114 protein-coding genes and 3 tRNA genes (1 of these 117 only partly in view) are annotated in these 111039 nt (G+C 65.7%); 81 read left to right on the top strand and 36 right to left on the bottom strand.

Annotation, left to right across the window (positions count from 1 at the left end; translation table 11 throughout):
* Window positions 1–71, bottom strand: the 5' end (the start) of a protein-coding gene (locus AC13HB_RS01695) for a hypothetical protein (protein WP_482947984.1). The gene continues 637 nt to the left of window position 1, outside the view; the window shows 71 of its 708 coding nt (coding positions 1–71); it begins with the start codon at window positions 69–71; its stop codon lies beyond the left edge, outside the window.
* Window positions 72–90: 19 nt separating this feature from the next.
* Window positions 91–699 carry a hypothetical protein gene (locus tag AC13HB_RS01690; protein WP_482947983.1) on the bottom strand — a complete coding sequence of 203 codons (609 nt, stop codon included), beginning with the start codon at window positions 697–699 and terminating at the stop codon, window positions 91–93.
* A gap of 130 nt (window positions 700–829) precedes the next feature.
* Here AC13HB_RS01690 and AC13HB_RS01685 point away from each other — a divergent pair, with 130 nt between their 5' ends.
* Window positions 830–2476, top strand: a complete 1647-nt coding sequence (locus AC13HB_RS01685; protein ID WP_482947982.1) for a peptide ABC transporter substrate-binding protein — start codon at window positions 830–832, stop codon at window positions 2474–2476.
* A 79-nt stretch (window positions 2477–2555) separates the two neighbouring features.
* On the opposite strand, the gene AC13HB_RS01680 is transcribed toward AC13HB_RS01685, so the two are convergent.
* Window positions 2556–3251 carry an SDR family NAD(P)-dependent oxidoreductase gene (locus AC13HB_RS01680; RefSeq protein WP_482947981.1) on the bottom strand — a complete coding sequence of 232 codons (696 nt, stop codon included), beginning with the start codon at window positions 3249–3251 and terminating at the stop codon, window positions 2556–2558.
* A gap of 217 nt (window positions 3252–3468) precedes the next feature.
* On the opposite strand from AC13HB_RS01680, the gene AC13HB_RS01675 reads away from it, so the two are divergent.
* A complete protein-coding gene (locus AC13HB_RS01675; protein WP_482947980.1) occupies window positions 3469–4725 on the top strand; it encodes a DUF3667 domain-containing protein in 1257 nt (418 codons plus the stop codon).
* 75 nt (window positions 4726–4800) lie between these two features.
* Here the strand turns inward: AC13HB_RS01675 and sppA are convergent, their stop codons facing one another.
* Window positions 4801–6585: a signal peptide peptidase SppA gene (gene sppA / locus AC13HB_RS01670; RefSeq protein ID WP_482947979.1), complete on the bottom strand. Its 1785-nt coding sequence runs from the start codon at window positions 6583–6585 to the stop codon at window positions 4801–4803.
* A gap of 245 nt (window positions 6586–6830) precedes the next feature.
* Window positions 6831–6907 (bottom strand) — tRNA-Pro (locus tag AC13HB_RS01665).
* A 214-nt stretch (window positions 6908–7121) separates the two neighbouring features.
* Between AC13HB_RS01665 and AC13HB_RS01660 the strand changes: the two genes are divergently transcribed.
* The 10 genes from AC13HB_RS01660 to AC13HB_RS01615 all read left to right on the top strand — a co-directional run bounded on the left by AC13HB_RS01660 (window position 7122) and on the right by AC13HB_RS01615 (window position 16221).
* Window positions 7122–7196 (top strand) — tRNA-Gln (locus tag AC13HB_RS01660).
* Between the two features lie 707 nt (window positions 7197–7903).
* Complete coding sequence (locus tag AC13HB_RS01655; protein WP_482947978.1) at window positions 7904–8650, top strand: DUF3450 domain-containing protein; 747 nt, start codon at window positions 7904–7906, stop codon at window positions 8648–8650.
* Window positions 8651–8674: 24 nt separating this feature from the next.
* Window positions 8675–10060 carry a MotA/TolQ/ExbB proton channel family protein gene (locus AC13HB_RS01650; protein WP_482947977.1) on the top strand — a complete coding sequence of 462 codons (1386 nt, stop codon included), beginning with the start codon at window positions 8675–8677 and terminating at the stop codon, window positions 10058–10060.
* 14 nt (window positions 10061–10074) lie between these two features.
* A complete protein-coding gene (locus AC13HB_RS01645) occupies window positions 10075–10605 on the top strand; it encodes a MotA/TolQ/ExbB proton channel family protein (RefSeq protein WP_482947976.1) in 531 nt (176 codons plus the stop codon).
* A gap of 1 nt (window position 10606) precedes the next feature.
* A complete protein-coding gene (locus tag AC13HB_RS01640) occupies window positions 10607–11014 on the top strand; it encodes an ExbD/TolR family protein (RefSeq protein ID WP_482947975.1) in 408 nt (135 codons plus the stop codon).
* A gap of 12 nt (window positions 11015–11026) precedes the next feature.
* Window positions 11027–11428, top strand: a complete 402-nt coding sequence (locus tag AC13HB_RS01635; RefSeq protein WP_482947974.1) for an ExbD/TolR family protein — start codon at window positions 11027–11029, stop codon at window positions 11426–11428.
* A 13-nt stretch (window positions 11429–11441) separates the two neighbouring features.
* A complete protein-coding gene (locus AC13HB_RS01630; RefSeq protein WP_482947973.1) occupies window positions 11442–12059 on the top strand; it encodes an energy transducer TonB in 618 nt (205 codons plus the stop codon).
* A gap of 133 nt (window positions 12060–12192) precedes the next feature.
* The gene (locus AC13HB_RS01625) at window positions 12193–13725 is read left to right on the top strand and encodes a tetratricopeptide repeat protein (RefSeq protein ID WP_482947972.1); all 1533 of its coding nucleotides are present in this window, start codon (window positions 12193–12195) and stop codon (window positions 13723–13725) included.
* Between the two features lie 212 nt (window positions 13726–13937).
* Complete coding sequence (locus tag AC13HB_RS01620) at window positions 13938–15377, top strand: tetratricopeptide repeat protein (protein WP_482947971.1); 1440 nt, start codon at window positions 13938–13940, stop codon at window positions 15375–15377.
* A gap of 223 nt (window positions 15378–15600) precedes the next feature.
* Window positions 15601–16221: an energy transducer TonB gene (locus AC13HB_RS01615; protein WP_482947970.1), complete on the top strand. Its 621-nt coding sequence runs from the start codon at window positions 15601–15603 to the stop codon at window positions 16219–16221.
* Between the two features lie 182 nt (window positions 16222–16403).
* Here AC13HB_RS01615 and AC13HB_RS01610 read toward each other — a convergent pair whose 3' ends face one another.
* From AC13HB_RS01610 to AC13HB_RS01600, 3 genes are read right to left on the bottom strand one after another with little or no spacing between them, the layout of a single operon-like run.
* The gene (locus AC13HB_RS01610) at window positions 16404–18662 is read right to left on the bottom strand and encodes a S9 family peptidase (RefSeq protein WP_482947969.1); all 2259 of its coding nucleotides are present in this window, start codon (window positions 18660–18662) and stop codon (window positions 16404–16406) included.
* A 26-nt stretch (window positions 18663–18688) separates the two neighbouring features.
* The gene (msrB, locus tag AC13HB_RS01605; protein ID WP_482947968.1) at window positions 18689–19096 is read right to left on the bottom strand and encodes a peptide-methionine (R)-S-oxide reductase MsrB; all 408 of its coding nucleotides are present in this window, start codon (window positions 19094–19096) and stop codon (window positions 18689–18691) included.
* Window positions 19080–20387 (bottom strand): MFS transporter, encoded by a 1308-nt coding sequence (locus AC13HB_RS01600; RefSeq protein WP_482947967.1) that lies wholly within the window; start codon window positions 20385–20387, stop codon window positions 19080–19082. The genes msrB and AC13HB_RS01600 overlap by 17 nt, the downstream gene beginning before the upstream one ends.
* 151 nt (window positions 20388–20538) lie before the next feature.
* On the opposite strand from AC13HB_RS01600, the gene AC13HB_RS01595 reads away from it, so the two are divergent.
* Window positions 20539–20949, top strand: coding sequence for a DoxX family protein (locus tag AC13HB_RS01595; RefSeq protein ID WP_482947966.1), 411 nt, complete (start codon window positions 20539–20541; stop codon window positions 20947–20949).
* Window positions 20950–20999: 50 nt separating this feature from the next.
* Window positions 21000–22130, top strand: coding sequence for a DUF2336 domain-containing protein (locus AC13HB_RS01590; RefSeq protein ID WP_482947965.1), 1131 nt, complete (start codon window positions 21000–21002; stop codon window positions 22128–22130).
* A 13-nt stretch (window positions 22131–22143) separates the two neighbouring features.
* Here AC13HB_RS01590 and AC13HB_RS01585 read toward each other — a convergent pair whose 3' ends face one another.
* Window positions 22144–22920, bottom strand: coding sequence for a metallophosphoesterase family protein (locus AC13HB_RS01585; RefSeq protein WP_482947964.1), 777 nt, complete (start codon window positions 22918–22920; stop codon window positions 22144–22146).
* Window positions 22917–23801: a diacylglycerol/lipid kinase family protein gene (locus AC13HB_RS01580; RefSeq protein WP_482947963.1), complete on the bottom strand. Its 885-nt coding sequence runs from the start codon at window positions 23799–23801 to the stop codon at window positions 22917–22919. Before AC13HB_RS01580 ends, AC13HB_RS01585 begins: the two co-directional genes overlap by 4 nt.
* 306 nt (window positions 23802–24107) lie before the next feature.
* Between AC13HB_RS01580 and AC13HB_RS01575 the strand changes: the two genes are divergently transcribed.
* From AC13HB_RS01575 to AC13HB_RS01520, 12 genes are all read left to right on the top strand, one after another.
* Window positions 24108–24611: a Na+/H+ antiporter subunit E gene (locus tag AC13HB_RS01575; protein WP_482947962.1), complete on the top strand. Its 504-nt coding sequence runs from the start codon at window positions 24108–24110 to the stop codon at window positions 24609–24611.
* The gene (locus AC13HB_RS01570; protein ID WP_482947961.1) at window positions 24611–24928 is read left to right on the top strand and encodes an MrpF/PhaF family protein; all 318 of its coding nucleotides are present in this window, start codon (window positions 24611–24613) and stop codon (window positions 24926–24928) included. The genes AC13HB_RS01575 and AC13HB_RS01570 overlap by 1 nt, the downstream gene beginning before the upstream one ends.
* Complete coding sequence (gene mnhG / locus AC13HB_RS01565) at window positions 24925–25302, top strand: monovalent cation/H(+) antiporter subunit G (protein WP_482947960.1); 378 nt, start codon at window positions 24925–24927, stop codon at window positions 25300–25302. The genes AC13HB_RS01570 and mnhG overlap by 4 nt, the downstream gene beginning before the upstream one ends.
* On the top strand, window positions 25299–25862 hold the full coding sequence (locus AC13HB_RS01560; RefSeq protein WP_482947959.1) for a DUF4040 domain-containing protein: 564 nt from the start codon (window positions 25299–25301) through the stop codon (window positions 25860–25862). The genes mnhG and AC13HB_RS01560 overlap by 4 nt, the downstream gene beginning before the upstream one ends.
* Window positions 25863–25864: 2 nt before the next feature.
* The gene (locus tag AC13HB_RS01555; RefSeq protein WP_482947958.1) at window positions 25865–26323 is read left to right on the top strand and encodes a Na(+)/H(+) antiporter subunit B; all 459 of its coding nucleotides are present in this window, start codon (window positions 25865–25867) and stop codon (window positions 26321–26323) included.
* A gap of 2 nt (window positions 26324–26325) precedes the next feature.
* Entirely contained in the window at window positions 26326–26904 is a 579-nt protein-coding gene (locus tag AC13HB_RS01550; RefSeq protein WP_482947957.1) for a cation:proton antiporter subunit C, read from the top strand.
* Complete coding sequence (locus AC13HB_RS01545) at window positions 26904–28427, top strand: monovalent cation/H+ antiporter subunit D family protein (protein ID WP_482947956.1); 1524 nt, start codon at window positions 26904–26906, stop codon at window positions 28425–28427. Before AC13HB_RS01550 ends, AC13HB_RS01545 begins: the two co-directional genes overlap by 1 nt.
* A 3-nt stretch (window positions 28428–28430) precedes the next feature.
* Window positions 28431–29915 (top strand): proton-conducting transporter transmembrane domain-containing protein, encoded by a 1485-nt coding sequence (locus tag AC13HB_RS01540; RefSeq protein ID WP_482947955.1) that lies wholly within the window; start codon window positions 28431–28433, stop codon window positions 29913–29915.
* Window positions 29912–30214, top strand: a complete 303-nt coding sequence (locus tag AC13HB_RS01535) for a hypothetical protein (protein ID WP_482947954.1) — start codon at window positions 29912–29914, stop codon at window positions 30212–30214. Before AC13HB_RS01540 ends, AC13HB_RS01535 begins: the two co-directional genes overlap by 4 nt.
* Window positions 30211–31935, top strand: coding sequence for a Na(+)/H(+) antiporter subunit D (locus tag AC13HB_RS01530; protein WP_482947953.1), 1725 nt, complete (start codon window positions 30211–30213; stop codon window positions 31933–31935). The genes AC13HB_RS01535 and AC13HB_RS01530 overlap by 4 nt, the downstream gene beginning before the upstream one ends.
* 171 nt (window positions 31936–32106) lie before the next feature.
* Window positions 32107–32466, top strand: a complete 360-nt coding sequence (locus AC13HB_RS01525; protein ID WP_482947952.1) for a helix-turn-helix domain-containing protein — start codon at window positions 32107–32109, stop codon at window positions 32464–32466.
* A complete protein-coding gene (locus AC13HB_RS01520; RefSeq protein WP_482947951.1) occupies window positions 32463–33173 on the top strand; it encodes a DUF6456 domain-containing protein in 711 nt (236 codons plus the stop codon). The genes AC13HB_RS01525 and AC13HB_RS01520 overlap by 4 nt, the downstream gene beginning before the upstream one ends.
* Before the next feature lie 7 nt (window positions 33174–33180).
* On the opposite strand, the gene AC13HB_RS01515 is transcribed toward AC13HB_RS01520, so the two are convergent.
* From AC13HB_RS01515 to AC13HB_RS01505, 3 genes are all read right to left on the bottom strand, one after another.
* Window positions 33181–33600, bottom strand: a complete 420-nt coding sequence (locus AC13HB_RS01515) for a SufE family protein (RefSeq protein ID WP_482947950.1) — start codon at window positions 33598–33600, stop codon at window positions 33181–33183.
* 95 nt (window positions 33601–33695) lie between these two features.
* The gene (locus AC13HB_RS01510; RefSeq protein WP_482947949.1) at window positions 33696–33962 is read right to left on the bottom strand and encodes a hypothetical protein; all 267 of its coding nucleotides are present in this window, start codon (window positions 33960–33962) and stop codon (window positions 33696–33698) included.
* A 269-nt stretch (window positions 33963–34231) separates the two neighbouring features.
* Complete coding sequence (locus tag AC13HB_RS01505) at window positions 34232–35269, bottom strand: hypothetical protein (RefSeq protein ID WP_482947948.1); 1038 nt, start codon at window positions 35267–35269, stop codon at window positions 34232–34234.
* 216 nt (window positions 35270–35485) lie between these two features.
* Between AC13HB_RS01505 and AC13HB_RS01500 the strand changes: the two genes are divergently transcribed.
* Complete coding sequence (locus AC13HB_RS01500) at window positions 35486–37216, top strand: sensor histidine kinase (protein ID WP_482947947.1); 1731 nt, start codon at window positions 35486–35488, stop codon at window positions 37214–37216.
* Here AC13HB_RS01500 and AC13HB_RS01495 read toward each other — a convergent pair whose 3' ends face one another.
* Complete coding sequence (locus AC13HB_RS01495; protein ID WP_482947946.1) at window positions 37217–38131, bottom strand: hypothetical protein; 915 nt, start codon at window positions 38129–38131, stop codon at window positions 37217–37219.
* A gap of 122 nt (window positions 38132–38253) precedes the next feature.
* A complete protein-coding gene (locus tag AC13HB_RS01490) occupies window positions 38254–39954 on the bottom strand; it encodes a hypothetical protein (protein WP_482947945.1) in 1701 nt (566 codons plus the stop codon).
* A gap of 58 nt (window positions 39955–40012) precedes the next feature.
* Here AC13HB_RS01490 and AC13HB_RS01485 point away from each other — a divergent pair, with 58 nt between their 5' ends.
* From AC13HB_RS01485 to AC13HB_RS01470, 4 genes are all read left to right on the top strand, one after another.
* The gene (locus tag AC13HB_RS01485; RefSeq protein ID WP_482947944.1) at window positions 40013–40351 is read left to right on the top strand and encodes a DUF1491 family protein; all 339 of its coding nucleotides are present in this window, start codon (window positions 40013–40015) and stop codon (window positions 40349–40351) included.
* Between the two features lie 91 nt (window positions 40352–40442).
* A complete protein-coding gene (locus tag AC13HB_RS01480; protein ID WP_482947943.1) occupies window positions 40443–40835 on the top strand; it encodes a hypothetical protein in 393 nt (130 codons plus the stop codon).
* Between the two features lie 105 nt (window positions 40836–40940).
* Window positions 40941–42548 (top strand): peptide chain release factor 3, encoded by a 1608-nt coding sequence (locus AC13HB_RS01475; protein WP_482947942.1) that lies wholly within the window; start codon window positions 40941–40943, stop codon window positions 42546–42548.
* Window positions 42549–42745: 197 nt separating this feature from the next.
* Entirely contained in the window at window positions 42746–43906 is a 1161-nt protein-coding gene (locus AC13HB_RS01470; RefSeq protein WP_482947941.1) for a mechanosensitive ion channel family protein, read from the top strand.
* Here the strand turns inward: AC13HB_RS01470 and AC13HB_RS01465 are convergent.
* The 3 genes from AC13HB_RS01465 to AC13HB_RS01455 all read right to left on the bottom strand — a co-directional run bounded on the left by AC13HB_RS01465 (window position 43903) and on the right by AC13HB_RS01455 (window position 46199).
* On the bottom strand, window positions 43903–44352 hold the full coding sequence (locus AC13HB_RS01465; protein ID WP_482947940.1) for a hypothetical protein: 450 nt from the start codon (window positions 44350–44352) through the stop codon (window positions 43903–43905). The genes AC13HB_RS01470 and AC13HB_RS01465 overlap by 4 nt on opposite strands.
* 241 nt (window positions 44353–44593) lie before the next feature.
* Window positions 44594–45676, bottom strand: coding sequence for a DUF2336 domain-containing protein (locus AC13HB_RS01460; RefSeq protein ID WP_482947939.1), 1083 nt, complete (start codon window positions 45674–45676; stop codon window positions 44594–44596).
* A gap of 121 nt (window positions 45677–45797) precedes the next feature.
* Window positions 45798–46199: a PAN domain-containing protein gene (locus AC13HB_RS01455; RefSeq protein WP_482947938.1), complete on the bottom strand. Its 402-nt coding sequence runs from the start codon at window positions 46197–46199 to the stop codon at window positions 45798–45800.
* Window positions 46200–46296: 97 nt separating this feature from the next.
* Between AC13HB_RS01455 and AC13HB_RS01450 the strand changes: the two genes are divergently transcribed.
* Complete coding sequence (locus tag AC13HB_RS01450; RefSeq protein ID WP_482947937.1) at window positions 46297–47166, top strand: ion transporter; 870 nt, start codon at window positions 46297–46299, stop codon at window positions 47164–47166.
* On the opposite strand, the gene AC13HB_RS01445 is transcribed toward AC13HB_RS01450, so the two are convergent.
* Window positions 47100–49070: a transglycosylase domain-containing protein gene (locus AC13HB_RS01445; RefSeq protein WP_482947936.1), complete on the bottom strand. Its 1971-nt coding sequence runs from the start codon at window positions 49068–49070 to the stop codon at window positions 47100–47102. The two genes, AC13HB_RS01450 and AC13HB_RS01445, sit on opposite strands and share 67 nt — an antisense overlap.
* Window positions 49071–49169: 99 nt before the next feature.
* Here AC13HB_RS01445 and AC13HB_RS01440 point away from each other — a divergent pair, with 99 nt between their 5' ends.
* Complete coding sequence (locus AC13HB_RS01440) at window positions 49170–49616, top strand: YcgN family cysteine cluster protein (RefSeq protein ID WP_482947935.1); 447 nt, start codon at window positions 49170–49172, stop codon at window positions 49614–49616.
* Between the two features lie 6 nt (window positions 49617–49622).
* Here AC13HB_RS01440 and AC13HB_RS01435 read toward each other — a convergent pair whose 3' ends face one another.
* Window positions 49623–50006 carry a response regulator gene (locus tag AC13HB_RS01435; RefSeq protein ID WP_482947934.1) on the bottom strand — a complete coding sequence of 128 codons (384 nt, stop codon included), beginning with the start codon at window positions 50004–50006 and terminating at the stop codon, window positions 49623–49625.
* A gap of 70 nt (window positions 50007–50076) precedes the next feature.
* Window positions 50077–51657, bottom strand: coding sequence for a PAS domain-containing sensor histidine kinase (locus AC13HB_RS01430; protein ID WP_482947933.1), 1581 nt, complete (start codon window positions 51655–51657; stop codon window positions 50077–50079).
* Window positions 51658–51898: 241 nt separating this feature from the next.
* On the opposite strand from AC13HB_RS01430, the gene AC13HB_RS01425 reads away from it, so the two are divergent.
* The 6 genes from AC13HB_RS01425 to AC13HB_RS01400 are packed head-to-tail and all read left to right on the top strand — an operon-like array spanning window position 51899 to window position 56662.
* Entirely contained in the window at window positions 51899–52393 is a 495-nt protein-coding gene (locus AC13HB_RS01425) for a hypothetical protein (RefSeq protein WP_482947932.1), read from the top strand.
* The gene (locus tag AC13HB_RS01420; RefSeq protein ID WP_482948012.1) at window positions 52317–53624 is read left to right on the top strand and encodes a DNA-packaging protein; all 1308 of its coding nucleotides are present in this window, start codon (window positions 52317–52319) and stop codon (window positions 53622–53624) included. The genes AC13HB_RS01425 and AC13HB_RS01420 overlap by 77 nt, the downstream gene beginning before the upstream one ends.
* A 31-nt stretch (window positions 53625–53655) precedes the next feature.
* Window positions 53656–54708: a phage portal protein gene (locus AC13HB_RS01415; RefSeq protein ID WP_482947931.1), complete on the top strand. Its 1053-nt coding sequence runs from the start codon at window positions 53656–53658 to the stop codon at window positions 54706–54708.
* Complete coding sequence (locus tag AC13HB_RS01410; protein WP_482947930.1) at window positions 54705–54944, top strand: hypothetical protein; 240 nt, start codon at window positions 54705–54707, stop codon at window positions 54942–54944. The genes AC13HB_RS01415 and AC13HB_RS01410 overlap by 4 nt, the downstream gene beginning before the upstream one ends.
* Before the next feature lie 3 nt (window positions 54945–54947).
* Window positions 54948–55388, top strand: coding sequence for an HK97 family phage prohead protease (locus AC13HB_RS01405; protein WP_482947929.1), 441 nt, complete (start codon window positions 54948–54950; stop codon window positions 55386–55388).
* Window positions 55389–55426: 38 nt separating this feature from the next.
* Window positions 55427–56662, top strand: a complete 1236-nt coding sequence (locus tag AC13HB_RS01400; protein WP_482947928.1) for a phage major capsid protein — start codon at window positions 55427–55429, stop codon at window positions 56660–56662.
* Here AC13HB_RS01400 and AC13HB_RS01395 read toward each other — a convergent pair.
* Window positions 56659–57030: a hypothetical protein gene (locus AC13HB_RS01395; protein WP_482947927.1), complete on the bottom strand. Its 372-nt coding sequence runs from the start codon at window positions 57028–57030 to the stop codon at window positions 56659–56661. The two genes, AC13HB_RS01400 and AC13HB_RS01395, sit on opposite strands and share 4 nt — an antisense overlap.
* Here AC13HB_RS01395 and AC13HB_RS01390 point away from each other — a divergent pair.
* The 26 genes from AC13HB_RS01390 to AC13HB_RS01265 all read left to right on the top strand — a co-directional run bounded on the left by AC13HB_RS01390 (window position 57029) and on the right by AC13HB_RS01265 (window position 81155).
* Complete coding sequence (locus tag AC13HB_RS01390; protein WP_482947926.1) at window positions 57029–57610, top strand: head-tail connector protein; 582 nt, start codon at window positions 57029–57031, stop codon at window positions 57608–57610. The two genes, AC13HB_RS01395 and AC13HB_RS01390, sit on opposite strands and share 2 nt — an antisense overlap.
* Window positions 57607–58011, top strand: coding sequence for a DUF3168 domain-containing protein (locus AC13HB_RS01385; RefSeq protein ID WP_482947925.1), 405 nt, complete (start codon window positions 57607–57609; stop codon window positions 58009–58011). Before AC13HB_RS01390 ends, AC13HB_RS01385 begins: the two co-directional genes overlap by 4 nt.
* 25 nt (window positions 58012–58036) lie before the next feature.
* Entirely contained in the window at window positions 58037–58453 is a 417-nt protein-coding gene (locus AC13HB_RS01380) for a phage major tail protein, TP901-1 family (RefSeq protein ID WP_482947924.1), read from the top strand.
* Window positions 58453–58716, top strand: a complete 264-nt coding sequence (locus AC13HB_RS01375) for a GTA-gp10 family protein (RefSeq protein WP_482947923.1) — start codon at window positions 58453–58455, stop codon at window positions 58714–58716. The genes AC13HB_RS01380 and AC13HB_RS01375 overlap by 1 nt, the downstream gene beginning before the upstream one ends.
* On the top strand, window positions 58713–58901 hold the full coding sequence (locus AC13HB_RS01370; RefSeq protein WP_482947922.1) for a phage tail assembly chaperone: 189 nt from the start codon (window positions 58713–58715) through the stop codon (window positions 58899–58901). Before AC13HB_RS01375 ends, AC13HB_RS01370 begins: the two co-directional genes overlap by 4 nt.
* Window positions 58894–59406, top strand: coding sequence for a phage tail tape measure C-terminal domain-containing protein (locus AC13HB_RS01365; protein WP_482947921.1), 513 nt, complete (start codon window positions 58894–58896; stop codon window positions 59404–59406). Before AC13HB_RS01370 ends, AC13HB_RS01365 begins: the two co-directional genes overlap by 8 nt.
* On the top strand, window positions 59403–60029 hold the full coding sequence (locus tag AC13HB_RS01360) for a phage distal tail protein, Rcc01695 family (RefSeq protein ID WP_482947920.1): 627 nt from the start codon (window positions 59403–59405) through the stop codon (window positions 60027–60029). The genes AC13HB_RS01365 and AC13HB_RS01360 overlap by 4 nt, the downstream gene beginning before the upstream one ends.
* Window positions 60030–60044: 15 nt before the next feature.
* Window positions 60045–60710 (top strand): DUF2163 domain-containing protein, encoded by a 666-nt coding sequence (locus AC13HB_RS01355; RefSeq protein ID WP_482947919.1) that lies wholly within the window; start codon window positions 60045–60047, stop codon window positions 60708–60710.
* 23 nt (window positions 60711–60733) lie between these two features.
* The gene (locus AC13HB_RS01350; RefSeq protein WP_482947918.1) at window positions 60734–61204 is read left to right on the top strand and encodes an NlpC/P60 family protein; all 471 of its coding nucleotides are present in this window, start codon (window positions 60734–60736) and stop codon (window positions 61202–61204) included.
* The gene (locus AC13HB_RS01345) at window positions 61186–64941 is read left to right on the top strand and encodes a baseplate multidomain protein megatron (RefSeq protein ID WP_482947917.1); all 3756 of its coding nucleotides are present in this window, start codon (window positions 61186–61188) and stop codon (window positions 64939–64941) included. The genes AC13HB_RS01350 and AC13HB_RS01345 overlap by 19 nt, the downstream gene beginning before the upstream one ends.
* Window positions 64942–65015: 74 nt before the next feature.
* Complete coding sequence (locus AC13HB_RS01340) at window positions 65016–65921, top strand: DnaJ C-terminal domain-containing protein (RefSeq protein WP_482947916.1); 906 nt, start codon at window positions 65016–65018, stop codon at window positions 65919–65921.
* 64 nt (window positions 65922–65985) lie between these two features.
* Entirely contained in the window at window positions 65986–66318 is a 333-nt protein-coding gene (locus AC13HB_RS01335; RefSeq protein ID WP_482947915.1) for a PepSY domain-containing protein, read from the top strand.
* Between the two features lie 10 nt (window positions 66319–66328).
* Window positions 66329–67006 (top strand): response regulator transcription factor, encoded by a 678-nt coding sequence (locus AC13HB_RS01330; RefSeq protein ID WP_482947914.1) that lies wholly within the window; start codon window positions 66329–66331, stop codon window positions 67004–67006.
* Entirely contained in the window at window positions 67003–68385 is a 1383-nt protein-coding gene (locus tag AC13HB_RS01325; RefSeq protein WP_482947913.1) for a sensor histidine kinase, read from the top strand. The genes AC13HB_RS01330 and AC13HB_RS01325 overlap by 4 nt, the downstream gene beginning before the upstream one ends.
* A gap of 62 nt (window positions 68386–68447) precedes the next feature.
* Window positions 68448–69809, top strand: a complete 1362-nt coding sequence (locus tag AC13HB_RS01320; protein WP_482947912.1) for a hypothetical protein — start codon at window positions 68448–68450, stop codon at window positions 69807–69809.
* Between the two features lie 57 nt (window positions 69810–69866).
* On the top strand, window positions 69867–70535 hold the full coding sequence (locus AC13HB_RS01315) for a DUF938 domain-containing protein (protein WP_482947911.1): 669 nt from the start codon (window positions 69867–69869) through the stop codon (window positions 70533–70535).
* Window positions 70522–70971 (top strand): cytochrome c maturation protein CcmE, encoded by a 450-nt coding sequence (ccmE, locus tag AC13HB_RS01310; RefSeq protein WP_482947910.1) that lies wholly within the window; start codon window positions 70522–70524, stop codon window positions 70969–70971. The genes AC13HB_RS01315 and ccmE overlap by 14 nt, the downstream gene beginning before the upstream one ends.
* Window positions 70972–71072: 101 nt before the next feature.
* On the top strand, window positions 71073–72305 hold the full coding sequence (locus AC13HB_RS01305) for a bifunctional alpha/beta hydrolase/OsmC family protein (RefSeq protein ID WP_482947909.1): 1233 nt from the start codon (window positions 71073–71075) through the stop codon (window positions 72303–72305).
* Between the two features lie 128 nt (window positions 72306–72433).
* Window positions 72434–73927 carry a Do family serine endopeptidase gene (locus AC13HB_RS01300; protein ID WP_482947908.1) on the top strand — a complete coding sequence of 498 codons (1494 nt, stop codon included), beginning with the start codon at window positions 72434–72436 and terminating at the stop codon, window positions 73925–73927.
* 12 nt (window positions 73928–73939) lie between these two features.
* Entirely contained in the window at window positions 73940–74611 is a 672-nt protein-coding gene (locus AC13HB_RS01295) for a response regulator transcription factor (RefSeq protein WP_482947907.1), read from the top strand.
* 6 nt (window positions 74612–74617) lie between these two features.
* Window positions 74618–76051 (top strand): sensor histidine kinase, encoded by a 1434-nt coding sequence (locus AC13HB_RS01290; RefSeq protein ID WP_482947906.1) that lies wholly within the window; start codon window positions 74618–74620, stop codon window positions 76049–76051.
* A gap of 40 nt (window positions 76052–76091) precedes the next feature.
* Window positions 76092–78962: a bifunctional [glutamine synthetase] adenylyltransferase/[glutamine synthetase]-adenylyl-L-tyrosine phosphorylase gene (locus AC13HB_RS01285; RefSeq protein WP_482947905.1), complete on the top strand. Its 2871-nt coding sequence runs from the start codon at window positions 76092–76094 to the stop codon at window positions 78960–78962.
* A gap of 68 nt (window positions 78963–79030) precedes the next feature.
* A complete protein-coding gene (locus AC13HB_RS01280) occupies window positions 79031–79555 on the top strand; it encodes a hypothetical protein (RefSeq protein ID WP_482947904.1) in 525 nt (174 codons plus the stop codon).
* A gap of 9 nt (window positions 79556–79564) precedes the next feature.
* Window positions 79565–80242, top strand: a complete 678-nt coding sequence (locus AC13HB_RS01275; protein ID WP_482947903.1) for an RNA polymerase sigma factor — start codon at window positions 79565–79567, stop codon at window positions 80240–80242.
* Window positions 80239–80652 carry a hypothetical protein gene (locus AC13HB_RS01270; RefSeq protein WP_482947902.1) on the top strand — a complete coding sequence of 138 codons (414 nt, stop codon included), beginning with the start codon at window positions 80239–80241 and terminating at the stop codon, window positions 80650–80652. Before AC13HB_RS01275 ends, AC13HB_RS01270 begins: the two co-directional genes overlap by 4 nt.
* On the top strand, window positions 80649–81155 hold the full coding sequence (locus AC13HB_RS01265; protein ID WP_482947901.1) for a periplasmic heavy metal sensor: 507 nt from the start codon (window positions 80649–80651) through the stop codon (window positions 81153–81155). The genes AC13HB_RS01270 and AC13HB_RS01265 overlap by 4 nt, the downstream gene beginning before the upstream one ends.
* 3 nt (window positions 81156–81158) lie before the next feature.
* On the opposite strand, the gene AC13HB_RS01260 is transcribed toward AC13HB_RS01265, so the two are convergent.
* The 4 genes from AC13HB_RS01260 to AC13HB_RS01245 form a co-directional block, all read right to left on the bottom strand.
* Entirely contained in the window at window positions 81159–83888 is a 2730-nt protein-coding gene (locus tag AC13HB_RS01260) for a PAS domain-containing sensor histidine kinase (protein WP_482947900.1), read from the bottom strand.
* A 74-nt stretch (window positions 83889–83962) separates the two neighbouring features.
* Entirely contained in the window at window positions 83963–84508 is a 546-nt protein-coding gene (locus tag AC13HB_RS01255) for a response regulator (RefSeq protein ID WP_482947899.1), read from the bottom strand.
* Between the two features lie 18 nt (window positions 84509–84526).
* Window positions 84527–86095 carry an EAL domain-containing protein gene (locus tag AC13HB_RS01250; protein WP_482947898.1) on the bottom strand — a complete coding sequence of 523 codons (1569 nt, stop codon included), beginning with the start codon at window positions 86093–86095 and terminating at the stop codon, window positions 84527–84529.
* Between the two features lie 79 nt (window positions 86096–86174).
* Window positions 86175–86726, bottom strand: coding sequence for a hypothetical protein (locus AC13HB_RS01245; RefSeq protein ID WP_482947897.1), 552 nt, complete (start codon window positions 86724–86726; stop codon window positions 86175–86177).
* A 140-nt stretch (window positions 86727–86866) separates the two neighbouring features.
* Between AC13HB_RS01245 and dusA the strand changes: the two genes are divergently transcribed.
* Entirely contained in the window at window positions 86867–87862 is a 996-nt protein-coding gene (dusA, locus tag AC13HB_RS01240) for a tRNA dihydrouridine(20/20a) synthase DusA (RefSeq protein ID WP_482947896.1), read from the top strand.
* Window positions 87862–88686, top strand: a complete 825-nt coding sequence (locus tag AC13HB_RS01235) for a sulfite exporter TauE/SafE family protein (RefSeq protein ID WP_482947895.1) — start codon at window positions 87862–87864, stop codon at window positions 88684–88686. Before dusA ends, AC13HB_RS01235 begins: the two co-directional genes overlap by 1 nt.
* Here the strand turns inward: AC13HB_RS01235 and AC13HB_RS01230 are convergent.
* Window positions 88683–89399 (bottom strand): retropepsin-like aspartic protease family protein, encoded by a 717-nt coding sequence (locus AC13HB_RS01230; RefSeq protein ID WP_482947894.1) that lies wholly within the window; start codon window positions 89397–89399, stop codon window positions 88683–88685. The two genes, AC13HB_RS01235 and AC13HB_RS01230, sit on opposite strands and share 4 nt — an antisense overlap.
* A 4-nt stretch (window positions 89400–89403) precedes the next feature.
* The gene (locus tag AC13HB_RS01225) at window positions 89404–89607 is read right to left on the bottom strand and encodes a DUF1289 domain-containing protein (protein WP_482947893.1); all 204 of its coding nucleotides are present in this window, start codon (window positions 89605–89607) and stop codon (window positions 89404–89406) included.
* Window positions 89608–89704: 97 nt separating this feature from the next.
* Here AC13HB_RS01225 and AC13HB_RS01220 point away from each other — a divergent pair, with 97 nt between their 5' ends.
* Window positions 89705–90988: a NupC/NupG family nucleoside CNT transporter gene (locus AC13HB_RS01220; protein WP_482947892.1), complete on the top strand. Its 1284-nt coding sequence runs from the start codon at window positions 89705–89707 to the stop codon at window positions 90986–90988.
* A 5-nt stretch (window positions 90989–90993) separates the two neighbouring features.
* Here AC13HB_RS01220 and AC13HB_RS01215 read toward each other — a convergent pair whose 3' ends face one another.
* Window positions 90994–91716 carry an acyltransferase gene (locus AC13HB_RS01215; protein ID WP_482947891.1) on the bottom strand — a complete coding sequence of 241 codons (723 nt, stop codon included), beginning with the start codon at window positions 91714–91716 and terminating at the stop codon, window positions 90994–90996.
* A 134-nt stretch (window positions 91717–91850) separates the two neighbouring features.
* Between AC13HB_RS01215 and AC13HB_RS01210 the strand changes: the two genes are divergently transcribed.
* The 4 genes from AC13HB_RS01210 (at window position 91851) to AC13HB_RS01195 (ending at window position 94308) form a co-directional block, all read left to right on the top strand.
* The gene (locus AC13HB_RS01210; protein ID WP_482947890.1) at window positions 91851–92282 is read left to right on the top strand and encodes a PaaI family thioesterase; all 432 of its coding nucleotides are present in this window, start codon (window positions 91851–91853) and stop codon (window positions 92280–92282) included.
* Between the two features lie 9 nt (window positions 92283–92291).
* The gene (locus tag AC13HB_RS01205) at window positions 92292–92549 is read left to right on the top strand and encodes a DUF3253 domain-containing protein (protein ID WP_482947889.1); all 258 of its coding nucleotides are present in this window, start codon (window positions 92292–92294) and stop codon (window positions 92547–92549) included.
* On the top strand, window positions 92536–93126 hold the full coding sequence (locus AC13HB_RS01200) for a uracil-DNA glycosylase family protein (RefSeq protein WP_482947888.1): 591 nt from the start codon (window positions 92536–92538) through the stop codon (window positions 93124–93126). Before AC13HB_RS01205 ends, AC13HB_RS01200 begins: the two co-directional genes overlap by 14 nt.
* Window positions 93127–93234: 108 nt before the next feature.
* On the top strand, window positions 93235–94308 hold the full coding sequence (locus AC13HB_RS01195; RefSeq protein WP_482947887.1) for a Leu/Phe/Val dehydrogenase: 1074 nt from the start codon (window positions 93235–93237) through the stop codon (window positions 94306–94308).
* Here AC13HB_RS01195 and AC13HB_RS01190 read toward each other — a convergent pair.
* The 4 genes from AC13HB_RS01190 to AC13HB_RS01175 all read right to left on the bottom strand — a co-directional run bounded on the left by AC13HB_RS01190 (window position 94305) and on the right by AC13HB_RS01175 (window position 98251).
* Window positions 94305–95339 (bottom strand): ABC transporter ATP-binding protein, encoded by a 1035-nt coding sequence (locus AC13HB_RS01190; RefSeq protein ID WP_482947886.1) that lies wholly within the window; start codon window positions 95337–95339, stop codon window positions 94305–94307. The genes AC13HB_RS01195 and AC13HB_RS01190 overlap by 4 nt on opposite strands.
* Window positions 95339–96961 (bottom strand): ABC transporter permease, encoded by a 1623-nt coding sequence (locus AC13HB_RS01185; RefSeq protein WP_482947885.1) that lies wholly within the window; start codon window positions 96959–96961, stop codon window positions 95339–95341. The genes AC13HB_RS01190 and AC13HB_RS01185 overlap by 1 nt, the downstream gene beginning before the upstream one ends.
* Window positions 96958–98010, bottom strand: a complete 1053-nt coding sequence (locus AC13HB_RS01180) for an extracellular solute-binding protein (protein ID WP_482947884.1) — start codon at window positions 98008–98010, stop codon at window positions 96958–96960. Before AC13HB_RS01180 ends, AC13HB_RS01185 begins: the two co-directional genes overlap by 4 nt.
* Window positions 98011–98176: 166 nt before the next feature.
* Window positions 98177–98251 (bottom strand) — tRNA-Val (locus AC13HB_RS01175).
* Between the two features lie 250 nt (window positions 98252–98501).
* On the opposite strand from AC13HB_RS01175, the gene AC13HB_RS01170 reads away from it, so the two are divergent.
* On the top strand, window positions 98502–98720 hold the full coding sequence (locus AC13HB_RS01170; RefSeq protein ID WP_203294309.1) for a phosphoglycolate phosphatase: 219 nt from the start codon (window positions 98502–98504) through the stop codon (window positions 98718–98720).
* Between the two features lie 7 nt (window positions 98721–98727).
* On the opposite strand, the gene AC13HB_RS01165 is transcribed toward AC13HB_RS01170, so the two are convergent.
* The gene (locus AC13HB_RS01165) at window positions 98728–99417 is read right to left on the bottom strand and encodes an HAD hydrolase-like protein (protein WP_482947883.1); all 690 of its coding nucleotides are present in this window, start codon (window positions 99415–99417) and stop codon (window positions 98728–98730) included.
* A gap of 115 nt (window positions 99418–99532) precedes the next feature.
* Between AC13HB_RS01165 and glmU the strand changes: the two genes are divergently transcribed.
* The 5 genes from glmU (at window position 99533) to AC13HB_RS01140 (ending at window position 105963) form a co-directional block, all read left to right on the top strand.
* On the top strand, window positions 99533–100885 hold the full coding sequence (gene glmU, locus AC13HB_RS01160) for a bifunctional UDP-N-acetylglucosamine diphosphorylase/glucosamine-1-phosphate N-acetyltransferase GlmU (RefSeq protein ID WP_482947882.1): 1353 nt from the start codon (window positions 99533–99535) through the stop codon (window positions 100883–100885).
* 2 nt (window positions 100886–100887) lie between these two features.
* Complete coding sequence (locus AC13HB_RS01155; protein WP_482947881.1) at window positions 100888–102357, top strand: NAD-dependent succinate-semialdehyde dehydrogenase; 1470 nt, start codon at window positions 100888–100890, stop codon at window positions 102355–102357.
* A complete protein-coding gene (gene rpiA, locus AC13HB_RS01150; protein ID WP_482947880.1) occupies window positions 102354–103055 on the top strand; it encodes a ribose-5-phosphate isomerase RpiA in 702 nt (233 codons plus the stop codon). The genes AC13HB_RS01155 and rpiA overlap by 4 nt, the downstream gene beginning before the upstream one ends.
* 149 nt (window positions 103056–103204) lie before the next feature.
* Window positions 103205–104593, top strand: a complete 1389-nt coding sequence (gene gor, locus AC13HB_RS01145) for a glutathione-disulfide reductase (RefSeq protein WP_482947879.1) — start codon at window positions 103205–103207, stop codon at window positions 104591–104593.
* Window positions 104593–105963: a class II 3-deoxy-7-phosphoheptulonate synthase gene (locus AC13HB_RS01140; protein ID WP_482947878.1), complete on the top strand. Its 1371-nt coding sequence runs from the start codon at window positions 104593–104595 to the stop codon at window positions 105961–105963. Before gor ends, AC13HB_RS01140 begins: the two co-directional genes overlap by 1 nt.
* 85 nt (window positions 105964–106048) lie before the next feature.
* On the opposite strand, the gene AC13HB_RS01135 is transcribed toward AC13HB_RS01140, so the two are convergent.
* On the bottom strand, window positions 106049–106315 hold the full coding sequence (locus AC13HB_RS01135) for an HU family DNA-binding protein (RefSeq protein WP_300527898.1): 267 nt from the start codon (window positions 106313–106315) through the stop codon (window positions 106049–106051).
* Window positions 106316–106385: 70 nt separating this feature from the next.
* Here AC13HB_RS01135 and AC13HB_RS01130 point away from each other — a divergent pair, with 70 nt between their 5' ends.
* Window positions 106386–106709 (top strand): hypothetical protein, encoded by a 324-nt coding sequence (locus AC13HB_RS01130; protein ID WP_482947877.1) that lies wholly within the window; start codon window positions 106386–106388, stop codon window positions 106707–106709.
* Between the two features lie 89 nt (window positions 106710–106798).
* Here AC13HB_RS01130 and AC13HB_RS01125 read toward each other — a convergent pair whose 3' ends face one another.
* Window positions 106799–107794 carry an NADP-dependent oxidoreductase gene (locus AC13HB_RS01125; protein ID WP_482947876.1) on the bottom strand — a complete coding sequence of 332 codons (996 nt, stop codon included), beginning with the start codon at window positions 107792–107794 and terminating at the stop codon, window positions 106799–106801.
* A gap of 276 nt (window positions 107795–108070) precedes the next feature.
* Between AC13HB_RS01125 and AC13HB_RS01120 the strand changes: the two genes are divergently transcribed.
* Together AC13HB_RS01120 and AC13HB_RS01115 are read left to right on the top strand one after the other, a co-directional pair.
* Window positions 108071–109000: a Gfo/Idh/MocA family protein gene (locus AC13HB_RS01120; RefSeq protein WP_482947875.1), complete on the top strand. Its 930-nt coding sequence runs from the start codon at window positions 108071–108073 to the stop codon at window positions 108998–109000.
* Between the two features lie 40 nt (window positions 109001–109040).
* Window positions 109041–110702 carry an NAD+ synthase gene (locus tag AC13HB_RS01115; protein WP_482947874.1) on the top strand — a complete coding sequence of 554 codons (1662 nt, stop codon included), beginning with the start codon at window positions 109041–109043 and terminating at the stop codon, window positions 110700–110702.
* Window positions 110703–111039 lie beyond the last annotated feature (337 nt).

Here is a 111039-nt window from a genome sequence, read left to right as displayed (position 1 = left end):
AGGGCGGAGCTGGAGAGAAGAGCCGTGCCGGCGAACAGGTATGGAAGTATCGATCTATACGCTTTGGACATGCATCTATCCCCGTTGAAACTATTGAACCCGCTCGGCCCGGAACCAGCGGCCGCCATTGTCGAGCCGCATGAAGAAGGAGCCCAGGGCACCGCTGCGAATGGAGGCGGTCAGCCCGTCCGTGGCGCCGCGGCGCAGGCCCTGAACATGGGTGCCGTCGGTCTGGCGCCAGACCTGGCCGTTGGCCAGCGTGACCTCGGCGTCGCCGCTGCGCGTGGTGGTCAGACCGGTGACGACGATCTGTTCGATGCGCTCGATGCTTCCGTCATCGCGGCGGGTGACGACGCGGTCCGGCGAAGCGTCGGCGGCGTCCACTGCGGCGAGCTCCGCATCATCGCCGCCGAGCGAGAAGCCGGGCATGCCCGGCATGCGGAAGCCGGGAATGTCGAGGCCCCAGGTGGCCTCTTCGGCCGCCTCGATCTGTTGCCGGTCCACGGCAACCACCTCGCCCGACGCCGTGCCGGCGCGCAGGGCGTCGACCGCTGCGTCCAGGCAAGCCAGGCGGGCGCTGTCCTCGACAATGTCGCGGCAGGTGAAGAGCGGTTCGAGCGGCGTATCCGAGCCGGTCTGCGCGAAAGCACTCGCACTCAGTGCAAGGGGCGGTATAACAAGCAGTAATCGGGCGTTCATCGTCTCTCTGCCAAGTTCGTTTGGACGGCGACTATGCGCGACCGTTTCACGACTGTCGACCGGGGGATGATGTTCCGGTAGAACAGGCGTGATAGAATCACCGTCATGCATCGGAGGGGAGACCGATATCGTGATCCGCAACAGTTTTCTTAGTGCCATTTTCGTTTCGGTATCCGCCCTGGCCGTCGTCGGCTGCGGCGGTGGCGAACCGGAGGCTTCGGACCGTGTGGTCCTTCATCGCGGCAATAATGCCGAACCGCTGTCCCTCGATCCGCACAAGGCGAACGGCACGTGGGAAAACAATATTATCGGTGACATGTTCATCGGGCTCTTCACGGAAGACCCCGACGGCGCCCCGATACCGGGCCTGGCCGAAAGCTGGGACGTCAGCGAGGACGGCCTGACCTGGACCTTCACCATCCGCGAGGCCTACTGGTCCGACGGCGAGCCGGTGACGGCGGACGATTTCGTCTTCGCCTGGCGCCGCATCGCCAACCCGGAGACCGGGGCACAATACGTCTCCCTGCTGTATCCGATCGTCGGCATGGAGGAAGTTTCCACCGGCGCGGCCGAGCCCGAGAGCATCGGCGTGCGCGCCATCGACGACCGGACGCTGGAAATCCATCTGGTCAATCCGGCCCCCTATCTGCCGGGCCTCCTGACCCACTACACGACCTTCCCGTTGCCGCAGCACATCGTCGAGCAGTATGGCGACGAGTGGATTCGTCCGGAAAACATCGAGGTCAACGGTCCCTACAAGCTGATGGACTGGCGCACGAGCAATTACGTCCATCTGGCGCGTAACGAGCGCTTCTTCGACAACCAGAATGTCTGCGTCGACGACGTCTATTTCTATCCGACGGTCGACAACAGCGCCGCCGGCCGCCGCGTGCGCAATGGCGAGCTGGACCTGAACATGGAATTCCCGGGCCAGCAGATGGAATTCCTGCGCCGTGAAATCCCGGATTTCGTTCGCGTCCATCCGTATATGGGCACGATCTATTTCGCCCTGAATACGGAGCGCGAGCCCTTCAACGACGTCAATGTCCGCAATGCGCTGGGCATGGCCATCGACCGCCGCTTCATCGCCGAGCAGATCCTGCGCGCCGGTCAGGAACCGGCCTATTCGCTGGTCCCGCCGGGCATCGCCAATTATGTCGACGGCGTCGAGGCAGAGTGGGCGGACACGCCGGTCGCGGAACGCCGCGAGATGGCGCGGACCCTGCTCGAGGAAGCCGGCTTTGGTCCGGACAATCCGCTGGAGTTCGAATACACCTATCGTGCGACCGGCGATAATCCGCGTATCGCGCCGGTGGTGCAGAACGACTGGTCGGCCATCGCCGACTGGGTCCAGCCCCAGCTGATCGTGAACGACACCCAGATCCACTACGACAATCTGCGCGCCTTCGACTTCGAGGTCGCCGATGCCGGCTGGATCGCGGACTATAACGATCCCTACAATTTCCTCTTCCTGGGCGAATACCGGTCCGTGCCGATGAATTATTCGCGGTACAACAATCCGGACTACAATACCCTGGTCGTGGAAGCGAACCGCGAGCTCGATCTCGAGCGCCGCGCGGAAATGCTCGGTGAAGCCGAGCAGATGCTGATCGACGACATGCCGCTCATCCCGATCGTGTTCTACGTGAACAAGAACCTGGTGAACCCGCGGGTCACCGGCTGGGAAGACAATATCGTCAACATCCACCGCTCCCGCTATCTCTGCTTCGCCGACCTCGAGGACGGCGCGGGCGAGGAGACCGCGGCAGCAGAATAAACCGGCTGCGCCTTAGGGCGCGGACACCGCTCTGCGAAACCCCGCTCCGGCTCACGCCGGGGCGGGGTTTTCATGTCCCCTACCAGCCCATCGGTTTGCGGTCGCGGAAGAAGCCGCCGGTGGGGCCGTCTTCGGGGAGGGTGGCGAGCCAGAGGGCCGTATCCGCACCCTCTTCGGGCGAGCGCTCGGCACCGTCGCCGCCCATGCGGGTCTGTACCCAGCCGGGGCACATGGCGTTGATTTTCACGGTCTCCGCAGGCAGGTCGCGGGAGGCGGCGAGGGTCAGTGCGTTGAGTGCGGCCTTGGCGATGCCGTAGGGGCCGGGGCCTTCCAGGCCTTCGGCAAAAGAGCCCCAGTCCGAGGACAGGTTGACGATCCGGCCATAGCCGCGTTCCGTCATGCCGGGCGCGACCCGGCGGATCAGCTCGTAGGGACCGTCCAGCATGACGGCCATGGCTTCGCGGAAGGCGTCCGGGGCCTCCAGCAGCGGTGCTTGCGACAAGACTCCGGCATTATTGACGAGGATGTCGACGGGGCCCGCGGCGTCGAGTGCCTTCTCGATACTGTCGCGATCGCCGACATCGAGCCGAACGGCACGGGCGCCGATCCGGCTCGCGGCGGCTTGTCCCGCCTGTTCCGAGCGCGCGCCGATAATGACGCGTACGCCCCGTTCGGCGAGCCCGGCCGCGATCGCGAAACCGATACCCCGATTGCCCCCGGTGACGAGCGCCGTGCGCACCGGTGCGTTTGCCGTCCCTGAGTTTTCAATGGTCATGTTCTGTGCTCCAGAGCCGGCCTGCCGGTTCGGCGTGCCGGGCGGTCGCACCCCCTGGGTGAATAATAGCGGTCACTCGAGCCTGCGCGCCAGACCCTCACTGCAAGGAATGGGGCCCCTCAAGGGGCCGTGTCACTGGCCAGGCGTAGCCGCGCCGGCTTGATTCCGCACGGCAATCGGCGAATACCATGAAGCTCTCAATGGGACGGGGGCTGACATGTCGGGCAGCGACGCGATTACAGACGGTATTGTGGCGGGCTCCGGCGCCGGCGAGCTGGGCGATGCGATCCACGCCTCGCGGCGCAAGAAGCAAAACCGGCCCTCGGCCTTCGAATCCCCCACGCCGCCGGGCACATGCTCCAATTGCCGTACTGACCTGTCGGGGCCTGTCTGTCATTCCTGCGGCCAGACCTCCGACAATTATCACCGGCCGGTCTGGGAGCTTTTGCTCGAAGTGCTCGACGGACTGTTCGGTCTGGACGGGCGGATCTGGCGCACCGTGCCCCAGCTCATGCTGCGTCCGGGCAAGATCACGCGCCAGTATCTCTCCGGGGTGCGGGCGCGCTACGTCATGCCGTTCCGGCTCTATCTGACCGCGTCCATTCTCTTTTTCGTTCTGTTCGCCATCGCGGGAGGTACGAGCGGACCCAGGGTGACCGAGCCCGATCCTGCCGATATCGCGACGGTGCGCGAACTGCTGGATGAGAGCGAGCTGGAGGCGCGGCTGGAGGCGGAGGGCATGTCACCGGAGCAGCGCGCAGAGCTCGAGCGGTTGGTGGGAGAGGTGCTGCCGGAGAATCCGGACGACCTGATACCGCCCGAGGCCCGGGCAGCGCAAGCGGAAGCCGGCCGCCAGGAGATGAAGGACAATCTGCGCCGCGCCCTGCTGCCGGAAGACTATCCGGACGAGGTGGAAAACGACCCCGCTGGCGGGGCGCCGGACGAGACTACGGGCGACCGCATGGCCGCGCCGGGGCTGGAGATCCGCGAAGACGGGACGATGCGTGCCAATGGCCTGGAGAACTGGCCGCGACCGCTCAGAGAGCGTCTGGTGATGAGCGGTGACCGGATCATCGATTCGGGCGGTCAGGCCCTGGTCAATTCAATGACGACCTGGGCGCCGCGCGTCCTGTTCGGCCTGCTGCCCATCTACGCGCTTCTTCTGGCGGTGACGCATTTCTACAAGCGCGGCTATTTCTATTACGACCATCTCGTCGTCTCGCTCCACTTCCACGCCTTCATCTTCTTCCTCTTCGTGGCGCTGATCCCGGCCAGCGCCGTGATCGGGATTGCGGGCAGTTTCCTGGTCTTCCTCGGCTGGTCGAATTTCTATCTCTACCGGCTGCACCGTGTGGTCTATTCCCACGGCGTGATGTCCTCGATCATCCGGACCGTTTTCATGGACCTCGTCTATTTCGTAGTCCTGCTGAACGCGATGCTCATCCTGCTCGTGATCGGTCTTCTCAACGCGTGACGCGCGGCCTGGGGCTCAGGCAAGAAAAAAGGCCCGCCAGCCGGCGGGCCTTTTCCGTTCGAGCTGCGCGCATCCCTATTGCGGGACAGCCACATCGCTGCGCATCTGCGTACCGGTCTGGCTGGCGCGCTGACGGGCTTCCATCATGGCGCGCATTTCCGGCATCTCCATCAGCGCGTTGAAGCGGGCCGCTGCTTCCGCCGATTCCGCCGTTACGCCGAAGAGTTCCTGGAAGGCCTCCAGCGGTGTCGGCTGGGCCGGGAAGCGGCGCAGGCGGACATTGGCTTCCGGCGCGATGCCGGCCAGTTCCTTGGCGGCGCTCACCGCATCGCGGAAACCGCCGATCTCGTCGACCAGACCCAGATCGAGGGCCTGCTCGCCGGTCCAGACACGGCCGCGGGCGATCTCGAGCACGCGCTCGAGCGGCAGGTCGCGGCCGTCGGCGACACGCTGGGTGAAGTCCTCATAGACATTCTCCATCTGCGCGCGGAAGGCGGCCCGCTGGCTTTCGCTCCACAGCTCCGTGCCGGAATAGGCCGTGGCGTATTCGCCGCCGACGCGGATCGTCTCGGCATTGAGGCCGACCAGATCGAACGTGCCATCGACGACGACCTTGCCGCCCAGAACGCCGATCGAACCGGTCAGCGTGGTGGCGTGGGCGAGGACGTAATCGGCCGGCGCGGCGATGTAGTAACCGCCCGAGGCAGCCAGCGAGGCCATGGAGACGACGACCGGCTTGCCGGCTTCGCGGGCCCGGTTGATGGCGTGCCAGACCTGGTCCGACGCGATGGCCGAACCGCCGGGCGAATCGACCCGGATCAGGATGGCGCGGACATCGGGATCGTCGGCTGCATCGAGAATGGCTTCGGACATGAAGTCGCCGCCGATCATTTCGCTGCCGCCGAACAGGCCCGGCTCCGGCGAGCCGGTGACGATGGCGCCCTGGCCCTCGATCAGCGCGATGGTCGGCCCATTGCTCCAGCCCGGCACGGCGCGCTCGCGATAATCGGCGATCTCGACGAATTCGGCATTGCCGCCGGCGCGGCCGAGCGCCGCTTCGCGCGCCTCGACGACATGGCCGAGCTGGTCGACGAGACCGGCCTGCTGGGCCGATTCCGCCGTGTGCGGGGCGGTTTCGAAAATGCCGGTCATCCCGGCGATCTCGAGACCGCGATCTTCTGCGATGGCGGCGACCGAAGTGTCGTAGATCGAGGTCAGGAAGGAGGTGGTCGCTTCACGGTGCGCGTCGGTGAATTCGCTTTCCGTGTAGACATTGGCGGCGTTCTTGTATTCGTGGAACTGCTCGAATTGCGGTACCGCATCGAAATGCTCGAACAGGCCGCCGAGGAAGGTGGTCTCCGAGGCGAGGCCGGCCGGCGAGAAATTCGCTGTGTCCTGGATCCAGATCTCGTCCGAACCGGACACCGCGAAATAGCCGGTGACCGTAGTGCCCTCGAAGCCCTGGGCGTGGGTCAGTACCCACTTGCCGCTCTCGCGGAAGTCGGCGATCGCATTGCGCATCTCTTCCGCCATGCCCGGCGCCATGCCGAACTCGTTGGCGCGGATGAAGAGACCGGCCACGCGGCTGTCGCTCTCCGCCTGTTCCAGCGTGCTGACGACATCGACCATGGAGAGCGGACCGCTCATGCCGAAGGGCGAGCGCGTCGGCGTGTCGAGGCGCGGCGTGCGCAGGTCGAGCTCGATCACGATGCCGTCGCGGGGCAGGGGCGGTTCGGCCGCGCCCTTCATGGCAGAGCCGATCAGCATGCCGATGAGCATGACAAGCAGCAGTCCGCCGAGCACGGCGCCGACGATGACGCCGGCAACCGATCCGAAAAACGTGATCCAGAATTGTCTCATGGGAGCCCTTTCCTGAGCCGAAATACGTACGCACGGTCAGCGGCTGCAAGAACCGGTCCGCAACTGGTTGGCGTATAATGTAATGGGCGGGGCCGAACGGGTCGAGGGAATCGAACCCTTCGCATCCCCTCCGCGCCAATCTGTTGCAACAGGGCCGCAGGCGCCGGAGAAAACGGCTGCGCTCGCGCACGCCGGCGGCGCGCTGCATTGCGGGGAGGCTGTCTGGGGATGTGCGGGAAAGAGATTGGTCGGAGTAGCAAGATTCGAACTTGCGACCCCCGCCTCCCGAAGACGGTGCTCTACCAGGCTGAGCTATACTCCGAACCGAGGCGCGGCTTATAGCCAACTCTCCGGTCGGGCGCAACGCGGGAAAAGCACCCTGAGCACAGCCCATGACAGTGACCGCCGGATTCGTCTGCATGCGCCTTGTCTCACTGCAAAAGATCGCCGACTTGCACATACGAACCGCATTGGGGCGTTGCATCCTCTCAAGCGGTTGGGTATTTAGCGCGCTCCGTCGTCGAGACGGGCCCGGTTGGGGCGTCGCCAAGTGGTAAGGCATCGGTTTTTGGTACCGACATTCCCAGGTTCGAATCCTGGCGCCCCAGCCATCCTTTTCCTTTCATGTTGCACACGACTGAACGGACCGGACACGGTTCCGACGCGGGCCTTTGCGCGATGGCGCGCCTGCTCGCTGCGTACAGCAGATGCACGCAATCGTGATCGCGGACGCGGGAGTCCAGCAGGGACACGTTTCGCGCGCCAAGCGAAGGAAATGGCGGCTGCATCCTGAATACAATATCACTGCACCCGCCCGTGACGCTGCGGTATGCGGGTACCCATTGCGTGCGCAACCAGTGCGGTTGTGCTACAAAATGCCGGGGAGGTACCAGTCTAGCGCGAATATCTGCGATGACATGAACGTGTCACGCGAATCTTGGTATTTTGTGCGCAGTTATGGCCGCATTCCGGCCACAAAGATGTATTGATCGTGGAGCAACGCTGGTGTTAGCGTTCGTGCGATTATCAAGCGGCACAGGTGTGCCTATAAGATGATGGAACAACCATCACGGGGTGTGAGCGGCTTTCACTGCTAACTGCAGCGAGAGTAACCACTCATCCAGACTTGGACGATAAGCCGCATGGGCGGTGGCCGTCATTCGGGCCGCTTGAACAATAGGGTAGGGGGCCAGGCCGGCAGGCACATGCCGGCTCAGCATCGAAGTTTTTTTGGGGCGGGGACCTTTCCCAGGAACCCGCATTGACCAATGTGAGGCGAGAAATGGTGAACTTGAAGAATTTGGTTCGCGCGTCGCTTATGGCGACTGTTGCGGCGAGCGCCTTTGGGGGGGCCGCCGTTGCGCAGCTGGACCAAACGCTCAGCGTCGCGCGTGACGATACGCGTGACGGGGCTCAAACGCAGGCGCGCATCGACCAGCTGGACGACCAGCGCACCGACATCGAGCTGGAGTATCGTGCTCTGCTCGAGCAGATCGAATCCCAGCGCCTGTTCGTCGAGCAGCAGCAGGTCTTCATCCGCTCGCAAGAGAACGAGATGGAATCGCTGGAGCAGCAGATCGGCCGCGTCGACAATATCGAGCGCGATCTGGCTCCGATGATGCGCGAGATGGTCGAGAACCTCGACCAGTTCGTGAACCTCGACCTTCCCTTCCGTCTGGAAGGCGAGAACGGTCGCCTGGCGCGCATCGAGAACCTCTACGAGCTGGTTGACGATCCGCAGATCTCGCCGGCCGAGCGCTATCGCGTTATCCTGAACGCCTACGACATCGAGGCCTCCTACGGCCGCGGCATCGACGCCTACTCCGAGGAAGTCCTCGACGAAGGCGTGCCGGTCGAGGTCGACGTTCTCCAGATCGGTCGCGTTGCGATGATCCGGCAGTACCCGGATGGCCGCATGACCATCCGCCATAACGGCTCCAGCGACTGGGAAGCGCTCCCGGGCAGCTACGAAGCCAACGTTACCCGCGCCATCCGCATCGCCCAGGAAGTGACGACCCCGTCTGTCTTCCAGGTGCCGCTGCCTGGCCCGCAGGTTGCCCAGTAACGGCCCGGAACGGAGAGTTTAGTTATGAAAAACACGATGAAGATGCTCGCCGCAGCCGTTTCGATGGGCGTGGCACTTACTTCCGGCGTCATGGCTCAGACCGAGCCGGCCGGATCGCTCAACGAACTCCTCAACCGCGTGCGTTCCGACGCCCGCGAGGCGAGCGCCGAGAACCAGGCGCGCCTGCGTGAGTTCCAGCAGAGCACCAACCAGCAGCAGGCCCTGCTCAACCAGGCGCGTGCACAGCTTTCGGCCCTGGAAAACCAGGCCGACCAGCTGACGGCCGAATTCGAGGCCAACCAGGTCCGCATCGACGAACTCGATGCCGAGCTGCGTCAGCGTCAGGGCGCCTTCGGCGAACTGTTCGGTGCTGCTCGCCAGACCGCCGGCGAATTCGCCGCCATCATCGACCAGTCGCTGGTCTCGGCCCAGTTCCCGGGCCGCGCCGACGCGCTGGACACCCTCGCCGACAGCCGTACGCTCCCGACGCGTGCGGAGCTGGACTACATCTGGCGTCGCATGACCGAAGAGATGATCCAGCAGCAGGGCGTTGTGACCTTCAACACCCGCGTGACCGGCATCGGTGGCGGTGACGCCATCCCGGTGACCCGCGTGGGTCCGTTCGTGGCCTTCACGAACTACAACAACAACCAGCGCTTCGCTCTGTGGACCGAGGACGAGAACACCGGCGCCTACCGTCTGACGGACCTGCCGGCCCAGCCGCCGGCCAACTTCGTCAGCGCGGCCTCGACGCTGTACAATGCCGATCCGAACGAGATCGTCATGGGTGTCGTTGACCCGTCCCGCGGACCGCTCCTTGAAATCTACAAGAACGTTCCGGATATCAACGAGCGTATCGACCAGTCCGGCGCCGTCGGTAAGGTCATCATCGGCCTGCTCGCGATCTCCGCGGCCTTCGGTATCTTCCGCATGTTCGTCCTGCTGGGCGCCCAGGCGGCGGTCAACGGCCAGAAGCGCAAGTCGAAAGGCTCCAAGGGCAACCCGCTGGGCCGTGTGATGCTGGCTTATGAAGCCGCGTCCGACAAAGACGTCGAGACGATGGAACTGAAGCTGGACGAAGCCATTCTGAAGGAAACGCCGAAGCTCGAATTCGGTCTGAACTTCCTGAAGCTGGCGGCCGGTATCGCTCCGCTGCTCGGCCTGCTCGGTACGGTTACGGGTATGATCAAGACCTTCACCCAGATCACCCTGTTCGGTACCGGCGATCCCAAGATCATGGCCGGTGGTATTTCCGAGGCCCTCATGACGACGGTTCTCGGCCTTATTGCCGCCATCCCGCTGCTGTTCATTCACTCCTTCGCGCAAAGCTTCGCGCGCGGTGTGCAGCAGGTTCTCGAAGAGCAGGCTGCCGGCATGGTCGCCCGCCACGCTGAAGAGCGTCACGGTTAACCGGAGGAACCGCTATGGATTTCCAGGCCGTATCAACCGGCCTTCAGGAGTTCCTCGAGCGGGGAGGCCCCGTCCTCGTAGTCATTATGGTGACTACATTTGTGATGTGGGCCTTCATCCTCGAGCGCTTCGCCTACTTCTACTTCGCCCATGAGGGCGTGGTGAAACAGGTGAAGCGGGAATGGACGGCACGGGCAGACAAGCAAAGCTGGTATGCCCATGCCATCCGTGACCAACTCATCTCGGAGGTCAAACAGCGTTGCGACCAGAATGTCGAGCTGGTGAAAACCCTCGTCGCTGTCGCTCCGCTCTTCGGACTGCTCGGAACGGTGACCGGCATGGTCTCTGTTTTCGACGTCATGGCGATCTCAGGCTCGTCCGACGCCCAGGCCATGTCGGCCGGCGTGTCGCGCGCCACGATCCCGACCATGGCTGGCATGGTGGCGTCCCTCTCGGGACTCATCTTCGCCAACCAGATCGAGCGTCTCGCCCAGCGCCGCGTTGCGGTTCTGGCCGACGATCTCGAAATCGGGGAAGGAGCGTAGGATGAGACGGAGACCCAACCACAAGGATGATCAGGCTGAAGTGAACATGACGCCGATGCTCGACATCGTGTTCATTCTGCTGATCTTCTTCATCGTCACCGCCACCTTCCTCTCGGAAGAAGGCATCGACATGCGTCCGCCGCCCGACAGCGACGATGAGACGCCGCCGGATGCGGCGCCGCCCATCGTGATCCAGGTCGACGACGAGAACATCATCTTCGTCAACCGGGTTCGTACCGATGTCGACCGGGTTCTGGCTGCGGTGAACCGCTTCCGTGCGGAAGAGCCGAACAGCGCGGTGCTCCTCGAGGTCTTTGACGAGGCCGATCACGGGGTCATCGTTCAGATCTGGGACGAAATGGGCGCCAATGGCGTTCCGGTTTCGATCCAGCGTCAGACCGAGTCCTAGGGGAGGTATGAAATGGCACGACGTGTAAGTCGCGTGAATACCGACGAGGAAGAAGTCGAGCTGAACATGACGCCCATGCTGGACGTCGTTTTCATCCTCCTCATCTTCTTCATCGTTACCTCCGTCTTCATCAAGGAACCGGGCGTGGAGATCACCCGCCCGGATGCCGTGACCGAAGATGACGAGAACCCGTCCATGCTCATTGCCGTCACGGCGGACAATGAGGTGTACGTCAATCGCCGGGTCTACGAGATGGCCGAGCTTCGCGGTGTGATCGAGCAGCTTCTGCAAGAGAACCCGAAAGGCCGCGCCATGATCCAGGGTGACGAAGGTGCCAATATCGGTCTGATCCTCGATGTCCAGGAGCTCCTCATGGAGATGGATGTCGACGTGAAGATTTCGACGCTGCAATAGAGGAGGAGACATTATGGGTAATCTTGTACGTCTCCTCATCGGCGTTCCGATCGCGGGCGTCATCACGGTCGCTCTGTTCTTCATCATGACACGCCTTATCCTGATCGATGAGGTGGTCGAGGAAAATGAAGTCGAAGACATTCGCTTCTCGATCAATGACGAGGTGGCCGAGATCGAGGCCCGCCGCCGTGACACGACGATCGAGGACGTTCAGCAGGTTGAACCGCCGCCCCCGCCGCCGCAGATCGAGCGGCAGCGTGCGGAACAGCCGTCCGAAGGCCTGTCGACCATCATGGGAGCGATCCCGGATTTCGACGCGCCGCAGCTGAACAGCGACAGCATCAGCTTCTCGGTCTCCGACCGTGACGCGCAGCCGCTGGTCCGGATCGAACCGCAATATCCGATGCGTGCCGCAGAGCGGGGCGTGGAAGGTAGCTGCTGGGTCCGCTTCGACGTGACGCCGGACGGTACGCCGACCAATATCAGCATCTTCCGCTGTGACAGCTCGCTTTTCGAACGCGCGGCCATCCGGGCGGTCGAACGCTGGCGGTACAATCCGAAAGTCGAGGACGGTATTCCGGTCGCCCGCCGTGGCGTGGAAACCCGTTTCGACTTCCAGCTTGCCGAGTAATCGGGGCCCGGGCGGAGCCAGGTGCTCCGCCCGTCCCACCGGCAGTTTCCGGTCCTGGCATGCATTGCGTGTCCTGACCGGCCAGTTTTTGAAAGCCGGCCCGGGGAGTGGGGCCGGTATGAAGGAGCCATCGATGATCCGTTTCAACGGTTTCGATACCTCGGGCCTGATGCGCTCGGTCGCGACGCTGGCCCTCGCCGCATCGCTGGCCGGTGTCGCCATGTCCGATGCCGACGCCCAGCGCCGGCGCAACCAAGAACAGAGCGACGAGGAAAGTGCCGCGGACCGCACCTTCTCCTCTCAGATCGGCCAGATCGTGCTCGAGGCGCAGGAACAGCAGACGAACGAGCAGTTCCAGGCCTCGATCGAGACGCTCAACCGGGCGCTCGGCAATTCGAACATCAACCCGTATGAGCGCTCCGTTTCGCTTCAGATGCGCGGCCGGGCCTATTACGAGATCGAGAATGTGAACCGGGCCATCCAGGACTGGGAAGCTGCGATCTCGACCGGGGCCATGCTCCGGCAGGAAGTGGCCAATCTCCGCATCAATATCGGTCAGCTCTACATCTCCGAGTCGCAGTATGATGCGGGCATCCGGACGCTTGAACTCGCCATCCGCGATGGCGGCGAGGACATCGTCAATGCCGGCGTCGCCAAGATGCTCGCCCAGGCCTATGGCCAGGCCGAGCGTTATCGCGAGGGCCTGCCCTGGGCCGAGCGTTTCTGGCGCGAGCAACCGGACGCCAACAAGACCCGCGGCGATTATTCCCTGATGCTCTTCTTCTACCAGCAGCTGGACATGGTCCCGCAGCAGTTCGAGATCATCGAGGCGATGGTCCGGCGCTGGCCGACGGAAAAGCGCAACTGGCGCTCCTACGCCCAGCTTCTCGCCCAGGTGGGCCGCGAAGCCGACGCGTTCGAAGCCAACAAGATCATGTATATCAACGGCATGCTCACCGAGAGCCGTGAGATCGTGGCGCTGGCCCAGTACTATTCCTATTACGAATATCCCTATCGCGGTGCGATCATTCTCGAGCGCGAGCTGAACTCCGGCTCCGTCGAGCGTACGCAGACCAATCTCCAGCTGCTCGCCAATATGTGGCGTCAGGCCCGCGAGTGGGAACGCGCCATTCCGGTGCTCCGCCAGCTGGCTCAGCTGACGGGCGAGGGCGACGACTTCCTGAAGCTCGCCGAGGCGCTCTGGCAGCAGCGTGAGCTGGCCGACGCCGAGGATGCCTTCGTGGAAGCTCTCAACCGTGGCGGCCTGGACCGTCCGGGCAATGCCTGGACCCTGCTGGGCAATGTCCGCCAGGAGCTGGGCCGGACCGATGCGGCGCTGGCCGCCTTCCGTGAAGGCGCGCGCTACCCGTATTCGCGCCGGACCGCGAACGGCTGGATCACCTTCATCAACAACCAGCGCCGTGCGGCTGCCGACCGTGTCCGCATCCGCGAGCGCGTTCGCCAGGACGAGTGCCGCTTCGCGGTCGAGGACCTGCGTGAAACCGCGACGCTGCTGGGTGATGTCGACGAGGACGGCCGCATCGTGATCGATGTGCCGGACCGGTGCTCGGATCTCTACAACCGCTACGGCGAATCTCTCGACCAGGTGGCCGAGAGCAATGAAGCCGAAGCGGCGACCGAGGAGACCGAAGCCGATAACGGCTAGGTCCCTCGCGACGACAGACAGGAAACGCCCCGGCCCCACGGCCGGGGCGTTTTCTTTTGCGCGTTTCCCGATTGCCCCATTCGCGCCGTGATTGTGCCGCCCCCTGGCCGCAATGTGTCCGGAAGCTGTCCACTTCATGACGACGCCGCTGCGAGGCCCGGGGCCGGGGCGACCAGGCTTTGATCGGCCGGGTCGTGATTGGGGAGGTGCACATGAAGGGACTGAACTGGCGTGCCGCCATCGCGGGCGCTGCCAATGCCGTTATCCTGCTGGGGCTGGGTATGGCCATCGAAGGGGCTGCGGAGGCGCAGTCACGCAATTCCGAACAGACGATCGGGGCCGGGGTGGGCGAGCGCATCCTGGAGACCATGGAGGCGGAAGCCGAGGGCGACTGGGCGGGCGCTGCCGCAGCCTATGACGCGCTGCTGCAACGCGCCTCGCTCTCGGCTTACGAGCGCGCCACTCTGCAAAAGCTGCGCGGCCGGGCCCGCTACGAGCTCGACGATCTTCCCGGCGCCATTGCCGACTGGCGCGCCGCCATCGCCAGCGATGCCCTGCCGCCCGAGGACGCCAATGCGCTGCGCGTGAATACCGGCCAGCTCCTCTTCGCGGCCGGACGGTTCGGGGAGGGCGTTGCACTCGTCGAGGCAGCCCTGGCGCGCGGCACGCCGCTGACGGAGGATCTCGCCCTGCGCATGGCGCAGGCCCACGGCCAGGCCGGCACGCTGAGCGACGGGCTGGACTATGCCCGCGCCGCCTTCGACCTCGCCGAGCCGCCGGACCGGCCGCACTTCTCCATCCTGCTCTATTATTTCCAGCAGCTGGACATGCTGCCCGAGCAGACCGACCTGCTCGAGGCGATGGTCAATCGCTGGCCCGAGGACAAGCGCAACTGGACCAGCTATGCCGCCCTGCTCGCCCAGACCGGGCGCGAGCGCGATGCCTTCGAGGTCAATCGCATCATGTATGTGAACGGCATGCTGGAGACGAGCGAGGAACTGGTCCGCCTGGCGCAGTACTATTCCTATTACGAATATCCGTTCGGGGGCGCCTCCATGCTGGAGCGCGAGCTCAATTCCGGACGGGTCGAGCCGGCGCCGCGCAATTACCAGCTCCTGGCCGACCTCTGGCGCCAGGCGCGCGAATGGGAGCGGGCCATGCCCGTGCTGCGCCGCGTGGCGACCCTGACCGGCGCAGGGACCGATTACGAAAAGCTCGGCGAGGCGCTCTACCAGGCCGGCGACTTCGCGGAGGCCGAGGCGGTGCTGGTCCAGGCGCTCGACCGGGGCGGGCTGCGCCGGCCGGGCGATACCTGGACGCTGCTGGGCAATGCGGTGATCGAGCAGGACCGCTATGAGGACGCCATTCCGGTCTTCGAGCGCGCTCTGGAGTGGGAGTATTCCCGCGCCGGCGCCCAGGGCTGGCTCGACTTCATCGAGCGCTCCATCGCCATTCGCAATGGCACGGTCCGGATGGAGCACATGACCAATATCGAGGGGTGCGAGTTCGAGATCGAGCGCATGCGGAGAAGCGTGGCGCTTTCGGACGATGAATATGACAGCGGTGGCCGGCGCGTCTTCGATCTTTCGGAGCTGTGCGCCGTCTATTTCGACCCCTATGGCCGCCTGCGTCCGGAATTCGAGCAGATCTGACGACCCTGAAAATTCCTCATTCGGGACGCAATTGACCGCATTTGCGCCCCGATACGGCCCGCTCCCGGGGGGAGGCTGAGAGTGCGGCGCGAAGCCCGAGTTGTGGGCCGCGTCGCACCGGCCAGCCCGGTGCGCGGTGACCGCCGCCGGGGGCCTGGCCGGGTTGAGGGGCTTGGGACTGTCGGGGGCCATGCAGGACACGCCCAGTGGGGAGGCTTTGTCCATGACAGCCGTTTCAACTGCCAGACGCATGCCGCTGGTCCTGCCGTTCGCCGGCGCCGTGACCATTGGTCTTTTCGTGATGATGAACGGGATGATCGATATCGGTCCCGTCACGCCAGATCCGGTCGAGGAATTGCCGGAGATCGTCCTCAATTTCGAGGTGCCGGAGCCGCCGGTCGACGACCGGATCGATATCATCGAGATCCCGGATGTCCCGCCGCCACCGCCGCCCGCGCGCCCGGACCGTCCCGTCGCGGACAATCCCGGACCGGGGGATGCTGTGGCCTATACCCTGCCGCCAGTGGCCCCGCCCGAGGTGGGCAATGGGGGGACCGGTCTCGTTTCGCCGGACCGGTCGCCGATGCCGGTCGTGCGGATCGATCCCGTCTATCCGGCGACCGAAGCCAGCCGCGGCCGGAGCGGCGAATGCACGGTGATGTTCGACATCACGCCGGACGGTTCGACCGCGAATATCCGCCCGGTCAGCTGCACCAGCCAGGCCTTCGAGCGGGCCACGCTCAACGCCGTCGCCCGCTGGCGCTACAACCCCCAGGTCCGCAACGGCCAGCCGATCATGTTCCGCGGCGCCACGACAAGGCTCGTCTATAATCTGGACGGGTAGGGCGTCGCCCTTCGTCTTCCCCCAAGGGGGAAGTGGGCCGCGCCGCAAGGCGCGGCTCGAAGGGGGGTGACGTTTCGTCCTTCAGCCTCCCTCCCCCGGTGGGGGAGGACGAAGGCAACGGCACAGAAAAAGGCCCGGATCGAGCGATCCGGGCCTTTCTCGATTCATCTGGAAGAAGCGCCTTACTCGGCGGCTTCCAGGGCCATGGCCTCGACTTCTTCATCCGCGAGACCCACCGTCATCAGGGCGAAGGCCCAGTTGAGGGCAACCTCGCGCAGGCTGTCGAAGCGTCCGGAGGCGCCGCCATGGCCGGCCCCCATATTCATCTTCAGCAGGGTGAGGCCGTCATCGGAGCGGCGGTCGCGCAGGCGGGCGACGTATTTGGTCGGCTCCCAATAGGTGACGCGCGGATCGGTCAGTCCGCCGGTCGCCAGGACGTGGGGATAGTCCATCTCCACGATCTGGTCGTACGGCGAATAGGCGATCATGGTCTGATAGTCTTCCGCGCTCTCGATCGGATTGCCCCATTCCGGCCATTCCGGCGGCGTCAGCGGCAGTTCCGGGTCGGACATGGTGTTGATCACGTCGACGAAGGGCACGGCCGCGATGGCGCCGGCGAAGAGGTCCGGCTGGAGATTGATCGCGGCGCCGACCAGGAGGCCGCCGGCGGAACCGCCATAGGCGACGATATTGCCGCGCGAGGTATAACCCTCGGAGGCGAGCGCCTCACCCGCCGAGACGAAGTCGCGGAAGGTGTTCATCTTGTGCTCGAGCTTGCCGTCCAGATACCACTGATAGCCGTTCGCCATGCCGCCGCGGATATGGGCGGTGGCATAGACCATGCCGCGATCGACCAGCGAGAGCGGGGTGACGCGGAAAGCGGCCGGAATGGTGATGCCGTAAGACCCGTAGCCGTAGAGCATGAGCGGTGCGGTGCCGTCGATCGGCGTGTCGCGGTGATGCAGGATGGTGACCGGGATCATCGCCCCGTCATGCCCCGGCGCCATGATGCGGCGCACGACATAGTCTTCCGGATCGTGACCCGAGGGGACTTCCTGGCGCTTCAGGAGCGTACGCTCGCGGCTCGCCATGTCGTAGTCATAGGTCTCTTCCGGCGTGGACGGGCTTTCATAGGAGAAGCGCAGCATGTCCGTGTCGAACTCATAGCCGGCCGACACGCCGAGGGCATAGGCCTCTTCCTCGAAGGTGATCTCGTACTCGTCGCCGCTTGCGTAATTGTGGACGACGATGCGGGGCAGGGCGTTCTCGCGCTCCATGCGGACCTGCCAGTCGGCAAAGCCCACCACGCCATTGATCAGCGTGCCGGCATTGTGCGGAACGAAGTCTTCCCAGTTCTCGCGGCCCGGATTGTCGAGCGGGGCGGACATGATCTTGAAGTCCACTGCGCCATCCGCATTGGTGCGGAAATAGAAGCGGTCGGGGCCTTCGGTGATGTAGTACTCGACATGATCCTCGCGCGCCGCGATCAGCCGGCCTTCGGCCTGCGGGTCGTTGGCGTCGAAGATGCGGATCTCGTTCGAGGTGTGGCCGCCGGCATTGATGGTGACGTAGTTGTTGCCGTCGGTCAGGCCGACCGAGACGAAGAAACCGTCATCGGGTTCCTCATAGATCAGCTCGCTCGCACCGCCGTCGCGGGACTGACGGTAGACGCGCTTGGAGCGGCCATTGTCGTCGCGCCAGACCCAGTAGAGGGTCTCCGAGTCATTGGCCCAGGTGAAATCGCCGGAGCTCTCGTCGGTCAGCGTGGCCACGATGGCGCCGGAGGCGATGTCCTTGATATGGATCTCGTAATATTCCGAGCCGCGCGTATCCACGCCATAGGCGATGTAGCGATGGTCGGGGGAGTGCTCCATGGTGGAGAAGTCGAGATAGTCGAAATCGGCTGCCTCGGCGTCGCCGTCGATGAGGATTTCCTCCTCGCCGGTCGGTTCGCCGGTTTCCGGATCGACCGGGCGGCGGGCATAGATCGGGTATTGTCCGCCTTCGCGATAGCGCGTGAAATAGGCGAAATCGCCGTCGCGCTCGGGCACGGAACTGTCGTCTTCCTTGATGCGGCCGCGGATCTCCTGGAAGATTCGCTCCTGCAGGGCTTCCGTCGGCGCCATAACATCGTCGAGATAGGCGTTTTCCGACTCCAGAACGGCGCGGATATCGGCGTCGAGCGTTTCCGGCTCGCGCATGACCTGCTGCCAGTTCTCGTCCTTGATCCACTGGAACTCGTCGACGCGGGTGAAGCCGACCTGTTCGATCTCGACCGGCCGCTGTTCCACGACCGGGGCCTCGATACCCTGGGCGCGGGCGATGAGACCCGGGGTCTCGCCGCTGGTTTCGCTGCTCATCTCACTCTCCTGGCTGCAGGCGGCTGCGGCGAAGGCCAGAAGGCCCGCGCCGATCCGCCCGGCAAGTGCATTGCGTCTCATATAATCTCCCCCGATTGGACGAAGCGTCAGTTGTCGTCTGCTGCGGGACGGAAGTCCAGCACGGTCCCGTTGGTGCAGAAACGTTGCCCGGTCGGCTCGGGACCGTCCGGGAATACGTGTCCGAGATGGGCGCCGCAATTGGCGCAATGTATCTCGGTGCGCGGCGCGATCAGCTTGAAGTCGGTCTTGGTCTCGACCGCATCGCCGGAGCTGGGCTGGTAGAAGCTCGGCCAGCCCGACCCGCTCTCGTATTTCGCATCGGCCTCGAAGAGCCGGTCGCCGCAGACCTTGCAGTGATAGGCCCCGTCCCGTTTTTCCGCGTTGAGCGGATGGGTGAAGGCGCGCTCCGTGCCTTCCTCGAAGGCGATGGCATAGGTGTCGGCGTCCAGTTTCGCCTTCAGCTCGGCGATTTCGGCGTCAGTCAATTTCGGCATGCTCGATCTCCCGCGTCCGGTCGATGGTGTGGGGCTGGCCCCGTCTCACCGACAATATGGGGGTGGTCAGGCTGATTATCACCAGCACGGCGCCGAGGCCGATCATCGGGATCAGCGCCGAGGTCTGCGGACCGAGCCGGCCGATGATGAAGCCCATCATGATGGCGCCGGCCGGCATGCCGCCGAACAGGCCGAGCTGATAGACCGACATGACGCGGGCGAGCTTGTCCGGCGGAGCCTGTTCCTGCACCACCGAACGGCTCAGCGAGATCGCCACGCCGGCGCCCAGCCCCCAGAAGAAGACCAGCGGATAGAGCGCCGGGAAGGGCAGGGTCAGCGCGAAGGCACCGACGGCGAGCACGGTCACGCCCTGGGCGAGGATCAGCGCCCGGCCGGGCTTGTCGATCTGCGGCGCGATGGCGAGCAGGACGTTGGCGATGAAGGCGCCGACCCAGAAACACACCATCAGGCTGGCGATCTCGGCAAAGCCGCCGCCGTAGATTTCGCGCAGGATGAGCGGGATCAGGACCAGGAAGGCGCCGCCGACCACGAGCAGGCCGATGGCGATCATGATCACCGTCATCGGCATCAATACGGGCGAATGGATCACGGCCTTCACCCCCTCGGCCAGGTCCTGCAGCGGGTGCGCGGTGGAGCGCGTCCGGGTCGAGCCGAGGCGCGGCAGGAAGGCGGCGAAGATACCGCCCGCAATGAGACCGCCTGCCTGCAGCAGGAAGAGCACGCCAGGCCCGGTCCAGGTCGCGAAATAACCCAGCGCCATGCCGGCGATCTGCACGCCGAACTGCATCGCCGAGGCCATCACCACGGCGCGCTGAAGCTCGATCCCGCCATGCCGGGTGCGGGCGGAAATGCGCACGACCGGATTGATGGCACTGTCGCGCGCCGGCATGACGAAACCGCCGGCCACGCCGATCAGCAGGGCAAAGCCGACCATGACCCAGTAGGAGAGCCGGTCGGTCAGCAGGAGCAGGGCCAGCATGGCCGCAGCGACTCCGGCGAAGATGTAGAAATAGAAGATGATGCCGCGCCGGTCGCGGCGTTCGGCGAGCACGCCGGCGAAGGGCAGCATCAGCATCATCGGCCCGGTCAGGGCCGCCTGGGCGATGCCGAGCCGCTCGGGGCTCTCGCCGAGGGTGAAGGTGATGACGCCGGGGAAGAGCGTGGTCTGCAGGCCGAACCCGAAAAACCATCCGGCGACGATCATGAGATAGGCGCCGAAGGGCGGCATGCGGAGCTTGCGGTTACCGGCAAGCGGTCGAAATACGGGCAAGGGTCAAATTCGCATCTGTGGATATCGGACAGGCAAGCCCTTGTGATCGGGCGTGAATGGCATTGCAACTTCTCTACCAGTATGACGTTGTGAAGCAAATTGATCGCAGCGGCGAACAAGAGCGCCAAAATCCAACAGGGGGAGACGTGCAATGAAATGGGTTCGTATCGGCCTCGGCCTGGTCCTGGCGGCCTTCATGGTGTTCATGGGCGCGCAGAAATTCACCGGCCCCAATCCGATCTTCAGCTATATCGCCGATCAGTCCGGCATGGGCTTTTTCGAGCCCGGCGTGCGCATGCTCACGGGCGCAGCGGAATTGCTGGCGGCAGCGCTGATCCTCGTGGGTCTGTTCCTGGGGCGCTACAAGTCCTGCGGACCGATGCTGAGTCTTCTGATCATCATCGGTGCGATCGGCTTCCACCTCTCGCCCTGGCTCGGCATCAACGCGCCGGTCGCCTTCGACGGGGCCGGCGGCTATGTGCACAGCCCGATGCTGTTCGTCATGGCAGTCGTGTTCGGCGTGGTGTCCGCGGTCATGGTTGCGCTGCAGCGCAAGGCCTGAAGGCTGCAGCATGGTAGCCCGCCGCCACGATTCATTAACGACGATGAGGCATGCTGGTTATTGCTAGCAAGACCAGCGGAACCGCAATCATGGCGGAAGCCAAACCCTTCGAGCTGAACCAGCCCGTCACGGCGCGCACGCGCGCCGTGCTTGCGCGCCGGCTCGCCGACATTGTGGGACTGCCTTCCAGCCGCATCACGCCGCGCGAGCGCTGGATCGTGGGCGATCTGCTCTTCGATCTCATCCGCGCCAGCGATGCCGAGCTTCGGCGCCGCTGCGCCCAGCGGCTCGCGCCTTTGAAAGATGCGCCCAGCCGCCTCCTTCGCGCGCTGGCCAGCGACGATTTCGAGGTCGCCGAGCCGATCCTGGAACAATCGCTCGCCCTGACCGATTTCGACATGATGGACATCATCCGCGCCGGCACGGTCCAGCACCGGATGACGCTCGCCAATCGCGAGAATATCAGCGAGACCGTGGCCGCGGCCCTGGCTGCCTATGGCGAGCCGCCTGTGGTCGAACGCCTGCTGCGCAATCGCACCGCCCATCTCGCTGCGCCGACCGTGGACCATCTGGTCAGCGCTGCCGTCGACGAGACCCGCTATTCCGCATTGCTGATCCGCCGCGAGGAATTGCGCCCGGCCCAGGCCTTCCGCCTGTTCTGGGACAGCGAGCATATGGACCGGCTACAGATCCTCGACCGTTTCGCCGTCGAGCGCACCATTCTCATCGACGCCTCCGAGGATATCTTCCCGATGGCGGCGGAGGAGAATTTCTCCGATCCGATGGTGATGCGGATCCTGCGCTATATCGATCGCCGACAGCGCAATCGCGATGCCATCGAGCTGAGCCCCTATACCTCGCTCGAACATGCGATCGAGGTCTTCGCCTCCGAGGGCAATCACGCCGATCTGGTGCGCGAGATCGCGACCCTGTCCTATATCGAGCTGCGCCTGATGGAGCGCATGCTGGACGATATGGCGGGCGAGCCGCTGGCCGTGCTGTGCAAGTCGACCGGCCTGAAATGGATCAGTTTCGAGCATTTCTGGACCGGCCTGCGGCGGTCTGCCGACAGCCCGCTGGTCGATCAGGCGCGCCGCGTCTTCGACTCGCTCTCGGTCGAGAAGGCCCAGACCGTGCTGCGCTACTGGAACCTGTCCGTCGAGGACAAGGCGTCCAAATAGGCGCCGGCCGCGCCTAGCGCTCCAATTCCCATGTCCGCCCCGGCTTGAAGGTCTTTCCGTCATCCGCCGCCATGCGGGTGATGAGGATCCGTTCCGGCTCGATATCGATCCGGTTGAAGCTCGCCGCCTCGTCGCGTGTGCGGTCCGAGAATGTGGTTCCGGTCCCGACGAACCAGCAGGACTTGTCTTCGTCCGGTGCCGGCAGGACGAAGGTCTCGTGCAGATGGCCGGTCAGGACGAGATCGCAGGCCTCGGCCGCGAGATCGGCGGCCCGGTCGCCGCGATGGGTTCGGGCGCGCCCCTTCAGCCCGCCCGGCGCGAGCAGCGGGTGATGGCAGGTCAGGATGCGCGTGCCGGCCGCAGAGGCGGCGAGGCGCTCGATGACCGGTTCGAGATGCCGTCCGGATACGCGTCCGAGCGACCAGTCCGGCCGGAACTGGGCCCGGCGCGCGGTGTGCAGGCTTTCCACATGCAGCGCGTCCGAGCGATAGGCCGGAATGACCTGCTCGCCCAGCTGACTGTGAAAGCGCCGCCAGGGCGTCAGGGCGCGCTGGCCGAGGGCATAGACCGGCACGTCGTGATTGCCCGGCGCGCCGACGGCCGGCAGACCGATCCGGTCGAACATGGCGCGGGCGGCCGCGAATTCCCGCCGCCGTCCGGCCTGGGTGAAATCGCCTGCGGCGACGAGCAGGCCGGGGTTTTCCGCCGCGCAGGCCTCCTCGAAGGCCGCGACGAGGCGGTCGCTTTCGGCACCGAAATGAAGATCGGCGATGTGGAAGAGACGGGTCATGATGGCGGTATCAGGGCTTCGGGTGGGGTGTCGCAAGCCGTCAGGCTCGCCGGGCTGTCCAGCATGAAGGGCTCGCCGTCGATCATGGCGGAGAGCGGTTTGCGCGAGTCGACGCTGAGATGCCGGAACTGGGCCAGCCGGGTTGCGCCCCCGGCATCATGGCCGTCATCGCCATTGCCCGCTCCTGTGAAGAGGTCGACCGGAGTTCGCAGGAGATCGGCGGGATGACGCCAGTGCACCAGCACGCCCTCGAATTCGCCGCCCTTGCGCGGCACGGGGACGTAAATGCCCGAGGCACGCGCGCGGACCGGGTGCCGCGCATCGTCGAGCCGGTAGCGCAGGCGCGGGCTGAAGGCCTGGCGCAGCGAGGTCGCCAGGCGCGTCCAGGCGCTCACCATGCGGTCGGGGCGATTGTCGTCGCGCAGGGCCTCGCGGGCACGTGCGAAGGTCGATGGAAAACCGATCGCCGCGGCGACCAGGAAAATCCGTCCGTTCAGGGTTCCGGCCATCAGGGGGGCGCGGCGGAACTCGCCGGCCTGGTCGAGCAGGTCCCGGGCGCCGCGATCGCCATAGAGGCTTCTGGGCAGCAGATTGGCCGTGCCGAGCGGCAGGGGCAGGAGGGGCAGGGCGTCGGCTTTCCCGTCGGCGGCGGCTTCGGCCATGGCATCGGCGACGCCGCGGATCGTGCCGTCGCCGCCGGCAATGGCGATGGCGTCAACTTTCGCCTCGCGCAGTCTGGCGATGGCCGAGCCGATATCCTGCTCGCCGATGAGCTCGACGGCCTTCACCGCATCATGCGCCTTGAGCGAGGCGAGCAAGTCCTCCCCCTCGCGCGCCATGCGCCCGCTGCGCGGATTGGCTATGAGGCCCAGAGCCGTCATCGCGAAGACGAACGTCCTTCCTGTCAGCGACCACGATCAGTGCAGCAGGTCGGGCGGGCGAAGTCCACTCGATCCGGTTGCCGCTCGTCCGAGTCGCGGTCCGATTCGCGCCGCCCAGCGTCACGCACCAGCGTGCGCGAGGGCCGTCCGCTGCCCTGCAAGCTGAACCGGAAGCCCGACTTTCCCGTATCAAGCGAAATAACCCCAGGCGGTGTGCGTCTGCACTTCTCCCGCCGGTTCGTCTGGTCAACACACCGCTGTGCCGTTAAAAGCCGGTGCATAAGCGTTAACACGCGGGGAGTTTCCATGTTCTACGGCGTCAGCCTCACCGCCATTCTGGTGGCGCTCTGGCTTACCTTGTCGGGGCCCTACACCCTGTCAGGCGATTATCCGAACGTGATCGTGCTGGGCGTGCTCAGCATCGCCTTTGCCGTCGGTCTGACGTTCCGGATGCGAATCGTGGATCGCGAGACGGTCCCGGTCGGCCCGGCCTTTGCGCTGGTGGCCTACTGGTCCTGGCTCGGACGCGAAATCGTCAACGCCAATCTGGCGGTCCTGAAAATGGTGATGAAGCCGGAGATCGATATCGAGCCCCGCCTCGTGCACGTACCGGCGGAGCAGCGTTCGGGCCTCGGCCGCTGCGTCTTCGCCAACTCGATCACCCTGACACCGGGGACCGTGACCGTGGACGTGGAAGAAGACGGCTTTCTGGTTCACGCCCTCGACAATTCCTTCACCGACCCGGCCGGGTTCGCCGAAATGGGCGCACGCTCGGATATCGCGTCGGACGGCAAGCGGGAGACCGCCTGATGGATCTTTTCAACTTTCTCGTAGCGCTCGGCATGGCCGGTGCGATGGCGATCATGCTCGCCCGGCTTTTCGCCGGGCCGACGCTGTATGACCGCGTCCTGGCCGCCAACTCCTTCGGGACCAAGACGGTCCTTTTCCTGCTCGTGTTCAGCGCGCTGGCCGGGCGTCAGGACGCGATCGACATCGCGCTGCTCTACGCCCTGATCAATTTCGTCGCGACCATCGCGATCCTGAAATTCTTCCGCTATCGCTCGCTGGAAATCGCCCTGGCGCAGATGTCCCTGCGCCGTGCGCTGGAAGGGGAGTTCGAGAAATGAGCGGCACCGAGCTTCTTGATCACGCGCTGTTGGCGCTTTCCATCGGTTCGATGACGCTGGGCCTGGTCTTCGTGCTGGCCGGCGCGACGGGCGTCATGCGCCTGCCGGACTTCTACACCCGCATGCACGCGGCCGGCGTGACCGATACGCTGGGGGCGGAGCTGGTGATTTTCGGCCTCATCCTTCAGGCCCATGACTGGCAGACCGCCGCCAAGCTGGCGCTGGCGGCCCTGCTGCTCTTCCTGACCAGCCCGACCGCCACCCACGCCATCGCCAATGCCGCGCACCGGGCCGGCCAGAAACCGCTGCTGTCGCGCTTCCATCCCAAACACCCGCGCGAAACGGGCCAGCCGGGCGAGGAGGCCAAGTCATGAGCGGTGCCGATCTTACCCAGTATCTGGACTACATGCTGATCGCCATGCTGCTGGCGGTCGGATTTGCCATCGTGCGTCTGCGCAACCTGTTCGCCGTTGTCATGCTGACCGGCGTCTATTCGCTGCTCTCGGCGGCCTGGTTCGTCTCGCTCGACGCGGTCGACGTGGCCTTCACCGAAGCGGCCGTGGGCGCAGGCATTTCCACCGTGTTGATGCTCGGCGCCATGCTGCTGACCGCCCGCGAGAGCGAGCCGGCCGGCCAGCGTCGTCACTGGGCGGCCTTCGCCGTCGTGGCCGCCGCGGGCGCTGCGCTCTTCTTCGCCATTCCGGACATGCCGGTCTATGGCGACATCAATTCGCCGGCCAATTCCTATGTCGGCATGGAATACATGGAGCGCACGCCGAACGAGATCGCCGTCCCGAACGTGGTTACGGCAGTTCTGGCCAGCTATCGGGGCTTCGATACTTTCGGCGAGGTCGTGGTGATCTTCACCGCCGCACTGGGCGTCATGCTTCTGCTGGGCTTCGGCACCGGCGGCCGCAAGCGCGAGGAGGACTGATCATGGCACCGCATCTCATCCTCCGCGTCGTTTCAAAACTGCTGATCCCGCTCATCGTGGTTTTCGGTCTCTATGTTCAGTTCCACGGCGATTTCGGACCGGGCGGCGGCTTCCAGGCCGGCGTCATCATCGCGGTCGCGGTGATCCTCTATGCCCTGATCTTCGGCATGGAAGAGGCCCGCAAGGCGGTTCCGCCCTCGCTCGTGCGCATCGGCGCCGCGCTGGGCGTGCTGATCTATGCCGGCGTGGGCGTCGCGACGCTGTTCATGAACGGCGCGGGCGAGCCGCTCAACTTCCTCGATTATGACGCGCTGCATCCCGACCAGTCGCACCATACCGGCCAGCACTACGGCATCCTGCTCGTCGAGCTGGGCGTGCTGTGTACCGTGACCTCGGTCATGCTGGCGATCTTCTACGCCTTCGCCGGCCGGGTGCCGGATATCCCGGACGAGGAGTGGTAATCATGGTCGAGATCCTGATCGAACGCTTCAACTACATCCCGATCATCATCCTCATGATGACCGGCCTCTACGTCGTCGTGGCGACCGGAAACCTGGTGAAACGCCTCGTCGGCCTGTCCCTGTTCCAGACCTCGGTCTTCCTGCTCTACATCACCATCGGCAAGGTTTTCGGCGGCAATCCGCCGATCATCGCCGATGGCGGTCACGGCGAGGGCGGGGAGCATGGCGAGGGCGCGGCCGCTTACGGGACCGAAACAGCCCACACCGCGACCGAGGCCGCCGGCCACGCCGTCGAGGCGACCGGGCAGGCTGCCGATACGGCCGCTCACGCGAGCGAGACGGCCGGGCAGGCCGCCGAAACCGCAGCGCACGGTGCCGAAACGGCGACCCATGCCGCCGAGGCCGTGATCTATTCCAACCCGCTGCCGCACGTTCTCATCCTCACGGCCATCGTCGTGGGCGTGGCGACCCTGGCCGTCGGCCTGGCCCTCGTGGTCCGGATCCGCGAAGCCTACGGGACGATCGAGGACGATGCCCTCAATGCAGCCGATTATTCCCTTGAATCGGGGAGCGCCGATTGATGCAGTTCCTGGCTGATCTCCTGCCGGCGGGGCTCGCCGTGCACGCGCCTGCGCTGATTGTCGCCATTCCGCTCATCATGGCGGCGGTGGCTGCCCTGATGCCGAACGGCAAGGCCGGCTGGGGCGTTGCCCTGGCCACGTCCGCCATCGTCGCCATTCTGGCCCTGGTCCTGCTGGGTCAGGTCTCGACGGGCGGCGTCGTGAGCTATCACATGGGCGGCTGGGCACCGCCCTTCGGCATCGAGTACCGCGTCGACATGCTCAATGTCGCGCTGCTGCTCCTGGTGGGCCTGGTCGGCCTGCTGTGCGTGATCTACGCGCTGCCGAGCGTCGAGGACGAGATCAAGGCGTCCCAGCGCGCGCTCTTCTATTCCGCCTTCCTGGTCTGCTTTGCCGGCCTGCTGGGCGTGACGATTGCGGGCGACGCCTTCAACGTCTTCGTTTTCCTCGAGATTTCCTCGATCTCGACCTACACCATCATCGCCATGGGGGCGGACAAGGACCGCCGGGCGCTGACGGCGAGCTACAACTATCTCGTCCTCGGCACGATCGGCGCGACCTTCTTCGTGATCGGCGTCGGTTTCCTCTACATGGCGACCGGTACGCTGAACATGGCCGACATGGCGCAGATCCTGTCCGAGAACGGGCATGACCGCGTCACCCAGGCGGCCTTCGCCTTCATCGTGGTCGGTCTCGGCCTCAAGGCGGCGATGTTCCCGCTGCATGTCTGGCTGCCGAATGCCTATGCCTTCGCACCGAATTTCGTGACGGCCTTCCTCGCCTCGACGGCGACCAAGGTCGCCTTCTACGCGCTGATCCGCTTCGTCTTCTCGGTCTTCCATCCCGATGCGAGCTTCGTGGCGTTGTCCTTTACCTGGATTTTCGCCGTGGTCGGCACGATCGCAATGATCGTGGCCTCGACCCAGGCGGTGTTCCAGACCGATGCGCGACGCCTGCTCGCCTATTCCTCGGTGGCGCAGGTCGGCTACATGATGCTCGGCCTGGGCATGGGAACGCGGGACGGCCTGTCCGCGAGCCTGCTGCACCTGATGAATCACGCCCTGATGAAGGGCGCGCTCTTCATGGCACTGGGCGCCTTTGCGCTGAATTTCGGCGTGCGCCGGATCAAGGATCTCGCCGGTCTGGGCAAGACCATGCCGGCCTCGGCCACGGCCTTCACCATTGCCGGTCTGTCCCTCGTGGGCGTGCCGCTGACGGTGGGCTTCACCTCGAAATGGTATCTCGTCACCGCTGCGCTCGATAAGGGCTGGTGGTGGGCGGTCGCGGCCCTGATGATTTCCTCGCTGCTGGCGCTGGCCTATGTCGCCCGCCTGCTGTCGGCGATCTGGATGGATACGCCGCCGAGCCATCACGGCACCGCCGCCAAGCGCAAGCTGGCGCCGGTCATGGTGCTTGTGCCGATGGGCATTCTCGCCGCCGCGAACGTCGTTTTCTTCTTCCATGCCGACCCGCTGGTATCGCTGGCCCGTGCGGCCGCGGACGCCGTGATCGGAGGCCAGTAGACCATGTGGACGCCTGAAATCTCCCTCGCGCTCGCACTGACCATCCCGGCGATCGGCGGCGTGTTCATCGCCCTGCTGGGCAGCCGTCCGAATCTGCGCGAAGGCGCGACGCTCGTGACGGCCGTGCTGCTGGCGCTCAATGTCGCCTATCTCGTCGAGATTGCGCCGAGCCAGCCGACCCTGCACCTGGCCACGCTGGCCCCGGGGCTGGAGCTCGCCTTCAAGCTGGAGCCGCTGGGCGCCGTCTTCGCGGCCGTGGCGAGCGGTCTGTGGATCGTCAATTCGCTCTATTCCATCGGCTATATGCGCGGCAATGCGGAGAAGAACCAGACGCGCTTCTACGTCTGCTTCGCCATCGCCATCGGTGCGGCCATGGGTGTGGCGCTCTCGGCCAATCTTCTCACCATGTTCCTCTTCTACGAAGTTCTCACCCTGTCGACCTATCCGCTGGTCACGCACAAGGGTGACGCCAAGGCCAAGCGCGGCGGCGCGATCTATCTGTCCATCCTGCTGGGCACCTCGATCGGTCTCCTGCTGCCGGCCGTGATCGCGACGCATTTCGTGGCCAATGGCTCGACCGACTTCATGGCGGGCGGCCTGCTGGCGATCAATAATGCCAGCCCGGCCATCGCCGGCGTGCTGCTCGTCCTGTTCGCCTTCGGTATCGGCAAGGCGGCGCTCATGCCGGTCCACCCCTGGCTGCCGAATGCCATGGTGGCGCCGACGCCGGTCTCCGCCCTGCTGCACGCGGTGGCGGTCGTGAAGGCGGGCGTGTTCGCCATGCTCAAGGTCGGCACCTACATCTTCGGCCCGGCCCTGATCGCGGCCACGCCGGCCTCGGACGCGCTGGCCTGGATCGCCGGCATCTCCATCGTGCTGGCCTCGGTCGTGGCCATGACCAAGGACAATCTGAAAGCCCGGCTGGCCTACTCCACGGTCTCCCAGCTCTCCTATGTGACGCTGGGCGTGATGCTGGCCTCGCCGCTCGCCATGCTCGGCGGCGCGCTGCAGATCGTCATGCACGCCTGGGGCAAGATCACGCTCTTCATGAGCGCCGGTGCGATCTATACCGCGACCAAGAAGACCGATATCTCCCAGCTCAACGGGCTGGGCAAATACATGCCGGTCCTCTTCATCGCCTACACGGTCGGCGCGCTCTCCATCATCGGCTTGCCGCCGCTGGGCGGTACCTGGCCCAAACTCTTCCTGATGCAGGGGGCCTGGGAGAGCGGTCACGGACTGCTCATCGTGGCCCTGATCGCCTCGTCCATCCTGAACGTGGCCTATCTCCTGCCTATCAGCGCCCGGGCCTTCTTCAACAAGCCTGAAGAGGCCGGCCTGAAGAAGAAGCCGCCGATGATGGTCATCCTGCCGCCGGTGATCACCGCGGCCGGTGTCGTCGTCCTCTTCTTCCTGATCGGACCGCTGCGCGATTATCTCGAGCCGGTCTTCATGACGCCCAACCTTGCTGCGGAGGTCGCACAGTGAGCGATCAAAACGACAAGCATGACGAACTGATCCATCCGGCCGCGCGCCCCTTTTTGTGGCTCGACAGCGGCTGGCTGAAATCGTCCATGATCTGGATCCTTCTGGCTCTGACCCTTGCCTTCGTGGTGCCGGATTTCTTCCATCACCGGCATGAATATGTCGAGCTGGCTCAGTTCTACGGCTTCTACGCCATGTGGGGCTTCGGCGCCTTCGTGCTCGCCGTGATGGGCGGCTGGTTCGTGATCCGGCACTTTCTCGGCCGCGAGGAAAGCTATTGGGACGGGGAGGGCGAGCAATGATCGAGTCGCTCCAGCACGTCTCGCCGGCCTGGCCGGTCATCATCGGCGGCCTGATCGCCGCCCTCGTGCCGAACCATTACGTGCGCAAGGGCCTGGCCCTGGTCGCACCGGTGATCGCCATCCTGCTCTGGTTCAATGTCCGCGAACCGGGCACTTACGGCATTATCGAGATGGCGGGCTTCACGCTCGAGACCTTCCGCTATGACGGCCTGTCCCGCATCTGGGGCCTGGTCTTCATCATCGCGGCCTTCATCAATGCGCTCTACGGGCTGCACGAGAAGGACCGGCTCGGCGATGCCTCCGGCCTGATCTATGCCGGTGCCGGTCTCGGCGCCGTCTTCGCCGGCGATCTCCTGACGCTCTTCTTCTTCTGGGAGCTGACCGCGATCTCCTCGGTCTTCCTGATCTGGGGCTCGCGCACCCAGGCCGCCTACAAGGCAGGCCTGCGCTATCTGGCGATCCACATCCTCTCCGGCGTGCTGCTGCTCACCGGTGCGGTGATCCATGCCGAGACGACGGGCAGCTGGGCCTTCGACGACAGTCTCTCCATCGAGACCTTCGGCGGCCTGCTGATCTTCATCGCCTTCGGTATCAAGTGCGCCTTCCCGCTGCTGCACAACTGGCTCCAGGACGCCTATCCCAAGGCGACCATCACCGGCGCCGTCGTGCTCTCGGCCTTCACCACCAAGCTGGCCGTCTACGCGCTGGCGCGGGGCTATGCCGGCACGGAACACCTGATCTGGATCGGCGCCGTGATGACGGCCTTCCCGGTCTTCTTCGCCGTGGTCGAGAACGATCTGCGCAAGGTGCTGTCCTACTCGCTGAACAACCAGCTCGGCTTCATGGTCGTCGGTGTCGGGGTCGGCACCGAGCTGGCGCTCAACGGCGCTGCGGCACACGCCTTCGTGCACATCATCTACAAGGCCCTGCTCTTCATGAGCATGGGCGCGGTCCTGCACCGCGTGGGAACCGTAAAAGCCTCCGAGCTCGGCGGGCTGTTCAAGTCCATGCCGGCGACGACGGTGTTCTGCATCATCGGCGCCGCCTCGATCTCGGCCTTCCCGCTCTTCTCGGGCTTCGTGGCCAAGGCGCTCACCCTGGCGGCGGTCGCGCAGGAAGGGCATATGATCGTCTGGCTGGTCCTGGTCTTCGCCTCGGCCGGTGTGCTCGAGCACTCGGGCATCAAGATTCCGTACTTCGCCTTCTTCGCCCATGATCGAGGCCATCGCGTCCGCGAGGCGCCGGTGAACATGCTGATGGCGATGGGGATCGCGGCGCTGATCTGCGTCTATCTCGGGGTGGATTACGGGACGCTCTACGAGCTCCTGCCCTTCCCGGAGGCGGCGCTGCACTATGAGCCCTTCACCTTCGACCATATCGTCGGACAGATGCAGCTTCTGCTCGCGGCCATGTTCGCCTTCGCCTTCCTGGTCCGGATGGGCTGGTATCCGGAGGAGAAGCGCGGCGTGAATCTCGACACGGACTGGGTCTATCGCCGCTTCCTGGACAGCATTGCGCGCTGGACCTACGCCATGCAGGACCGCTTCGCCGGTTTCCTGGGCAATGTGCTGGCCAGTGTCCGTGCCGGGGCGGCTGCACGCCTCTTCCAGGCATTTAGTCCTATGGGCGCGCTGAGCCGGGATATCCCCTCCGGGCTGCTGGCGATCTGGACCTCGGCCCTGCTGGCTGTCGTCCTCATCATCGCTTACCTGGCACCGTAAGCATTTCCGGGACTTAGCCGGAAAACACTGAAACGGGAGGGCGCAACTCGCAAGGGTTGCGCCCTCTTTCTTTGCAATCAATATAGGAATATTATCCCCACCCAGGCGTAGTCTCACTAGCATCCACCTATCCGCGCTCATCGGGGCAGCGCGGGAATGCGGGAGTGCGTGATGAGTGAATACGAGTTGAAACAGGACGAAGACGTGGCCCGGGCGCACCTGGCGCGCAGCGCGGTGGCCTATGCCTTCGGAGTCTCGCAGCAGGAGATGGAGGCGCCGACACGGCGCTCGCGGGAGACGGCCTTTGCGCGCCAGGTCGCGATGTATCTCTCCCATGTCGCCTTCGAACTGCCGCTCTCGCGGGTGGCCCAGGCCTTCGGCCGCGATCGCTCGACGGCGGCCCATGCCTGCCACCGCGTCGAGGACGAGCGGGACGACGACGCCTTCGACCGGCATCTCGATGCGCTCGAGGCGATCCTGCGCGATGCGCCGCGCCTGCCGGTGACGGGGCTGCGGGAGATGATCCAGTGAGCGCGCCGCGATGGATGAGAGCCCTGGCGCGCGATGGCGCCGTCCTTCTGCCGCTGGCCGGCTCCGACAGCCGCTATGGCGTCTATCCGCGCGCCGATCGCCGCCGCCGGCCGGTAGCCCGGGCTGCACGCGGCGATGTCGAGGCGGCGGCGCGCAAGGGCTGGCTCGAAAACCGCGGGCCGGGACAGGTCCTCTCCGCGACGGGACGCAGCGAAGCAGGCCGCGAGCCGGACGAGGGCGCAGAGCCGGCCGCCCGTCACCGCACCATGGCCGACCGCCCGGTGATGAGCGCGACCGGCCGTATCGAGACCGCCCGGGCCAATCTGCGCGAGGGCGCGCTGGGCAAATGGACGGCCTGGCTGGAGCCCGGCGAGCGCGAGGCCGGAGAGCGTTTCCTGCGCGACTATCATTGCTCCACGCTCAGCCAGACAATCACGCGCAACTGGTCGCCCGTACCCAGCCGCCGGGGGGAGGGAAAGCGCTCGGGCCCCGAGGATGCGACACTCTCCGCCATGGCGGCCAGGGACCGCGTCATGGATACGCTTGATCATCTCGGACCGGCCATGGCGCGCATAATCGAGGCCGCCCTGGTGCATGAGGAGAGCCTGGCCGCCATGGAACGGCGCTTCGGCTGGGCTCAACGCAGCGGGCGCACAGCCCTCAAACTGGCGCTGGCACGACTGGCGGAGATTTACGGGTGCGGATAATGAGGCTCTACGCCCCGGCCTCGCGGCGGATCCGGCCGATCATGGAGTTCAGGCCGTTGGAGCGTTGCGGGGAGAGGTGTTCGGCCAGACCGATCCGCTTGAGGACTTCGCGGGCATCGACGCTGAGAATGTCCGCGGGCTTGTGGCCGGAATAGAGCCGTACCAGCAGGGCGGCGAGGCCACGCACGATATGGGCGTCGCTGTCGGCCCGGAATACAAGGCGGCCGTCATCGCCGGGCTCGGTCACGAGCCAGACCTGGCTGACGCAGCCCTTCACCTTGTTGGTATCGGTGCGCTCGCCCTCGGGCATGTCCGGGAGCGCCTTGCCCATATCGATGAGATAGCGGTAGCGCTGCTCCCAGTCGTCGAGCAGGTCGAACTCGTCGACGATGTCGTCGACTTCGGTCTGGATATCGGTCTCGGTCATCACAGCGTGGACGTAGTGTGCGTGCGTGACGCTGGCAAGCCGCGGCTGCGGTTGCGAGACGTGTGGTCAAGGGGAAGGCAAGGGCCGGAGCCGACTCAGGACCGGTTTTCCTCGTGAGACTCGATCGCGGCCTCGATGCGCTCCGTCGCCATTTGCGACAGGAAACCGCCGAGGCGGGCAGCCTCTTCGCCGGCTTCGCAGAGCGCTTCGTTTTCTTCGCACCACTGGCTCACCGGAGCGGCGGCGTCGATCCGGGTCTCGGACAGATCGGCCGGAAGCTCGAAGGCGTCGCCCGCGAAATCGCTCGGGACGAACACGCTGACGATGGCAAACCAGAATGCTGCGCGAAGCAGAAACATCATGCGAAACCTCGTAACCACAGGGACCGGGTGAGACGTCCCAATGCAGGATCGAGGCTAGGGTAAACGCGCGAAAAAATCACGCGAATCCAAGGGTTAGGACGAATGACGTGCAAAGGCGGGACGGCGGATTTGTCTAAAATTTTCAGAAAATCCAATTCTGTCCCGAGCTGGAACAGAAGCGTTAAATTCGCCGTTCCGGGCGACCGCGAATTCGAGCCTTCGCGGTAACCCTGTATTGGTAAATCCCGGCTGCGTCCGGCGGCAGAGCTTTACTGGCCGGCCGAGCGGCTCACGCCGAGGCAATTGCTGACATCCATGAGCGCATGCTCGGCGATGCAGAAACTGTCCTCATACTTGAAATGGCCGGCGGCGACGCATTGCTGGAGATCGAGCCGGACCCAGGCGAGGCAGCGCTCGACCGCAGGGTCGCTGAGGAGGGCGTCGATGACCGCCTCCGTGTTCGCCGGATCGCTGTCGAGCGATTGCAGCGCAGCCACGGAAAGGATGCGTCCGATGCGTTCGCTGTCGGGCGTGACCTGGGCTTCGCCGACATTGAGGCGCAGCTGCGGGCCGACGCTTCCGGCCGGCAGGACGGCGTCCTCATACTCGAAGAGCTCCGAGGCCGGCAGGCCGGTGGCATAGTTCGAGGCGAGGGTGATCTGTACGTCGTCGGGCACGGTGATCGGGCGTTCGCCGATACTGGCGAGCGCGGCCAGCCGGGCCTGGCGGTCGCCGGCGCGGCGATTGGCCCAGCGCTGGGACTGAAGGTCGTAAGCCGCGGTGCGATAGCGCTCGCCGACTTCGCGAATCTGGGACGTATCCTGTTGAATGACTTCAACGACGGAGGCCTCGGCATTGTCAGCGGTGGAGAAGCTCGTGGCGAAGCCCGGATCGTACATCAGGCCCGACATGGCGGCCTGCGGTCCGTAATAGTCGGCCAGCTCGCTGACCTCGTCGAGATATTCGGGATGGCGCGCGGCGATGATGGCGGCATAGGCGATCCAGGCCCGCACGAGACGGTCCTCGCCGTAAAAGGCGGTGAGACTGTCCATGGCCTGGTCGAGATCCTCGCCCGATCCGATCGGGGCCGAGTGGAGGTCCGCAATGACGCGGTGATAGGCGGCGTATTCGCCGGCCGACTCGCGCACGATTTCCGAACCCGGAGCATCCGTGGCCTCGAGCTGGAGGACCGGACCTTCGCTTTCCGCCGCCTGCTGGACGTCGGCGCCTGTGGAAAGTTGTGGATTATTGCCCGGCTGGTCGGCGGCGACGGCGAGCGACAAGGCGGCAAGAACACTGACAAGCATTACACGGACTCCCTGAACCGGTCCCCGCATACTGCCTTGTCCGCGCGGCAGCTCCAAGGCCTCAAATGTCATGAATTATCGAGGCGCTTAGCGGTTTTGAACCGTAAACAGATAAAGTTTAGGATTCAGTATTTGTTAACGCCGCAAGCCAAGATTCCGAACGTTAACGAAAGTGAGTCGCGACGCACTAAAATGCGATCCAATAAGCGAGACATAATGGGCTGGATTGCCCGGCAGGGCGGCCTGATCGTCAATCTGGTCTGGATTGGCACGCTGGCCTATGCCGTGCCGAAGCTCTGGCCGATCCTCGACGGGCCGCTCTGGCTGCGAGTCGCCGGACTGGCTGCGATCGCCTTTCCGGCTATTGCCGGATTCGGTCTCGCCAATCGTCTCGACCGCGATTTCGAACGTTTCGTCCTCGCCATGCTCTGGACCGCGCTTGCGGCCGGCGTCACCGTTTCCGGCGGCGGCATTACCGGGCTGGGCGTGCTGGCCTTTCTTCTCGCGCCCTCCGTTGCGGCGGCCGCCGGCGACCGCAAGGCGATCGTCAAATCGGCTGCGCTGTCCGGGCTGGCGTCGCTGGTCGTGGCCGGGCTGCATTTCGGCGGCTTCATCCAGCCGGCGCCGATGGCTATCGAATTCCAGCTTCCCTTCGTACTCGGCAGCGTCCTCATGGTGGCGACGGGCTTCGGCTTTGCCGCCCTGCGCGCCGTGCGCGATGCCGACCGGGCCCGCCGCGAGGCCGAGCACGGCCGACTGCGCGCCAAGGCTTTCGACGCCGCGCCGGTCGCCCTGATCGCCTGCGATGATGACGGTCACATCATTGCCGTGTCCAAGGGCCTGCGCGACATGTCGCCGGGCCTGCCGCGCGATCTTTCCGGCCTGCCACTGGCCGATCTCGGTTTCGACGACGAGCACCGCGCGAATCTGGCCGCGACCGGACGCCGGGCCGCCCTGACGCCGGTCAGCGAGGACTTGTCCCTGCGCGGCCAGCGCGGCCGCGAGACCCGCGTCCGTATCGACGGACGTCCGATCTATGGCGGCTCCGTCAACCATGTCTCCGAAGAGGACAACGCCGCGCTCAAGGCGAAACTGGCCGAATCCGAGGCCGCGCGCGAGCGCGCCGAGGAAGAAGCCCGCGCCAAGTCGCAATTCCTCGCCTCGGTGAGCCATGAACTGCGCACGCCGCTCAATGCGATCATCGGTTTTTCCGACGTCATGAAGGCGCGCCTCTTCGGGCCGCTGCCGGCGCGTTATGCGGAATATGCCGACCTCATCCATGAAAGCGGCCAGCATCTGATGGAGCTGATCGGCGACGTGCTCGACATGTCGAAGATCGAGGCCGATCGCTACGAGCTGGTGCGCGAGGATTTCGATATCGCCGAAGTGGTCGGCCTGGCGACCAAGATGATGCGGTTGCAGGCCGAGGAGTCGGGCATCTCGCTGACGGTCAAGCGAAACGAGGAGCCGATCCTCGTCAATGCCGACCGCAAGGCACTGCGCCAGATCCTGCTCAACCTCCTGTCCAATGCCGTCAAGTTCACGCCGGAAGGCGGCGCCATCGTGGTGATGGCCCGGGCCTCCGGCGACAATCTTGTGCTTGCCGTCGGCGATAGCGGTGTCGGTATCGATCCGGAAGAGGCCGAGCGTCTCGGCCAGCCCTACCGCCAGGCGGCCAATGCCCGCGATATCGAAAAGCGCGGCACGGGTCTCGGCCTGTCGCTGGTGCGGGCTCTGGCCGAACTGCATGGCGGCACGATGTCGATCGCCAGCCGCAAGGGCGAGGGCACGACGGTCACCATCACCCTGCCGGTCCTGCAGTCCGAGGATCATGGCGGCGAGGTGGAGCGTCACCCGGGGCTGGAAATGGATGTGCGCCAGCAGATCGAACGCGCCCAGGCCGCGTCCCAGGACATCACAACGGCCAAGAAGGCCGGTGCCGCCTGATCAGCTTTGCGTGTCGGCGACCGTGCCGGGCGTGACGTCTCCGGCGCGCAGGAAGGCCAGCCCGGCCGCAAAATCCCCGATCTCGAAATGATGCACGGCGACGGTCCGGCCACGGCGGTCGATCAGCTCGACGCGTGCCGCCTCGCGCGGATCGCGTTCCGCAAGGGCCCGTTTGGCGTCGTCGGAGAAATAGAAGACGTCGGCGGACTCGCTCGCCGCGAGTTCGGCGACTGCGGGCGCATCGCCGCGACCGCTGGCCCAGTAGAGGCTGCGCGCATAGCTCGGCGGCGTCCACTCTGCCCAGGGCGCATCGGCGGGGCCGGGAAAGCTTCCGCCCATGGTCGGATCGTAAAGCTCAGGCGCCGCATCGACATCGCGCAGGACAAGCACGGCGGAGGTGGCGCCGCGGGCATGGGGCAGGGCGGCGGTCAGACGGCGGCGGCCATCGGTCTGGCTCATGCCGACCCGGATTTCGCCGGTATCCTGGAGCAGCGCCCAGCTCGGCGTGCCGGGCATGACGCTGCGGCTGGCCGACCAGGTGAAGGTGTCGCCCGGAAACTCCATCGCGATCATGCGCTGATAGGCCGTGAAGGCACCTGAGACGCGCGCCTGCATGGCGGCGATCTCCTGCGTGTGGCAGGCCGTGCGGGTCGCCTCGGCGGCGATATCGCGGCTGTAATCGTCCAGCACGTGTTCGGAGACGCCGTCGCGCAGCAGAATGCCACGGGCCTGGAGGCGGGCGGCGTCGAGCGCGTCGCGTTGCGGCCGGGTGAAGAGGTCGCAGACCGAGTCCACGGCCATCGCATATTCGCGTTCGCCGTAAATGCTCGCAGCATCCTGCGCCAGCGCCGGCGCGGACACGCCTGCCGCCAGCCCGACCAGAGCCATTGTCATTCCCCGGATCGGCTTACGCATGAATACATCCCGACTGTTCATGAGGCGGGATGTAGCACGCGACCGTTTTACGCCCTGTGAAAGAGCTTGGTTAACAGTGGGTTGTGCCGCAGTCGCAAATGCGAGCGATTGCGTGGATCCGATCAGGCATGCACGCGGCGGCGCCGGCGGACCATGCCGCGCATCAGCATGAGCAGAGCGGCGCCGAACAGGATGAAGGCGGCATCGCGGGTATGATCCACGGCAAATTCGCGCAGGCGGTCGACCAGGGTCGGCGGCGCCACGGAGAAGTCCAGCGGCGTCACGCCGCGCGAGCTCCATACGGCGGCACGGCCTTCCAGCGCGCCCCAGAGATTGGAGCGGGCGAGGCTGCGGCCCGCGCTTTCGAAGGAGGCGCTTTCCGGCGCCGTCAGGGTGGCGATCCAGCGATCGGAATTGCCGCGATCGCGGAAAAGGGAGGCCACGCCGACGCCGAGATCGCGGGCCGTTTCGACCGGCATATCGACATCATCGGCATAGGCTGCCGCCGCGAGACGCATCAGGCCGCGTTCGCCGCGCGAGCGTTCGGCGGCACGCAGGCCGGCGCGCAACTCGGCCGGCGCATTGCGCTCGACCGCATCCAGGCGCGTGCTGCCCGGGCCGATGACGAGAAGGTTGTGGTTGGCCGGAGCCGTCTCCGCCGTATCGCCGTACCAGGCATAGAGCCAGGCCTCGCCGCTTATCAGGGCGGCACGCGCCAGCACCGACAGGGCGCCGTGACGATCGGCGTCGCGTTGCGAGGCGATCTGGACGGCGGTCAACGATCCCTGATTGGCGCTGAAGGGAAGTCCGGACGTGGCGAAAGAGCGAAGATCGGCCTCCTGCATGAGGTCACCGGTCCCGCGTACCTGGCGCTGGCCGAGGCGCTGTGCGCTGATCGCGTCCGAAGCAAGGAAATTGCGCTCATAGCCCGAGAAGGCACGCGCTGCCATGAGGCGGGCGGCGGCGGTCGCTTCGTCCAGATCGCGGCCGGTCACCACGATGCGCGGGACACCGTCATTATAGAAGGCGATCTCCGGGCCGGCGCTGGTGCCTTCATTGCGAAGGGCGCCGCGGTCACGGGCGCCGAGGCCGTCGAATTCGGCAATGCGCACGATAAGGTCGGCAGTTTGCGGATCGGAGGTGAAGAGCGGGACCGTGCCGGCGCGCAGGGCGATGGCCTGGGCGACGAGGCTTTCCAGGGTCACGCGCTCGCGGCTCTCGTCGGTAAGCAGGGCGATGCGGCGCGGTGCGGCGAAATCGGCAGCAAGGGCGTGCTCGAGCGCGTCCAGCGTATCGACCGGCTCGATCGGCTCCAGCGTCAGGCGGAGCTGGGAGCGGCGGGCATCGACGATCCAGCCGGCGGCGGCCGTTTCAGTGGAATAGGCGATCTCGAGAACGTTTTCGCCGGCTTGCAGATCGCCGGAGAAGAGGGCGAAACGGGCTTCCATCGGACGCGCCTGCGGGCGGATGGTGATGGCTTCGCCGCCATTGACGGAGACGTGGATCAGGCCGGCCGTGCTGTCGCTGGCCGGACGGGCAGCGAGGCGGAGCCAGGCTTCCGAGGCGGCCACATGCGGCGGGAGGTCGAAGCGGATGCGCGATTGCGGACGCGAGGTCGAAAGCACGAAAGCATCCGCACCGCCCTCGAGGTCCGCGAGCGTGCGTTCTTCCGTATTGACCGGCAATTCCGCGTGAATGGCTGCGGCATCCTCCACTGAGGTTGCTGCATCCCGGCTCTCATCCCCCTGAGCCAGGCCCGAAAACGCATTGACAGTCACGATGGCCAAAGCGGCAACCGTAGTCGACACTACACGTACGAACATGAAACGCTCCCTCACCCGTTTAAGACATTATTAAGCAATTGGGCTGCCATCAACGGAAATGAGTTCGCTAAAGACCAAATTCTGGGTAGACGCCTTGATTCGACGGGCTGAATCGGGACTTGCCGCCGCCTATGTGATTCGCCGTGGAGACGAAGATGCGGGCGCGGTTCTCCTGAAAGTTGTCGATGGTGACCGTCTGGCACACCTCTATGTCCCGGTCCGGGACGAAAACGGGGAGCGGCTGTGGACCCTGTTTCGCGACGCGCCCGTGCCGGAGCCGGATGCGGACGCCTATTGCCGCGGACGCGTGGATGACGACCCGGACCTCTGGCTGATCGAGATCGAGGACCGGGCCGGGCGGCACTTCCTGACCGAGCCTGTCGAGGCGGACGGCTAGAGGCACGCCGTTAAGCCTGTCCGGTAGAGAATCATTAACGCGGGAGGCGCATTCTGTCCGCGTTCATTTCGCTCAACTGGTTGTGTATTCGATGTTGTTTCTGTTCAACGATGTCGTCTTCGATCTGGGTGATATCAAAGTGGCGCTGGACAATATCAGCGCGCCCTTGAACCCCTCCCAGGTCAATGACTTGACCGCCGCGCAGCTGAACCAGCTCGTGCGCGAGGCGATCTATAATGATCCGGTTTTCCCGCGGAACCGGCCCGATCGGGCCAGGGACCTCGCCGTCCTGATCAGCCATGTCGCACCGGGCGCGAACGCGCTGCTGGCCGTCGCGGCGCCCGGCGCCGAGGGACCGAAGGATGTCGGGCTGCGCTATGCTCAGATCACCTTCACCACGCTGGCCTATCTGCTCAGGCGCCAGGATGCGGGCCCCCTGGGGGCGGATATCGTCAATGCGTCGGTCTGGCACCACGCGGCCTGAGGTCCGGTTTCCTCCGCAGCCTGCGTCCGGGGCCCTTGCCTGAAGCCCTTGCATGATGGGGGGGGAACGGGTAACCGACCGGCTTCAACCGACCGTGAGCCGATCATGACCACCCAGACCACCGACGCACCGGAATGGGCGCGCCGCCGCTCCTTCGCCATCATCTCGCACCCGGACGCCGGTAAGACGACACTGACCGAGACGCTGCTGCTCTCCGCCGGCGCCATCCGCCTGGCCGGCCAGGTGCGCGCGCGCGGCGAGAACCGGCGCACCCAGTCGGACTGGATGAAGATCGAACAGGAGCGCGGTATCTCGGTCTCGGCCTCGGTCATGACCTTCGAGCACCGCTGTCTTCTCTTCAACCTGCTCGACACGCCGGGCCACGAGGACTTCTCCGAGGACACCTATCGCACGCTCACCGCGGCCGACAGCGCCATCATGGTGCTCGACGCGGCCAAGGGCGTTGAGCCGCGGACCCTGAAACTGGTCGAGGTCTGCCGCCTGCGCGACATTCCGATCGTGACCTTCGTCAACAAGATGGACCGCGAAGCGCTCGACCCGGTCGACCTGCTCGAAGACATTCAGGAGAAGCTCGCCCTCGATACCGCGCCGATGCAATGGCCTTGCGGCTCGGGCAATCGCTTCAAGGGCGTGCTGGATCTGCGCAGCGAGGACTTCGTCGCCTATCAGAAGCCCGGCGAGGACCGCGATCCGGAAGCGGCCAGCCCGCGCTACGATGTCAATGGCAACGAGATCGCGAATCTTCTCTCCGAAGAGGAACTGGATGAGGTGCGCGAGGGCGCCGAAGTCGCCTCCGAGCTGTGCCCGCCTTACAACCAGCAGAGCTTTCTGGAAGGCCATCTGACGCCAGTCTTCTTCGGCTCGGCCCTGCGCGGCTTCGGCGTGCGCGAACTGCTGGAAGGTCTGGCCGATTTCATTCCGGGGCCGGCGCCCGTCGAGGCGATCCAGAACGGCAAGGAAATCGAGGTCGAGCCAGGCGGCAAGGAAGTCGCCGGCTTCGTTTTCAAGGTCCAGGCGAATATGGACCCCAATCACCGCGACCGCGTCGCCTTCGTGCGCCTGTGCTCGGGCAAGTTCAAACGCGGCATGAAGCTGAAGACCGAGCAGGGCAAGCAGCTCACCGTCTCCTCGCCCATCCTCTTCTTCGCCCAGGACCGCGAGATCGCGGACGAGGCCTTTGCCGGCGATGTGATGGGCGTTCCGAACCACGGCACGCTTCGGGTCGGCGACAGCCTGTCGGAGAGCGGCAAGCTGCGCTTTTCGGGCATCCCGAATTTCGCGCCGGAAATCCTGCGCCGTGCCCGGCTGGCCGATCCGCTCAAGGCGAAACACCTCAAGAAGGCGCTGGAAAGCCTCGCCGAGGAGGGCGTCACCCAGCTCTTCCGTCCGGTCATGGGCGGCGACTTCATCGTCGGCGCGGTCGGGGCGCTGCAGATCGACGTGATGCGCGAGCGCGTGGCGGCGGAGTATGGCCTCGAGGTCGATTTCGAGCCGGCGCCCTACGACACCGCCCGCTGGCTATCCGGCGAGCGCGACAAGATCGAGGCCTTCGCCGACCGGCACAAATCCGCCATGGCCGAAGACATCAATGGCGACCCGGTCTATCTCGCCAAGAGCGCCTGGGATGTGTCCTATTCGGAAGAGAAATTCCCGGACGTGACCTTCCACCGGGCGAAAGAGCGGTCGGTCTAGGAATTCGTCCTCCCCCATCGGGGGAGGTGCCGGCAAAGCCGGCGGAGGGGGTGGTACAGGATAAGGTGCAGGCCCCCTTCGAGCTGCGGCCTTGCCGCAGCCCACTTCCCCCGGCGGGGGAAGACGAAGCGTGTCTCCCGCTGGAACCATGCCGCAAGCCACGCTAAACCTGCGCGCGCAAGCAGGGAGTTGCGGGAATGATCGAGCAGTTTGACGAGCTCTGGCAGATGACGGTGGAGGTCTGGAATACATCCTTCCTCGGCGTGAGCGTCGGGCAGGGCGCGCTCGCCGTGCTGGTCCTGCTGGCGGGTTTCCTGTTCCGCGGGCTCGTCGCGCGCTGGCTGGTCGGTGCGCTGAAGACGCTCGCCGGGCGCAGCCAGACCGATCTCGACGATGCGGTCGTCGAGGCCCTGGCCGGTCCGCTGAAACTGGTCCCGGTCATCGTCGCGCTCTTCTTCTCGCTGAACATTCTCCAGTTCGGCGGCGAGGGGGATCTGCGCGGCCATCAGCTGATCCAGTCGCTGATCGTGATTGCGATCTTCTGGGCGCTGCACAACACGGTCGAGCCGCTCTCGCGGGCCATGCGCAGTATCCAGAACGCGCTGACACCGGTGATGATCGAGTGGCTGACCAAGGCTTTGCGTCTGGTCTTCATCGTGATCGGTGCGGCGGCGGTCCTGCAGATCTGGGACATTCCCGTCGCCGGCGTGGTGGCCGGTCTCGGTCTGTTCGGCGTGGCCATCGGCCTGGGTGCGCAGGATCTCTTCAAGAACCTCATCGCCGGCTTGCTGATCCTGACCGAGAAACGCTTCCTGCCGGGCGACTGGATCAAGGTGGACGGCGTGGTCGAGGGCACGGTGGAGGAGATCAATTTCCGCTCCACCCTGGTGCGCCGTTTCGACAAGGGTCCGGTCTACGTGCCGAACGCGAAACTGGCCGACAACGCCGTCACCAATTTCTCCCGCATGACGCACCGCCGGACCTACTGGATCATCGGTGTGCGCTACGACACCACGGTCGAGCAGCTGCAGGAAATCCGCGACAAGGTGCTGGGCTACGTCACCTCGCATCCGGAATACGCCCAGGCGCCGGAGGTCTCGACCTTCATGCGCGTGGACAGCTTCGGCCCGTCCTCGATCGACTTCATGCTCTACTGCTTCACCAAGACGACGAATTGGGGCGAGTGGCTGCGCCTGAAGGAGGATCTCGCCTTCTTCATCAAGGAGACCGTCGAGGGCGCCGGCACGGAATTCGCCTTCCCCTCGACCAGCGTCTACATCGAAAGCGGAGCGGAAGTGTTTTCCCCGCCCTCCGGTGACGCGTCGTCGGCCGCGGCGGCGATTTCGGGCAAGTCCTAGCCGATCAGTCCGGCATGCCGTCTCAGCGCCTGTGCGAGCCCGGCGTTGAGCTGCCAGTCCAGACAGGTCACCCGGTCGGGCGGGGCGCCATGGCGCTCGAGGAAAATCCGCCGCGCTTCGGTATTGCGCCGGAACAGCGCCTCGACCGCCGGAGCCTCCGGGTCGAGGCCATTCTCGGCGGCCCAGGCCTCCAGCGAGCCCGGATCGCTGAGCCCGTCGAATTCGTATGCGAGGCAGACCAGGCAGAGAAACGGATCGCCCGAACGGGCATCGCCATATTCGTCGAACACGGTGATGCGCAGCGGCCCGGCCTCCGAGCCGATCAGAACGTCCCAGGCATCCGCATCCTCCAGAGCCGGGGCGCCCGGCTCGACGGATATGGCGATACCGGTCCGGTCGAGAAAGTCCTGAAAGGCCTGGAAATCGGCCTGGTAGTCCTGATCCATGCGCGGACTATAGGGACAGGAGGATTTGATATACAAATCCTATTAGTTGCTTTTGTCCCGGAGGATTTGTCATCCCGGACGGGGTGATGGAAGAAACCCGGGGGAACACGGCTTTCCTTCCCATTCATGGGGAAGGGCCGGCGGAGCCGGACTTGCCGACACGGCCTGCGGCCGCCTCTTCGACCCGATGCTGCGCATCGGTCCACTTCCCCGCATGCGGGGAAGAAGGAAGCGCGAAATCCTAGGCCGCCATGTCCCGGCGCATGCGCCAGAAGCGCATGGCGCGTTCGGCGTCTTCCTTGGAAATGTAGTCGTAGAGCGTGCCCAGCTCCTTGGCGTCCGCGAAGGCGCTGGAGGAGGCCGAGCTGCGCAGGACGGCGAGGGTCACGAAGAGCGCCTTGTCGAAATCGTTCGCCTTGCAGATCAGGGCGAGCGGATCGACGCTGTCCTGGTCGATGGCGCGCCGGGCGGCGACGATGTCGACACCGGTCAGCTCGGCGAAGGCGACGTAGAAGCGCGCTTTTTGCTGCTCGCGCAGGAGATTGGCGAGGAGGGAGCCGTTGAGCCGCTTGCGGACGGCCATGGAGCGCACGTATTTGCGGGCCTCCTCGATCTGCTCGTCCTCTTCCATGCGCGCCGCGAGGCGGGCCTGGGACGCCGCCATGGCCTGTTCGATCGCAGCCTGATCGGCATTCTCGAAGCGCTCGGAAATCTTGTCGCGCAGGCGCTTGCCCACGGTCAGCATCATGTCGGCCAGCAGGTCGTTCGGCGTGTCGGCCCGCTCGACCAGCGGTCCCTGGAGCACTTCGGACTGCTCGGCGCGTTCGGTGACGACTTCGTAGGTCGCGCGCGACAGGCGTGCGCCGTCATTGCGGATCAGCTGGGCCACCGTGTCGTCGTCGCCATGGCGAACGATGGTGTCGGAGACGCGCTCGGAGACCTTGTCGCGCTGGGAAATGGCCTTGAGGTGCGTCTGTCCGGCGCTCTCGGCGAGCCCGACCAAATCGTCATCATTGAGCACGGTGGAGCGGGCCAGGACCGGACCGGCGACCTCGATCGCATCATGAGCGAGCTTGAGGACGAGACCGCGCGGCGCTTGCGGCGCGTCGGCGAAGCGCTCGGCGAGTTCCTCTCGGGCTTCCTGTACGGTCTGCTCGGCCAGCGCTGTCAGGATATTGTCGAATTCGGCGGATTCGCCGCTGCCCTGTTCCGGCGGCTCGTCGAAGAACAGATCGGTGACCTCGCGCAGCAGGGTACGCCGCCGGTCGCTCGACTTTTCCTTCGCCAGTTCAACCAGATTGTTCAGCTTGCTGTTGACCGCCATGACAGGTTCCACGTCTCCTCGTCCCGGTCAGAATGCCCGCGACGGGTAAAGAAACCGTGCCTGCATTGCCGCAAATTGTCCGGTTTCGCCTGCCTGGCGCCAGGCCTGTGCCGGCGCGCTGCTAGTGGTGCAGCGGGGCCTCCAGCGCCATCAGCGCCTCGATCTCGCGTTCGGACGGCGGACGCTCTGCCGCGCTGTCGATGGAGGCGCGCAGACCGGCACCCAGCCCGGTCGTCTGGCCCGGCGCACGATAGGGCGTGTGAGCGGTGGAGAGCAGGCTGCAGACCGCATCCGGACCCTGCAGGCCCGGCCGGGTCCAGACCCAGGCCTGGCACTGCCCGTCGAGGTCGCACAAGGAGGCGCAGGCGCGCGCCGTGCCCTGGTCCATCTCCGTTCGCTGATAGACGGCACCCCGGCGGGCCCATCCGGGCATGACGTCGTCAGCCGATACGGCAGCGCCGGTTCCGGCAAGCGAAAGGAGGGCTAGGCCGAGAGCGGCAGCGTATGGTGCGAAGCGTTTCATGCCGGCAAACTGCCGCGTACGGGCTAACAAATCCTTCAGATCGGCGTTGAACTTGAGGGTAAGCGGCGATAGGAGGAGCGCTCACTGGAGGGGATTCATGGACAACGTGACCGCGCGCGAACCGGGCCTGCTGGTGCGCATCGTCGAAAGCGAGCTGTTCCGCAATGTGATCATGACGCTGATCGTGATCAATGCAATCACGCTCGGGATCGAGACCTATCCCTATGAGGGCAAGTGGTTCACCGACTATCTGCCGCTTTTCGACCGCATCGTCGTGGCGATATTCGTTTGCGAAATCCTGCTCAAGCTCGCCGCCTACCGGCACCGTTTCTTCACGTCCGGTTGGAACTGGTTCGACGTCTTCGTGATCGGTGTGTCCATCCTGCCCGATGCCGGCGGATTCTCGGTCCTGCGGGCGCTGCGCATCCTGCGCGCCTTCCGTCTCTTCTCGGTCATGCCGGACATGCGCAAGGTGATCGAGGCGCTGCTGCGGGCGATCCCGGGCATGGGCGCGATCATCGCGGTCCTGCTGCTGATGTTCTACGTCTCGTCCGTGATGGCGACGAAGCTCTATTCGGAGACCAATCCGGAGCGCTTCGGCACGCTGGGCGACAGTGCCTTTGCGCTCTTCCAGGTCATGACGCTGGAAGGCTGGGCGAGCGATGTTGCGATCCCGGTGATGGAATACCATCCCTGGGCCTGGCTGTTTTTCCTCGTCTTCATCGTGCTGACGAGCTTCGCCGTGCTCAATCTCTTCATCGCCATCATCGTCGACAGCCTGCAGTCCAAGCATTTCGACGACGAGGAAGCGCGCGATGCCGAGGCCGAGGCCGATCGCGATGCGCTGCATACCGAGGTCGCCGGTCTGCGCCGGGAGATCGCCACCCTGTCCGCGCTGGTTCAGCGCTCGCTGGGGGGCGAGGCCGGTACCAGCAGTTCGGAGAATGCGGCCGACAGGTCCGAATAGAAGGCGGCGAGGCGCTCCTCGCGCTCCGAACGCGTGCGCGGTGCCGGAGCGCTGAGCGGGCGCGGCGGCAGGTCCTCGTGAACCTGAGTCATGAAATCGTGCCAGATCTGCGCCGGCAGTCCGCCGCCGGTGACGTCGTCCATCGGGCTGTCATCGTCATTGCCGACCCAGACGCCGGCGGTGTAGTCGGCGGTGAAGCCGATGAACCAGGCATCGCGGAAGGACTGGCTCGTTCCGGTCTTGCCGCCGGCGGGCCGGTCGGCCAGCGCGGCGCGGCGTCCGGTGCCGGTCAGCACAACATCCTGGAGCATGGTCGACATGGCCTGCGCCGTATCGGTCGAGATCGCCCGCGTGGATGCGGAAGTACCGTGCTCGTAGAGCACGTCGCCGCGTGAATTGGTGATTGTGCGCACGAAATAGGGCTCGCGCCGCACCCCGTCATTGGCGAAGACGGCATAGACGGAGGTCAGTTCCAGCAGATTGACCTCGGCCGCTCCCAGCGCGATGGCGGGCAGGACGGGAATGTCCGACTCGATGCCCATACGATGACCCAGCCCGGCGATGCGCTCGATCCCGACTTCCTGACCGACCTGGGCGGCGACCGTGTTGATCGAGCGGCGCAAGGCGTCCTGCAGGGTGACGAGACCGCGATAGTTTCCGCCGAAATTCTGCGGCGTCCAGCCGTCCAGATCGATGGGCTCGTCCCAGATCGCGGAGGAAGGCTCGTAACCCGCTTCCAGCGCCGCGGTGAAGACGACCGGCTTGAAGGCCGAGCCGGGCTGGCGCTGAGCCTGGATGGCGCGGTTGAACTGGCTTTCCGCGTAATCGCGACCACCGGCAAAGGCCGTGACGGCGCCGTCGGGCGCCAGCAGCATGATGGCCGCTTCGCTGGCGCCTTGCGCCTCGCCCCGGTCGTCGAGCAGACGCTCGATCGTGTCGTGCGCGGCGAGGGATAGCTCCGGGTCGAGCGTGGTGTGAATGACCAGATCGGGCACGTCGCCCATAAGCAGCGTCTCCGCCTCGCTCAGCGCATAGTCGAAAGCGTGTCCCCACATGGCCGCCCCGGCCGGATCCGACGTGTCCGCGACCGGCACGGCGGGATTGGCGAGGGCGTCCAGCTGGGCCTCTTCGGTAATGAAGCCGGCTTCGTACATGGCGGCGAGGACCTGCGCGGCGCGCGCCTGGGCGGCGTCGAGATTGACGGTCGGGTCGAGCCGGCTGGGCGCTTTGGGCAGGGCGGCGAGCAGGGCCGCCTCGGCCAGGCTGAGCTCGGTCGCGGATTTGGAGAAATAGCGCTGCGCCGCCGCTTCCACGCCGAAGGCCCGGGCGCCGAGATAGATCCGGTTGAGATAAAGCTCGAGGATCTCGGTCTTGCTCAGATTGGTCTCGATCTGGCGGGCGAGGCGCATCTCCTGCAGCTTCCGCCGCACCTGGCGTTCCGGCGTCAGGACGAGATTCTTGACCAGCTGCATGGTGATGGTCGAGCCGCCCTGGACCGATGACCCGGCCCGGAAATTGACCCAGAGCGCCCGCATCACGCCGCGGACGTCGACGCCGGAATGCTGGTAGAAGCGCTGGTCCTCGATGGCGAGGAAGGCCTGGGACACATGGTCGGGCAGCTCGTCCAGGCCCACGGCGCGCGCATAGAGCGGTCCCCGCACGGCCAGCACATTGTCGTCGCGGTCCATCAGGGTGACCGAGGGCTCGCGCCGCACGGCCCAGAGCTCGGCCGCGCTCTGCGGCGCTGCCGGTAGGTCGTGGAAAGCCCACACCCACAGCCAGACCGCTGCCGTGGTCGCAGCGAGCACCAGCAGCAGGGCGCCGCCGCCGAGAATGGCGAACAGGCGCCGCTGTCGATGCTGCACTTGCATCAGCTGATCGGCACGAAACGGCAATTGATCCATGCTATAGCGGCCCTCACGCAATCCCCGACCTGTCCAACACGGGCGGGGAAAAGGCAAGTCTCAAGCCCGATAAACGCGGCCAAATTCAGGCGGTAAAGCATGACGGCGCCCTTCTGGAAGCTGAAATCGCTCGAGGACATGACCCGGCAGGAATGGGAATCCCTGTGCGACGGTTGCGGCAAATGCTGTCTCGTCCAGCTCGAGGACGAGGATACGGGCATGCGCCTGACGACGGACATCGCCTGCCGGCTTTTCGATCCGGAAACCTGCCGCTGCAAGGACTATGCGAACCGCAAGGCGAAGGTGGACGATTGCGTCATCCTGACGCCCGACAATGTCCGCCAGCTCGACTGGATGCCGAAAACCTGCGCCTATCGCCTCGTCGCCAAGGGCGAGGACTTGCCGGACTGGCATCCGCTGATCACCGGCCAGGCCGTCTCCACCCATGAGGCGGGCATATCCGTACGCCGGCAGGTCGTCTCCGAAGACGAATTCGACGAGGTCGACTGGGACAAGCACATCGTGGAGTGGCCGGGCGAGGACTAGGCCGCTCTACTGGACGTATTTCTGGTAGAGTTCGACGATGTCCGCATTGTCATAGGGACGCAAATGGATCGGGACGTCGCCGGCGGCATTGATCGCTTCGGCCTTGGGATGGTCCATGGCCGCAGTGACGACCACGACGCGGCAGAGCAGGTCCGGGGCGAGCGTCCGCAATTCCTCGATCACTTCGAACCCGTCCACCATCGGCATCATCAGGTCGAGAAAGACCACACGGGGCCGCGTCTCGCGGATGTGATCGGCCACGCCGATCCCGTTCACCCGCTCGGTCAGATGACACAAGGGCTCCAGCGCCCAGCGGAAAATCTCCCGGTTGACGGGATCGTCGTCGACGATAAGGACGTTTGGCCGATCCGGCTTGGCCGCTTCGGTCATTCACGCGCTCCATTTTCAACTGCCTCGATCGCGAGAAGCGAAAGGCCGGCCGGCGCCGTACGGGTCCGGATCAAACGGCGCATGCAAGCGGAAAGCTTACCGTGAAAGTCGTCCCTTTTCCCGGTTCGCTTTCGAGCTCGATTTCTCCGTTCATGGCATCAATCAGGCCCTTCACGATGGCGAGGCCGAGACCGGAGCCGCCATGGGCACGCGTGCTCGACTCGTCGACCTGGGTGAAACGCCCGAAAATATGCTCGCAGTCGGTGTCCGCGATGCCTATCCCCGTATCGGTCACGCGGATCGTCACCTGATCAGGTCCGTCCTCGCATGTCTCGGCATCGGCAAAAATCCGTACCGACCCGCTGCCGGTGAATTTGACCGCGTTCGAGACCAGATTGTTCAATACCTGCTGCAGGGCGGTGGCATCGCCCAGATAGGTTTCGCCCAGCCGGTCGGAGAATTCGCAGGACAGGGCGAGCGCTTTCTCGCTGGCGGCAGGATGATGCAGGTCGATCGCACGCGTGACGATCCTGCGGAGATCGAGCGGTTCCCGTCCGATCTCCACCCGGCCCGCGTCGATCTTGGACAGGTCGAGGATATCGCCCAGCAATTGCAGCAGGTCCTCGCCGCAGGATCTGGCGATGCCGAGCTGGCGCCGGGTCTGCTCCGGCAGGTCCGAACCCAGAACCATGGAGAGCATGCCCAGAACGCCGTTCAGGGGCGTGCGCAATTCATGGCTCATATTGGCGATAAAAGCCGATTTGGCACGATTGCCGGCTTCGGCGCGCTGCAGGGCCAGACGCAGGGTCTCCTCATAGCTGCGCCGGTCGGACATGTCGCGAATGATCAGGGTAACCAGGGTTTCCTCGCCCGCTTCGCTGAGCGTGAGCGAGAGGTCGGCGGGGAATTCCTCACCCGTGGCGCGCTGCGCGGTGAGGGATTGCGTGGTCCGGCCGCCGATATTGCCGGCTGCGCCGGCCAGGACGCGTTCGAAATGCTCCAGGAAAGCCGCACGCCCGGTTTCGGGAATATAGGTTTCGGCCGGCTGGCCGATCGCGTCCGAGGCGGTGCAGGCGAACATGTCTTCGGCACCATGGCTGAACATGCGGATGCGGCGATCCGTGCCGGTGACCAGGATCGCTTCGGTATTCGCATCGAGGATGGAGCGTAGCGTGGCCTCGCTCTTGGCGAGCGCGATGCCGGCGGCCCTTGCCCGGGTGATGTCCTGGACGGTGCCGCGCGAGATGAGGGCGGAGCCGTCGGGGGCGAATTCCGTCTCGCATTGTTCCTCGACCCAGCTTTCCTCGCCGGAGCGGGCGTTCAGCCGGTGGGTGATGCGATAGGGCTTTTGCGTTTCCAGGGAGCGTGTATAGGCAGCGTTGACCGCATCCCGGTCGTCCGGATGGACCTTTTCCAGGAAGGTTTCGTAGCTCGGCTCGATCTCGCCCGGCTCGAGCCCGAAAATCCGGTAGACCTCATCCGACCAGGTCAGACTGCCGGTCTGAAGGTCGAGTTCCCACGACCCGATGCGCGCAATTCGCTGGGCCTGTCGCAGCATGTCTCGCTGGCGTTCGAGTTCCGCGTAGACGGTTGTGTCGGGCCCGCTGGCCATCTCGGAACGCTCCGGGTCTCCGAACAAATTGAAGGGCATGTCGACTCTACCGGCTCCGGCTCATCCTGTCGGGGCGGGGTACGAACCGCCCGGTGCGATTCACCATAGGCCAAGCACGCGCGAAGCTAAACCATTGCCAGAACGGCGTTTTATTCCGGATATGTGGATAACCGACCACTTGTCCCGCAAAGCCCATGGAAAATTTAGGGAAAAATCAGCGGCTTGTTCGAAAGCGCAGGCAACCAATCCGACCGGCCACGGCGCCGGGTCATGATGAGGCATGTCTGGAAAAGCAGGAACAGGACGGCGCGACGCCGTCGAATGGGAAGGCGTGATGTGTCTCTGGGAGGCTGGCCTCAAAGCCGAAGAGATTGCCGCGATCGTCGGGCTGTCAGTGCAGCATGTGCGCAAGCGCAGTGCGGCGCACCGCAAGCTGTCGCCGGACACGCGGGCTCAGCTCAGGGCCGAAGGCTACCGGCGCAAACTCAAGCTGATCGAGGGCCTCACGCTCGACGACAAGTTCGGGAAGGCGAAGGCAATCAGCGACGCGCTGGCCAGGCTGGCAAGGTCGCAACAAATCGTGGAGCGGGAAATGGCCAAGAGCGGAATACCGGCGCCGACGTCTCCGGTGGAGGAGATAAAGGCCGATGACATCAGTGCGAGCGAACTCGATGATGAAGGCATCGCGGTACTCCGTGATCGAATCCGAAGTCGAATCCTTTCTCGATGCGAGCCCCCGGGATCAGCTCAAAGCCTTGCCGGGGCTGACGACTGAGGCGGCACTGGTCATCGTCGACGAGTTCCAGCTGAGCCGGAGCGACGCCCAGACGCCGCCGCCGGACGAGTGGCTGATCTGGCTGTTTCTCGGCGGGCGGGGCGCCGGCAAGACGCGCGCCGGCGCGGAATGGATTCGTAGCCAGGTGAAGCGCGGCGTCAAACGCGTCGCTCTGGTCGCGCCGACCTTCAACGATGTGCGCGAGGTGATGATCGAGGGGCCGTCCGGCCTGCTCAATATCGGTCCGCCCTGGCAGCGTCCGCGCTACGAGGCCAGCCGCAAACGTCTTGTCTGGCCCGGCGGAGCGATGGCCTACGGTTTCTCCGCCGAAGACCCGGACGGACTGCGCGGACCGCAATTCGAGATCGGGTGGGGCGACGAGTTCGCGGCCTGGAGCGATCCGCAGCGGGCGCTCGACACGCTGCGCATGGGGCTTCGTCTCGGCGAGCGGCCCCGGCTCATGCTGACCACCACGCCGCGCCCCATCCCGGCGCTCAAGCGTCTGGTCGCGTCCGATGGCGTGACGACCAGTTATCAGCCGACCTCGGAGAATGCCGACAATCTGGCACCCGGCTTCCTCGCCGCGATGGAGGCCGCCTATGGCGGTTCGGCGCTGGGGCGGCAGGAAATCGAGGGCGTGCTGATCGACGACCCGCCCGGTGCGCTCTGGTCGCGCGACCAGGTCGAGGGCGCAAGCATGACGCAGGAGGCGCCCGATCTCGACCGCATCGTGGTGGCGGTCGATCCGCCGGCCACGGGCTCGGCCAGGGCGGACGAGTGCGGCATCGTCGTCGCGGGTGCGTACGGGCAGGGCCTGTCGCGCCGGGGCGTCGTGCTCGCCGATCTCTCCTTCGGTCCGGCCATGCCGGCCGACTGGGCGGGCCGGGTCGCGGCGGCCTTTCACGACTGGCAGGCCGATGCGGTGGTGGCCGAGGCCAATCAGGGCGGAGAGATGGTGCGCTCGGTGCTCAAGGCGGCCGATCACAGCCTGCCGGTCCGCCTGGTCCATGCCAGCCGGGGCAAGCATGTGCGGGCCGAGCCGGTGGCGGCGCTCTATGCGGCGGGCCGGGTCGGTCATGCGGCGCGCTTCCCGGCGCTGGAAGACCAGATGTGCGCCTTCGGGGCGCCGGACGGTCCGCGTTCCAGCCCGGACCGTGTCGATGCGCTCGTCTGGGCGCTCAGCGAGCTCATGCTCAAGCCGCAGGCCGCCCCGCGCCTGCGGCATCTCTGAAAGACGGATTTCAAACCAGGAGGAATTCGCCATGGCGAATTGGCTCGACCGGCTGTTTGGCCGGGAGACGAAGACGGCTGTGTCCAGCCGGCTCATGACGCTGGACGCGATCCGCGGCACCGGATGGTCGCCGCGGGCCCTGCCGGCCATGATGCAGGCGGGCTATGCGCGCAATGCCATCGTCAATCGCTGCGTCAGGCTGATCGCCGAGGCGGCGGCCTCGGTGCCTTTCGAGGCCAGCGACGGCGCGGCGCAGGCGCTGCTCGCGCGGCCCAATCCGGACCAGTCCGGGGCCGAGCTGTGGGAAACCCTCTACGGTTATCTACAGCTGGCGGGAAATGCCTATATCGAGCTCGCCAGCCTCGACGATACGCCGCGCGAACTCTTCGCCCTGCGCCCGGATCGCATGCGTATACTGGAAGGTCCGCGCGGCTGGCCGGAGGGCTGGGAGTATGCCGTCAACGGCAAGTCCCGGCGTTTCATGCGCGACCGGGTGAGCGGACGCGCACCGGTTTTCCACATCCGCCTCTTCCATCCCGGCGACGATCATTACGGGCTCTCGCCGCTCGAACCGGCGGGCCGGGCGCTCGACCTTCACACGGCCGGATCGGACTGGGCGCGGGCGCTGATGGAGAATGCGGCGCGGCCCTCGGGCGCGCTCGTCTTCAACGGCGCCGACGGTCAGCTCACCGAGGAACAGTTCGACCGGCTCAAGGCCGAACTCGTCCAGTCGCATTCGGGGCCGGGCAATGCGGGCCGGCCGCTCCTGCTGGAAGGCGGGCTCGACTGGAAGCCGATGGCGCTCTCCCCGGCGGAGATGGATTTCACCCAGGCAAGACGCGAGGCAGCGCGGGAGATCGCGCTCGCCTTCGGCGTGCCGCCGCTCCTGCTCGGCCTGCCGGGCGACAATACCTATGCCAATTACCGCGAGGCGAACGAGGCCTTCCGGCGCCAGACCGTGACGCCTCTCGTGGCCAAGACGGCGCGCGCGCTCACGACCTGGCTCCGGCCCTGGTTCGGCGAAGGGCTCGAGATCAGACCCGGCAACGCGCCCGGGTCGCTGGACGGGGAGGGCGCGGCATGAGCGATCGTCCCCAATGGACACTCCAGAGACAGGTCACGCTCGGCGTCCTCGTCGCGCTCGGACTGCAGACCTCCGGTGCGCTGATCTGGTCCGGCCGGGTCGGCGAACGCCTCGACCAGCTGGAAACCCAGAGTGCCCGCCAGAGCCCGCTCGCCGAACGTCTGGCGCGGCTGGAAGCGGAGATGCGGCTCGTCCGCGAGAGCCTCACCCGTATCGAACGCCGGATCGAGGAGTAGGCCATGACCCGACCGCTTCTCATCGAAGGTCATGCCAGCCTCTTTTCGCTGGCCGACCTCTCCGGCGATGTCGTCCTGCGCGGCGCCTTCGCGGACAGCCTGCGGGCCGGCAAGTCCGTGCCCATGCTCTTCCAGCACGATCCGTCCGAACCCGTCGGCCTGTGGACCGAGCTCCACGAGGACCAGCGCGGCCTCTTCGTGAAAGGCGAGATCCTGCCGGCCGGCCCACGTAGCCGTACCGTGGCCGGTCTTGTCCGGCGCGGTGCGGTGGACGGGCTCTCCATCGGATTTCGCACCCGCCGCTCCGCCCCGCGCCGTCCGCGCGGGCGCTCCCTCATCGCGGTCGACCTCTGGGAGGTCTCGATCGTTACCTTCCCCATGCTGCCCCAGGCCCGGCTGCGTCTCGTCAGCGATGACGCTGTCGCCGCCGCGCGGGCGGCCTGATCCATCCCTCCATCCCCTTTCAGTAACAGGATGTCTTCATGACCCAATCTGCGACTTCCAAGGAAACCAAGATGGCCACCGACGGCGAAACCCGCGCCGCGCTCGGCGAGGTGCTCGCCGCCTTCGAGGCCTTCAAGTCCGCCAATGACGAACGCCTCGACGAGATCGGCCGCAAATCCTCCGCCGACGTGCTGCTCGAGGAAAAGGTCGCCCGTATCGACCAGGCCGTCAGCGACCAGAAATCCGCCCTCGACCGCCTGCTCATGGAAGGTGCCCGTCCGGGCCTTGGCGGCGCGCCGGAACAGCGCAGCGCCGAGGGCGAGGCCTTCTCGCGCTATATGCGCCGCGGCGATGCGGCGGGCTTCTCCGAGGCCAAATCGCTCAGCGCCGGCTCCGATCCCGATGGCGGCTATGTCGTCCCGGCCGAGACCGAGGCGCGTATCGACCGTCTTCTCACCGAAGCCTCGCCGATCCGCTCCATCGCCTCGGTGCGCCAGACCAATGCGGCGACCTTCCGCAAGCCGGTCTCGCGCGGCGGCGCCACGGCGGGCTGGGTGGCCGAGACGGCGGCGCGTCCGGAGACGGATGGCGCCACGCTCGACCTGATCGACTTCCCGACCGCCGAGATCTACGCCATGCCTGCGGCGACGCAGCAGCTGCTCGACGATGCCATGGTCGATATCGACCAGTGGCTGGCCGAGGAAGTGCGCGACGTCTTCGCCGTGCAGGAAAGCGCCGCCTTCGTCTCCGGCGACGGTATCGGCAAGCCGAAGGGCTTTCTGAGCTATGCCTCTGCCGCGGAAGGCGCCCAGGCCTGGGGCCAGCTCGGCTATGTTGCGACGGGCACGTCCGGCGGCTTCGACGCGGCCGATCCGGGCGATGCGCTGATCGATCTCATCTACGCGCCGAAGACCGGCTATCGCACGCGCGGCCGTTTCGTGATGAACCGCCGGACGGTCTCCGCCGTGCGCCGCTTCAAGGATGCGGACGGCAATTATCTCTGGCAGCCCTCGCTCTCGGAAGGCGGCACGTCGACCCTGCTGGGCTATCCGGTCACCGAAGCCGAGGACATGCCGGATATCGGCGCGGACAGCGTCTCCATCGCGTTCGGCGATTTCGAGAAGGGCTATCTCGTACTCGACCGCCAGGGCGTTGACGTGCTGCGCGACCCGTTCTCGGCCAAGCCCTACGTCCTCTTCTACACCACCAAGCGCGTCGGCGGCGGCGTGCAGGACTACGAGGCGATCAAGCTGCTGAAGTTCGGCGTGAGCTAATCCTTACGCCGGAGCTCGTCCGCGAGGCGCGCCTCGAGCGCCTCGCGGGCGGCATCGCCGATTGTGTCGCTATTGGCGTCCATGCCATGCGCCGCGCCCGCCTCCGGCAGGCTGTACCCCCAGCGCCGCACCCGGTTCTCGACCGGACGGACGAGAAGGGCAGTCAGCACCAGACCGGGCAGCGTCCAGGCCAGCAGCCAGCCGTCGCGCGCCAGCAATCCGGCCTCCGGACCGGCGATCAGCTCGACCACGAAATAGCTCAGAGCCAGGCTCGGCGCGCCGGTCAAGAGAATGGCGAGTAGCCAGGCGAGCAGGGCGTTGAGCGCCGCATTCGCGTGTTTCACCTCAGATGTGGAGTTATGTCCCATGTCCCTCACACTCATCACACCGCCTGCGGTGGAGCCGCTGGTCCTGTCGACGGCGCGGGCGCGATTGCGCGTGCCGGACAATAGCCAGGACGGCCAGATCAAACTCTGGATACAGATCGCACGGGAACGCGTCGAGCGGGAAACCGGGCGGGCGCTTCTCTCCCAGACCTGGCTGGAACGCCGGGACAGCTGGTGGGGTGATGGCCGGCTGACGGCCTTCGGCACGCGGTTCCGATTGCTAAAGCCACCCCTGACCGCCCTCGAGGCGGTCACGATATATGGCGCAGACGATACGCCGTCGGAGATCGATCCGGCGGCGTTTTTCGTGGATACGCTGTCCGATCCGGGCCGGCTCGTCCTGCGCCCCGGCTACGAGTTTCCCGAACCGGCCCGCGCGGCCGGCGGGATCGAGATCCGCTATCGCGCCGGCTATGGCGACAGTCCCGACGATATCCCGTCACCGCTCGTCGAAGCTGTCACGCGGCTGGTCGAGGCGATGTATGCGGGTGGTTCCGGCACGGACGCTCTGACGCCCGAAGTGGAAAGCCTGCTCGCACCCTGGCGGAGGCGATCGCTGTGAGTGCGCCGGAGGAGGCGTTCCGCACCGCGCTGACCGGCGCCATGGCGGCCAGTCCGGCGGTCCAGACCGTGCTCGGCAGTCCGCTCCGCCTCTACGAGGAGCGCTCGCGCGATGCGGCCTATCCGCATGCGAGCTGGGGCAAGGCCGAGAGCCGGGAGCAGGGCGCAGCGGAGGTGACGCTGATCGAGCACCGTCTCACCCTCGATATCTGGTGCCGCGACCGGGACGCCATGCCCACCACAGCCGCTGTACGAGAAGCGATCCGGGAAATCGACATCGTCCTGCCTGCACCCTGGCGGCTGGTCTCGCTGGGGCCGGCCTATTCGGACGGTTTCGCCACCCGCGATCCGCGCGTGAAGCGCGGCCTCATTCGTCTGCGCGCCCTGATCGCGCGCAGCTGACTCTGACAATCCGAAAGGAAACACCATGACAGTCCAGTCCGGAAAGGACGTGCTGGTGAAGATCGGCGACGGCGCCGAGCCCCAAAGCTTCACCGCAGCCGCCGGCCTTCGCGCCAAGACCATCTCCCTCAATGCTCGTACGGTCGACGTAACCTCGGCGGACAGCGCCGGCGGATGGCGCGAATTGCTGGCCGGGGCGGGCGTGAAGACCTGCTCGGTCTCCGGTGCCGGCGTCTTCGTCGATGCGGCGGCCGATGCGCAGGTGCGCCAGGCCTTCTTCGACCAGGCGGCACGCGAATGGCAGCTCGTCATCCCCGATTTCGGCGTAATCGAGGGCGCTTTTCTCGTGGCGGCGCTTGACTATTCCGGCCGGCATGACGGCGAGGCGGCCTGGTCCATGACGCTGGCCTCGGCTGGCGCGCTGACCTTCACGGCGCTCTGATGGCCAATCCCGCGCGCGGCGAGGTGAGCCTCGTCATAGACGGCAAGGCGCAGACGCTCTGCCTGACCCTGGGCGCGCTCGCCGAGATCGAGGCGCTGTGCTCCGACGGGGCGCGCCTCGACGCCAATCGCCTGATCGCTGTGCTCGCCATCCTGCTGCGCGCGGGCGGATCTGCGCTCGGCGAGGCGGATTTGCGGGCGTCGCGGCTCGATCTGAGTGCGGCTGCGGACGCCGTGGCCGCCGCTTTCGAGGCCGCGCTGTGAGCTCTGCTACCGACTGGGGCGCCGCCCTTCGCCACGCCCTTCGCCTGGGCGTCCCGCCCGCCACCTTCTGGCAGCTCGGTCTCGCCGAATGGCGGGCGCTGACGCAGCCGGGCGAGACCGAACCGCTGGGGCGGGCGGCGCTCGACGCTCTGATCAAGACCTATCCGGACAAACGACATGACTGATTTCGACACCGAGGCTGCCGGTGACGCGCTCGAAGCGCTCGCCGACGGGCCGGCCGCAAAAGCCTCAGCGGCCATCGAGGCCGCTTTCGAGAAAGCCGGCGACAGCATCGAACGGGCGCTCGCACGGGCCGCCAGTTCCGGCGAGCTGAGTTTCAAACGCCTGACCGACGCCATCCTGCGCGATCTGGCCCGCCTTGCGGCCGAGCAGTTCATCGAGCGCCCGGTCGGCCAGCTGCTCGACCGCGTGCTGGGCGATCTGCCGCTCTTCGGCGCGCGCGCCGATGGCGGACCGGTCGTGCCGGGCGGAGGCTATCTGGTCGGCGAGCGCGGGCCGGAAGTCTTCGTGCCGCAAAGCGCCGGCACCATCGCCGCGCCGGGCGGACAGGCCGTCACGGTCAATATCAATGTCGCGCCGGGCAGCGATCTGCGTCAGGTCGAACAGTCGGAAGGCCGCATCGCCCGCTCGATCGCCCGCGCCGCCGCCCGCGGGAGCCGATGGTCATGAGCACCTTCCATGAAATCCGCTTTCCCTTCTCGGTCTCGCTTGGTGCCTCGGGCGGACCGGAGCGCCTGACCGAGATCGTCACGCTCGCTTCCGGCCGCGAGGAGCGCAATGCGCCGCGCGCCGACAGCCGCCGCCGCTGGGATGCCGGGCCGGGTATCCGTACGCTCGAGGATGCCGCGCTGCTGACCGCCTTCTTCGAGGCGCGGCGCGGGCGCCTGCACGGTTTCCGCTTCCGCGACCCGCTCGACAATCGCTCCTGCGGGCCGAGTGCCAGCCCCGCTCCGACCGATCAGGCGATCGGCACAGGCGACGGCGCCGCCACCGCCTTCCAGCTGGTCAAACACTATGAAAGCGGCGGCGAAAGCTGGACCCGGACGATCGCAAAGCCGGTCGCGGGCAGTGTGCGTGTTGCGGTCGACGGGAGCGAAGTCACGCCCGCCGCGATCGATCACACGTCCGGTCTCGTCACGCTTTCCGACGCTCCGCCACCGGGTGCGGGGATCACCGCCGGCTACGCGTTCGACTGCCCCGTCCGGTTCGACACGGACCGGCTGGATTTTTCCCTCGATGCGATCGGGGCGGCCGGGCCGGGTCCCGTGCCGCTGATCGAGCTTCTCCCCTGACACGAAAGGATCGCCATGCTGGCCATCCCGCCCGACATGCAGGCCGCTCTCGACAGCGGCGTGACCACGCTCGCCTGGTGCTGGCGTGTGGAGCGCCGCGACGGCGCGATCTTCGGCTTTACCGATCATGACCGTACGCTCGTCATCGACGGCGTCGCCTACCGCGCCGACAGCGGCTTCGGGACAGGCGACAGCGAACAGGCTGCAGGTTTCGCGCCCGGTCAATCTGCCCTCCTGGGCGGGCTGGACGATACGGTGCTGACCGAAGCGGACCTGGAAGCCGGCCTGTGGGCCGGGGCGCAGGTCGAGACCTGGCGCGTCGACTGGTCGAACCCGGACTTGCGCGTGAAGACGGCCTCCGGCGAGATCGGCGAGATCCGCCGCCGCGATGGCCGGTTCGAGGCGGACCTGCTCGGTCCGGCGCACCGGCTGGAGCGCGTGATCGGCCGCGTCTTCGCGCGGCGCTGTGATGCCGAGCTGGGCGATGCGCGCTGCGGGGTTCCGGCCAGCCATCCCGATTTCGCGGCCGGTTGCGACAAGCGCTTTGCGACCTGCCGCGACCGCTTCGCCAACAGCCTCGATTTCCGGGGCTTTCCCTACATGGTCGGCAATGACGTGCTGCAGGCATCGCCTGCCGACGAGGCCGTGCGCGATGGCGGTTCGCGAGGGCTGGGCGGATGAGGCGGCGCTCCAGAACTCCCTCCGTGCGCGCCCGGGCGCTCACCGAAACGCGCCGCTGGATCGGCACCCCCTATCTCCACCAGGCCAGCCGCCGGGGTGCCGGTTGCGATTGCCTCGGTCTCGTTCGCGGCGTCTGGCGTGCGCTTTACGGGGCCGAGCCCGAAATGCCGCCTGCCTACACGCCGGACTGGGCGGAAAGCTGCGGCCGGGAGACGCTGATGGAGGCTGCGCTGCGCCATCTCGTCGAGATCGACCGCAAGACGGCGCGCCCCGGCGATGTCCTGCTCTTTCGTCCCGACCTAGCCGGACCGGCTAAGCATTGCGCCATCCTGTCCGCGCCCGACCGGATCATCCATGCCTATTGGGGGCGCAGCGTCGCGGAGACGGCCCTGGCGCCCTGGTGGCGCCGCCGGCTTGTGGCGGCCTTCCGCTTTCCCGAGACCGAAATCCCCGAGACCGAAACTGGAGACAAGACATGGCCCAGCTTGCCGTAACCGCCGGACGGTCCGTTCTCGGCGGCTTGCGTTCGGCCGTGCCGGCGCTCGCGCGCGGTGCGGCGAATGCGGCGCTGGGAGCACTCTACGCCCCGCATCGGGAAGGCCCGCGCATTTCAGAACTGGCGATCCAGACCTCGACCGATGGCGCGCCCATGCCGCGCCTGTGGGGGCGGGCGCGGATCGCCGGTCAGGTCATCTGGGCCTCGCGCTATACCGAGCATCGCGAGGAAAGCGGCGGGGGGAAGGGCGGTCCCACGCGCGCGGACTATACCTATTCGATCTCCTTCGCGGTCGGTCTGTGCGAGGGCGAGATCGCCGGGATCGGCCGGATCTGGGCCAATGGCGCCCTGCTGGACCAGTCGCGCTATCCGGTACGTGTGCATACCGGGGCCGAGGACCAGCTGCCCGATGCCCTCATCCAGGCCGTCGAGGGCGCGGACGCTCCGGCCTTCCGGGGCACGGCCTATGCGGTGCTGGAAGACTGGCCGCTCGATGCCTTCGGTCATCGTATCCCCAATCTGTCTTTCGAAGTTTTCCGCCGCGGCACGGCAGCCCGGCTTGAGACGCGGGTCCGGGGTGTGAGCCTGATCCCCGGTGCGGGCGAGTTCGCCTGCGCGACGACGCCGGTCATGCGCGACCTCGGGGATGGTGAGGAGACTGCCGAGAACGTCAACAACTCCCGAGGCACCAGCGATATAGAGGCCGCCCTGGACGATCTCGAGCGCGACCTGCCGGCCTGCCGCTCCGTCCAGTTGGTCCTGTGCTGGTTCGGCACCTCGCTCGATTGCAGCGCCTGCGAGATCCGGCCGGGCGTCGAGGATCGCGACAAGGTCACGCGGCCGCTGACCTGGACCGCCGGCGGTGCGGACCGGGCGACCGCCTGGCTGGTCAGCCGCGAGGATGGGCGTCCGGTCTATGGCGGCACGCCGTCCGACGACGCTGTGATCGAGGCGATCGCGGCGCTGAAGGCGCGCGGGTTTGCCGTGACGCTCTACCCCTTCATCCTGATGGACATGCCCGGTCGCTTTCCCTGGCGCGGCCGGATCAGCTGCTCGCCCCCGCCGGGCGAGGCGGGCAGTGTGGACGGAAGTGAGGTGGCTGGCGATCAGGTCGATGCCTTCTTCGGAACCGCCGCCGCGGCCGACTTTGCCGTGTCGGGCGGACATGTGAGTTATGCCGGACCCGGCGAGTGGCGCTTCAACCGTTTCATCCTCCATTGCGCCGCGCTCGCCAAGGCCGCCGGTGGCGTGGACGGTTTCCTGATCGGTTCGGAAATGGTCGGCCTGACGACGGTGCGCGACGAGGCGGGCGGATACCCCGCTGTCGACCGGCTTTGCGCCCTGGCGAGCGAGGCGCGCAGCCTGCTCGGGGCCGGAACGCGGCTCTCCTATGCCGCCGACTGGACCGAGTATGGCGGTCACCAGCCTGGCGGTGGTGAAAAGGTCTTCCATCTCGACCCGCTCTGGGCTCACCCGTCGATCGACGCCGTAGCCATCGACTTCTACACCCCGCTCTCCGACTGGCGCGACACGTCCGGGCATCTCGATGCGGCGTTGGCGGACAATGCCTGCGATGCCGACTATCTCGCCTCGAACGTCGCGGGCGGTGAGGGGTATGACTGGTATTATGCCGACATGGCCGCCCGCGACGCCCAGCTCCGCTCGCCGATTGCGGACGGCGCTTATGGCGAGGACTGGATCTGGCGCGTGAAGGACCTTGCCGGCTGGTGGTCCAATCCGCATCACGACCGTCCGGGCGGCGTCCGCGCATCGCAACCGACCGCCTGGGTGCCCGAAAGCAAGCCGATCTGGCTGACCGAGGTGGGGTGTCCTGCCGTCGACAAGGGCGCCAACCAGCCCAATGTCTTCGTCGATCCGAAAAGCGAGGCCAGTGCCCTGCCGCATTATTCGGACGGAAGGCGCGACGATCTGGTCCAGCGCCGCTATCTCGAAGCCATGCTTTCGCACTGGCTCGACGGCACGAACAATCCCGTCTCCTCCGCCTATGGAGGGCCGATGGTGGAGCCGGACTGGGTCCATGTCTGGGCTTTCGACAGCCGCCCCTTTCCGGACTTTCCCGCACGCAGCGACATCTGGGGCGATGGCGAGAACTGGCGCCTGGGCCACTGGCTGAACGGCCGGGCGGGCCTTGTCCCGGTGGCCGATATCGTATCCGAGCTGGGCGCAGCCTGCGATCTGGCGGACGTCGATACCCGTGGGCTGGACGATCTCGTCGCGGGTTATCTGGTCGACCGGCCGATGAGCGCACGGTCGGCGCTGGAACCGCTGGCCAGCCTGCTCGGGATTGCCGTTCACGAACGCGCAGGCGGTCTGACCAGCGTCTCGGCCGGGCGTTCGGGGCCGGTTTTCTCCGTTCCGGAGACCGTCTGGCTGCCGGATGCGGCCAGCCGCCTAAGGCGCGACCCGTCGCCGCTCGATCTGCCGCGCGATGCCAGCCTCGCCTTTCTGGACGATATGGCCGCCTACCGTACCGGCCACGCTTCGGCGCGGGAGGCTTTCGGCACGGTGGAGACGCTGGCCCAGGCTTTGCCCGTCGTGGCGGACGCGGAGCTGGCCCGGCGCTGGTGCGCCGGCCGGCTCGCCGCCGCGCATCTCACGGCGCCGCGTCTGGAAACCGTGCTGCCGCCCTCCGCTCTGGCGCTCGAACCGGGCGACCGGTTCGCGCTGGACGGCCGGATATGGAGCGTGGCCGCTCTGGACGGACTGGCGGCGCGCGCTGTGGAGGCGCATCCGCCCGACCCGCGCCGGTCTGCGCGCTCGGGGGGAGAGGCGGGTGTCGACACACCGGCACTCGCACCGCCCGCGCGACCCGGCTTCGCCGTGCTCGACCTGCCCCTGCGCCCGGGCGAGAGCGAGCGTGCCGGCCCGTTGATTGCCGCGCGAGCCACGCCCTGGCCGGGCGCAGTGGATATTCATGTCGACGGGACGCTGCGCGGCCGGGTCGAGCGCGCGGCCGCCATTGGGCAGCTGCTGGAGGATATTCCGGCCGGACCGCCGGCTAATTGGGACGAGGGCGCGCGCCTGACCGTGCGGCTGCCAGGGGCTGCGCTGTCGAGCCGGGAGCGTCGCACCGTGCTCAATGGGGCCAACCGGCTGGCCGTTGAGCAGGGGGACGGGCGCTGGGAGGTGATCGCCTTTACCCATGCCGGGCTCGTCTCGCCGGAGATCTGGGCGCTGACCGGTCTGTTGCGCGGCCTCGACGGCACCCGGCCCGACGGTGCGCTGGCCGGAGCCCGTGCCGTTCTGCTTGATGCCGCCCTTGCCGTCCTGCCCGTGGAGGACCGGGAGGTCGATGCCGAGATCGAAGTCGCGGCCGTCGCTGCGGGACTTGCGGCAACCGACCCTCAGGCCCGGACCCGCATGGCCACGCCGCGTCAGCATCACCTCGAACCGCTCGCACCCGTTCATCTCCGCCTGCGACGGGAACCCGGCCAGCTGCGCCTCGGCTGGATCCGCCGGACCCGGATCGGCGGGGATGACTGGAGCGCGCCGGAGGTGCCGCTCGGCGAGGCCGCGGAGCACTACACCATCGCGCTGTCCGGTACGGGGCTCGCGCCGGTCTCCTTCGACGCCTACGGGCCGGCGCTCGTGGTCGGCGAGGAGAGCCTGATCGGAGCCTGGGGCACATTGCCTGCCACGCTGGATGTCAGCGTGGCTCAGCATTCCGCCCTGCGCGGCGCCGGCGCCGCGGCCACGGCCAGCTTCGATCTGTGAGCTGACCTTTGCGAACCGGGTCGAAGCCGCTTACATGATGCCCTGAACCACGCACCGGATTGGTTTCCAGGCACATGGATGATCCCTACAAGACGCTCGGCGTCTCCAAAACCGCCTCGGCGGACGAAATACGCAAGGCCTATCGCAAGCTGGCCAAGGAGCTGCACCCGGACGCCAATCCAGGCAATGCAGCTGCCGAGGAACGCTTCAAACAGGTTTCGCAGGCGTTCAAACTGCTCTCCGATCCGGAAAAGCGGGCCGAGTACGACGATGCCGTCCGGGCCGGATTTCATCCGGGCATGGGCGGTATGGGCGGTGGTGCCGGGGCCGGCGGACGCCGCCCTTTCAATTTCCGCCAGACTCGCTCGGGCCGCGGTTTCGACGATTTCGGCGATATCTTCTCCGATCTCTTCACCGATATGGGCGGCGAGGCGAAGGCCCGTCCGCGCAAGGGGCGCGATGTGCGCTATTCGCTGACGCTGGACTTCATGCAGGCCGCGGTCGGCGGCAAGCATCGCGTGACCCTGCCGGGCAGCAAGACACTCGACGTCGCCGTGCCTGCCGGGGCGTCGGATGGCCAGGTCCTGCGCCTGCGCGGGCAGGGCGAAGCGGCACCGGGTGGCGCACAGGCCGGTGACGCCCTGATCGAGATCCGTGTCGCCGAACACAAGTATTTCTCACGCGACGGCAATGATGTGCGCCTCGAACTGCCGATCAGCGTCAAGGAAGCCGCTCTGGGCGCGAAGGTGCGCGTGCCGACCATTGACGGGCCGGTCGATGTGCGGGTCCCGCCGGGCTCGAGCAGCGGCACGCTGCTGCGGCTGCGCGGCAAGGGATTTGCAACGGGCAAGGGCAAGCGGGGCGACCAGCTGATCCGTCTTATGGTGACCCTGCCGGCCAGCGACGAGGCATTGAAGGATTTCCTCGAGACCTGGTCGCCGCCGGAAGGATACGATCCGCGCAAGGGCCTCGGTTCGTGACCTGAACGATTTGGTAGTATCCTGTTCAGCGCGGGTTCAGGGGGAGCCCGCCAGTGTGAGCGTCATGTTGAGACATTGGGTCATACTTCTCGGAGCGATCGGCTCCCTCGCGCTGCCGGCGGTGGCCGAAGCTCAGAAGAGCGGCGGTGCGGCCGCATTGCAGCGTGATCGCTACACGGCCGGCGAAGCCCGGACGATGCGTGAGCAGGGAGATGTCATCCCGGCCTTGAGGGCGATCTCCATCGTGCGCCAGCGCTATCCGAGTGCGGACATCCTCGATGCCGAGCTCGAAGGCGGAAACAATCCGCGATACGTGATCCGTGTGCTGACCCGCGACGGACGGCGCCTCGACGTTGTTGTCGATGCCCGGACCGGCCGGATACTGTACGAACGATAGGGGAAACGAGATGCGTGCACTGGTGATCGAGGACGACCCGGACCTGAACCGGCAGCTGTGCCGGGCCCTGGAAGATTCCGGCTATGCCATCGATACCGCTCTGGACGGCGAGGAAGGTCATTTCATGGGCGATACCGAGCCCTATGACGTCGTCGTGCTGGATCTCGGCCTGCCCAAGATGGACGGCGTGACGGTGCTCGAGCGCTGGCGCCAGGACGGCCGGGACTTCCCGGTCCTGATCCTGACCGCGCGCGACCGCTGGAGCGAGAAGGTGGCGGGCTTCGATGCCGGCGCCGACGACTATCTCACCAAGCCATTTCACACCGAGGAATTGCTGGCACGCCTGCGCGCGCTGACCCGCCGCGCGGCCGGTCACACGACCTCGACCATCGAATGCGGCGACCTGTCGATCGATACGCGCGGTGCACGGGTCTTTATCGACGGCGCCCCGGTCAAGGTGACCTCGCATGAATTCCGGATGCTGAGCTATCTCGCCCACCATCAGGATCGTGTGATCTCCCGGACCGAGCTGGTCGAGCATATCTATGACCAGGATTTCGACCGAGACAGCAATACGATCGAGGTCTTCGTGGGGCGCCTGCGCAAGAAGATCGGACAGGACCGGATCGAGACCGTGCGCGGCCTCGGCTACCGCCTGGTCGATCCGGTCGTCCGCGCGGTGTCGTGAAGCGCAGCTTCTCCCTGGCATTCCGGCTTTTTGCCGGCGCGGCAGCCTGGGCGCTGGTCCTGCTGCTGGTGGGCGCGATCGCGCTTACCACGCTCTACCAGCGCTCCATTCTGCGAACGCTGGACGACAGGCTGGGCAGCGTGGTGAGCGCGCTCGTTGCTGCCGTCGAGACCAATGATGACAGCAGTGTCACGCTGTCGCGCCGGCCCACCGACCCGGCCTATGGACTGGTTTTCTCCGGCCGCTACTGGCAGATCGTCGACGACAGCGTCGACGGCGCTGTCGGCGAGGTTCTGGCCGCCTCCCGATCCATGTGGGACGAGGCGCTGGTGCCGCAGAGTTCGCTTTTCGACACGCTGCGCGCCTCGCCGGGCGAGGTGGTGACGATCGACGCCAAGGGGCCGGACGGCGAACCGCTGCGCCTGACCGCGCAGGCCGTGCAGCTCTCAGGGCGTCCAGGACTCATCTTCATTCTTGCTGCCGAGGACCGGCGCCCCGCTGATCGCGAGGTGCGCAATTTCGGCATCACGTCCCTGCTCATGTTCCTGACTTTCGCCGCGTTGATCGCCGCCGGCGTCTTCTTCCAGGTCCGGATCGGCCTGGCGCCGGTCATCCGCATGCGCAACAGCGTCGCAGAGGTGCGCGAAGGGCAGGCCGAGCGGGTGGACGGGCAGTACCCGACCGAATTGCAGCCGCTCGCCGACGAGCTCAACGCCATGCTCAATCACTCGCGCGAACTGGTGGAGCGCTCGCGCACGCATGTCGGCAATCTGGCGCATGCGCTGAAGACGCCGATCGCCGTGCTGACCAATGAAGCGCGCACTTCCGACGGCGAACTGGCCGATCTGGTCGAACGCCAGACCGGCGTCATGGCGGAGCAGGTCGAACACCATTTGCGACGCGCCCGGGCAGCGGCGCACGCCAAGGCGATCGGCGCCCGCTCGCCGGTTGAGGATACGGTCAATGACCTTGCGCGAACGCTGGAAAAAATCAACGCCTCAAAAGGTCTTGCGATTTCCGCTGAAGTCGAAAGTTTCCTCAACTTCAAGGGGGAGCGTCAGGATCTAGAAGAGATGGTCGGCAATCTTATGGACAATGCCTGCAAATGGGCGGTCTCTTCCGTGCGCGTGACGGCCGTCCGGTCAGGTCCGCGAGAGCTGGAAATCCGTATAGAGGACGATGGTACCGGGCTCGATGCCGCAGGCCGCGAGGCCGCTCTGCAGCGCGGCGTCCGACTTGACGAACAGGCGCCCGGTTCCGGTCTCGGCCTGGCGATCGTCGCAGACCTCGCGAAGGCCTATGACGGAGAGTTGACCCTGACATCGTCAGACCTGGGCGGTCTGGCTGCACGTATTCGCTTGCCGGCAACTAGCCGATAAAGGCTTCTTAACCGAACTCGTTCAATATTTGCGTAACAACGAGTATCGGTTTTTAAAGGCGAATGGCCAAACTGACGCCCAATCAACGCGCGAAGCTCGAAGCGCTCTGGCGAAGCATGCCTGCCACGACGCGGAATTCGCTGATGGCGACCGCGCGCGCAATGCCGGCTGACGACCCGGCGGCGGGCAAGCTTGTGGGTATCATCACCGAACTCGAGGAAAGCACCCGCACCGCGGCCGGCGACCTGGCGAAGCCCTATCTGCTCGCTCCGCTGCGCCCGCTGGTTGCCGAGCGCGACACTGTTCCACCCTCGCGCTTCCGTTTCACACCGGAAGACGTCAGCAAGATCTGGGGCTGGCTGGGCCGGCGCATCGCGCAGGATCTCGTGGAGCGCGCGAAGAAGTGCAAGAAACCCGACAGCGATCCGATCTGGTATGAATTCCGTCGCGAGGCTGCGGAAGCCTTGCGCGTCGCCCTGGTGAATGCCGAGCGCGTGCCCAAGGACATGACCGCGCTGATGAAGCGGTTCGGCAATGAGGGCAAGGCGATGCTCCACGATGCCATGGTCCTGCTCGGCGCGTCCGAGGAAATCGACGAGGCCATGGCGGAAATTCCCCCCGTGATCGAGGATCTCGACGAGGATCTCTGCTACCAGCTCAAGAATACGCATGAGGAGCTCGTCAAGGAGCATCCGGATGCGGCGGTCTGGGTCTTGCTGCTGACCATGGGCCGGCTGGAATATCCCTGGCAGATCTTCCGCGTCGTAGCGAAGATCGGCAATCGCGAGGACGATCTCGTCGTGTCGAAGACCGAAGTCGCCGCCGTCGGCGATGCGGTACTCGGCGATGCCGGCTATTACGCCGCGAGGCTGAAACAGCCGCCGCAGACCATGGAAGAGGCGCGCGTCTGCTTCGAGACCTTCGACCGTTTCGTTGCTTATTCGACCGGTATGACCACGGAATTCGGCATCCGCAAGGACGGGCGCTGGGGGCGCTCACTGTTCGGTCTGCGCGCCGAGGCGTCGACCAATGCCGAGAAGATATTCAACAAGGTATCGCTCGCGCTCGATGCCGGTCTGCCTGAGCCGCGGCGCGGCCGCAGCGGCCGGATCATCCCGGCGCAATTGCCCAGCGAAGCGGCGATCGACAAGGCGGAAGGGCTGCTCTTCTTCATGGCCCAGAGCCGCAAGCATGCGACAGCGGCGGCCATTGCGAGCACGCAGAAGCGGACGGCCGACCAGATGGAAAAACGACTCGAGGAAGCCGGCGCGATGCTGGTCGATCTCGTCGCCAGCAGCGAGGGACAGAACCGGACGGCAGCCCAGGAAGGTCTCGAGATCACGGCCCGCCTGATGGAAGCCGCGAACCGGAGTGACCTCGCGGATCTGCTGCGCCGTCGTGGCTCGGCAGCCGCCGCGGCATAGCGTCACGACCGGTCGCTGCGACTTGCACCCCGGATGCTCCCGGACTAACTCGGCGCCATGAGTGAAACACCGACACCGACGACAGCGATGGAAGACCGCGATCAGGCGGGTGCGCGTCTGTACTCGCCCAGCGCGGCGCGCAACCAGGCCCCGATAGCGGCGGTGCTGTCCGATGTACTGGCCGAAAACGCCCGTGTTCTCGAGATCGGCTCCGGTACCGGTGAGCATGCCGTGGCAGCGTGCAAGGCGCGTCCGGACATTCGGTGGCAGCCGAGCGATCTGGACGAAGCCTCGCGCGTCAGCCAGGCGGCCTGGGCCTCGGAATGTCCCGGACGGATCGCCGCGCCGGTCGCGATCGACCTGACCGAGGACGGTTGGGCCGAGGCCTTCGACACGGTCGATGCGTTGGTCTGCATCAATGTCATCCATATCGCGCCCTGGCGAGCCGCCGAGGGGCTGGCCGACGGGGCGGGGCGGCTCGTGACCGGCACCGGCTGCGTCGTCCTTTACGGACCCTATCAGGAGGGCCGCCAGACTGCGCCGTCGAACCTGGAATTCGACCGCAATCTTCAGGCCCGAAACCCGTCCTGGGGCGTGCGCGCGCTAAGCGATGTGGTGGGACTGTTCGAGCGGGCGGGCTTCGCGCTTGCCGAACGGCGGGACATGCCCGCCAATAATCTCGCTCTCGTATTCCGCAGACAGGAGACGTTCGATGCGTCATCGTAACCGGCGCCTGATCACCATCGGTGCGGCCGCTGTCGTTCTCGTCGCCGCGGTCGCGCTCGGTCTGACCGCCATGCGCAGCGGGATCGTCTTCTTCTACTCGCCCAGCGAAGTCGCGGCGGCGCATCCGGGCACGGAGGATCGAGTCCGGGTCGGCGGCCTCGTGAAAGAGGAAACGGTGACGGAAGCGGAAACCCAGGGCGTTCAATTCGTCGTCACCGACCGGGCTTCGGACGTTACGGTCACCTATGCCGGCATCCTGCCGGACCTGTTCCGCGAGGGGCAGGGCGTCATCGTCGAGGGGCGTTTCGACACTGACGGCGTCCTCGTGGCCGACAAGGTGCTCGCCAAGCATGACGAGACCTATATGCCCCCGGAGGTCGCCGAGGCCCTGCGCGAAGCCGGCGTCTGGCAGGGCGAGGGCGAAGCGCCCGAATAAGCCGCCTGTCTGACGCTACCGTCTGACGCGATTGTCATCGATTGCGCCTTTGACGTGCCGGCCTGAGCCATTACCTCTGTGGGAAGCGACGGAGGCGAGACATGGCTCAATCAGAGCGCATCGAATTCACGGGATCCCAGGGCGATACTCTGGCGGCGCGGCTGGAACTGCCGTCCGGCCGGCCGCGCGCCTTCGCACTGTTCGCGCACTGCTTCTCTTGCTCCAAGGATATATTCGCGGCCACCCGCATCTCCCGCCGTCTGGCCGAGCTGGGCTTTGCGGTGTTGCGCTTCGATTTTACCGGGCTGGGGCATTCGGACGGCGATTTCGCAAACACGAACTTCTCCTCCAACATCCAGGACCTCGTCGCGGCCGCGCGGTTTCTCGGGGATGACTACTGTGCACCGGCCCTGCTGGTCGGGCACAGTCTCGGCGGCGCGGCAGTGATCGCCGCCGCGCAGGAACTCGATTCAGTCCGCGCCGTCGCGACGATCGCGGCACCGGCGGATGCCGAGCATGTGATCAATGAGTTCTCAGGCGATGTCGAAGCGATCGAGCGCAAGGGGCTCGCCGATGTACAGCTTGCGGGACGGCCCTTCACCATCAAGAAGCAATTCCTCGACGATCTGAAGGGCCATTCGCTCGAAGACGCGGCGGCCGGGCTCAAGCGTCCGCTCCTGGTCGCGCATTCGCCGATCGACGAAACCGTCGGCATCGAGAATGCCACCCGTCTCTTCGTCGCCGCCAAACACCCGAAATCATTCGTCAGTCTGGACCGGGCGGACCACCTCCTGACCGATCATGGCGATGCGCGTTATATTGCCGACATGATCGCCGCCTGGGCGGGACGATACGTGACCGGGGACGACATGTCCGACGTGCCGAAAGCGCCGGCCGGCGATCGCGTTCTCGTCGCGGAGACGGGGCAGGGTCGCTATCAGAATCATGTCGTGACCGGCGATCATGTGGCGCTGGCCGACGAGCCGGCGAGCGTGGGCGGCGATGACAGCGGTCCGTCGCCCTACCAGTACCTGCTGGCCGGACTCGGCGCCTGCACCTCGATGACGCTTCGCATGTATGCCGAGCGCAAGGAATGGCCGCTGGACCGGGTCTCGGTGACGCTGGACCACGCCAAGGGACATGCTGAGGATTGCCGCGATTGCGTCGACGGTCAGGAAAGGCAGGTCGACATTATCGAGCGCGAAATCGAGATCGAGGGCGAGCTCGACGAGAGCCAGCGGGAGCGCCTGCTGGAGATCGCCGACAAATGCCCGGTGCACCGCACGCTGCACAATCCCGTCGTCGTGCGGACCCGCCTCGCAGAGCCCGATTGAGGCGCGTCAATCCAACATGACGGACAAATTACCGTTTGTAATGTTATTGTAATGTTGAAGTCACGCGGCGGATAAGTGCCGCATCCCAGGTTTGACCCCAGTTCGCAGTAGAAAGGTCGTGCAATCTCATGATGTCAGTTGATCGCATGCGTCGTCTCGGCGGTGTTTCGCTTCTCGCTCTCTCCGTCGTGGTGGGGGGAAGTCTTGTCCAGCATATCGACTCGACCGCGCAGGCTCAGCAGCCGCCTTTCGCTTCGGCCGTGCCGGCCGGCGCGCCGATGTCCTTCGCCGACCTGATCGAAAGCGTCAGCCCGGCTGTCGTCACGATTCAGGCAAGCGGCACCCCGGACGTGTCCGAGCTTGGCCCGGACATGGAAGGCCTGCCGCCTCAGTTCCGTGAATGGCTCGAGCGCCAGTTCGGCGGCCGCCCGGATCAGCCGATCATGCCGCGCCAGTCTCTGGGCTCCGGCTTCTTCATTTCGGCCGAGGGCTATATCGTCACCAATAATCACGTCGTGGCCGATGCCGACGAGATTACCATCGGCACTGCCGACGGCGAGAGCTATCCGGCGCGGATCGTGGGTCTCGACCCGCAGACCGATCTCGCTCTGCTCAAGGTCGACGAGGATATCGAATTCCCCTTCGTGACGCTGGAAGAGAACCCGCACTATCGCGTCGGCGACTGGGTGGTCGCAGTGGGCAATCCCTTCGGTCTCGGCGGCACGGCGACGGCGGGTATCATTTCCGCGATCGGCCGCCCGATCGGCAACTCCACCTATAATGATTTCATCCAGGTCGATGCGCCGATCAACCGCGGCAATTCGGGCGGTCCGACCTTTGACCTCAACGGCAATGTGATCGGGGTGAATTCACAGATCTTCTCGCCGACCGGCGGTAATGTCGGTATCGGCTTCGCCATCCCCTCCGACGTCGCTGCGCGGATCGTCGACGACCTGCTCGACGACGGCCGCGTTGCGCGCGGATGGCTGGGCGTATCCATTCAGAACGTGACCGAGGATATCGGCGAGGCGCTCGGCCTCGAAGAGCCGACCGGCGCGATCATCAGCTCCATCGTCTCCGGCGGTCCGGCCGACGAGGCGGGTTTCGAGCGCCAGGACGTGGTGCTGGAAATCGACGGCGAGGCTGTCGAGGACGCGCGTGATCTGACCCGCCGCGTCGGCAATATCGCCGTCGGTGAGCAGGCCCGCTTCCGCGTCCTTCGCGACGGCCGCGAGCGAAACCTCCGCGTCACCATGGGCGAACGTCCCTCCGACGAGGAACTCAACCAGATGCCGGCCCGTGGCGAGGACGCGCCGGTAGTCAGCTGGTTCGGCATGCGCCTGACCCCGCTGGACGAAGAATCGCGCGAAGCCCGCGATCTCGGCGCCTCCGTCAGCGGTCTTGTCGTGGACGGGATCGATCCGGGCAGCGAGGCGGCCCGCAAGGGTCTCGTCGCCGGTGACGTCATTCTGGAAGCCGGCGGCAATGAAGTGGCGACGCCCGACGAATTCGGCGCCGTGATCGAGGACGCTCGCAGCGATGGCCGCAGCGCCATCCTGCTCCTGGTCGAGGGGCGTGGCGGTCAACGCTATGTCGCCCTGCAGATCAGCGAAGAAGAATAAGGGAGAACCGGGGTGCGCATCCTGATTGTCGAAGACGACCGCGAGGCCGCGAACTATATCCGCAAGGGCCTGCGCGAATCCGGCCATGTCGCCGATCATGCCGCCGACGGCGAGGAAGGGCTCGAGATGGCCCGGGCAGCGGAATACGACGTTCTCGTCGTGGACCGCATGATGCCGCGCATGGACGGTCTCACCATGGTCGAGACCCTGCGGGCGGACGATGACCGTACCCCGGTTCTGATCCTGTCCGCGCTCGGCGAGGTCGACGACCGGGTCGAGGGCCTCAAGGCCGGCGGAGACGATTATCTCGTCAAACCCTATGCGTTCGCCGAGCTTCTCGCCCGCGTCGAGGCCCTGGCCCGGCGCCGGGATCCGGAAACCGTCCGTACCAAACTCGTGGTCGGGGATCTGGAAATGGATCTGCTGGCCCGCAAGGTGGTTCGTGGCGAGGAGGAAATCCTGCTGCAGCCGCGCGAATTCCGCCTGCTGGAATTCCTGATGAAGCATTCCGGCCAGGTGGTGACCCGCACCATGCTGCTCGAAAAGGTCTGGGATTATCATTTCGACCCCCAGACCAATGTCATCGACGTGCATATTTCCCGACTACGCTCGAAGATCGACAAACCCTTCCCGCGCGCCTTGCTGCACACCGTGCGCGGTGCCGGCTACCGCCTGCAGGCGTAAGCCGGCGTGCGGGGGCGCCGGACGGCATTTCTGCGGACCACGGCCTTCCGGCAGACACTTCTGTCGGCGGGCCTGTTCGCCTTGTCGAGTTTCGTCATTCTCGGCTTCGTCTATGCCGCTTCGGCCGGCATGGTGCTGCGCCGTGCCGACGCCTCCATCAATGAGGAAGTCGAGGCGCTGAACGACCGGTTCGAGGCCGGCGGAATCGCGACGGTAAACCGCTACATCCTGCAGCGAACGGTCGGCGGCGGCGCCGATTATCTCTACCTGCTCGTCCACCCGACCGGACGAAGCCTGTCCGGCAATCTCTCGGGTCTGCCCGACGAGCAGCCCGACAGCGAAGGCCGTCTCCAGTTCATCTACCGGCGCCCGCCCGCCGGGGATATCGAGGAGGAGACGGACAAGGACGACCGCATGGCGCGGGGCCGCATCGTGGACCTGCCGTCCGGATATCAGCTCTTCGTCGGTCTCGATGTGGATGAGGAAAACCGCCTCATCTCGCGCATGCTCAACACCATCCTGGCGGCGTCGGCGCTGGCGCTGGCCCTGGGTGTTGCGGGCGGCATCTTCATCAGCCGCCGTTTCGTGCGCCGCCTCGATCGCATCAACAATGTGGCGCGCCGCGTCCGGGCCGGCGATCTCAAACATCGTGCACCGCGCAATTATACCGGCGACGAGCTGGACGAGCTTTCCGAGAATTTCAACAACATGCTCGACCGGGTCGAGGCGTTGATGATCCGCATGCGCCAGACCGGCGACAGCATCGCGCACGATCTGCGCACCCCGCTGACCCGGATGCGCAATCGTCTCGACGACGCCCTCCGCGAGGACGGCGATGTCGAGGCGCGCGAGCAGGCGCTCGAGCGAGCCGTCGCCGACACAGACGAAATCCTGGGCATTTTCAGCTCCATTCTCTCGCTGTCCCGGCTCGAATCGGGCGAGGGGCGGACCTCCATCGTCGAACTCGATCCGGCGGATGTCGCGGCGGATCTCGCCGAGCTCTACGAGCCGGTCTGCGAGGATGAAGGGTTGAGTTTCGACAGCGAGATCCAGACCGGCCTCGCCATACTTGGCGATCGCGGCCTGCTTTCGCAGGCGCTGGCGAATATTCTCGACAATGCGGTCAAGTACACGCCCTCGGGCGGTGCGGTGACGCTGCGTCTGCGCGAGACCGCGGATGGCGAGGTGGAGTTCTCCGTGACCGATACCGGTCCGGGCGTGCCCGATGCGGACCGCGAGCGGGTCACCCAGCGTTTCGTGCGGCTCGACAACTCGCGCACCCAGCCGGGCTCGGGTCTCGGCCTCTCGCTCGTCCAGGCGATCGTGGACGTCCATAACGGGCGTTTCGAACTCGGCGAAGGGCCGGGTGTGGTCGCAGGCGGACACGGGCCGGGGCTTCGCGCCGCGCTGGTCTTCCCGAAAGCGCCGCCGAAGAAATAGACGTCTTCACCTGCAGCCCGGATCACGCCAGTTTGGCGGCATGACGTCCGCACTTCTCTCCGCGCAAACGCCTGTACTTCCCGGCCAGCCCGGCGAGGGCGCACACCATGCCTTCGGAGGGCTAGCGGAGGAGATCCAGGAGGCGGTTGCGCCGGTCCGGGAGTTCCTGCTCTCGGTCTTCGAGGCTGCGCCCTATATCGCCCGTCTGGCGCAGCGCAGGCCTGCGACCCTGGCCGCCTGTCTCACGCAGGACCCGGAAACGCTCGTCGAGCATGCCATCGCCAATGCCCGGACAGCTGGCAGCGCAGCGCCGGATGTTGCGGCCCTCGACGCGGCCCTCCGTCAGGCCAAGGCCGACATCCATCTTGTCGTCGCCCTCGCCGATCTGGCCGGGGTCTGGCAGGTCGATGCCGTCACGGCGGCGATGACCCGATTTGCGGACGGCGCGGTCGCCGCAGCACTGCACGGACATGCCCGCTTGCTTGCAGATCAGGGGCGGGCCGTGCCGGTTGGAGACCCCGAGAACCCTTTGCCCGGACTGTTCGTCCTGGCCCTCGGCAAGATGGGGACGGGCGATCTCAATTATTCCTCCGATATCGATCTCGTCCTTTTCTACGATCCCGACGCCCTGCTTCTCCCGGAGAGCGAGGAGCCTCGCAAACGCCTGCCCCGCCTGGTTCAGGCGGTGACGCGATCGCTGCAGGACGTGACGTCCGAGGGGTATGTCTTCCGGGTGGACCTGCGGCTTCGGCCGGATCCGGGTGCAACCCCGGTCGTGATCTCCACCGACGCCGCGCTGAACTATTACGAGAGCCTGGGGCAGACCTGGGAACGGGCCGCCTGGATCAAGGCGCGGCCCTGTGCAGGCGATTTCGCAGCCGCCGAGCGATTTCTCGACCTGCTGCAGCCCTTCATCTGGCGGCGATCGCTGGATTTTGCGGCCGTGGACGATATCCGCGGGCTCGCCCGGCAGATCCAGACGGTCGGACGCCGGGCCGAAATCCGTCCGGCGGGGCACGATCTGAAGCTCGGCCGGGGCGGGATTCGCGAGATCGAGTTCTACGCCCAGATTCCCCAGCTTGTGTTCGGCGGGCGGGACAAGAGCCTGCGCGTGAAGGCAACGCTGGACGTGCTGCGGGCTCTGGTGGCCGCCGATATCGTCCCGGCCGAGGCGGCGGAAGCGCTGGCTGCGGATTACAGGCTACTGCGGGCCTGGGAACACCGTATCCAGATGCGCCAGGACGAAGCCAGCCAGACTCTGCCCGAACGGGACGGGGACCGGCTCGCCATCGCCCATATGGCGGGGCATGACGGGCTGGAGAGTTTCGAACGCGCAGTCGAGGCCTGCCTGCGGCGGGTGCACGGGCATTTCTCCGACCAGTTCGAGGCGGACGAAGCGCTGGCCTCCGAAGCCGGTTCGCTGATCCTGACCGGGGTCGAGCCGACGCCGGATACGCTGGAAACCCTGTCGCGTCTCGGCTTTGCCGATCCGCAAGCGAGCTGGAAACGGCTCAATGCCTGGTCGGCCGGCCGCGTCCGCGCCGTGCGCAGCTCTCGCGCGCGGACGCTGTTCGCACGGATTGCGCCGCAATTGGTGGACCGGATGGCGTCTACCGGGGAGCCGGACGCGGCGTTGACCCGGTTCGGCGCCTTCTTCGAGAACCTTCCCATGGGCGTGCAGCCGCTGGCCCTGCTGTCCAACGAGCCGGGACTGGCCGGCGATCTTATCGGCGTGCTCACGCTGGCCCCCCGCATGGCGACGGATCTGGCCCGGCGGCCAAACCTGCTCGACGCCATGCTCGATCACCGCTTCTCGGTCCCGGTCCGAGATGACCCGCCGGGGGAGTTCCGGACGCGGATGATGGCGGCTGTCGAGCGGTGCGACACCTATGAGGACAGTCTCAACGAGGCGCGCCGGATCGTGCGCGAGGAAAAGCTGCGGATCGGCACCCAGGTCCTGCGCGGGACGGTCGATGCGGAAGCGTCCGGCCTTGCCTATTCCGCCGTCGCCGACGCCAGTGTGGCGGCCATGGCACTGGCGGCCCGACGCGAAACGGAGCGCCGTTTCGGCGCCATGCCCGGCCGCTCTCTGGTATTGGGTATGGGCAAGCTCGGCGGGCGGGAGCTCGCCTCCGATTCCGATCTCGACATCATGATCATCCATGAAGGCGAGGCGGACGCGCAATCCTGGTTCGGCCGCTACGCCCAGCGCCTCGTCAGCGCACTTTCCGCACCGACGGAGGAGGGCGAGCTCTACGAGGTCGACATGCAGTTGCGCCCGTCGGGCAAGGCGGGGCCTGTCGCCGTCAGTATTGCCCGTTTCGAAGCCTATTACCCGAACGAAGCCTGGACCTGGGAGATGATGGCGCTGACCCGGGCGCGGATCATCACCGGCGAAGCGGCGCTGGCCGATCGCGTCCATGCGGCGATACGCGACGCCTTGCAGCGGACGCGCGAGGCGCGGGGCGTTCGCCAGGATGCGCTGGACATGCGCAAGCGGCTGGAGGCGGCCAAGCCGGCCCAGTCGGACTGGGATCTCAAGGCCCGCGCGGGCGGTATCCAGGACATCGAATTCGTGGCCCAGACGCTGCAGCTGGTCCATGCTGCCGGAAAGGACGTCGTCCGACCGTCGACGGCAGAGGCATTACGGGCGCTCGCGGCGGCCGGAGCGCTGCCGGAGGACGAAGCGGGCATCCTCGCCGACAGTCTTCATCTCTATCTCGGTCTGTTGCAGCTGATCCGGACCGCGCACGGCTCCGGTTTCGACCCGGCAGGGGCCAGCGCCGGGTTCGCGGCCTTGCTGGCGGGGTATGCAGGCGCCGACTCGCTCGAGGCCCTTGCCGATGCGCTGGCGGGCCGTACGACCCGTGTCCGCAATATCTTCGAGCGGCGTGTCGGTAAAATGCACTAGGTCGCGACGGAATTTCGCCGGTGTTGCGTTCAACTCATAGCGAGGCATTGAACACGAGGACTTCACCGATGAAACATTCCCGATTGATCCTGCTTCTGGCGAGTTCCACCCTGGTTTTCGCCGGAGGCGCGGCCCACGCCCAGCGTGGCGGCCATCATGGCGGTGACCGTGAGGGGCATGGCATGCACCGCGGCATGATGATGCTGCGCGCTGCGGACGCCAATGGCGACAACTCGATCACCCGCGAGGAGGTCAGCCAGCTGCAGGCCGAGATGTTCGCCTGGATGGACCGCAATGGCGACGGATATCTCGACGAGGCCGACCAGTCTCCCGTGCGCCAGCGCCTTCATTCGCAGATGGAAGCGGATGGCGAAGACGCACCCATGCGGCACCGGCGCGGCGGCCCCGAGGGTGGCCGGCACATGAGGGCCGATGCGGACGGGGACGGGCGGATTTCCCGCGCGGAATTCCTTTCCGGCGATAGCCGGATGTTCGATCGGCTCGATGCCGATGAGAACGGCGTCATCGAGCCTGCCGAGCTGGACGCGGCGGTCGAGCGCCGTCAGGATCGCCGGCATTGGTGGCGGGACTGACCCCCACGCATGTTCGACGGACGCGGCATGACGGGTTTCAACACGGACGGACAGGATTCGACTTCCGCTCCGGCCTCCCGTCGGGCCGTTTCTGCCGACCCTGACGGTGACAGGCTGATGGCCCGGATCGCAGACGGCGACCGGGCCGCAGCCCGTCAGCTGATGGAGCAGAATCTGGCGCGCATCGTGGGCACCGCCCGCCGTATGCTGGGCGATGCCATGGAAGCCGAGGATGTCGCCCAGGACGTTTTCCTGCGCGTCTGGAAGGCGGCGCCGCGATGGCAGGCCGGTCGCGCCCGGGTCTCGACATGGATCACGCGCATCGCGATCAATCTCTGCCATGATCGCCTGCGCAAGCGGCGCGAGGTGCTGACCGATACGGTGCCCGAACAGGTCGATACCAGTCCCGACGCGGAGGCAGGAATGGCACGTGGCGAGACCGGCGACCGGATCGCCGAAGCCATGGGGCTGCTCCCGGAGCGCCAGCGTGAAGCCGTCGAATTTGTGCACTTCCAGGAGATGAGCAATATCGACGCGGCGGCTGAAATGGATATCAGCGTCGAGGCACTCGAATCCCTGCTGGCCCGCGGGCGGCGAAAACTACGAAGCTTGCTGATCGGGGATGCTCCCGAGCTGATGGCAAGCTATACAGGAGGCGGTGCGAACCGGCCCGGTGTAACATCATGAAGCAAGAGCGATTTTTTCAGATAATCGAAGCCTATGGCGCAAAGCCGGAGCGCTGGCCCGATGCCGAGCGCGCCGATGCGGAAGCCTTCGTCACCGCCAATCCGGACCTGGCGGCGATGGCGCTGGCCGAGGCGCGGGAGCTTGATGCAATTCTTGGCCCGGCCGAGGCGGACATATCCGACCTTCTCGAACGCCGCATCCTGCAGGGCCTGCCGGAGCTTCCGGCTGCGGCGGCACCGCGCTGGATCGCACCGGCCGCCGTGGCCGCCTCGCTTCTCGTCGGTGTTTTCATCGGCTTTGCGAGCGGCGCTCTGACGGTCGGGACTGGCAGCGAAGCCGACGCCATCTATGCCGAGGTCTTCGGCGGGTTCGATGAGGACTGGGTGGACTGGCTGGGAGGCGACGCATGAAATCCTCGACGCCCTGGATTATCGCACTGATCCTGTCCGTGCTTGTGAATGGCATGCTGGGCGGATATGTCCTGCATCGTGCGACGGACGGCCCCGACTGGCGCTCGCATCACCGCGACCATGACGGACGCCGGTCGCGCCGCGGTCACGACGGATTCGACATGCAGGGCTTCGTGCGGGCCCTGCCGCCGGACGTGCGCGAGACGGCATTCGAACGCCTGCGCTCGGAAATGCGCACACTCCGAGAGACCTCCGGCAGTTTCCATGAGGATCGCGCCGATCTGCATGCGCTGATGATGGCCGAGGAATTCGACGCCGAGGCCGTGAGCGAGGCCCTGGCCGAAATGCGCGAGCGTCGGGCCGAGATCGAGGCACGGATGGAAGCTGTCGTTCTGGAGATCGTCTCGGAGCTCGACCAGGAGACCCGCGAAGCGGCGCTGGAGGCGGCGCGTGCCCGTCGGCGCGAGCACCGTCCGCGCCGCCGCGAGGCGCCACGCGACTAGGCGCTATTTATTCTCTGCGATGCGGACCGGATCGTCGGCGTCGATGAATTCGTCATCGCTGTCGAATTCATCGAGAATGGCCTCGGTGGCCAGGCTCTCTGCCTGTTCGATCTCGCTGTCGAGATCCATCGCATCCGTTTCGCCCTGCACGTCCTCGTCTCCGCCCAGCGCGGCCAGCGTCTCGGCATCGAGCGGCTGGTCCTGGCTGATCGGAATGACCACGCTGACGGTCGTGCCTTCACCGAGCGTCGAGTCGATGCTCAGCGAACCGCCATGCAGTTCGATGAAGGATTTGGACAGGGCGAGACCGAGGCCGGAGCCCTGATAGCTCTTGGAGTGCTGGCTCTCGATCTGTTCGAAGGGGCGTCCGAGGCGCGGCAGGTCTTCCTTCGCGATGCCGATGCCCGTATCCGACACCTGGAAGGCGACGCCCAGGCCCGAAAGGAAGCCACGCACGGTGACGCGCCCGCCTTCCGGCGTGAACTTCACGGCATTCGAGATCAGGTTGATCATGACCTGCTTGAAGGCGCGCGGATCGATCTCGATCTCGGGCAGGTCGGAGACGTCGGCCCGCAGCTGCAGGCGCTTCTCCTCGGCCCGGCCACGCACGATGCGCAGACATTGCTCGATCAGCTCGCCCGCATCGGTCGGCTCGGTCTGGAGCTGCATCTTGCCGGCCTCGATCTTGGACATGTCGAGGATGTCGTTGATCAGCTCGAGCAGGTGTTTGCCCGAGGTGAGGATGTCCTTCATGTAGCCGACATAGCGTTCGTCCCCGAGCGGGCCGAACATCTCGCGCAGCATGATTTCCGAGAAGCCGTTGATCGCGTTGAGCGGCGTGCGCAGCTCGTGGCTCATATTGGCGAGGAATTCGCTCTTCGAGCGGTTGGCTTCCTCGGCACGGATCTTCTCTTCCTCGTACTTTCGGGCGAGGTCGGCGATCCGGGCCTGGCTTCGCTTCACGTCCTCGACAGTCTTGCGTAGCTGGGCCTGGTTTTCGGTCAGCGCCGCCTCGTGGTGCTTGAGGTCGGTGATGTCGGCACCCACACTCACCATGCCGCCATCGGCGGTGGAGCGGTCGGAATAGTGCAGCCAGCGTCCGTCGGCGAGCTCGATTTCGTAGGCCTGCTTGTTGTCTGCCCCGCCATAGACGGCCTTGATGGCACGTGCCGCGGCCTGCTCGACCGCGTCATAGCTCATGCCCGGCTTGAGCATGCCTTCGGAAAAGTCGAACAGATCCCGGAATTTCCGGTTCCAGAGCACGAGGCGCTGTCGCGAATCCCACAGCACGAAGCTTTCGGACATGGATTCCAGCGCGGCCCGCAGTCGCGACTCCGCGGCCGCGACCCGAGCCTGGGCGCCCTTGCGTTCGGTCACGTCGATGGCGACGCCGATGATGCGCGGGCCCTGGCTGCCGGCATCGCCGGAAAGCACGCGGCCCCGCATCTGGAGCCAGACGGCGGCATGGGCAGCCAGTACTTCCAGGTCGACCTCTCCGCCCGTTGGCGCGCCACGCATGGCCGCGCGCAGGCGTTCGCGATCCGGTTTGGAGAAGAGTTTGAGGAATTCGGCGCCGGTGCACTCCACCGCCTCGCCGAGGCCGAGAATCCGGGCGAGGGAATCCGTCACGAAGACAGTGTCGGCATCGGGATTCCAGTCCCAGACACCGCACCGCGCGCCCTCGATGGCGACGCGGAAGCGCTGTTCATTGTCGGCCAACTGCTGGCGGGTCGATTTCAGGCGGCTCATCTGCATGAAGATCAGCGCCGACAGACCGAGCGCGACGAAGATCGGCGCGATGAACATCAGACCGTAAAACGAGATCGTGCGGTACCAGGCGTTCTGGTTGATACGCATCGCACCGAGCGCGTAGACGTTCAGATCGCTTCCGGCGATCGGCGCGACCGCGAAGGTCACGCGCTCTTCCCCGAAATTCGCATCTGAGGTCGCACCGCCGCCGCCAATGGCAAGCTCCTGCACGAAATCCGTCGACAATCCGAAGCGTGAGGGCAGGGGCGTTCCCGGTCGGGCGCTGGACATGCGAGGCCGGATGGCCAGCATGCCGCCCTCTGCATCGGCGAGCGCCACGACCCGGTCGGAGCCCCAGTCCGGCAAGGCCTGGTCGGCATCGAGCCGCGCCACGAAGGCACCGACGCTTCCGTCGTCGAGCTGGACGGGAACGGCAAGAACGAGGCGGGCGGCCCGGTCGTCGACAATTTCCGTGGTGAGCCCCGATCTCGCCTCGAGCGCGGTCCCGGCGATCGCGCGGATATTCTCGGCGCCGCTTTGAGTGGCAATCATCCGGTCGCCCGGAAGTAGCAGGGCGGCGCCGGTTACCAGCTCGGAGGCCGTGATGGCTTCGAGGCGCGCGCGGGCGAGGGCTTCCATTTCACCCTCACTGGCATCGCCGATATCGGCACTGGCGAAGGTGAGGGCGTAGCGGGCTTCGGCGATGCGGGCTGTGACGCGCTCGGCGAGATAGCCGGCGGCATTGGCCTGGGAGCGTTCTGCTTCGCTGATCAGGGCTTCGCGTTCCTGCTGGATCTTGACCAGGAGGATGCCGCCATAGGCGCAGGAAAACAGGATGATGGCGAGGATGATCCAGAGCGCACCGGAACCACGCTTGCGCTGATCCTTCGACTCCGACTCATCCGCCTCCGGGCGGGAAGCCCGGAACGGATCGCCGGTCGCGCCGCCGGCCTGGAGGCGTGGATCGAAGCGCATCTGATTCATGGTCTCACGTTAAGGTGCGTCTGCCTGTACTGTCGACAGGAGATCGCGGGCCTGTCCGCCGCTCGGGGGACCGGTCAACCCGTCCCTGTTTCCTTATTGCCATCCCCGACCAGTTGGGTCGCGGACTTTCGGCTCTTGCGGCGTTCCGGACCCTTGTACTCGCCCTCGTCCAGCCGGCCGCGCCGGCGGTCCGGGCCGAAATAGGACTTGTTCCGGATGAAGGGGCGAGGTTCGTTGATCACCGAGGCGATCTTGGCGAACATTTCCTTCGCCGTGACGGGCTTGCAGCAGAATTCCGTCACTCCGGCATCTCGGGCGGCTTCGACACGCGAGCGCTCGGAATAGGCGCTCAGCATGATGATCGGGACAAGCGGGTTGGGGCTGTCGTCGGCTGTCCGGACGAGGCGTACGAAATCGAGCCCGTCCAGAATATCCATCTGGTAGTCGGTGAAGATGATGTCGACCGAGTCCGAACGCACCATATCGAATGCGTCCGCCGGGTCGCGTGATTCCAGAATCTGTTTGATTCCGAACCCGTGCAGGATCGTTCTCAGGATGGTCAGCATGTAGCCGTTGTCGTCAACGATGAGGACGCGCACTCGGCTGAAATCTGCGGCCATGGCCTATCACCTTCGGCGTCACGCGGCCCGCGACGCGCTCTTCGACTTGTCCTTAAGCGTTTCTAGCGGAACAGGCTTACCGAAATAGAAACCCTGTCCGTATGTGACGCCCATCGACTTTAGCAGTGCAGCGGTCGTCTCGGATTCGATCATTTCCGCAACGGTCCTGATCCCGAGTTGCTGGCACATGCTGATCATGCCGCCCATCAGGATGGTGTCACGCTTGCTCCGACCGGCATTGCGTACATAGGAGCCGTCGATCTTTACCACGTCGGCGTCGAAAGAGCGCAGATAGTGTAGCCCTGCCGACCCGGCGCCGAAATCGTCGATACAGACCTTGTGGCCGCGTTCGCGCAACTTCTGGAGAACCGCGTTGGCGGCCTTGCTGTTCTTGACCTGATACGTCTCGGTCAGCTCGAAGCTGAGGCGGTTGCGGTCGATCTTGAGGTCGGCCACCAGTGCCAGAAATTTCTTGCTCCAGGCCATGTTCGAGAGCGAGCGCGCGGACAGGTTCACCGCCAGGCTGGGCCGGTCGAAATCATCGCGCAGGAAATGGGCCGCGATTTCGGTCATCGCGTAATCGATTTCGCAGATCAGGCCCGTGCTCTCGGCAAATCCGACATTCTCCTCGACCGGCCGGCCGTCAGGCAGGCGTAGCAGGAGTTCGTAATGGGCTATCTTGCCGGTCTCGAGGTCCACGATCGGCTGAGCGAACGGTTCGAAAACGCGTCCGGCGATCGTGGTCCGGATCTCATTGATCCGCTTGCGAGCCCGTTTTGCGATCTTGTCGGCCATTTCATGCAGGCTGGTAATGTCGAGCGCGGCTTCGCTCTCGCCAGCCTCGTTGACGGCATGGATGAATGCCTGGACCGCAAGCTCGGGCTCGATGTCCGGCGCGTCGCCCATCGAGTCGACATGTACATGGGCGTCGCCAAGGCCGAAACTTTCAAGCAGATCGCGGATTTCCGCCTGGAACGCCTCGATGTGCGCATTCGCGTCGTGGACGAGGGCTATGCGTTCGGAACCGACCCGGCGGGACACGCCTTCCTCTCCGACGAAATTCGCACAGCTCGCCTGAATGGCTTCCTCCAGGCGCAGGGCTTCGGGCAGGCCGATGCGCTCCTCGATCGGCTGAACGCCGCGGATCAGGAGGGCGGAGAGGGCGAAGGGGTGTTCGTTGTCGCGGGCATTCTCGATCGCGTCGCGGGCACGACGCTCGAAGGCCTGGGGCTCCAGTTCCTCGGGCTCGGAACCGCTTTCGAAAGCGAGGGTCCAGCAGATATTGGAGTCATCGGAAAGCCGCCAGCCGGTCAGCCGGGCGTCACGAGCGCCGGTCCGGACTCGTACCGGACCGATCCGGCGTCCAGCTGTGAGGCGGCGGCTTACCGCGCGGAAAATGGCACGCGAGGTCTGATCCAGACAGGTCGCGAAATCGCGTCCGTCGAGCGTCGTCTCGTCCGCTCCTGCCAGGGCAGCGGTTGCGCCGGCCGCGTAGCGGATGATCCCGTCGGAATCGGTTTCAACAAGGATGTCGGCTGCGGCGAACGCGAACGACAGGAAACGATTCCGTTGCTCGACTAGTGACATGGCGAATTCCGAATAGCGGACAAGGTCGCCAGTCTACGGACGAAAGTGTTAGGAGTGGCTTAAAACAAGTGCTCGCCGTCTATGCGGCGCGCTGCCCGCCGCGACCGGACCTGGCGTCCGGCTTCGAATTGATCTCATGGATGATCTCGCCGGCGGCCTTGGCTACCTCTGTCAGACTGGCAGGCAGGTCGCCTTCTTCTTCCGCAAGGTCGGCGAGACGTTCGGCGACATCCAGCAGGCGCGGACTGTTGGCGATCAGCCGGGCCTGGATCTCGATCCGGCTCGGGTCTCGATCATATTCAGCCGCGGGCACGCGCCAGCCGCCCCAGTCCATCGATTCCGTGACGACGACGGGAAAAGTGCCCGGCGCCGGGTGATGCCCGCATTCCTCGGCGGACTGCCATTTGTTCTTCGCACGAAGGACGCGCCAGCGGCCGGCGTCGAGGGATTCGACCTGTTCGGCTGAGAGTTCCTCGGCGGTAAAGTCGCGTCCGAGACCGCAATCATAGAAGACGCGGACCGGTTCCTCGACATCCTTGACCCAGTGCGGCTTGACGTGTTCGACGAGCGCCCAGGTCCCGACCGGGCGCACATAGACGCGCTGATGCTTGTGAAAAACTGCCTTCGCCATGATCGCCTCCCTGACGCCCTATCGAAGCACGGCCGAATTGAAGCGGGGTGAATGAAACGGATCGAATTTGAATGTTCGGGCAGCTGCCGCGTTGCGCGACGGGGATTGGTTGCCGACCCGCCTTGCGCTATTGGGCAGCCATGACTGAGGTCTCGCTCCCCGACCGCCGCTTTTCCGTGGCGCCGATGATGGACTGGACGGACCGGCATTGCCGGGCCTTTCACCGCGTCCTGAGCCGGCGGGCGCTGCTCTATACGGAAATGGCGGTCGACAAGGCTGTGATCCATGGCGATCGAGGGCGGCTGATCGGTTTCGACGCGGCCGAGCACCCTGTGGCCATCCAGCTTGGCGGATCCGGTCCCGCCGACCTCGCGGAAGCCAGCCGGATCGCGGAAGGCTTTGGCTATTGCGAGATCAATCTCAATGTCGGCTGTCCCTCGGATCGCGTGCAGTCTGGCCGTTTCGGTGCGTGCCTGATGCAGGAGCCGGCGCTTGTCGCCGAGTGCGTCAGCGCCATGCAGGAAGCCGTCAGCGTGCCGGTCACGGTGAAATGTAGGATCGGCGTCGACGATCAGGAACCGGAAACGGCTCTCTTCGACTTCGTCGATACGGTTTCCGCCGCGGGCGTTACCAGTTTTACCGTCCACGCGCGAAAGGCCTGGCTGAAGGGCTTGAGCCCGAAGGAAAACCGCACCGTGCCGCCGCTCGATTATGCTCTCGTGCGCCGGCTCAAGAGCGCGCGGCCTGAGCTGGAAATCGTCCTCAATGGGGGCATTGAGGAGATCGATCAGGGCCTTGCCGAAAGCGAGGGGCTGGACGGCATGATGCTCGGGCGAGCCGCCTATCACACGCCCTGGGTCCTGGCCGAGGTCGATACGCGCATCTTCGGTTCGTCAGCGGCCGTCGCGACACGCTTCGAAGCCGTCGAGGTCTATCGTCCCTATATTGCGGCCCAGCTCAAGGCCGGTACGCGCCTGCACGACATGACCCGACACATGCTCGGCCTGTTCGCCGGGCAGCCGGGCGCGCGCATGTGGCGTCGCATACTGTCCGAGAAAGCGCCGCGTCGCGGCGCCGGGATCGAGGTATTGGACGAGGCGCTTGCCGCCATCGGCCGAACAGACGAGGCGGCGTAATGCAGGACATTCTGGTGCTGGTACTGGCCATGGCGGCCACGGGCGCGTTCGCGGGCCTGATTGCGGGCCTGTTCGGTATCGGCGGGGGCGTCGTCATGGTGCCGGCCCTATACTTCTCGTTCGGCGCGCTGGGGTATGACGATCCGCGCGCCATGCAGGTTGCGGTCGGGACTTCGCTGGCCGTTATCATCGCTACCTCCCTGCGTTCCGTCGCCGCTCATGCCGGGCACGGGGCGGTCGACTTCAAGGTCCTGAAAGGGTGGGCACCCTGGATCGTGGTCGGCACGCTGGCCGGGTCCCGGATCGCGCACCTGCTTCCGGGCAATTTCCTGACCGGTCTGTTCGGCGTGATGGCGGTGATCCTGTCTGCGCAATTCTTCTTCGGCCGGCCCGACTGGCGTCTTGCCAACGACCTTCCTGCAGGTCCGCTGCGCTGGGGGCTGGGCAGCCTGATCGGAATCCTGTCCGCGCTCATGGGGATCGGGGGCGGCGTGTTCGGCGTGACCCTGATGACCTTGTGCGGCAAGCCGATCCGCAATGCGGTTGCGACCGCGGCCGGCTTCGGCGTCGCGATCGGCGTGCCTGGCGCCGTCGGCTTCATTCTCAATGGCTGGGGGCAGGATGCCGTGCCGTTCTCGCTCGGCTATGTGAACCTTCCCGGTTTCGCCCTGCTGGCCGGTTCCGCCTTCTTCGTCGCCCCGCTCGGCGCGAAACTGGCGCACACGCTACCGGAGAAGACGCTGAAGCGCTTCTTTGCCGTCGGGCTGGTGATCGTCGGTGTCATGCTGATCCGGGAGGCCTGGCTGGCCGCCGGTGCCGCCTAGGGGCGCAGGATCAGCTGGTCGCGGCGTATTTCGACCGACTCGAAGCGCTCCAGCACGCTCATCCCCAGGAGCGATTGCTGGCCGCCGCGCATGACCAGCGCCGGGACGTTCCGGAAGCTGCGTCCGGGAAGGCCGAGTTCGCTAATCTGCACCGCCGCCGCCATTGACGGACCGGCCGCGGTTGACGTCATCACATTATAGTCGAGCTGATCGGTCCGTATGCCGACGCGCCGGGCGTCCGCGAGGCTGAGCGCGACGCCGGTCGCGCCGGTATCGACGAGAAAGGTCACGGACGCGCCGTTGATTTCGGTATCGAGATAGAAGTGCCCGTCGAAACGCCGCTCGAGAACGATCGCGCCACCCGACAATTCAACGCCATTGCCGGAGCGGCGGCCGCCTGCGCCATCAGCAGGCGCGGCGCCCCAGACCGCTTGATATTGCAGGTCGGTATAGTCCCGATCGAGGATGGCGAAACCGGCGATAGCGGCGCTGACGGACAGCCACGCCGCCAGATTGCGATGCCGCATCCCGTCCGGCGCAAGGGCCGCGCCCAGCAAGGACAGTCCCAGCAGGCCGAGGACGATTGCGATAAACAGGGTGCGCAGGACCGGGTCGATTCCATTCCATAGCGGCCAGGTGATCAGGCGCAGGCCGATCAGCAAAAGGCCGAGTGCGAGCGCCGGCAAAGCCGCGCGCGTGATCAAGGCTCGCATGAGATTATCCCTGTCTGGCGGCGCGTTCCGCTCTATAGGCATCCTCACGTTCCGGCAGTTCCGCCAGAATTTCCGACCGCTCGGCATCGTTGTAACGCGTCCAGCGGCCCAGCTCTTCCATGGTCCGGAAGCAGCCCACGCACAGCTCCGCCTTCGGATCGACGAAACAGACTTTGACGCAGGGTGTCTTGATGGGCTGGTCGCTCATGCGCTCAGCATTCCGCGCCCTGCGCGTTGAGGCAAGTGCTTGCAGTCGGTCATGCCGCCGGAATATGGTCCCGCTTTACCGCGCCCCGGGGGTTTTCATGGACGATATCGCGCTGCAGCTCCGCAGCTTCGTGGGGCTTTTCCTGCTTGCAGGGATCGCCTGGCTGCTCGGGCCGCGCAAACGCCTGCCCCTCGTCCTCCTTGTCGGGGCAATCGGCCTGCAGCTCCTGATCGCCTGGCTGCTCTACTCGCTCGCGCCGTTCCGGGCCTTCCTGCAATCGCTGACCGGTGTGGTGGCCGTGTTGCAGGAGGTCACCAATGAAGGCGCGCAATTCGTGTTCGGCTATCTGGCCGGCGGCGAGATGCCCTTCGAGGTGAACCCGGATGCGGCCGGGGGCGTTTTCCTTTTCGCTTTCCAGGCTTTGCCGATGGTGATCGTGCTGTCCGCTCTCTCGGCACTGCTCTGGCGCTGGCGCATCCTGGAAATCCTGGTGCGCGGTTTCGCGGCAGCCTTCCGGCGACTCCTCAACCTCTCGGGTGCAGCCAGCCTCGGTGCGGCGGCGAACATATTCCTGGGTATGACGGAGAGCCCGGTCCTGATCCGTCCGCGCCTGCCGGACATGAGCCGGCCGGACCTCTTCCTGATCATGACGGTCGGGTTTTCGACGGTCGCCGGCTCGGTGATGGCGCTTTATGTGAGCCAGCTTTCCGGGATTATCGACGGGGCGGCCGGCCATATCTTCACGGCCTCGCTGATCTCGGTCCCGGCGGCTGTGCTCCTGTCGCGCCTGATGATGCCGGCGGAGCCGGTCTCCGAGGAGATGGCGACGAAGGAGAAGGTGCCGACAAAGATCTATCATTCCTCGATGGACGCGCTCACCACTGGCGTTTCGGACGGTATCAGGCTCTATTTCAACATCATCTTCATGCTGCTGGTCTTCACCGCGCTCGTGGCCCTGCTCAACGTGATCCTCGGACTGTTGCCGGAGTTCGCCGGTGCGCCGCTCTCCGTCGACCGCATTCTCGGCTGGATTTTCGCACCCATCGTCTGGCTTGCCGGAATTCCCTGGTCCGAGTCGACCCAGGCCGGGTCTCTGATGGGACTGAAGACGGCGCTCAACGAAGTCTATGCCTACGACCAGCTCGCTCAGACCGGCGATGAGCTGAGCGCGCGGACCCAGCTGATCATGACCTATGCGCTGTGCGGCTTCGCCAACTTCTCCAGCGTCGGCATCCTGACCGGCGGCCTGGTCGCGATCGCGCCCTCGCGGCGGGAGGATATTCTCGATCTCGCTCCGAGAGCGCTTGTGTCCGGCACGCTGGCCACGCTGATGACCGGCGCCGCCGTCGGCGCTCTGCCGGGCGGCCTGTTCGGGCTCTGAGGTCCTCAGTCTCCGCGCTTCGGGAAGAGCTTGCTGCGCAGCCAGCCGAGGGTGGAATTGCCGCCCAGGGTCTGGCGGTAAGCGGTATCCATGAAACGGTCGAGGCCCTCGCTGTCGGCGAAGAGGTTCAGCCGCGTGTTCATGGGGGCATCGGGGTCGATAGGGCGGATTTCCCGCGCCGGTGTTCCTGCGACGATCGTGTTGGGCGGGACATTCTTCGTGACGACCGAGCGAGCGCCGACGACGGAGTTGTCGCCGATTGTCACGCCCTTGCCGATGAAGGCGCCGTCGCCGATCCAGACATTCCTCCCCAGCTTGACGGGCTTCCAGGGCGGGTCCGGATCGACCCGGTCGTGAATGCCGTGCCAGTCGCAGTCGGTGATGGTGGCGCGGTTGGCGATCAGGCAGGCATCGCCGATCTCGATCGAGCCGGCCGCGAGTATGCGCGTGCCGCCGGCCATGAAGACACAGTCGCCGATGGTGATCCGCCCCGCCTGGGTCTGCGGCGCCCAGACGGTCAGCCGCACCGGGTCGTGCCGTCCGGCGACGATGTGGATGTGATCGCCCGCCGTGATATTCGGGCCGAAGACCTCGACATGCCAGGGCCGCACGATTTTCGGATCCTTGCCGAGTGCATCGAAATGCGGCGCCAGGAAATGCTGCGTCCAGCGGTTCTCGAAGCCTTCCCAGGCCCGGTGCATCCAGTAAGGGCGATGATCGCGGCGCATCGGCGGTCCTCTGGTGGTGGTGGCTTTTCGACTTGCCGCAAGGGCGGGTGGCGGGAATGCTGGGCGCAATCAGACAATAACAAGAACCGCCTGTCTTGCCTGTCGTGCAGGGCCGGCGGAGCGGAAGGGACGATATGGACTATCAGGTCGAGATGACGGCTGAGGCCGTCAGCGCCTATCTGGACGAGGTGTTTCCGGCATGGAGCCGTGGTGGGCTGAGTATCGAGTCGATCGAGCCCGGCCGGGCGACCATCGGGCTGGATGCCGGGCAGGGGCATTTGCGGCCGGGCGGGACAGTCAATGGCCCGGCCCTGTTCACGCTGGCGGATTTCGCGGCTTATGCCGTCATCCTCGGACATGTCGGGAGGCAGGCGCTCGCGGTCACGACCAATCTGTCGATCAACTTCCTGCGCAAGGCGCCGCCCGGACCCGTAGTGGGGCATTGCCGCCTGTTGAAACTGGGTAAGCGGCTGGCGGTCACCGATTGCGATATCATATCCGTGAAGAGCGGTGACTTGATCGCGGAGGCCCACGCGACCTATTCCCTGCCGCCAGGCAAGGCTTGAGAGGCCCAGATGAGTGAAGAAGCTGAAAACGATCCGATCGAAGCCGCGATCCTGAAACTGGTCGCAGCCGCGCCCGAAGGCCGGTCCATAGCGCCGGCGGATGTAGCCAAGGCCGTCGACCCGGAGCGCTTCAATCGCAAGTTCGGGCATGTGCGGCAGGCCGCGATCCGGCTCGCCAAGTCAGGGCAGGTGACCATTCTGCGCAAGGGCAAGCCGGTCGAGGATCCGGAAAATTTCAAGGGTGTCTGGCGGATTGGCCGCGCCTGATCTCGAAACCCTGCTCGCGGATATTCGCGCCTGCCAGGCCTGCGCGGAGAGCCTGCCTCATGCACCGCGTCCGGTCATCCGGGCCAGCGCCACGGCACGAATCCTGATCGTCGGCCAGGCGCCGGGAACCCGCGTCCACGCATCCGGCAAGCCGTTCACCGATCCCTCCGGCGACCGTTTGCGCGACTGGATGGGGGTGGACGAGGCGACATTCTACGATGAAAGCCGCATCGCGATCGCGCCGATGGGCTTCTGCTTTCCCGGTCTCGATGCCAAGGGCGGCGACCTGCCGCCGCGCCGCGAGTGCGCGCCGCTCTGGCAGGAAAAAGTCCGGTCGTCCTTGCCCGATGTCCAGCTGACCCTGCTGGTGGGACAATATGCCCAGCGCTTCCATCTCGGTTCGCGAATGCGAAAAACGCTCACGGAAACCGTCCGGGATGCCGAGGCCTTCGGGCCGGATTATCTTCCGCTTCCGCATCCTTCGTGGCGGAATAATGCTTGGTTGCGCAAAAACCCGTGGTTCGGGGAAATAATTCTCCCGATGCTGCGGTGCCGCATAAGAGAATTGTTGAGCTGACGCGGTTTCAGGGTGTTTTCCACCGCTTGTCCGCGAGGCCCGGAAGGGGTATTCCGGCGCCCGATCGTGCAGCGACCCGCTGCCCATGCTGAACAAGGTTTGCCGGTTATGAGTGTTTTCGAGCACCCGTCTTTCGACAATCACGAACGAGTTCTTTTCGCGACCGACGAGGTCACCGGGCTCAAGGCCATCATCGGTGTCCACTCGACGGCCAGCGGCCCGGCCTGCGGCGGTTGCCGAATGTGGTCCTACCCGAATTCCGACGCTGCCCTGGAGGACGTCCTGCGCCTGTCCCAGGGCATGAGCTACAAGAACATCATGGCCGACCTGCCGATCGGCGGCGGCAAGAGCGTGATCATGAAGCCGGAAGGCAGTTTTGACCGCACGGCGCTGTTCGAAGCCTTCGGCCGCGCCGTCGCGAGCCTCGGCGGCCAGTACATCACCGCCGAAGACGTCGGCGTCAGCCCTGATGACATGATGGCCGTGCGCCGCTCCACCGAGCACGTCGTCGGCCTGCCGGAAGGCAAGGACGCGTCCGGCGACCCGTCGCCGATCACCGCCGAAGGTGTGTTCCGCGGCATCCAGGTCTGCGCCGAGCGCGGCCTGGGCAAGCGCGATCTCGCTGGCGTGAAGATCGCCATTCAGGGCGCGGCGGGCCATGTCGGCTCCTACCTGGCGGGACATCTCGCCAAGGCCGGTGCCGAACTCTTTATCACCGACATCAACCAGGAAGGCCTCGAGACCCTCAAGGCCGAGCATGGTGCCACGATCGTCGGGCTCGACGAGATCTACGACCAGGATGTGGACATTTTCGCGCCCTGCGCCCTCGGTGCCGTTATCAATCCGGACACGATCGACCGTATCTCCGCCAAGGTGATCGCCGGTGCGGCGAACAACCAGCTCGCCACACGCGACATGGGCGCCGAACTGCAGAAGCGCGGCAAGATCTACGCGCCGGACTATGTGATCAATGCTGGCGGCATCATCAATGTGATGGGTGAGATCGCCGGCTCCTTCGATCCGAAATGGGTCAAGGGCAAGCTTGATGGCCTCGAGCAGACGCTGGCCGAAATCCTCGACCAGTCGGAGAGCGAAGGCCGTCCGTCCAACGTCGTGTCCGACGAGATCGCGCGTGCGCGTATCGAGGAAAAGCGGGCGAAGAAGCTGTCGGCCGTTGCCTAGACCGACACGACGCTGACGAATCTGGGGTCCAGCGTGACCCCGACCCTGTCGCCCTCGCCGATCGGTGAGGGCGATAGTGTATGGGCCGTCCAGATCCGGCCCGTCGCATCCTCGACATCCATCACGATATGCGAACCTGCCGGGCGGCGGCGCTTCACCATGAAGGCGCCGTCAGGCTGACCGGACAGCAGGATGGCGCGCGGACGGATCAGAACGTCCGCATTGCCCCCGTCCGGCAGATGATCCGCCGCGACCGTTCCGAGAGGCGTCTCGGCCTGACCGTTCCGAATACGCGCCGCGACCACGTCTACATCGCCGAGCAAGCGCGCCGCCACGGCGCTGACCGGATGGAACCAGACTTGGTCCGGTTCGCCCGTCTGGATGACCTGGCCGGCTTCCATCAGCGCCAGCTCGTCGGCGACCGCCATCGCCTCCTCGGCGTCATGGGTGACGATGAGGGCCGTTGCGCCAGCCTTGCGAAGCGTGTCGACCGTGCGCTCGCGCAATTCGCCGCGCAGGCGCCGGTCCAGTCCGGAGAAGGGCTCGTCGAGCAGGACGATGGCCGGTGCCGGGGCGAGGGCTCTCGCCAGCGCAACGCGCTGCTGCTCGCCGCCGGAGAGTTCGTGCGGATAGGCCTGTGCCTTGTGGGCGAGTTCGGCCGCGTCGAGCTGGGCCATGGCCCTTTGTTTCGCGTCTTTCCCGGTCAGGCCGAATGCGACATTGGCGAGGGCGGTCATGTGAGGAAACAGCGCATAGTCCTGGAAGACCATGCCGACCCGGCGCTTTTCCGGCGGCAGGTGCGCCTTTCCGGAGCTCCACACTGCCTTGCCCAGCGCGATCGTGCCGGCATCGAGGCGTTCCAGGCCGGCGATGGCTCGAAGAAGCGTGGACTTGCCTGAGCCGGACGGGCCAAGCAGAGCCGTGATGCGGCCCGCATGCAGATCGAGATCGGCACCGGACAGGGCGGCGTGACCGCGCGTATAGTGACGCTCCGCGCCGCGAATTTTCAGCACCGACCGGTATTGCGACATCACCCCAGCTCCGACGACCGTGTGCGAGAGAGGTAGCGGGCCACGAAGATCATGGGAAGCAGGGCCACCAGTGGAATCAGGAGCGAAGGCAGGGCGGCCTCGCCCAGCCGCTCGTCGCTGGCATAGTTGTGGGCGATGATCGCGAGCGTGTCGTAATTGAACGGCCGCAGGATCATGGTCGCCGGCAATTCCTTGAGCACTTCCACGAAGACCAGCAGGCCCGCAGAGGTCACGCCCGCGGCGATCAGCGGCCAGTGCACGCGCCAGATCGTGCGGGAGCGCGAGGCGCCCAGCGTCCGCGCAGCGCCGTCCAGGGCCGGGGTGACGCGCGCGAGTGCCGTCTCCGACGGATTGATGGCTGCGGCGGCGAAACGCGAGAGATAGGCGAAGACGAGCGCCGCTGCGCCGCCCGTGAGCAGGATCGGGAAGACCGAGCCGGTCAGGGAACGCCAGGCCGGGTCGAGGATCGACTGAACGCCGGACAGGATTGCGATAACCCCGACGGCAGCCACGGCGCCGGGCACGGCATAGCCGAGACCGGCCGCGCGCGCCGCGACGATCGCGACGAGGCGCTTCCCGCGCAGGGCGTAAGCCGTCGCCACGCCGAGAATGGCGGCGAGCACGGCGGTGATGAGCGCGAGACTGAGGCTGTGCAGGCTGGCTGCGCCGAGCCCGGTTGCGGCTTCGGTATTCAGGGCCAGCCATCCCAGGCGCGACATCGGAATGACGAGACCGAGCGCGAGAGGGAGGCTGCAGGCCAGCATGGCCAGGAGGGCCCGGCCTCCGCGCAGCTCGATGCGCGGTGCCGGACGGTGACGGCCGGAGGCGGTCACGCTGCGCGAGCGACGGCGCTGGGCGCGCTCGAGGCCGAAGACGACAACCGCGATCGCGACCAGGATGAGCGAGAGACGTGCCGCATCGACCAGGGAGCCGGCACCGCTCCAGGCGCGAATCAGACCGATCGAGAGGGTGGGGGCGCCGAGATGGGAGACAGTGCCGTAATCGGCGAGGCTCTCCATGATCACCAGGGCCAGGCCGGCGGCGATCGCGGGGCGGGCCATGGGCAGCGAGGTCCGCAGGAAGGCGGTGACAGGCCCGGCGCCCAGCGTGCGGGCGGCATGATAGGCGTCCGCGGACTGGCCGCTGAACGTGTCCCGGGCGAGCAGGTAGACGTAGGGATAAAGGACGAGGGCGAACATCAGGCCCGCGCCCCACGCTCCCCGGATGGTCGGGAAGAGGCCGTTCGTGGCCGTGTGCAGGGCGCCGCCGGCCTGGCTGAGATCGAGCCAGGCATAGGCCGCCACATAGGCCGGGATGGCGAGCGGCAGGATCAGCACCCAGCTGAACAGCCTGCGGGCCGGAAAATCCGTCCGTGCGACCAGCCAGCCCAGCCCGGTGCCAATAAGGCCGGCGCCACCGGCGGCAACGGCGGCAACCCAGGCGGAATTGACGAGGTAGACCGGCAGACGCGTACCGGCCAGGTGACGCAGATAGTCACCCGTCTCTCCGGTCAGGGCGATCCAGGCGACCGCAAAAATCGGAGCGGCGCAGACTAGGGCTGCCAGGACCGTGAGCGAGATCGCCCGGTCCGGCAGCCATCCTGTCGCGCGGTTTCCCGTCACTGCCAGCCGACGCGATCGAAGATGCGCTGGGCGGTGGCGTTGTGGTCGCCGAGTTCTGAGACGTTCCGCTGGTCCTCGACGAAGGGCAGCATCGCCTCGAGGGTGGCATTCTCCCACTCCGTGTTCTCGATGACCGGGATTTCGTTGGTCATTTCGGCGAACATCCGCTGGGCGTCCTCGGAGAGAAAGAAGCTGATAAGTTCGCGCGCTTCTTCCGGGTGCGGGGCATTGGCCGCGATACCGGCTCCGGACACATTGATATGGGCGCCGGAGGTTTCCTGATTCGGGAAGAAGAGGGTGACGGCTGCTGCTGCCGCGTTGTCGGCGGCATCGCCGGAATTCACCATCATCGCATAGTAGTAATGGTTGAGGACCGCGACATCGCATTCGCCCGCCGCGACGCCGTGGATCTGGGTGCGGTCGCCGCCCTGCGGCTCGCGCGCCATATTGTCGGTGACAGCCTGGGCCCAGGCTTCCGCACCGTCCTCGCCCAGACGGGCGACAAGGGAGGCGAGCAGGGACTGATTGTAGGCATTGCCGCTGCCGCGAACGCAGATGCGGTTGTTCCAGACCGGGGCCGCCAGGTCTTCATAGGTCGCGATCTCGCCCGGCTGGACGCGATCGTTCGAATAGGCGAGCACGCGGGCGCGCTTGGCGAAGCTGATCCAGTAGCCGTCCGGATCGATCAGGTGGTCGGGGATGGCCGGGGTGAATTCGGAAAAGTCCGTCTGTGCGAACAGGCCGGCTTCCTCGGCGCGGTGCAGCCGGGCGGCATCGACCGTGATGATGACATCGGCCGGGCTGCGTTCGCCGTCGGCGCGGACGCGTTCGATGAGCTGGTCGCCATTGGCGGCGATCAGGTTCACCTCGATTCCCGTCTGTTCGGTGAAGGCCGCGTAGATCGCCGCATCGCTGGAATAGTGGCGCGCGCTGTACACATTCACGACGCGCGGCTCGTCTGCCTGTTCTTCAGAGCCGGATCCGGTCTGGCCGCTGCAGGCCGCGAGGCCGCAAGCCGCGGCGGCAACGAGATAAGTCGCAAATTTCATGAGACACCCAATAAGCCTTTGATCTGGGACCTTGGTGTCACTTTTGAGAACGTTTCGCAAGTCTTGCGGGCAGGGTTTGCCTGCGACATGCCGTCCCGGTGTGAGTCGCGTTTGTGCGCCCGAACGGTCCGATGCAGGGCGGACGGGTCTGGAATGGAGGGTGGAATGGTGGGCGATACTGGGATTGAACCAGTGACCCCCTCGGTGTGAACGAGGTGCTCTCCCGCTGAGCTAATCGCCCGAATAATCCGGAAGGCGCCGTATAAGCACACACTTTTCCGGGGTCAACTACATGTGGAAGTTGAATGACAGATGCCCCGCATTTTGGGTGCGACAACTTGCCACACCGTCATGCTCTCGTCATATCCGGCCCCCGCGTATATCAGCCTGCCCCAAGTTGAGATCGCGGCTCTCGGGCCCGTCTCGTCAATCACCCGATTGGACTCAATTCCCGGCCGTGGGAATCCCCGGCCGAGTAGGAGGTATTGTTCATGAGTAATGATCTGTGCACGCCTGAAGGTGCTCGCCGACTGAAAGCCCGCATCGAAGCTTACTGGGCTGAGCGTGGCTATGATGTTTCGGTGGACCTGGTCGAGGCGGGCTTCATGCCGGCCATGCGTTCCGCGCGCACCGACGTCCGCTCCAACCTCGTCAACGGCATGCCGACGCGCCCCGCGAACGATACGGGCCGCGAGCGTCGCACCGCCTAGGACACTTTCAGGCCCGCCACAGATCGGCGAGGGCCCGAGGCACATCCTCGAACGCATGAATGACCCGGTCGGCTCCCAGGGAGCCGGCCGGTTTTTCGCTATAACCATAGCTCAGCACGATGCTCGGAATCCCCGCCGCCCGGGCCGCGCCGACATCCGGCGCACTGTCGCCGACCAGGGCTGCCGGTCCGCTCCGCTCTCCCAGCGCCGAAAGGACGTGCGCCGCATCCGGCTTCTTCGCCGTCGTGCGCTCCGGTCCGATGATGCGGACGAAATGGTCAGCCAGTCCGAGTTCCGCGATCAGCAGGTCCGACAGGACGGAGGGCTTGTTGGTACAGATCGACAGCTCGGCGCCTCGTTCGCGCAGCCAGACGAGCGTGTCCTCGACGCCGGGGAAGACCCGGCTCTCCGCCGCGACATCGGCCTTGTAGATTTCGATGAAACGCTCCACGAGCGCCACAGCGCGCGCGTCTTCGATCGATTGCGACTCGCGGGCGAAGGCGCGCTCGATAAGTGCGCGCGCGCCGCGGCCGACCATGGCGCGGACATCGTCGAGCGGAACCGCGCCAAGGCCTTCCGGCTCGATCACGGCATTCAGCGCCCGCACGAGATCCGGCGCCGTGTCGACCAGCGTCCCGTCCAGATCGAAGGCGATCGAGGCGCCGGAAAACAGCTCTGCGTCGCGGGGATCGATCATATTCACAACCTTTTCCGGTGGATGAGGCGATGAAGCATGGTTACGCGCCTTGCGCCGATAGGCTATAGCGCCTGACATACAGTGTCGCACAGCCTGCCCCGACGAGGTCTTCCGCATGTCCCATTCCCGCGCCGCCATCATTCTCGCCGCCGGTCAGGGCACGCGGATGAAATCGAAGACGGTGAAAGTTCTCCACGCTGTGGGTGGCCGGCCGATGCTCGACTGGACCGTGGACCTTGCCGCGCGTTGCGGGGCCGAAACCGTCGTCACCGTTTACGGTGCTCATTCGCCGGCCGTGAAAGACGCGGCCGAGCGGCTCGGAACGCGGACCGCGCTGCAGGATCCGCCGCTGGGGACGGGGCATGCGGTCCTCGCTGCCAAGGACGCGCTCGCCGGCGTCGAAGACCATGCCATCGTGCTCTACGCCGACACGCCACTGATAACGCCGGAGACCGTCGAAAAGGTTTTCGCCGCGCTGGAGGCGGGGGCCTCCGTCGCAGTACTCGGCTTCGAGCCGGAAGACCCGGCTGCCTATGGCCGTCTCATTCTTGGGCCGGACGGCACGCTCGACCGGATCGTCGAGTTCAAGGACGCCTCGGAGCAGGAGCGCGCGGTCGGTCTCGTCAATTCGGGTGTGCTCGCCGCACCGGCCGACCTGCTGCTGGACCTGCTCGGCGAGGTCGGCAACGACAATGCCAATGGCGAATATTATCTCACCGACGTGGTCGGGCTGGCGCGAGCGCGCGGGCTGAAGGCGGTCGCGGTCACTGCACCGGCGGACGAAGTTCTCGGCGTCAATTCGCGTGCCGATCTGGCCGAGGCCGAAGCCGCCTTCCAGGTCCGGGCCCGGACCGCAGCCATGGCGGCCGGCGTGACGCTGATCGATCCGCCGAGCGTGCATTTCGCTTATGATACTCAGATCGCCAATGACGTCGTGATCGAACCGAATGTATTCTTCGGACCGGGCGTCACCATAGAGAGCGACGCGACGATCCATGCCTTCAGCCATATCGAGGGCGCACATGTGAAGGCTGGCGCCTCGGTCGGCCCCTTTGCGCGGCTGCGGCCCGGCGCGGAGCTGGGCGAGGGGGCCAAGGTCGGCAATTTCGTCGAAGTGAAAAAAGCGCAGCTCGGCAGGGGCGTGAAAGTCTCCCACCTTTCCTATATCGGCGATGCACGCATCGGTGCGGAGGCGAATATCGGAGCCGGGACCATCACCTGCAATTACGACGGCTTCGACAAACACCTCACTGTGGTCGGCGACGGCGCCTTCATCGGCTCCAATACCTGCCTCGTCGCGCCGGTGACGGTGGGCGAGGGCGCCTTCACGGCGACCGGTACCGTCGTCACACAGGATGTGGCCGCCGATGCACTCGCACTGGCACGTACGCCGCAGATCGAGAAATCCGGGTGGGCGGCGCGTTTCCGGCGCGCCAAGACGGCCCGCAAAGTGAAGAAGGACAGCTAGACATGAGTGTTACCGATCGTCTCCAGGACAAGACCCTGTTCCGCACCGACAGCTTCATCGCCGGTGACTGGGCGTCCGCTCCGCAGTCCTTCGCTGTGACCAATCCGGCCAATGGCGAGCACCTTGCGGATGTCGCGGACCTTGGTGCCGAGGGCGCCCGCAAGGCGGTGGCTGCCGCAAGCGAGGCCTTCGAGGGCTGGAAGAAGACCTCGCCCTTCGAGCGCGCCAAGCTTCTCATGAAGTGGCACCAGCTGATCATGGAGAATATCGGCGATCTCGCCACGCTGATCACGCTGGAGATGGGCAAGACCTATCGCGAAGCACAGGGCGAGATCGTTTACGGCGCCGCTTTCATCGAATGGTCGGCCGAGGAAGCCAAGCGGATTCACGGCGAGACGATCTCGACGCCCTTCCCGGGGTCGCGCGGCTGGACCATCCGACAGCCGATCGGCGTCGTCGGCTGTATCACGCCGTGGAATTTCCCGAACGCCATGATCACCCGCAAATGCGCCCCTGCGCTGGCAGCGGGTTGCACGATGGTGATCAAGCCGGCCCCCGAAACCCCGCTCTCCGCACTTGCCCTGGCCGAACTGGCGAAACAGGCCGGCATCCCGGACGGCGTGTTCAACGTCGTCTGCGGCGATGCCAAGGGTATCGGCGAAGTCCTGACCAGTTCGCCGGATGTCCGCATGATCGGCTTCACGGGCTCGACCGAGGTCGGCAAGCTTTTGATGCGCCAGGCGGCCGACGGCGTAAAGCGCGTGGCGCTCGAGCTCGGCGGCAACGCACCTTTCATCGTCATGGACGATGCGGATGTCGAAGCGGCGGCCGACGGCGTGGTCGCCTCGAAATTCCGCAGCTCCGGCCAGACCTGCGTTTCGGCAAACCGGATCATCGCTCATCCGGCGATCGCCGACCAACTGGTCGCCGCGCTCGAGGCTCGTGTCTCGAAGCTCAAGCCGGGCAGCGGTTTCGAAAAGGACACCGATATCGGCCCGCTGATCCACAAGGAAGCGGTCGAGCGCGTCGATGCGCTGGTCAAGCAGGCCCGCGAAACGGGTGCCCGCATCATCACCGGCGGCAAGCCGCTGATCGACGAGCTCGGCGGTTCCTTCTACGCGCCGACCCTGATCGAGGGCGGTTCGCCGGACATGGACCTGGCCTGTTTCGAAATCTTCGGACCGGTGGCCTCGATCTACCGTGCCGAGACCGAAGACGAGATCATCAAGCTGGCCAACGATACCCCCTACGGCCTGGCCGCCTATCTCTATACCCGTGACGTGAACCGTATCCATCGTCTCACCGAGGGGCTGGAATACGGCATGATCGGCGTCAATGCGCCGATGGTCGGCGCGGCCTCGACCCCCTTCGGCGGGGTCAAGGAAAGCGGCATCGGCCGCGAGGGCGGAAAGTGGGGCGTCGAGGAGTTCACCGAACTCAAATACATCCTGCTCGGAGGCGTGGACGGATGAGCGCGGAACGTCAGAAAGCCAGGGCAGCCGCCGCAGCCCTGGACTATATCGAAACCGGCATGACGCTGGGGCTGGGCTCTGGCTCGACTGCGGAAATCTTCCTGCGCCTGCTCGGCGAGCGCGTGAAAGACGGTCTCAAAGTGCAGGGCGTGCCGACCTCTCAGCGCACGGCCGAGGTGGCCGAAGAGGCCGGTGTGCCGCTGATCGATGTCGATCATGTCGACAATATCGCCGTGACCATCGACGGCGCGGACGAGGTGGACGGCCGTTTCCAGCTGATCAAGGGCGGCGGTGCCTGCCTCCTGCGCGAGAAGATCATCGCCCAGGCCTCCGATCTCATGGTCGTGATGGTAGACGAGACCAAGCTGGTCTCCACCCTTGGCAGATTTCCGTTGCCGGTGGAGGTCGACCGGTTCGGCTTTTCGCTGACCGCGAAGCAGATCTACCACGCCTTGAGGAAGGCCGGCGTCGCGTCGCCCGATGTCCAGCTGCGCCGCAAGGGCGACGGGCTCGAACCGCTGATCACCGATGGCGGAAACTACATTCTCGACTGTTCCTGCACCGCGATCCCGGATGCGGCGGCCGCGGCGGACAATCTCTGCCACATCCCCGGCGTGGTCGAGCACGGCCTCTTCATCAACCTCGCCCGTGTTGTCATCGTCGGCGAAGACGGTGAAGCCCGCGTGATGGAACTCTAGGCCGGGCGGCTGCCCGCTCCGTTGCCTGCAAGCTGGCGCCGCGAGCGTGGCCCGGCTGCAACGTGATGATGCCGATGCCGTGAAGCCGCGTGCAGCGGCGAGGTTCGGTGCCTATATTCCAGCCGGAAGCGACGACAGGAAAAAGCGACATGTCTGAATACGATTACGACCTCTTCGTCATCGGCGCCGGTTCCGGCGGTGTCCGGGCCGCACGGATGGCCAAGCAATACGGCGCGGGCAAGGTCGCGATCGCCGAGGAATACCGCGTTGGCGGCACCTGCGTCATCCGCGGCTGCGTACCGAAGAAACTGATGGTCTATGCCAGCGAGTTCTCGAAGCAGTTCAAACTGGCCGAGAGCTATGGATGGAGCGTCGGAGAGACCTCCTTCAGCTGGGAAAAGCTGATCAGTGCCAAGGATGCGGAGATCGACCGGCTTTCCGGCATCTATATGCGCAACCTGCACAATTCCGGCGTCGAGATTATCGAGGATCGGGCCGTGTTCGAGGATGCGCACACGCTGCGTCTGGTGAAATCGGACAAGACGGTCACGGCCGACAAGATCCTGATCGCTGTCGGGGGTACGCCTTTTGTCCCGGACATCGAGGGTGCCGAACTGGGCATCACCTCGAACGAGGCCTTCCATCTCGAGACGCTGCCCGGACATGTCGTGATCGCGGGCGGCGGTTATATCGCCTGCGAATTCGCGCAGATCTTCGCCGGCATGGGCGCCGAAGTCTGCCAGGTCTATCGCGGCGATACCGTACTGCGCGGCTTCGATGACGATATTCGCAGCCATGTCCATGAGGAACTTGTCCGCTCGGGCGTGCGCGTCATCACCCACACGAATTTCGAGCGCATCGAAGACCTCGGCGATGGTCGCAAGCGCGTCCACCTCGACAATGGCCATCATGTCGATACCGATGTCGTCATGTATGCGACCGGTCGCAATCCGCACGTGGCCGAGCTGGGTCTGGACAAGGCCGGCGTCGAGACCAATGAGCGTGGTGCGGTCAGCGTCGATGCCTATTCCAGGACCAGCGCCGAGAATGTCTACGCGGTCGGCGACGTCACCGATCGTGTCAATCTTACCCCCGTTGCCATCCGTGAGGGTGCGGCCTTCGCGGCGACGGTTTTCGACGGGCGTCCGACCGCCTATGATCACAATGACATTGCGTCTGCTGTCTTCACGCAGCCGCCCGTTGGATCTGTTGGCCTCTCGGAGGCGGAGGCGCGCAAGGAATTTGCGCAGGTCGATATTTACAAGACCAGTTTCCGTCCCATGAAGCTCTCCCTGACCGGCGAGGCTAGCCGCATGATGATGAAGCTCGTCGTCGACGGGGCGACAGAGCGGGTGCTGGGCGTGCATATTGTCGGGCCGGATGCGCCCGAAATGATCCAGCTGGCCGGAATCGCCGTCAAGGCGGGACTGACCAAGGATCAGTATGATGCGGCCTGTGCCGTGCATCCGACGAGTGCGGAAGAACTGGTGACCATGAAGGAGAAATGGACACCACCTGAATTGAAAGCTGCCGAGTAATGACCTGGTCACCGAAATCCTGGCGGGACAAACCCGTCGAACAAATGCCCACCTACAAGGACGCAGCGTCGCTCGACGCCGTACTGGACGAGCTCTCGGCCCGCCCCGCGCTCGTCTTTGCCGGTGAGGCGCGCCGCCTTCGCCGCCAGCTCTCCGAAGTCACGGCGGGCAAGGCCTTCCTGCTCCAGGGCGGCGACTGCGCGGAGAGCTTCAAGGATTTCTCGACGGAAGGCGTGCGAGACACCTTTCGTGTCCTGCTCCAGATGGCGGTCGTTCTGACCTTTGCGGCCTCGAAGCCCGTCGTGAAAGTCGGGCGGATCGCCGGCCAGTTCGCCAAGCCGCGTTCGTCAGATAGCGAGACGATCGACGGCGTGACCCTGCCGAGCTATCGCGGCGACAGCGTCAACGGGCTGGAGTTTACGCCCGAGGCCCGCGAGCCCGACGCCCAGCGCCTGATCCGTGCTTACGACCAGTCGGCCTCGACGCTCAACCTGCTGCGGGCTTTTGCGTCGGGCGGTTATGCCGATCTGCACAATGTCCACCAGTGGACACAGGATTTCGTCAAGGACAGTCCGGCTGCCGAACGCTACGCCGAAACGGCGACGCGGATCTCAGAGGCGCTCGACTTCATGAAGGCTTGCGGCATCGGCCGCGACAGTACGCCCTCGCTCGAGGCGGTGGACTTCTTCACCTCGCATGAGGCTTTGCACCTGCCCTTCGAAGAGGCGCTTACCCGCCGCGATCCGAATACCGGCCAATGGTACGCAACGTCTGCGCATCTTCTGTGGACCGGCGAGCGGACGCGCCAGCTGGACGGCGCCCATATCGAATACGCCCGGGGGATTTCCAATCCGGTCGGCGTGAAGTGCGGTCCGAGCATGAAGCCGGACGAGCTTCTCGAGCTGATCGATGCGCTCAATCCGGACAATGAGGCCGGCCGGCTCGTCCTGATCGTGCGCCAGGGCGCGGACAATGTCGGCGAGACCCTGCCGGCGCTGGCCCGGGCCGTGACGCGCGAGGGCAAGCAGGTCGTCTGGTCGTCCGATCCGATGCACGGCAACACCGTGAAGACCGGTAGCGGCTACAAGACGCGTGATTTCGATCGCATCCTGACCGAGCTCGAGAGTTTCATGAATGTGCTCTACTCGGAAGGTGCCTATCCCGGCGGCGTACATTTCGAGATGACCGGCCGCGACGTGACGGAATGCGTCGGCGGTGCCAAGGCCGTGACCGAGGTGGACCTGGCCGAGCGCTATCACACGCAGTGCGACCCGCGTCTCAATGCCGACCAGGCGCTCGACATGGCCTTCCGTATCGCGGAGTCGCTGAAGCGCGTACGCGCCGGCAATTCGGCCGCCAATGCGGCCTGATCGCGCCGCTCTTGAACACCGGCAATAGAAAACGCCGCCCGGATCGCTCCGGGCGGCGTTTCCAAATCAGAACCCGTTGGACTGATTAGATGTCCTTCAGGGCAGCAGCCGGACGGAAAGCCGCCTGGGTGCGAGCCTTGGACATCATTTTTTCGCCGGTGCGCGGGTTGCGCACTTCGCGCGCTTCGCGGTGCTTGGCGTAGAAGGTGCCAAAACCGGCCAGCTGAACGCTGTCATTGCCCTTCACCGAGCCAACGATGGCTTCGATGGCAGCGTCGACAGCGTCGCCCGCTTGAGCGCGGGACAGGCCGGTCTTGTCGCTAACGGCTTTGGCGAGATCAGACTTGTTCATAGGGTTCCCCCCGGTTGGTCGCGGTCCGACAGACACGGTCATCGTGTCAGGCCGGGTCGCCGCGTGTTCGTTGACGATCCATCAAGGCCAACAACTGGACCCCTTTGCAAGCGACAACAGGCGAATCCGGCCCAAATTACTGCATTTTTCCTGGGATAAGCCCTGTTTTTGGCCTTTGGTCGCGTTTTTGCGTACCCTGAGGGCCATGTTTCATGGTGAACCACAGGTTAATCAGCCGCTCGCGAATCGACCGATTCGCATGCTCCCGTTCGCACTTGCAGCGGGATTGACCGTTTACGGCATCGCTTTTCTCGCAGGTGCGGGAGAAACCTGGTCGCCGGTTATCGCCGCCTGCGCGGCGGGCTGGACCCTCGGACGGCTGACCCGGCGCTGACCGGACGGGGATGCGCCCGGACGCTACCGGCATGAAAGAGGCCGGCCGCGTGATGGCGGCCGGCCTCTTCTATTTCCGAACGCGTCCGCTCAGATTTTCACGAGCATCTTGCCGGTATTCTGGCCTGAGAAGAGGCCGCGGAAAGCGTCGGTCGCGTTCTCGATGCCGTCAAGCACCGTCTCGGCCGGCTTGATCTTGCCTTCGGCGGTCCACTTGCCGAGATGGGCGATGAAGTCTTCCAGCATGTCGGCATGGTCGGTGACGATGAAGCCCTGGATGCGCAGCGACTTGCCGACGATGAAGGTGAGATTGTCGGTGATGGTCGCGGGCGTGGCGTCGTTATAGCGCTGGATCATGCCGCACGCCGCGATGCGGCCATACTGTTTCAGCGTGTCGAGCGCAGCTGTGAAATGGGTGCCGCCGACATTCTCGAAATAGGCATTGATTCCGCCCGGTGCGGCCGCTCGGACGGCAGCGGCGAGATCCTTCTCGGCCTTGTAGTCGATGGCTGCGTCTGCGCCGATCGAGGTGACGAAGTCGCATTTCTCCTTGCCGCCCGCCGTGGCGACGACCGTGGCGCCCATCGCCTTGGCGAACTGGATGCCGGCCGAGCCGACCGCGCCCGCACCGGCGGACATCCAGAGCGTCTCGCCGGCCTTGAGGTCGATAATGCGCCGGAGGCCGACATAGGCGGTGAGCCCGGTCAGTCCGGCAATGCCGAGATAGGCCTGGGGCGGCATCTGGCTGGTGTCGATCTTCTGCAGCACCTTGCCCGGCGCAGTGTAGGCTTCGCGCCAGCCGAACATGGAATTGACGTGATCACCGGGTTTGAGGCCCTCGAAATTACTGGCGACGACCTCGCCCACCGCGCCGCCTTCCATCGGGGCGTCGAGCTTGAACGGGTCGACATAGGTACGGATCCCGCTCATCCGGCCCCGCATATAGGGGTCCACGGAGATATAGAGATTGCGGACGGTGACTTCGCCTTCGCCCGGTTCCGGGATGTCTGTTTCGACGAGCTCGAAATTTTCCGGCTTCGGATCGCCCTTGAGGTAGGATTTGAGGTGGATTTCGCGAGACTTCATCGACGTTCTCCCTTTCGATGTCCGGCCTTGGGACCGCGTTATGTCGAGATGTATCTATAATGTGGTGCGCGACGGGGCCGGGCCGGGGCGCCAGGCTTTGCACCATGGGATGGCCGGTCATGGTAGAGCGCCAACGGCTGCGCGCAAGCCGGTCGGCCATGATTTCCGCTCCGTCAGGCCCGGAATCGCAACGGGCCGAAACAAGTGGTGATGCACGCAAGCCTTGATCCCCTACGCGGTCCGGCTATTCACCCTGCAATCGCGAGAGGTAAGTCCATGGCTTCTAAAGAGACGGTCCTGCGCACCGGCGTCGTCGGTGCGGGTGTGTTCGGCGGCTATCATGCCGGCAAGTACGCGACGCATCCGCGTGCCGAGCTGGTGGGCGTCTACGATTCCCATATCGATCGCGCCAGGGCGCTGGCCGGGAAGTACGACGCCAGGGCCTACGACAATCTCGCCGAGTTCATCGCCGATTGCGACGCCATTACCGTCGCGAGCCCGGCCGTGCACCATTTCGAGGCGGCGGCCTCGGCCCTCGCTACCGGCAAGCACGTCCTCGTGGAAAAGCCGATCGCCTCGAGTGTCGAGGAAGCGCGCGAGCTGATCGCGCTGGCGGCCTCGCACGGTTGCGTGCTGCAGGTCGGTCACCAGGAGCGTTTCGTCTTCATGGCGATGGGGCTCTTCAAGGTTCCCGAGACGCCCAAGCGGATCACGGCGCGGCGCATGGGGCCGGCCTCGGACCGCAATCTCGACGTTTCGGTCACGCTGGATCTGATGGTGCACGATCTCGATCTCGCCATCGCCCTGGCCGGGTCCGCGGTCAACAAGGTGGAAGGCATTGTCGATGAGGGCCGCAACGGTCATCCCGACGTCGCCAGGGCGACGCTGGCTTTCGACAATGGCTGTGTGGCGGAGCTGACCTCAAGCCGGGTCCATGACTGCCGCGACCGGCATATGCGGGTCGAGTACGAGACCGGCGTGCTGGAGATCGACTTCATCGCCAAGACGTTCGAGAACACCACGCCTTACGCGCTCAACGCCGATTTCGCCGACGACCCTATGGCGAAGGATTCGCTGGGAGCTGCCGTGGATGCCTTCATCGCCTCCGTGCGTGACGGTGCGCCGGTCGCCGTGCCCGGCATTGCCGGTCTGCGGGCGCTCGATGCGGCCCGTACCATCGACGGTGCGCGCAAATACGGAAGCTGATAGGCTTGCTAGCTGTCTAACTGCGGTCTAAGTCGCTGCCATGTCTGACCGGATTTCCATCCTGACCGCCCAGCTCGACCCCGTCGTCGGGGATGTGGCGGGCAATCTCGCCAAGGCCAAAGCCGCCCTCGGCGACGCCCGGACGCGCAAGTCCGACCTCGTCGTCTTCCCGGAAATGTTCCTGCTGGGCTATCCGCCCGAGGACCTCGTGCTCAAGCCGGCTGCGGTCGAGGCCTGCAAGGCGGCGATGGAAGACCTTGCGACGGAAACCCGCGAGGGGCCGGCCATCATCGTGGGTCTGCCCTGGTATCAGGACCACAAGCTTCACAACGCTGTGGCGCTGCTCGACGAGGGCCATCTCGTCGCCCTGCGCTTCAAGCACGAATTGCCCAATTATGCGGTCTTCGACGAGAAGCGTGTCTTCCAGGCCGGACCGGTTCCGGAAATCGTCAAATGGCGCGGCATCAGGCTCGGCCTGCCGATCTGCGAGGACCTCTGGTTCGATACCGTGCCGCAGGCGCTGATCGAGCAGGGCGCCGAGATGATCATCGGGATCAACGGTTCCCCCTGGCGCCGTACCATCGAGCGCGAGCGCTCGGCGGCCTTTGCGCGCTGGTTCGACGCCTGGGAGAGCCCCAAGGCCTTCATCTTCGTCAACCAGGTCGGCGGTCAGGACGAACTGGTCTTCGACGGGGCCAGCTATTCGCGCGACAGCGACGGTAAAGAGGTCCAGCGGCTTCCCGCTTTCGAAGAACGCGTGGACTGCGTGGAATGGGTCAGGACGTCGAAGGGCTGGCGCGCCGGCGGGGGTATGCGGGCGCCGCTCATGTCGGGTCTCGAGGCCGACTGGAACGCCATGGTCCTGGCCCTGCGCGACTATGTCGACAAGAACCGCTTTCCCGGCGTGGTGCTGGGCATGTCCGGCGGGATCGACAGTGCGCTGAGCGCGGCGATCGCCACCGATGCGCTGGGCCCGGAGCGGGTCTGGGCGGTGATGATGCCGTCGAAATTCACCTCCGCGGAAAGTCTCGAGGACGCCAAGGCCTGCGCGGAATTGCTGGGCGTGCGCTACGACATCGTCGATGTCGAGCCGACCATCGCGGCCTTCAACGCGGCGCTGGCGCCGCAATTCGGCGATGCCGAGCCGAACGAGGCCGAGGAAAATATCCAGTCCCGAGCCCGCGGCGTCATCCTCATGGCGCTCTCCAACAAGTTCGGCCCCATGGTGCTGTCCACCGGCAACAAGTCGGAGATGGCGGTCGGCTATGCCACGCTCTACGGCGACATGAATGGCGGCTATAACGCGCTCAAGGACATCTACAAGACCGAGGTCTTCGAGCTGTCCTGGTGGCGCAATGCGCTGACCCGTCCCAGCGTGCTGGGTCCGGCCGGCCCGGTCATCCCCGAGCGCATCATCACCAAACCGCCCTCGGCCGAGTTGCGCGAGGACCAGAAGGACGAGGACAGCCTGCCGCCCTATGACGTGCTCGACGCCATCCTCTACGGCCTGGTCGAGGAGGAGCGTTCGGTGCGCGAGCTGGTGGCGGACGGTCATGACGAAGCGGAAGTGCGCCGCATCGAGAACCTGCTCCATCGCGCCGAATACAAGCGCCGCCAGGCACCGCCCGGCGTGAAGATCGGCCCCAAGAATTTCGGCCGCGACCGCCGCTACCCGATCACCAACCGCTTCCGCAACGGCTAGCGCGGTTTCGAAGGGGAAAGTGTTTGATCTCACGGCAGTCCGCTTCGCGGACGCCTCCGATGCGGCGGCCCATAAGGGCCGGCGCGCGGTCGCGCTTGCGGGACCGGTGGTCCCGGGTGTCAGAGCCGTTATCGTCTTCCCCCGCCGGGGGAAGTGGGCCGCGGCAAGGCCGCGGGTCGATGGGGTATTCGGCGCCTCATCCTGCACCATCCCCCTCCGTCCCTGCGGGACACCTCCCCCGGCGGGGGAGGACGAAACACCGATAGTGCCACGACCTTCCGGCCTGGCGGTATGAGGGGTGCAGGATGCCGGCTGATGCCGGAGTGTTGCTGTAAGT

This window comes from Maricaulis sp. B-26, assembly GCF_056857855.1.
This window is presented reverse-complemented; position numbering and strand designations above follow the sequence as displayed.

Coding starts and splice junctions, on each gene's coding strand:
- AC13HB_RS01545 (WP_482947956.1), top strand. CDS start 26,904: ATGCAGTTCCTGGCTGATCTCCTGCCGGCGGGGCTCGCCGTGCACGCG.
- AC13HB_RS01155 (WP_482947881.1), top strand. CDS start 100,888: ATGAGTGTTACCGATCGTCTCCAGGACAAGACCCTGTTCCGCACCGAC.
- AC13HB_RS01575 (WP_482947962.1), top strand. CDS start 24,108: ATGTTCTACGGCGTCAGCCTCACCGCCATTCTGGTGGCGCTCTGGCTT.
- AC13HB_RS01480 (WP_482947943.1), top strand. CDS start 40,443: ATGTTGTTTCTGTTCAACGATGTCGTCTTCGATCTGGGTGATATCAAA.
- AC13HB_RS01280 (WP_482947904.1), top strand. CDS start 79,031: ATGAAACATTCCCGATTGATCCTGCTTCTGGCGAGTTCCACCCTGGTT.
- AC13HB_RS01195 (WP_482947887.1), top strand. CDS start 93,235: ATGAGTGTTTTCGAGCACCCGTCTTTCGACAATCACGAACGAGTTCTT.
- AC13HB_RS01285 (WP_482947905.1), top strand. CDS start 76,092: ATGACGTCCGCACTTCTCTCCGCGCAAACGCCTGTACTTCCCGGCCAG.
- AC13HB_RS01375 (WP_482947923.1), top strand. CDS start 58,453: ATGGCCAATCCCGCGCGCGGCGAGGTGAGCCTCGTCATAGACGGCAAG.
- dusA (WP_482947896.1), top strand. CDS start 86,867: ATGACTGAGGTCTCGCTCCCCGACCGCCGCTTTTCCGTGGCGCCGATG.
- AC13HB_RS01225 (WP_482947893.1), bottom strand. CDS start 89,607: ATGAGCGACCAGCCCATCAAGACACCCTGCGTCAAAGTCTGTTTCGTC.
- AC13HB_RS01530 (WP_482947953.1), top strand. CDS start 30,211: ATGATCGAGTCGCTCCAGCACGTCTCGCCGGCCTGGCCGGTCATCATC.
- AC13HB_RS01430 (WP_482947933.1), bottom strand. CDS start 51,657: ATGCCCTTCAATTTGTTCGGAGACCCGGAGCGTTCCGAGATGGCCAGC.
- AC13HB_RS01345 (WP_482947917.1), top strand. CDS start 61,186: ATGGCCCAGCTTGCCGTAACCGCCGGACGGTCCGTTCTCGGCGGCTTG.
- AC13HB_RS01455 (WP_482947938.1), bottom strand. CDS start 46,199: ATGAAACGCTTCGCACCATACGCTGCCGCTCTCGGCCTAGCCCTCCTT.
- AC13HB_RS01365 (WP_482947921.1), top strand. CDS start 58,894: ATGACTGATTTCGACACCGAGGCTGCCGGTGACGCGCTCGAAGCGCTC.
- AC13HB_RS01400 (WP_482947928.1), top strand. CDS start 55,427: ATGACCCAATCTGCGACTTCCAAGGAAACCAAGATGGCCACCGACGGC.
- sppA (WP_482947979.1), bottom strand. CDS start 6,585: ATGAGACAATTCTGGATCACGTTTTTCGGATCGGTTGCCGGCGTCATC.
- AC13HB_RS01640 (WP_482947975.1), top strand. CDS start 10,607: ATGAGACGGAGACCCAACCACAAGGATGATCAGGCTGAAGTGAACATG.
- glmU (WP_482947882.1), top strand. CDS start 99,533: ATGTCCCATTCCCGCGCCGCCATCATTCTCGCCGCCGGTCAGGGCACG.
- AC13HB_RS01300 (WP_482947908.1), top strand. CDS start 72,434: ATGATGTCAGTTGATCGCATGCGTCGTCTCGGCGGTGTTTCGCTTCTC.
- AC13HB_RS01690 (WP_482947983.1), bottom strand. CDS start 699: ATGAACGCCCGATTACTGCTTGTTATACCGCCCCTTGCACTGAGTGCG.
- AC13HB_RS01610 (WP_482947969.1), bottom strand. CDS start 18,662: ATGAGACGCAATGCACTTGCCGGGCGGATCGGCGCGGGCCTTCTGGCC.
- AC13HB_RS01580 (WP_482947963.1), bottom strand. CDS start 23,801: ATGACGGCTCTGGGCCTCATAGCCAATCCGCGCAGCGGGCGCATGGCG.
- ccmE (WP_482947910.1), top strand. CDS start 70,522: ATGCGTCATCGTAACCGGCGCCTGATCACCATCGGTGCGGCCGCTGTC.
- AC13HB_RS01255 (WP_482947899.1), bottom strand. CDS start 84,508: ATGGCCGCAGATTTCAGCCGAGTGCGCGTCCTCATCGTTGACGACAAC.
- msrB (WP_482947968.1), bottom strand. CDS start 19,096: ATGCCGAAATTGACTGACGCCGAAATCGCCGAGCTGAAGGCGAAACTG.
- AC13HB_RS01330 (WP_482947914.1), top strand. CDS start 66,329: ATGCGTGCACTGGTGATCGAGGACGACCCGGACCTGAACCGGCAGCTG.
- AC13HB_RS01490 (WP_482947945.1), bottom strand. CDS start 39,954: ATGTTCGTACGTGTAGTGTCGACTACGGTTGCCGCTTTGGCCATCGTG.
- gor (WP_482947879.1), top strand. CDS start 103,205: ATGTCTGAATACGATTACGACCTCTTCGTCATCGGCGCCGGTTCCGGC.
- AC13HB_RS01440 (WP_482947935.1), top strand. CDS start 49,170: ATGACGGCGCCCTTCTGGAAGCTGAAATCGCTCGAGGACATGACCCGG.
- AC13HB_RS01120 (WP_482947875.1), top strand. CDS start 108,071: ATGGCTTCTAAAGAGACGGTCCTGCGCACCGGCGTCGTCGGTGCGGGT.
- AC13HB_RS01485 (WP_482947944.1), top strand. CDS start 40,013: ATGAGTTCGCTAAAGACCAAATTCTGGGTAGACGCCTTGATTCGACGG.
- AC13HB_RS01360 (WP_482947920.1), top strand. CDS start 59,403: ATGAGCACCTTCCATGAAATCCGCTTTCCCTTCTCGGTCTCGCTTGGT.
- AC13HB_RS01515 (WP_482947950.1), bottom strand. CDS start 33,600: ATGACCGAGACCGATATCCAGACCGAAGTCGACGACATCGTCGACGAG.
- AC13HB_RS01415 (WP_482947931.1), top strand. CDS start 53,656: ATGGCGAATTGGCTCGACCGGCTGTTTGGCCGGGAGACGAAGACGGCT.
- AC13HB_RS01495 (WP_482947946.1), bottom strand. CDS start 38,131: ATGCGTAAGCCGATCCGGGGAATGACAATGGCTCTGGTCGGGCTGGCG.
- AC13HB_RS01230 (WP_482947894.1), bottom strand. CDS start 89,399: ATGCGAGCCTTGATCACGCGCGCGGCTTTGCCGGCGCTCGCACTCGGC.
- AC13HB_RS01190 (WP_482947886.1), bottom strand. CDS start 95,339: ATGTCGCAATACCGGTCGGTGCTGAAAATTCGCGGCGCGGAGCGTCAC.
- AC13HB_RS01525 (WP_482947952.1), top strand. CDS start 32,107: ATGAGTGAATACGAGTTGAAACAGGACGAAGACGTGGCCCGGGCGCAC.
- AC13HB_RS01655 (WP_482947978.1), top strand. CDS start 7,904: ATGGCGACTGTTGCGGCGAGCGCCTTTGGGGGGGCCGCCGTTGCGCAG.
- AC13HB_RS01210 (WP_482947890.1), top strand. CDS start 91,851: ATGGACTATCAGGTCGAGATGACGGCTGAGGCCGTCAGCGCCTATCTG.
- AC13HB_RS01625 (WP_482947972.1), top strand. CDS start 12,193: ATGATCCGTTTCAACGGTTTCGATACCTCGGGCCTGATGCGCTCGGTC.
- AC13HB_RS01115 (WP_482947874.1), top strand. CDS start 109,041: ATGTCTGACCGGATTTCCATCCTGACCGCCCAGCTCGACCCCGTCGTC.
- rpiA (WP_482947880.1), top strand. CDS start 102,354: ATGAGCGCGGAACGTCAGAAAGCCAGGGCAGCCGCCGCAGCCCTGGAC.
- AC13HB_RS01250 (WP_482947898.1), bottom strand. CDS start 86,095: ATGTCACTAGTCGAGCAACGGAATCGTTTCCTGTCGTTCGCGTTCGCC.
- AC13HB_RS01435 (WP_482947934.1), bottom strand. CDS start 50,006: ATGACCGAAGCGGCCAAGCCGGATCGGCCAAACGTCCTTATCGTCGAC.
- AC13HB_RS01260 (WP_482947900.1), bottom strand. CDS start 83,888: ATGAATCAGATGCGCTTCGATCCACGCCTCCAGGCCGGCGGCGCGACC.
- AC13HB_RS01450 (WP_482947937.1), top strand. CDS start 46,297: ATGGACAACGTGACCGCGCGCGAACCGGGCCTGCTGGTGCGCATCGTC.
- AC13HB_RS01315 (WP_482947911.1), top strand. CDS start 69,867: ATGAGTGAAACACCGACACCGACGACAGCGATGGAAGACCGCGATCAG.
- AC13HB_RS01355 (WP_482947919.1), top strand. CDS start 60,045: ATGCTGGCCATCCCGCCCGACATGCAGGCCGCTCTCGACAGCGGCGTG.
- AC13HB_RS01220 (WP_482947892.1), top strand. CDS start 89,705: ATGGACGATATCGCGCTGCAGCTCCGCAGCTTCGTGGGGCTTTTCCTG.
- AC13HB_RS01215 (WP_482947891.1), bottom strand. CDS start 91,716: ATGCGCCGCGATCATCGCCCTTACTGGATGCACCGGGCCTGGGAAGGC.
- AC13HB_RS01245 (WP_482947897.1), bottom strand. CDS start 86,726: ATGGCGAAGGCAGTTTTTCACAAGCATCAGCGCGTCTATGTGCGCCCG.
- AC13HB_RS01675 (WP_482947980.1), top strand. CDS start 3,469: ATGTCGGGCAGCGACGCGATTACAGACGGTATTGTGGCGGGCTCCGGC.
- AC13HB_RS01305 (WP_482947909.1), top strand. CDS start 71,073: ATGGCTCAATCAGAGCGCATCGAATTCACGGGATCCCAGGGCGATACT.
- AC13HB_RS01320 (WP_482947912.1), top strand. CDS start 68,448: ATGGCCAAACTGACGCCCAATCAACGCGCGAAGCTCGAAGCGCTCTGG.
- AC13HB_RS01410 (WP_482947930.1), top strand. CDS start 54,705: ATGAGCGATCGTCCCCAATGGACACTCCAGAGACAGGTCACGCTCGGC.
- AC13HB_RS01505 (WP_482947948.1), bottom strand. CDS start 35,269: ATGCTTGTCAGTGTTCTTGCCGCCTTGTCGCTCGCCGTCGCCGCCGAC.
- AC13HB_RS01135 (WP_300527898.1), bottom strand. CDS start 106,315: ATGAACAAGTCTGATCTCGCCAAAGCCGTTAGCGACAAGACCGGCCTG.
- AC13HB_RS01180 (WP_482947884.1), bottom strand. CDS start 98,010: ATGAAATTTGCGACTTATCTCGTTGCCGCCGCGGCTTGCGGCCTCGCG.
- AC13HB_RS01615 (WP_482947970.1), top strand. CDS start 15,601: ATGACAGCCGTTTCAACTGCCAGACGCATGCCGCTGGTCCTGCCGTTC.
- AC13HB_RS01395 (WP_482947927.1), bottom strand. CDS start 57,030: ATGGGACATAACTCCACATCTGAGGTGAAACACGCGAATGCGGCGCTC.
- AC13HB_RS01550 (WP_482947957.1), top strand. CDS start 26,326: ATGGTCGAGATCCTGATCGAACGCTTCAACTACATCCCGATCATCATC.
- AC13HB_RS01405 (WP_482947929.1), top strand. CDS start 54,948: ATGACCCGACCGCTTCTCATCGAAGGTCATGCCAGCCTCTTTTCGCTG.
- AC13HB_RS01340 (WP_482947916.1), top strand. CDS start 65,016: ATGGATGATCCCTACAAGACGCTCGGCGTCTCCAAAACCGCCTCGGCG.
- mnhG (WP_482947960.1), top strand. CDS start 24,925: ATGAGCGGCACCGAGCTTCTTGATCACGCGCTGTTGGCGCTTTCCATC.
- AC13HB_RS01585 (WP_482947964.1), bottom strand. CDS start 22,920: ATGACCCGTCTCTTCCACATCGCCGATCTTCATTTCGGTGCCGAAAGC.
- AC13HB_RS01650 (WP_482947977.1), top strand. CDS start 8,675: ATGAAAAACACGATGAAGATGCTCGCCGCAGCCGTTTCGATGGGCGTG.
- AC13HB_RS01510 (WP_482947949.1), bottom strand. CDS start 33,962: ATGATGTTTCTGCTTCGCGCAGCATTCTGGTTTGCCATCGTCAGCGTG.
- AC13HB_RS01595 (WP_482947966.1), top strand. CDS start 20,539: ATGAAATGGGTTCGTATCGGCCTCGGCCTGGTCCTGGCGGCCTTCATG.
- AC13HB_RS01140 (WP_482947878.1), top strand. CDS start 104,593: ATGACCTGGTCACCGAAATCCTGGCGGGACAAACCCGTCGAACAAATG.
- AC13HB_RS01125 (WP_482947876.1), bottom strand. CDS start 107,794: ATGAAGTCTCGCGAAATCCACCTCAAATCCTACCTCAAGGGCGATCCG.
- AC13HB_RS01590 (WP_482947965.1), top strand. CDS start 21,000: ATGCTGGTTATTGCTAGCAAGACCAGCGGAACCGCAATCATGGCGGAA.
- AC13HB_RS01465 (WP_482947940.1), bottom strand. CDS start 44,352: ATGGATCAGGACTACCAGGCCGATTTCCAGGCCTTTCAGGACTTTCTC.
- AC13HB_RS01540 (WP_482947955.1), top strand. CDS start 28,431: ATGTGGACGCCTGAAATCTCCCTCGCGCTCGCACTGACCATCCCGGCG.
- AC13HB_RS01425 (WP_482947932.1), top strand. CDS start 51,899: ATGTCTGGAAAAGCAGGAACAGGACGGCGCGACGCCGTCGAATGGGAA.
- AC13HB_RS01390 (WP_482947926.1), top strand. CDS start 57,029: ATGTCCCTCACACTCATCACACCGCCTGCGGTGGAGCCGCTGGTCCTG.
- AC13HB_RS01170 (WP_203294309.1), top strand. CDS start 98,502: ATGAGTAATGATCTGTGCACGCCTGAAGGTGCTCGCCGACTGAAAGCC.
- AC13HB_RS01635 (WP_482947974.1), top strand. CDS start 11,027: ATGGCACGACGTGTAAGTCGCGTGAATACCGACGAGGAAGAAGTCGAG.
- AC13HB_RS01460 (WP_482947939.1), bottom strand. CDS start 45,676: ATGGCGGTCAACAGCAAGCTGAACAATCTGGTTGAACTGGCGAAGGAA.
- AC13HB_RS01380 (WP_482947924.1), top strand. CDS start 58,037: ATGACAGTCCAGTCCGGAAAGGACGTGCTGGTGAAGATCGGCGACGGC.
- AC13HB_RS01470 (WP_482947941.1), top strand. CDS start 42,746: ATGATCGAGCAGTTTGACGAGCTCTGGCAGATGACGGTGGAGGTCTGG.
- AC13HB_RS01630 (WP_482947973.1), top strand. CDS start 11,442: ATGGGTAATCTTGTACGTCTCCTCATCGGCGTTCCGATCGCGGGCGTC.
- AC13HB_RS01645 (WP_482947976.1), top strand. CDS start 10,075: ATGGATTTCCAGGCCGTATCAACCGGCCTTCAGGAGTTCCTCGAGCGG.
- AC13HB_RS01570 (WP_482947961.1), top strand. CDS start 24,611: ATGGATCTTTTCAACTTTCTCGTAGCGCTCGGCATGGCCGGTGCGATG.
- AC13HB_RS01275 (WP_482947903.1), top strand. CDS start 79,565: ATGTTCGACGGACGCGGCATGACGGGTTTCAACACGGACGGACAGGAT.
- AC13HB_RS01265 (WP_482947901.1), top strand. CDS start 80,649: ATGAAATCCTCGACGCCCTGGATTATCGCACTGATCCTGTCCGTGCTT.
- AC13HB_RS01445 (WP_482947936.1), bottom strand. CDS start 49,070: ATGGATCAATTGCCGTTTCGTGCCGATCAGCTGATGCAAGTGCAGCAT.
- AC13HB_RS01555 (WP_482947958.1), top strand. CDS start 25,865: ATGGCACCGCATCTCATCCTCCGCGTCGTTTCAAAACTGCTGATCCCG.
- AC13HB_RS01205 (WP_482947889.1), top strand. CDS start 92,292: ATGAGTGAAGAAGCTGAAAACGATCCGATCGAAGCCGCGATCCTGAAA.
- AC13HB_RS01335 (WP_482947915.1), top strand. CDS start 65,986: ATGTTGAGACATTGGGTCATACTTCTCGGAGCGATCGGCTCCCTCGCG.
- AC13HB_RS01560 (WP_482947959.1), top strand. CDS start 25,299: ATGAGCGGTGCCGATCTTACCCAGTATCTGGACTACATGCTGATCGCC.
- AC13HB_RS01680 (WP_482947981.1), bottom strand. CDS start 3,251: ATGACCATTGAAAACTCAGGGACGGCAAACGCACCGGTGCGCACGGCG.
- AC13HB_RS01620 (WP_482947971.1), top strand. CDS start 13,938: ATGAAGGGACTGAACTGGCGTGCCGCCATCGCGGGCGCTGCCAATGCC.
- AC13HB_RS01165 (WP_482947883.1), bottom strand. CDS start 99,417: ATGATCGATCCCCGCGACGCAGAGCTGTTTTCCGGCGCCTCGATCGCC.
- AC13HB_RS01235 (WP_482947895.1), top strand. CDS start 87,862: ATGCAGGACATTCTGGTGCTGGTACTGGCCATGGCGGCCACGGGCGCG.
- AC13HB_RS01500 (WP_482947947.1), top strand. CDS start 35,486: ATGGGCTGGATTGCCCGGCAGGGCGGCCTGATCGTCAATCTGGTCTGG.
- AC13HB_RS01475 (WP_482947942.1), top strand. CDS start 40,941: ATGACCACCCAGACCACCGACGCACCGGAATGGGCGCGCCGCCGCTCC.
- AC13HB_RS01270 (WP_482947902.1), top strand. CDS start 80,239: ATGAAGCAAGAGCGATTTTTTCAGATAATCGAAGCCTATGGCGCAAAG.